The sequence below is a fragment of the Cellulomonas pakistanensis genome (assembly GCF_016862755.1).
Classification (GTDB): Bacteria; Actinomycetota; Actinomycetes; order Actinomycetales; family Cellulomonadaceae; genus Cellulomonas; species Cellulomonas pakistanensis.
The window spans coordinates 1-115,021 of record NZ_BONO01000013.1 but is presented as its reverse complement, the minus strand read 5'-3'; the positions used below and the strand labels follow the sequence as shown (position 1 = coordinate 115,021).

Here is a 115,021-nt window from a genome sequence, read left to right as displayed (position 1 = left end):
ACGCCGTCGAGCAGGTACTCCCCCGCCGTCGGCCGGTCCAGGAGGCCGAGCAGGTGCAGCAGCGTCGACTTCCCCGAGCCGGACGGCCCGACGATCGAGAGGTAGTCGCCCCGCTCGACCCGCAGGTCGCTCGGCCGGAGCGCGACCACCGGCGGCTCGCCCGGGAACTCCCGCGCGACGCCCCGCAGCTCGACGACCGGCGGGACGCCGCCCGGGCGCTCGCCGACGACGCCGGGGCCCTCCGTGAGGGCGTCGAGGGCGGTCACGCGTCCGCGTCCTCGTCGTCCGCGGGCGCGTCGCCGTCGCCCGCGCCGGCCGCCCCGATCACCACGAGGTCGCCCTCCGCGAGCGCCGCGCCGTCGGCGGCCGCGACCTCCACGTAGCCGCCGGCCGCGAGGCCGGTCTCGACCTCCACCAGTGCGGTCGCGCCGTCCTCGCCCATGACCTCGACCCGGGACTCGCCGCCGGGGCCGGCGGTGAGCGCGGCGAGCGGCACGGCCAGCACGGAGCCGCTGGTCGAGGACACCGGGATCCGGACCCGGACGTTGGCGCCCTGGAGGGCGGCGACCTGCTCGGGGGTGAGCTCGCCCGGCAGCAGGGTGACGGTGGACCGGCCGGCGCCCGCCGCGTCGTCGCCGCCGCTGCTCCCGGCGCCCTCGGACCCGCCGGCGTCCGCGGACCCGCCGCCCGCCGCGCCGGCCTCGATCGCGCTCACGGTCACCGCGATCTCCTGGTCGTCCAGCACGGCGGTGCCGGTCGCCCCGACCGCCAGCAGCGCGGCGTCCGCGCGGTCGGCGCTCGCGACGACCTGCAGGGTCGCGCCGGACACGCTCATCACGGACCCCTCGACGGTGCCGCCGCGCCGCACGGACACGGCGTCCACCCGCCGGGGCAGGGTCTCCAGGAAGACGACCTCGCTCGCGGGCAGCGCCACGACGGTCTCCTCGCGGGCGTCCGCGAGGGCCTCCCGGGCGTCCGCCAGGCCGTCCCGCGCGGCGGTCAGGGAGGCCCGCTCCCCGGAGGTGTCCGGCGCCGCGTCCAGGGCCGCGCGCTCGGCCTGCGCGACGCCGACGGCGTCGCGGGCGTCGTCGACGGCCGCCTGCCGCCGCGCGCTCTCGCCGGGGGTGCAGCCCTCCGCCGCGCAGCTGTCCAGCTCGACCTGCGCCACGGTGACCGCCCGCTCGGCGGACCGGACCGCCGCGTCGGCCGCGGCGACCTGCGCGCCGCCCGAGCCGCCGCCCGCGGACGCCAGCGCGCCCTCGGCCGCGGCGACGTCGGCCTCGGCGGACCGGACGGCGCGCTCCGCGGCGGTGACCGCCTCGGACGCCTCGTCCGACGGCGACGGGACGGGGTAGCCCGCGCGCCGGTACAGCTCCGCGACCCCCGCGGCGGTGGCCGTGTCGTACGCGTCCGAGGTCGCGTCGCCGGCGCCGATGCCGAGGGCGGCGAGCGCGGCCTTGAGCTGCAGCACGTCCGGCCCGGAGACGCCGAGCGCGAGCGTGCGGTACGTCGGCAGGCCGCCGGGCAGCACCAGGACCGGGCGGCCGGCGATCTCCAGGGCCACGGACCCCGCGTCGAGGGTCGCGCCGACCTCCGGCACCTGGCCGGTGACGACGGCGCGCTCCCCGAGGTCGGCGGTCTCGACGCGCAGGTCGACCGCGTCGTCGAACACGACGTCGCCGCGGACGGTCACGTCGTTGCTGAGCTCGCGGCTCTCCACCGGCACGGTGATCGGCCCGGCCTCCGGCGGCGCGTTGCGGGCCGCCGCCTCCGCGGGGTTCAGCACCAGGCGGGACAGGCCCAGCCCGGCCACCAGGCTCAGCACGGCCACGCCGGCGAGGACGGCCAGGGTGCGGTTGCCGGTCCGCCACGAGCGGGGCCCGGGACCCGCGTCGTCCGGGGCGGGGCCGGTCGGGGTCGGGTCGGTCGGGGTCGCGTCGGTCGGGCTCGGGTCGGTCGGGACGAGGTCCTGCCCAGCGGTCACGTCACTGCTCCCGCGCGGCGGTGGCGGCGGTGGCCCACGCCTCGAGCTCGTCGCCGTGCTGGTCGACGAACTCCTGCTGCAGCTCGTGGTCGATCCGCATGCGCTCCGCCATGAAGTCGACCTGCTCCTGGCAGTCGACGTCCGCGACGGCCTGGCCGATCTCCTTCTCGGTGAACGCCGCGAGCGCGGCCTCGTCGACCTCGGGCGTCGGCGGACCCTCGGGCTCCGCCTCCCAGTCCCAGGTCTCGCTCAGCGCCAGGTACTCCGGGTCCTCCCAGCCCTGCAGCGCGTTGTACTCCGTGTAGAGGTCGTCCTGCGCGGAGTACACGCCGGTCAGCTCGCCGTAGCCCTCGTCGGCCATGCAGGAGGACCAGGCCTCGTCCAGCGCGACGACCTGCGGGTCGGCCGAGGAGGCCTCGTAGAACCGCTCGAGCTCGTCCTCGATCCCGGCGAACTCGTCGGACTCGACGCCGCCCTCGTACACCTCGTGCTGCGCCGCGCCGTAGCAGCCGGCCGTCGTCCAGTCGTACTCCTGCTCGCCGTCGCCCTCGATCGGCGGCCCGTTCAGCGCCTCGGACCAGGCCGCCGCCTCGCTCTCGGACATCTGCTCGACGTACTCCTGGTTCGGGTCGACCCACTCCTCGGCCTCCGCGTCGTCCGGGGAGCCCCACGGGTCGGTGCTGATCCCGTACCCGTACTGCTCGGCGAACTCCCGGGTGCCCCACTCGACGTCGAGGTCGTCGGAGCTGATGCTGCCGCCGCTGCTCTCGGCAGGCGTGTAGTCGAAGCCCTCCTCCTGCATGCAGGCCGCGACCAGCTCCTCGACCCGGCGGTTCTGCCGGTCGGACTCGGCCTGCAGCTCCTCCTCGGTCCGGTCGTCGTCCAGGCTGTAGCCGTAGATCCGCGCCTGGTACTCGTCGAGCGGGCCGGGGGTCCACTCGTCCGAGGGGGAGGTCGTGCCACCCCCGTCGCTGCTCGAGCACCCCGCCAGCGCGAGGACCGCGAACGCGGCCGCCGCGGCCGCGGCACGGGAGGATCGGGTGGTGGTCATCGGGTGGCCCCTTCGTCGGTGGCGCCGTCGGCTGCCCCTCCGACGCGCCCGCCCAGCATGGCGTGGACGACCACCCCCGCGTGGGCGTTCCGGCGGATGACCTGTGCGGGCGGGCGGGCGTCCACCCGGGACGCTAGGGGCGGGCGGAGCCGCCGGGCGTCCGCCCGCGGGTGGACCGCGGGGCCGGGCCCGTCCCCCGGCGGGCGGACGGTCCGCGCGGGGAGCGGGGCGCCGGGCGGGCGCGCCGGCCGGACGGTCCGGGGACGACGACGGCCCGGGCCCCCGTCGGGGACCCGGGCCGTTCCGGGACGCGGCGCGTCAGTGCATCGCCACCGGCGCCTCGGCGTCGGCCGGCGGGCGCCGCACCAGCAGCGAGGCCACGAGCGCGACCAGCGCGACGACGCCGCCCCACAGGAACGCGCCCTGCACGCCGTCCGCGGTCGCGGTGAGCACGTCGGCGCCCTCCTTTAGCCGCGCCGCGGTCGTGGTCGACAGCACGGTGATGAACAGCGCCGTGCCCGCCGCGCCCGCGAGCTGCTGCAGGGTGTTCACGATCGCGCTGCCGTGGCCGTACAGGTCGCGCGGCAGCGAGCCGAGCGCCGAGGTGAACAGCGGCGTGATCATGAACGCCAGGCCGACGCTGAGCAGCACGTGCACGCCCACCACGGCGGCGGCCGGGGTGCCCGGGTGCAGCGTGGACAGCAGCCACAGCGCGGACGCGAGCGCCACGACGCCCGGCGTCACCAGCGGCCGCGGCCCGACCCGGTCGAACAGCCGGCCGACCACCGGGGACAGCGCGCCCATCACGAGGCCGCCCGGGAGCAGCAGCAGGCCGGTCTCCAGCGTGCCGAGCTCGAGCACCTGCTGCAGGAAGATCGGCAGCACGATCAGCGCGCCGAACATCGCCATGAACCCGATGATCAGCACGAGCGCCGACACCGTGTACGAGCGGCGGGTGAAGACCCGCAGGTCCATCAGCGGGCCGTCCGCGGAGTCCTGCAGGCGGACCTGGCGCAGCGCGAACACGCCGAGCGCGAGCACGCCGACGGTGATCGGGATCCACGGGGCGACGAGCACGTGGCCGCCGGCCGACTCGCCGATGCTCGACAGGCCGAAGATCAGCGCGCCGAAGCCGACCGCCGACAGCAGCAGCGACAGCACGTCGAGGCGCGTCGCCCGCGGCTCCGTGACGTCCCGGACCTTCCAGGCGCCGAGGCTCAGCGCGACCAGCGCGACGGGCAGCATGACGATGAAGATCCACCGCCAGGACAGCTGGGACAGCACCAGGCCGGAGATGGTCGGGCCGATGGCCGGGGCCACCGAGATCACGATCGAGATGGTGCCCATCGTGCGCCCGCGGATGCTCGGCGGCACCAGGGTGAGCGCGGTCGTCATCAGCAGCGGCAGCATGACGGCGGTGCCGCTGGCCTGGACCACGCGGCCGGCGAGCAGCACACCGAACCCGGGGGCCGCCGCCGCGACGGCGGTGCCGAGCGTGAACAGCGACATCGCGGTGATGAAGATCGGGCGCAGGCGGAACCGGCCCATGATGAAGCCGGTCGCCGGGATGACGACGGCCATCGTGAGCATGAACCCGGTGGTCAGCCACTGGCCGGTCGCGGCCGACACCTCGAGGTCGCGCATGAGCACGGGCAGCGCGACGCCCATCACGGTCTCGTTGAGGATCACGGTGAAGCCCGCCACCAGGAGCAGGCCGATCAGCGTGGTGTCGGCCTTCGACAGGCGCGCTGGTGCGGCGACGGGCGCCTCGGGCGCGCGGTCGCGCAGCGCGGTGTCGTCGTGCGTGGTCATACGTCTCCCTCGCGGGTGGGGTCGGCGGTGAGGTGCGCGCGGGGCGTCCGCTGGCGGAGCCGCCGGACCCCGGAGGGAGGCGCGCACTGGTACCAACGTCCCGGACGCCGCCGATGATTCCCGAGGTGGCTGGGCGGTGTCGCGTCCTTTCCGCCGGGGGGTCGGGGCGGCGGGCCGGGCAGGGGTCGGGGCCGCGCGTCCGGGCGGGTGCCGGTGCGGGGTGCCCCCGACGGGATTCGAACCCGTACTGCGCCGGGTTTAAGCCGGCTGCCTCTGCCGGTTGGGCTACGGGGGCCGCGCCCATCCTGCCAGTACGACGGAGCCCGCCCACCCTCGCGGGGTGGACGGGCTCCGGTGCTGCGGGGCGCCGGCTGTCAGCCGGGCTTCACCTCGGACGGCGTGCCGTCGGCCGGGGAGGTGTCGTCGGCCTTGCTCGCGCCGGAGGGCTTCACCTCGGCGCCGGGCACCGCGGAGTGGTCCTCGGCCTTGGCCGGGGCGGCGGCCGGGGCGGCCTGCTCCGGCCGCGGCTTCGGCGGCACCGACGCGGCGCGGAACTCCGCGCGCGGGTCGTGGATCGAGCCGAGCGCGACGGTCTCGCGACGCCACAGCAGGTTCGCGGTCCAGCCCGACATGATCGCGAGCTTGCGGTTCAGCGTCGGCATCGCCATCACGTGGTACGACCGGTGCAGGACCCAGGCGAGGAAGCCACGGACCTTGATCTTGCCGAGGAACTGGGCGACGCCCTTGTACATGCCGAGGGACGCGACCGCACCGATGTTCTTGTGCTTGTAGTCGGTCGGCTCGGCGCTGCGCAGGACGCGCGCCAGGTTGTCGGCCAGGTGGGTCGCCTCGCGGATCGCGTGCTGGGCGTTCGGCGGGCAGAACATGCCGGGGTTGTACAGGTCCGGCACCGCGGCGCAGTCACCGGCCGCGTAGGCGTCCGGGACCACGTTGCCCTCGGCGTCGGCGATCTGCAGGGTCGCGAGCGTGGTGACGCGGCCCATCTTGTCCAGCGGCAGGTCGGAGTTCTGCAGCACCGGGTTGGCCTTGACGCCCGCGGTCCAGACGATGGTCTCGGAGTCGAACTCGGTCTTGTCCGAGAGGACCACGTGGCCGTCGACGCAGGAGTTGAGGAACGTGGACAGGTACACCTCGATGCCGCGCTTGCGCAGCTGCTCGAGGGTGTAGCCGCCGAGCTCCTCGGAGACCTCGGGGAGGATCCGGCGCGAGCCCTCGACGAGCACGAAGCGCAGGTCCTCGGGGCTGAGCGACGGGTAGTGCTTGACCGCGTCGCGGGCCATGTCCTCGACCTCGGCGATCGCCTCGACGCCGGCGAACCCGCCGCCGACGAAGGTGAACGTCAGCATGCGCCGGCGCAGCTCCGGGTCCCAGGTGGACGACGCGCGGTCGATCCGGCCGAGGACGTGGTTGCGGACGGCGATGGCCTCCTCGACGTTCTTGAAGCCGATGGCCTGCTCCGCGAGGCCCGGGATGGGCAGCGTGCGGGCGACGGAGCCGAGGCCGACGATCAGGTGGTCGTAGGTGATCCAGTACGGCTCGCCCTCCTCGGGCGTGATCTGGACCGTGCGCTCGGCGTGCTTGATCTCGGAGACCTTGCCCTGCAGCGCGTCGATGCCCTTGAGCGCGCGACGGTGCGGCGCGACGACGTAGCGGGCGTCGATCGAGCCGGCGGCGGCCTCGGGGAGGAACGGGGCGTAGGTCATGTACGGGCGCGGGTCGACCACGACGATCGCGGCCTCCCGGTTGCCCAGGCGACGACGGAGCCGGCGGGCCGAGTACAGCCCCACGGACCCGCCGCCGAGGATGACGATGCGCGGCACCTTGCGGGAGGTGCTCCCGGACTGCGGCGCCAGGGTCGTGGCGGTGGACTCAGACATAGGTCCCACGGTACGTCCCATGACTTGTCCGAGGCGAACTCGTCTCACGTGATCCTGGGCACAAGGTCCTGGGAGAACCCGGGGAACGCGCCTCAGGGGGCGGCGGTCACCGCGTCGCCCGGCGCCGTGGACGTCGGCTCGCCGGGACCTTCGTCCTGGCCACCGGGCACGATCGTCGGGGCCTTGGCGAACGGGAGGGGCGGGGTCCGGGGGTCCGCCTCCAGCAGCTCCCGGGTGTCGCGCGTCCCGTCCGGGTTCGACCAGTCGAAGTCGTCGTACGGCGCGCCCTGCAGCGGGTACACGTTCCACCGCAGCCGGCCGTCGTCGTCGGCCGCCGGGACGAAGGCCCACGGCTGCTCGACCCCCGGGAGGGACCACGAGGACCACCCGTCGTCGGTCGTCGTGCGCACCGGTCGCCCGCGGTCGTCGAACACCTGCACGTCGGCCAGCGGCTCCCCGGCCGCGTCGTACACGAACAGGTTGCTCACCTGCACGCCGTCGACCCAGACCCCGTCCTCCGGCTGCGCGCCGGCGACGGGCACCTCGACGTACTGGACGTCGGCGTACGCCGCTCCGTAGAACCGCGACTCGTACGTGAACACCGCGACGGGCACCACGAGGACCAGGGCGACGACGCTCGCCGTGCGCGAGAGCCTGGGCAGCTGCGCCGCGCCCCACCGGCCCCGGCCCCACTGCACGGAGACCAGGACGAGCAGGAGCAGGATCGCCCAGTGCAGGGTGCGCTGCGGCAGGCCGTGCCGGTCGGGCTGGACGTACCGCACCAGCCAGCCCGTCTGGATCACCACCCACATGAGCGCCTGGTAGCCGATCCACGCCCGCACCACCCACCACAGCGGCCGCAGGTCCGTCGCCGCCCGCGCCACGGGCTCGGCCCACGGCTGCCGCCGCGCCGCCGCGGCCGCGCGAGCCCCAGCGGACCGCAGCCGCTGCACGCGCGCCGGCCAGGGCTTCGCCGACGCCGGCGACCCGTGCGGCAGCCCGGCGGCGGCGCGCAGCTCCTCGGCGTACGCGCCCGGGGTGCCGAACCGCACCGCCGGGTCGACCGCGCCCTCGTCGCCGTCCGCCCCGTCCGCGATCGCGTCGGCCAGGTCCGCCTCCAGGTCGTCGGTCAGGTCGTCGACCTGGTCGGGCGGCAGGTCGGCGAGGTGCCGCCGGACCTCCGCGGCGTACCGGCCGACCGCCTCGCGCGCCCGCTCGTGCGCTCTCGTCCCGTTCACGCCGCCGCCTTCCCGTCGAGCAGGCGGGACATCGTCCCCGCGAACTCGCGCCAGTCCGTGCGCTGGGCGTCGAGCATCGCCCGCCCCTGCGCGTTGATCCCGTAGTACTTGCGGTGCGGACCCTCGTCGCTGGGCACCACGTAGGACGTCAGCGCGCCCTGCGAGTACAGCCGGCGGAGCGTGCCGTACACGGACGCGTCGCCGACCTCGGCGAGGCCCGCGGCGCGCAGCCGGCGGACGACGTCGTAGCCGTACCCGTCCTCCTCGGCGACGACGGCGAGCACCGCGACGTCGAGCACTCCCTTGAGCAGCTGGGTCGTGTCCACCCGGTGCCTCCCTGGCGCGGGCGCCGGGTCGTCCGGCGCTCCGCAGGTGCGGTGCGGGTGCCGCGGCCCGCCCCCTGTCGGCCGCGGCACCCGCCGTTGGCGCGGGAGCCGACCCTCCTCGGCTCCCGCAGGTCACACGGTACTGCAGATTGCGCGGTACTGGGCGTAGTTCGCTACCTGATCCGCGCGGGCGTGTCGCGGCCCGGTCGCCGCACCGCCGGCGTCCCGGGTTCGGTGGCTCTCGTCGGGTTCGGTGGTCGCAGCCACCGAACCCGGCCGCAGCCACCGGATCCGGGGCGTCGCGCGCAGGCCGAGGCGCCGTCTCCGGCGTCTCCCGGTCAGGCCGAGGCGGACGTGCGCTCGGCGACGCTCCAGGCGATGCCGTCGAGGATGTCGTGCTCGGAGGTGACGACCTCGTCGAGGCTGCCGCCGGCGGCCTCGACGTCGGCGCGCACGCGGCGCACGACCGCGCGCCACACCAGCGCACCCGCCCCGATCACGTCCACCCGCCCCGGGTGCATGAAGCCGAGCGCGGCGCGGGCGTCGTGGTCCCGGGCGAGCAGGTCGTCGCACGCGGCGACCACGGCGTCGACGGGCAGCACGGTGCCGTCGACGGCCGCGCGGTCGTACGCCGGCAGGCCCAGCGCGTGGGCGGTGACCGTCGTGACCGACCCCGCGAGCCCGACGAGGGTCGCGGTCCGCCCGAACGGCACGTGCTCCGCGGCGAGGTCGAGCGCGGCGTGCACGTCGGCCTCGGCGGCGGCGACCTCGGCCGGCGTGGGCGGGTCGGAGAGCAGGTGGCGCTCGGTCAGGCGGACGGAGCCGACGTCCATCGAGTACGCCGCCTCGGGGGTGCGCTCGCCGAGGACGACCTCGGTGGACCCGCCGCCCAGGTCGACGACGAGGAACGGGCCGTCGTGCGTCGCGCCGAGCACGCCGGTCGCGCCGCGGAACGACAGCGCGGCCTCCTCGACGCCACCGATCACCTCCGGCTCGACGCCCAGGGCGTCGCGGACGCCGGCGACGAACTCGTCGCGGTTCTCGGCGTCCCGGGACGCGCTGGTGGCGACGAACCGGACGGCCTCGACGCCGAGCTCGCGGCAGACCTCCGCGTACCGGCGGGTGGCGTCCAGGGTGCGCGCCATGGCCTCCGGGGCGATGCGGCCGGTGCGGTCGACGCCCTGCCCGAGGCGGACGACCTCCATCCGCCGGTCGAGGTCGGTGAGCGTCCCGGCCCCCGCGTCGACGTCGGCCACCAGGAGCCGGATGGAGTTGGTCCCGCAGTCGATGGCAGCCACACGCGTCACGCGGGACATCCTCCCATCCCCCGCCCGGCCCGCGCGCCGCGCCGGCCCGGCGTCAGCAGGTGCAGCGGTCCGGGCGCCAGACCTCGCGCAGCCGCAGCAGCACGTCGTCGCCGACGGGGTTCACCCCGGGGCCCGCGGCCAGCGCGTGGCCGACCACGACGTGCAGGCACTTCACGCGGGTCGGCATGCCACCGGCCGAGATGCCCGCGATCTCCGGGACCTCGCCGAGCTCCGCGCGGTCCGCCAGGTACGCCTCGTGCGCGCGCTGGTAGGCGGCGGCGATCTCCGGCTCGGCCTGCACGCGGGCGGTGAGCTCCTTCATCAGGCCGGTGGCCTCGAGGGTGCTGACGGCGCCGACGGCCGGCGGGCAGGTCAGGTAGTACGTGGTGGGGAACGGCGTGCCGTCGTCGAGCCGCGGCGCCGTGCGCACGACGAGCGGGCGGCCGCAGGCGCAGCGGGCTGCGACGCCGACCACGCCGCGGGCGGGCCGGCCGAGCTGCTCGCGGAGCACGGCGAGGTCCGCCTCGGTCACCTCGGGGGCGTCGTGCCGGGCGCGCGGCACCTCGGCCGGGTCGGGCAGCGCGGGCGCCGGGGTGGTGGGCAGGTCGGTCACGAGCGGTCCTCGGTCCTCGGGGTCACGGGGTGGGCGCCGTCGGCCCCTCGGACTCCTCGGTCCCGGTGCCTGCGTCCGACGCGGTCCCATTGTCCCCCGTCGCGCCGGTGCCCGCGGACCCCGGCTGCTCGGCGCTCCCGCGCTCGCCGGTCCCCGCGGACCCGGCGACCTGCACGGAGTCCCACAGCTGGGCGTACCAGGGCCGCGTCGGGTCGTCGGACTCGACCGGGCCGGGCGCGGCCGGGTTCTCGCCGGCGGACGCGTCGGGCACGACCTCGGGGTCGGCGACCCGCAGCGCCCGCTCGCCCGGCATGACGAACGCCAGCCGCTCGCGGGCCTGCGCCTCCACGTACGCGGGGTCGGACCACCGGGCGAGCTCGGCCTCCAGGTCCTCGTTGTCCTGCTCCGCCGCCGCGACCTCGGCCCGGAGCTGCTCGAGCTGGACCTGCTGGTCGAGGTACTGCCGCAGCGTCGGGAACACGAGGACGAACGCGATCGACAGCACGACGAACATCACCATCGCCCGCACCGTGAACAGCCGCGGCAGCCGCTGCTGCACGGTCTCGGCGCGGCCCCCGCGCCGGTCGCCGCCGGAGCCGCCCCGGCCGCCGGGGCGCGAGCTGCTGGGGCGGCCCGCGGCGGGGCGGGGCGGGGCGGACCGGGCGCGGGAGGCGGCGGGGCGCGGCGTGGCCGGGCGCGGCACGGACTGCTGCGGGACTCCCGTGCGCGGGGTCGCGGGCGTGCGGGCGGCCGGGGTCGTCGGGGCCGGCGTGCGGGCGCCAGGGGTCCGGGCGGCCGGCGTCGTGGCGCCGGCGGTCCGGGCCGGCGCGGGCGAGCGGGGGACGCCCGCGGTGCGCGGCGCCGGGCTCCGGGGGGCCGACGTGCGGGGCGCGGGGGCGCGGCGGTCCCCGGCGCGCGTCGCGTCGTCCTCGGCCCCGGAGCGGGGCGCAGCGGGACGACGGGGAGCGGGCATGGTCCCGATTGTGCCCCGCGGCACGCCCCGGCACCCGCAGGCGACTCGGCCGTGTCCGCCGGCGCGCACACGATCCGCACACGCCGGCGCGTGTCGAGGTCGGCAACGCGGGCCCGAGGTCGGCAGCGGGAGGTGCCGACCTCGCACCCGGACTGCCGAAGTCGGCGGACGGGGCGCGCGCCGCGTCGGCGGACGCAGCCTCGCCCGGCCCCGGACGCGCCGGAGGCCGGCGACCCGCGGGGGGTCACCGGCCTCCGGTCGAGAGCCCGAGGGCTCAGGCCTTCCAGCGCGGGAAGGCCGACAGGCCGGCGTAGCGGCCGGCGTCGTCCAGCTCCTCCTCGATGCGGAGCAGCTGGTTGTACTTGTTGATGCGCTCGCCGCGCGCCGGGGCGCCGGTCTTGATCTGGCCGGCGTTGGTGGCGACGGACAGGTCGGCGATCGTGACGTCCTCGGTCTCGCCGGAGCGGTGCGAGGTCATCGTGGTGAAGCCGTTGCGCTGGGCCAGGGTGACGGCGTCCAGCGTCTCGGTCAGGGTGCCGATCTGGTTGAGCTTCACCAGCAGCGAGTTCGCGGCCTTGAGCTCGATGCCCTTGGCCAGGCGCTCCGGGTTGGTGACGAACAGGTCGTCGCCGACGATCTGCACCTTGTCGCCGACCTTGGACACGAGCTCGGACCAGGTGCCCCACTCGTCCTCGGACAGCGGGTCTTCGATGGACACCAGCGGGTAGTCCGACACGAGCTGCTCGTAGAACGCGATCATCTCGGCCGGGGTGAGGGCCTTGCCCTCGAACTGGTACGCGCCGTCCTTGAAGAACTCGGTGGCGGCGACGTCCAGGGCCAGCGCGACGTCCTTGCCCGGCACGAAGCCGGCCTTCTCGATCGCGACGAGGATGAGGTCGAGCGCGGCGCGGTTCGACTCGAGGTTCGGCGCGAAGCCGCCCTCGTCGCCGAGGCCGGTCGACAGGCCCTTGCTCTTCAGCACGGACTTGAGGGAGTGGTAGACCTCGGCGCCGGTGCGCAGGGCCTCGCGGAAGGTCGGGGCGCCGATCGGGGCGACCATGAACTCCTGGATGTCGACGTTGGAGTCGGCGTGCGACCCACCGTTGAGGATGTTCATCATCGGGACGGGCAGCACGTGGGCGTTCGGGCCGCCGACGTAGCGGAACAGCGGCAGGTCGGCCGAGTCGGCCGCGGCCTTCGCGACGGCGAGCGAGACGCCGAGGATCGCGTTGGCGCCGAGCTTGCCCTTGTTCGGGGTGCCGTCGAGCTCGATGAGGGCCTGGTCGACCAGGCGCTGCTCGGTGGCCTCGAAGCCGATGAGCTCGGGGGCGATCTCGTCGATCACGGCGTTGACGGCGTCCTCGACGCCCTTGCCCAGGTAGCGCGACTTGTCGCCGTCACGGCGCTCGACGGCCTCGAAGGCACCCGTCGAGGCACCCGAGGGCACACCGGCCCGGGCGATCGTGCCGTCGTCGAGCGCGACCTCGACCTCGACAGTGGGGTTGCCGCGCGAGTCGAGGATCTCGCGGGCGCCGACGGCCTCGATGCTGGCCATGGTGCTCCTTCGTCAAACGGGTGGGTTTGCGACCTCAGCCTAGTGCGCGCCGTCCGGTGCGGCGGTGGGACCTTCGGCGAGCGGACGGCGACGGGCGCGTGAACGGCGGTCAGAGGGCGGCGACGATGCGCTCCACCTGGTCCTTCGCGTCGCCGAACAGCATCGCGGTGTTCTCCCGGAAGAACAGCGGGTTCTGCACGCCGGCGTACCCCGTGGCCATCGACCGCTTGAACACGACCACCTGCTGGGCGTGCCACACCTCGAGCACGGGCATGCCGGCGATCGGCGAGCCGGGGTCCTCCAGCGCGGCGGGGTTCACGGTGTCGTTGGCGCCGATCACCAGGACGACGTCGGTGCTCGCGAGGTCGTCGTTGATCTCGTCCATCTCCAGGACGATGTCGTACGGCACCTTGGCCTCGGCGAGCAGCACGTTCATGTGCCCGGGCAGCCGGCCCGCGACGGGGTGCACGCCGAACCGGACGTCGACGCCGGCGGCGCGCAGCCGGGCCACCAGGTCGGCGACCGGGTACTGCGCCTTGGCGACGGCCATGCCGTACCCGGGGGTGATGACGACGGTCGACGCGGACTTCAGCAGCTCGGCGACCTCGGCGGCCTCGATCTCCGTGTGGGTGCCGTGCGACCCGTCCGCGGCGCTCGACGAGGCGACGGTGCCGCCCTCGGCGCCGAAGCCGCCGAGGATCACGCTGACGAACGACCGGTTCATCGCGCGGCACATGAGGTACGACAGGATCGCGCCGGAGGACCCGACCAGGGCGCCGGTGACGATGAGCAGGTCGTTGTCCAGCATGAAGCCGGCCGCCGCGGCGGCCCACCCGGAGTACGAGTTGAGCATCGAGACGACGACGGGCATGTCGCCGCCGCCGATCGCCGCCACCAGGTGCCAGCCGAGCGCGAGCGCCACGACCGTCATGAGCAGCAGCGGCACCAGCGACGGCGCCGCCAGGAACCAGGCGAGCAGTCCGGCCGACGCGACGAGCGCGCCGAGGTTCAGCCAGTTGCGCCCGGGCAGCGTCAGCGGGGCCGACGACATCCGCGCCGAGAGCTTGAGGTAGGCGACGACCGAGCCGGTCAGCGTCACCGCGCCGATGAGCACGCCGAGGAACACCTCGACGAGGTGGACGGCGTCGGCGTGCGTCTCGGTCAGGTACGAGTTGATGCCGACGAGCACGGCCGCGGCGCCGACGAACGAGTGCAGCATCGCGATCATCTCGGGCATCTGGGTCATCTCGACCGAGCGTGCGCGCCAGGTGCCGACGGTGATGCCGACGACCAGCACCATCGCGATGAGCAGCAGGGTGGTCAGCGGGCTGCGCACGGACACGTCGACGCTCAGCACGACCGTCGCGGCGAGCGCGAGGGCCATGCCGACCATGCCGAGGACGGTGCCGCGGCGGGCGGTCTCCTGCTTCGACAGCCCGGCGAGGCTCAGCACGAACAGGACCGCGGCGACGAGGTAGACGCCCTGGGCTGCGGAGGTGAGCATCTCAGGCCTCCTCCTTCCGGAACATGCCGATCATCCGGTGCGCCACGAGGAAGCCGCCGAAGATGTTGATCGCGGCGACGGACGCCGCGGCGAACGCGAGCGCCGACACGACCCAGCTGTCGCTGCCGATCTGGAGCAGCGCGCCGACCAGGATGATCCCGGAGATGGCGTTGGTCTGGGCCATCAGCGGGGTGTGCAGCGAGTGGCTGACGTTCGAGATCACGTAGTAGCCGACGAACACCGCGAGCACGAACACCGTGAAGTGCCCGACGAACGCCGGCGGCGAGAACGTGATCGCCAGGGCCAGCAGCACGGCGCCGAGCGCCAGGCCGACCATCTGCCGCCGTCCCCGGCGCCGCGCGGCCTCGCGGGCGAGCCGCGCCTTCTCGGCCGGGTCCGCGACCGCGGGCGCCGGCGTCGGCTCCGCCGCGGCCGCGGCCGAGACCTGCACGGGCGGCGGCGGCCAGAGCACCTCGCCCGCGCGCGTCACGGCCATGCCGCGCTGCACCGGGTCGTCGAGGTCGAGCACGAGCGCCCCGTCCTTGCCCGGGGTGAGCAGCCGCAGCAGGTTGACGACGTTCGTGCCGAACAGCTGCGACGTGTGCCGCGCCATCCGGCTGGTCAGGTCGGTGTACCCGAGGATCGTCACGCCGTTCGCCGTGACGACCTTCTCCCCCGGCACCGTGAGCTCGCAGTTCCCGCCGCCGGACGCCGCCAGGTCGACGATCACGCTGCCGGGGCGCATGGCCGCGACCATCTCGGCGCTGATCGTGCGCGGCGCGGCGCCGCGGACCAGGGCGGTCGTGATGACGATGTCGGCCTTCGCCGTCTCCGCCGCGTACATCTCGGCGGTCAGCCGCTCCTGCTCGGCGGTGAGCGCGCGGGCGTAGCCGTCGGCGCTGACCTCCTGCTGCGCCGCCGCGGCCTGCACGAACGTCGCGCCCATCGACTCGATCTGCTCGCCGACCTCGGGCCGCACGTCGTACGCGCGCACCTGGGCGCCGAGGCTGCCGGCGGCGCCGATCGCGGCGAGGCCGGCGACGCCCGCGCCGATGACGAAGACGGTGGCCGGCGGGGTCTTGCCGGCGGCCGTGACCTGGCCGGTGAACATGCCGCCGAACTCCTCGGCGGCCTCGATCACGGCGCGGTACCCCGCGACGTTCGACAGAGTGCTCAGCACGTCGAGCGCCTGCGCGCGGGACACGCGCGGGACGGCGTCGAGCGCGAGCGCCGTGACGCCGCGGGCGGCGAGCGCCTCGACCCGCTCCGGGTGCGCCGCGGGCGCGAGCATCGCGACCAGCGTCGCGCCCGGGGTCAGGGCCCCGGCGTCGGCCGGCGCGTCGACCGCCGTGACGACGTCGCTCGCCCAGGCCTCGGCCGCGTCGCCCAGCGCGGCGCCCGCCTCGGCGTAGGCCGCGTCGGGGTAGCTCGCGGCCTCGCCGGCGCTGCGCTCGACGACGACCTCGTAGCCCAGCTTCGCGAGCTGGGCGACGGTCGCGGGCGTCGCGGCCACCAGGCGCTCGCCGGGCCGGCCCTCCTTCGGGACGCCGATCCGCATCGGCCCCTCCTCGTCCTCGCCTCGCGGCGCGCAGCACGCACCGGGCCGTGGTGCCCGCGGCCTGCGACCATCCTGCTGCCGCGAGGCCGCCCGTGTCCCGGACCTCGGTCCCGGCGTCTGCGGCCGACCACGCGCCGAGAGGTCGCGGATCGGGGGGTTCAAGCCCGTGGAGCGCCCGATCCGTGCCCGCTCGGCGGCGGGGCGGGCGGGTGGGTGGGTGGGGTGAGGCGGGCAGGTGCGGCGGGGCGGGCGGGTGCGGCGGGGCGGCGCGGGCGCTCAGGCGCGCTCGGCGGCGCGGAGCGTCCGCTCCCAGGCGGCCGTCGCGCGCCGGAGCTCGCCCTCGGCGTCGAGGCCCGCCGCACCGGCCTCTCGCACGAGCGCGAGCAGCCGGGCGCCGAGGTCGGCACCGGCCGCGCCGCTCGCCGCGCCGCCGTCCGGTGCGCCCGCGGCCGCACCGTCCGCCGCGGGGGCCGACGCCGCGCCGAGCGGCGCCGGGGGCGGGGCCGCGGCCGCCAGGCCGGAGCGCTCCGCCCGGGACGTGACCTTCTGCGCCCGCGCCAGCGCGCCCATCGCCAGCGGGACGCCGTCGAGCACGGACTCGCGCTGCTTCTCGGCCTTCTTGATCGCGTCCCACTGCCGGTTCACGCCCTCGGCGTCCGCGACCTCGGCGGTCCCGAACACGTGCGGGTGCCGCCGGACGAGCTTCGCGACCAGGTCGGCGGCGACGTCGTCGAGGTCGAACGGGTCGGCCGGGTCCTCCTCGGCGATGCGCGCGTGGAACACGACCTGGAGCAGCAGGTCGCCGAGCTCCTCGCGCAGGTGCGCCCGGTCGCCGCCCTCGACCGCCTCGGCGACCTCGTACGCCTCCTCCAGCACGTACGGCACGAGGGAGGCGTGCGTCTGCTCGGCGTCCCACGGACAGCCGCCGGGCGACCGCAGGCGGTCCATCACGGCGACCAGCCGGCGCAGCGGGTCGGCGACGGCGGCGGGGTCGGCCTGGGCTGCGGGGCGGGGGTCGGTCACGGGGCGGGGGTCGCGTCCGCGCCGTCGGCGGACACGAGCCACGGGTAGCTCGTCGCGCCGACGGTCCCGACCTCGTCCGCCGTGCCGAACCGCGGGTTGACGGTCAGGTCCAGCGCGCCCAGGTCCTCCTGGAGCGTCGCGAGCAGCACCTCGGCGTCGGACGCGCCCTGCAGCGCCTCGATCTCGAGCAGGTACCGCATGACGGTCACCGACGCCGGGGAGAACTCCTGGCCCGCGGCACCGACGACCTCGGCCTGCTCGGCGAGCGCGTCGGCCGCGGTGTCCTCGCCGACGGCGACGCCGGCCTCCTCGGTCAGCGCCCGGACCGTCGGCTCCTGGACGAGCACGCCGAGGATCGCGGAGGACGACACGCCCTGCAGCACGTCGGCGAGCTCGCGCGTCGCGTCCTGCACGTCGGCCGTCGGGATCGACCGCCCGTCCACCACCGCCGCTGCGCCGGGTCGCCCGCCGCCGCACGCCGCGAGGGCGCCCGCGACCGTCAGCACCCCGAGGGCGGACACCGTCCGCCGGACCGTCCTCCGCGTCACCGCGCACCTGGCCTCTCGTCGCTCTCCGTCGCCCGACCCGGCCCATCGTAGGGGCCGGGCCGGGCCGCGCGGTGGCAGGTGCCGAGGTGCGTCAGCGGGCGGCGGTGCCGACCCCCGCGGCGGCCGACACGTCGCCGAGCACGACGGCGTCGATCAGCTGGCGCGCCCAGGACAGGATCGCCTCGCCGTGCAGCGGCTTGCCGCCGATCCGCGCGGTCGTCGGGAACGGCACGAGGACCGTCCGCAGCGCCGGCTTGAGCACGGACCCCGGGTACAGCCGCTTGAGCCGCAGCTGCGCCGACTCGGGCAGGTCGACCGGCGCGAACCGCACGAACTTGCCCTGCGCGGTGACGTCGGTGAGCCCCGCCGTGCGGGCGTGCAGCCGGAACCGGGCGACCGCGAACAGGTTGGTCACCGGCTCCGGGATCGGGCCGTACCGGTCGACGAGCTCGGCGGAGATCTCCTCCAGCGCCTTCTCGTCGCCCGCCGCGGCGAGCTTGCGGTACGCCTCGAGGCGCAGCCGCTCGTGCGCGATGTAGTCGTGCGGGATGTGCGCGTCGACGGGCAGCTCGACGGTGACGTCGGGCAGCTCCTCGGGCTGGTCGCCGCGGTAGGACGCGACGGCCTCGCCGACCATGCGGATGTACAGGTCGAACCCGACGCCCTCGATGTGCCCGGACTGCTCGCCGCCGAGCATGTTGCCCGCCCCGCGGATCTCCAGGTCCTTCATCGCGACGGCCATGCCCGCGCCGAGGTCGGTGTTCGCGGCGATGGTCTGCAGCCGGTCGTGCGCGGTCTCGGTGAGCGGCTTCTCCGGCGGGTAGAGGAAGTACGCGTACGCCCGCTCGCGCCCGCGGCCGACGCGCCCGCGGAGCTGGTGCAGCTGGGACAGGCCGAGCCGGTCGGCGCGCTCGAGGATGAGCGTGTTGGCGTTGGAGATGTCCAGGCCGGTCTCGACGATCGTCGTGCAGACCAGGACGTCGAACCGCTTCTCCCAGAAGTCGACGATCACCTGCTCGAGCTGGTGCTCGTTCATCTTGCCGTGGGCGACCGCGATCCGGGCCTCGGGCACCAGCTCGTTCAGCCGGGCGGCGGTGCGCTCGATCGACTCGACCTTGTTGTGCACGTAGAACACCTGGCCCTCGCGCAGCAGCTCGCGGCGGATGGCGGCGGAGATCTGCTTCTCCTCCCACGCGCCGACGAAGGTGAGCACCGGGTGCCGCTCCTCCGGCGGGGTGGCGAGGGTGGACATCTCGCGGATGCCGGTCACCGCCATCTCGAGCGTGCGCGGGATCGGGGTCGCCGACATCGCGAGCACGTCGACGTTGGTGCGCAGCGCCTTGAGCGTCTCCTTGTGCTCGACGCCGAACCGCTGCTCCTCGTCGATGATGACCAGGCCCAGGTCCTTGAACCGGACCTCGCCGGTGATGAGCCGGTGCGTGCCGATGACGACGTCGACGCTTCCGTCCCGCAGGCCGTCGACGACCGCCTCGGACTCGGCCTTGGTCTGGAACCGCGACAGCGCCTTCACGGTCACCGGGAACCCGGCGTACCGCTCGGTGAACGTGTCGAGGTGCTGCTGCACGAGCAGGGTCGTCGGCACGAGGACCGCCACCTGCTTGCCGTCCTGCACCGCCTTGAACGCCGCGCGCACGGCGATCTCGGTCTTGCCGTAGCCGACGTCGCCGCAGATCAGCCGGTCCATGGGGATCGGCTTCTCCATGTCCTGCTTGACCTCGTCGATCGTGGCCAGCTGGTCGGGCGTCTCGACGTACGCGAACGCGTCCTCCAGCTCGCGCTGCCACGGGGTGTCCGGGCCGAACGCGTGGCCGGAGGTCGCCATGCGGGCGCTGTACAGCCGGATGAGCTCGCCGGCGATCTCCTTGACCGCCTTGCGGGCGCGGCCCTTGGTCTTGGCCCAGTCGGAGCCGCCCATCTTGTTGAGGCTGGGCGCCTCGCCGCCGACGTACTTGGTCACCTGGTCGAGCTGGTCGGTCGGCACGAACAGCCGGTCGCCCGGCTGGCCCCGCTTGGACGACGCGTACTCGACCACCATGTACTCGCGGGTCGCCGCCGCCGCGCCGGTGCCGATGGTCCGCGAGATGAGCTCGACGAACCGGCCGACGCCGTGCTGCTCGTGCACGACGAAGTCGCCGGGGCGGAGCTGGAGCGGGTCGACGACGTTGCGCCGCCGGCTCGGCATCTTGCGCATGTCGCGGGTGGACGAGCCGGGGCGGCCGGTGAGGTCGGACTCGGAGAACACGGCGAGCCGCAGGTCCTCGGACACGAAGCCCGGCCCGACCTGCGCGGGCATGACGAGGACGACGCCGCCCTCGAGCTCGCCCTCGAGCGCCGGCACCAGGCGCGCGGGCACGTCGGCGGCGCGGAGCTGCTCGGCCATGCGCTGCGCGGGCCCGTGGCCCTCGGTGGCGAGCAGCAGCCGCCAGCCGTCCTGCTGCAGCCGGCGCACGTCGGCCACGGCCCGGTCGACCTCGCCGCGGTACCGCTCGACGTCGCGCGCGGCCACGACGACCGTCTCGACGCCGTCGTCGGCGCTGCGGACCTCGCCCGGGGCGGCGGCACCCGACTCGGCGGCGTCCGCGTCCAGCGTGAACGGGCTCAGCGTCCACCAGCCCAGGCCGCGCACGGCCGCGAGCGCACGCACCTCGGCGAACGACGCGAACGAGGCGGCGGACAGGTCCAGCGGGGTCGCGGCGCCCGCGGCGGCGGACGTCCACGCGGCCTGCAGGAACTCCTCGGTGGTGGCGACGAGGTCGTGCGCGCGGCGGCGGACCCGCTCGGGGTCGGCGAGCACGAGCAGCGCGTCGTCCGGCACCAGGTCCAGCACCGGCACCATGCGCTCGACCAGGGCCGGCGCGAGCGACTCCATGCCCTCGACGGCGATGCCCTGGGCGAGCTTGTCGAGCATGTCGACCGCCCCGGGCAGCCGCTCGACCAGCGACGCCGCGCGCTCGCGCACCGCGTCGGTCAGCAGGATCTCGCGGCACGGCGGCGCCCACAGGCCGTGGTTCGCGACCTCGAGGCTGCGCTGGTCGGCGACGGAGAACCAGCGGATCTCCTCGACGTCCTCGCCCCAGAACTCGATGCGCAGCGGGTGGTCCTCGGTCGGCGGGAACACGTCGAGGATGCCGCCGCGCACGGCGAACTCCCCGCGGCGCTCGACCATGTCGACCCGGCTGTAGGCGGCGCCGACCAGGCGCTCGGCGACGTCCGACAGGTCGGCCCGGTCCCCCACGTCCAGGGAGACCGGCGCGAGCTCGCCCAGGTCGGCGACGACCGGCTGCAGCAGCGCGCGCACCGGCATGACCAGCACGCGGATCGGGCCGGCGTGGCCGGGCTCGGGCTCCGGGTGCGCGAGGCGGCGGAACACGGCCAGCCGGCGGGCGACGGTGTCGCTGCGGGGCGACAGGCGCTCGTGCGGGAGCGTCTCCCAGGACGGCAGCACCGCGACGTCGTCGTCCGGCAGGTAGCAGCGCAGCGCGGCGGCCATCTCGTCCGCGTCGCGGCCGGTGGCGGTGACGACGACGAGCGGGCGGCCGGGGCGCTTCGCGTCCGCGGGCGCGGCGTCGGCCCGCGCGCCCGCGAGGGCGGCGAGCAGCGGCGGGCGGACGCCGGCGGGGCCGACGACGTCGACCTCGCCGCGGGACGGGACGAGGGAGACGGCGCGCGCGACGGCGGGGTCGGTGAGGAGGACGGGGAGCAGTCCGGCGACGTTCATGGGTTCCTTCCGCCACGGGGGCGAGGGGCGCCGTCGCGGCGGGCGGCGCGGTCAGGGGTGGAGCGGGGTCGAGCGGGGGGCGAGGCAGCGCGAGAACCCCGGATCCGTCGGACCCGGGGTGGTGACACCACTCTACGAGGGGGTACCGACACGCTCATCCGGGGGACGCGCCTTGACACGTTCTGCACCGTTTGTCCTAATTTGCCGGAAGGTTGGTCCGTCCCGGTCCCGCCGCCTGCGCGCCGACCGGCCGCGACGCACCGACACCAGGGGGAGCACGTGCCCGCACCCGCGACGAGCGCGGCCCCGCGCTCCGCCGCGGCCCGCACCGGCACCCCCACGCGGCCCCCGGCGCCCGCCCAGGACGGCGCACCCGCCGTCCTGTGGAGCCTCAACGGCCTGCGGGCCCTCGGCGCCGTGCTCGTGATGGCGTACCACATCAACCTCTGGAACCTGCAGATCCTGCGCGGCTCCAGCGCCCTCTACACCGGGGTCGGGCTGTTCTTCGTGCTGTCCGGGTTCGTGCTCACCTGGACCACCCGGCCCGGGACGACCCTGCGCGGCTTCTACACCCGCCGGCTGGCGCGGATCCTGCCGAACCACCTCGTCACGTACGCGCTCGGCGTGCTGCTCGCCCTGCTGGTGCTGAACCGCGAGGTCGAGCCCGGGACGGTGGTCGCGGGCTTCCTGCTCGTGCACGCCTGGCTGCCCGACCCGGAGCACGTGTTCGCGATCAACGACGTCACCTGGTCGCTGTCCTGCGAGATCGCGTTCTACCTGGCGTTCCCGCTGCTGCTGCCCGCCCTGCGCCGGCTCCGCGCCCGGAACCGGGTGCTGCTGGTCGGCACCGCGCTGGTCGTCCCGTCGGTCCTCACCACGCTGTGGCCGTCGCTGTACTCGCTGCTGTTCCACTTCCCGCCGGCCCGGCTGCCCGAGTTCGCGCTCGGCATGATCACCGCGATGGCCGTGCAGGAGGGCTGGCGCCCCCGGGTGCCCGCCCCCGTGCTGCTGGGCGTGCTGGCGGTGGTGCTGCTCGGGGCGGCGGCCGTGGAGCAGGTGCCGGCGACGCCGCTGACCGCGGTGCTCGCCGCCCTGTTCGCGCCGCTCGCCGCGCGCTGCGCCTGGGGCGACGTCGAGGGCCGGAACCGCTGGGCGCGGCACCCCGTCGTCATGCTCGCCGGCGGGCTGTCGTTCGGGTTCTACCTGCTGCACGAGCTCGTCATCAAGCTGCTGCTCACGACCGAGGTCCGGGGCCCGGTCGTGGTCCCGATCGTGCTGGTCGGGTCGGCGGCGCTGGCGTTCGCGCTGTGGCGCGGCGTCGAGCTGCCCGCGCGCGCCCGGCTGCTCGCCGCGACCGACGCCTGGACCCGGCGCGCGCCGGTGACCGCCGGCCACGCCGCCGGGCGGCTCGGACGGCACGGACGGCCGTGGTCGGTGCGCTGGTCGTCCCCCGCGGGCGGGTACGTCCGCGCGGGCGCCGCGCGGCGCGGGACGGGCGTCGGGGGTGTCGAGGCCGTGGAGGCGTCCGCCGTTGCGGCCGTGCCAGCCTCCGCAGCGCCCGCGCCCGGTGCGGTCGCGGCGGGGGCGCTCGCGCAGGGTGCGGCCGCGCCGGGTGCGGCCGCGCCGGGTGCGCCGGTGCCCGCGAGCACCGCGCCCGCCGCCGGCGTCCTGGCGGCGGAGGCGGCGGTCCGGCTGGCGGCCGCCCGGGCGACCGGCCCGTCGACGGCGCTGACCACGACGGGCGCCTCGGCGGCCGTGACGGTGTGGGCCGGCCCCGCGGACCCGGCACCGGCCGGTGCTGCGGGCTGGGCCCCGCCGCCCGCTCCCCCGGCGGCGGACGCGGGGCGCGCGTCGGCGCCGGCGCGCGCGTGGGCGCCGCCGGCTCCCCCGGCCCGCCTCCGGCGCGGCTGACGACCGGCCGGCGCCGCGCGCGCCGGTCCCGCCGGGCGGGAGCGCCGCGCAGGTTCTGCGCCGAGCCCGGCGCGTGGGGAGCGCGATCGGGTTCACCCGCACGCGTGAGCTCGCCGGGTGCGCGAGGTCGTCGGTTGCGCAGGGCCCGTCGGCGCGGACCGGCTGACTCGCCGGACGACCCCGCCGACCCCGCGGGCGCGCAGGCGCACCCAGGGGGTCAGGACGCCGTGGTGCCCTGGATCGGCTCGACCCGGGCGGCGGACGCGCGCGCCGCGCCGCCCAGCGACCGGCCCGCGCCCCACAGCGCGTAGACCGACCCCCGGCCCGCGTCGGGCGCGGCCGGGGCGGGCCCCGTGGCGGCGGTTGCCGCCTCGGACGGCAGCGGCACCGGCGCGCCGCGGTCCCGCACGACCAGCGCCACCGGCCGGGACGCGCGGGGCGCACCGGACCCGCCGGGCGCGTCCCCGGCCGCGGAGCGCGGCGGGACCCGGACGTCGGCGGCCCGCAGGCGCAGCAGCTCCCGGCGCCGGGCCAGGTCGGCGTGGGCGTCGAGCACCGCGGCCGCCGGGCGGCGGCCCACCACGAGCCCGGCGACGCGCAGCGCCCGCGCGGCGACGGCGAGCCGCCCGGCCAGCGGCCGCGGGCGGGCGTCGTGGAGGTGCCGGTCGAGGTAGGCGTCGACCCGGCCCCGGGCGCGGGCCCGCTCGACGAGGGCCCCGCGGGCGAGCGCGCGCGGCCCCACCGGCCGCAGGACGGGCTCGCCGTCGCCCGTGGCAGCGCGGAACCCGGCGCCGACCACGTCCCGCACGAACGCCGCGACCTCGCCGCCCCGGTACCGCGGGCCGCCGAGCGCCTCGTCGAACCCGACGGCCTCGAGCACGGCGCGGGTGACGGCGAGCGAGACGCCGGACCACGGCCGTCCGGGCCTCCCCGGCACGCGGACGGCGCCCAGCACCGCGGACGCGGCGGCGTCGGGCACGGGGCCGGCCCGGCCGGGCGCCACGACCCGTGCCGGGCCGCCCACGAGGTCCGCCGCCCCGGCACGCAGCGGCGCGGTGACGGCGAGCACCCAGTCCTCCGGGACCCGGGCGCCGGGCTCGGTGAACAGCAGGTACCGGCCCCGGGCCGCTGCGACGCCGACGTTGCGCGCGCGGGCGCGCCCGACGCCCGGGGCGGCGACCACCCGGAACCGGTCGCCGATCCGGGCGCGGAGCGCGGCGGGCAGGGCGCTGACGTCGCCGACCACGAGGACCACCTCGCCGCCGAGCCGCTCGCCGCGCAGCGCACCGGGGCCGGCGGGACCGCGGCGGGCGCGGCGCAGGGCGGCGGTCACGGTGTCGAGGGTGCCGGCGAGCGCGGGCTCGGACCCGCCCGCCACCACGACCACCGAGACGTCCGCGCGGGCGGACAGGGCGTCGGGCAACGGGCACCTCCGGCAGTGCACCCGGGTCCGCACGGCGCCGACCGGGATAGATGTCGACATACCATCGCAAATCGGGCAGGTCCGGTCGAGCCGCGTCACCCGGACGCCGCGCAGCGGCCCCGAGGTCACCCGTCCGGGCCCGCCCGGCGGTGGGACCCGCGGCGGCCGCTCCGACCGCGAGGCCGACCCCGCAGGTCAGGCGCAGCCGGCGGACGCCCGCACGACCCGGGACGGCACGGCGTACGGCTCCGGGTCCGGCAGGCCGCCCAGCGCGTAGCCCACGCCGAAGCCGGTGCTCCACGCCAGCCGCGCCGCGTCGCCGGCCGAGCGGACGCGCAGCACCTCGCCGGCCACCAGGCCCGCCCGGCGCACGACCCGGGCCGGCCAGGACCGCCCGGCCCCGAGCCGCCGACCGCCCGCCTCCCCGGCTGCAGGCGCACCCCCGCTCGCCGACCCGCCCGCACCCCCGGCCCCGTGCGCACCCCCGCCCGCACCCGCCTCCGCTTCCGCCACGCCGGCCCGTGCGGCCGCGACCGCGCCGTACCGGGCGGCGAGCCACCGCTGCCCCATGCCGGAGCTGCGGCCCTGCCGCCACGCCCCGCGCAGGCCGGAGCGCAGCCGCATGTGCACCACGGCCGACGGCTCGAACCCGAGCGCGGCGCCGGACAGCTGCGCCCGCCAGCACAGGTCGGTGTCCTGCAGGAACCGCGCCGCGGGGTCGAAGCCGCCCAGCCGCCGGAACACGTCCCGGCGCACGCCGAGGTTGCTGGAGCTCGCGCACGGCAGGTCGGGCAGCGGCTCGCCGTGCTGGAGGGCGTCGTCCTGCGGCAGCGCCCGCGAGGCCTGCGCCGCCGGGTCGTTCAGCAGCCGCCACTCGAGCCGCCCGGCGACCAGCTCGGTGCGGCGGAGCCCCGCCCGCAGCGCCTCGACCCAGCCGGGCGCCACCACGTCGTCGGCGTCGCAGAACAGCACGAGCGAGCCCCGTGATGCCGCCACCCCGACGTTGCGCGCCGCCCCGGCCCCGCGGACCGCGGACGCGTCGACCGTCCGGAGCTCGGGCAGCCACGACCGCGCCGCCTCGGCGACGGCCAGGGTCCCGTCGGTCGACCCGTTGTCGGCGAGCACGACCTCCCACGAGCACGCCGGCCGCTGGGCGGCGAGCGCCCGCAGCTGGTGCGGCAGCGTGCGCGCCTCGTCGCGGGCGGCGATGACGACGGACACCTCGACCGGTGCGTCGGTCGGGCCGCCCCGCGGGCGGTCGTGCCGGGCGCTCGGGACGGTCACGCGTCCTCCAGGAGGGGTCGAACCGGGACGAACCAGGCACAGCACACCACAGCGACGAGCCCGGCGCATGACAAACGCCGTGACTTCTTGTCATCGCCCCGCGGTCCCCGCCGCCGGGTGGCTGCCGCAGGGCGGACGGGTGAATACGGACAAACCTGGACATAGAGCTCCGCGGTCGCGGCTAGCCTCCCTTCGGGACCGCCGGTCCTCCGCACCGCCGTCGCACCCCAGGAGCAGCCATGAGCCACGTGATCGTCGTCGGGTCCGGGATCGTCGGCCTCGCCGTCGCCGCGCGGCTCGCGGCCCGGGGCGACGAGGTCACGGTGCTGGAGAAGGAGGACGGGCTGGCGCTGCACCAGACCGGCCGCAACTCCGGCGTGATCCACTCGGGCCTCTACTACGCGCCCGGCAGCCTCAAGGCGACGATGGCGACGGCCGGCGCGCGGTCGATGGTCGCGTACGCCCGCGCGAAGGGCGTCGCGGTCGACGTGTGCGGCAAGCTCGTCGTGGCCACCACCCCCGCGGAGGTGCCGCAGCTCGAGAAGCTCGCCGGCCGCGCCGAGGCCAACGGCGTGTCCGCGCGACGCCTCACCCCCGCGGAGGCGCGTGAGCACGAGCCGCACGTCCGCGCGGTCGCGGCGCTGCGGGTCGACAGCACCGGGATCGTCGACTACCCCGGCGTGTGCCGGGCGCTCGCCGCGGACGTCGAGGCCGCCGGCGGGCGGATCCTGTTCGGCGAGGAGGTGCTCGCCGCCCGCACCGTCGCGGACGCGCCGGGCACCCCCGGCCGCGTCGAGGTGCGCACGTCGCGCGCCGACCGCGAGGCGGACGCGCTGGTCGTCTGCGCCGGGCTGCACGCCGACCGGGTGGCCCGCGCCTGCGGCCTGGACCCCGAGGCCCGGATCGTGCCGTTCCGCGGCGAGTACTTCGAGCTCACGCCCGAGGCCGGCGAACAGGTGCGCGGCCTCATCTACCCGGTGCCCGACCCGCGGTTCCCGTTCCTCGGCGTCCACCTGACCCGCGGCATCGAGGGGCACGTGCACGCCGGGCCGAACGCGGTGCTGGCGCTGGCCCGCGAGGGCTACACCTGGACGGACGTCTCGCCGCGCGACCTCGCGGACAGCCTGGCCTGGCCCGGGCTGTGGCGGCTCGCCGCCCGCAACCTCGTGCCCGGCGCGGCCGAGGTCGGGCGCTCGCTGTCGAAGCACGCGTTCGCACGGAGCCTGTCCCGGCTCGTCCCGGGCATCTCCGCCGGCGACCTCGTGCCCGCCCCGGCCGGCGTGCGCGCGCAGGCGCTGCGCCGCGACGGGGGGCTCGTCGACGACTTCCTGGTGCAGAGCGAGGGGCGGCAGGTGCACGTGCTCAACGCGCCGTCGCCGGCGGCGACCGCGTCGCTGGAGATCGCCCGGCACATCGTCGAGCAGCTGGACGCGGCCGTCCCCGCGGCGCGGGCGGCCTGAACGCCGGCCCCGCCGCGGGCGGGCGCGCGACGCGCGGAGGTGCGGCGCCGGGCCCGCGAGGGGGGCGCGGCCCGGCGCCGCGGATCAGGGGCGGCTCAGCCGGAGGCCGCCGCCGCGCGGCCCGGGGACGCGGTTCCTGGCGCGACCCCGCCGGCCACCGAGCCGCCCGTCGTCGTCGCGCCGCCGACCACCGCGTCGCCGACCACCACCCCCTGGGGCGGCACGCCCGCGCCGGCCGCGCCGACCCACCCGGTAGCCCCGGTGGTCGCGGTGGTCCCCGTCGGCGCCGCGGGCTCCTGGGGCCCGGCCGGCGCCGCGGGTCCCCCGGGCGCGCTCACCGGCGGCGGCTCCTCGACCCGCCCGAAGGCGTAGCCGAGGCCCCAGCCGACGTCCCACGACCACCGACCCAGGTCGCCGACCGAGCGCACGCGCAGCAGGTCCCCGCCCGTCGCGGCGAGCCGGCGCGCCGCGCGCAGCGGTCCGGGCCGGTGCGGCCCGTCGCCCTCGGCGGCCAGACCGGCGGTCGTCAGCGCCGCGCCCGCGGCCACCTCCCCCGCGGCGGGCACGAGGCCGCCGGCCAGCGCGGGGTCGACGAACGCCATCCCGACGCCCGCCGCCGCGAACGCCACGCCGGCGAACGAGCCCGTCGACCGCGCGCCGACGCCACCCGGCAGGACCGCCGCGCCGGGGGTGGACGACCTCGCTGCCGCGAGCGCCCGGAGCCGCTCCTCCTGCTCCCGGTAGCGCAGCGCGAGCCAGCGCTCCCCGGTGCCGTAGTGGTAGCCCTGCCGGGCGGCGGACCACATGCTGCCCCGCAGCCGGACGTGCAGCACCGCCTCCGGAACCCAGACCAGGGGCACGCCGGCGAGCTGCACCCGCCAGCACAGGTCCGTGTCCTCGAGGAACAGGCAGTCCGGGTCGAACCCGCCGACCGCCCGGAACACGTCCGCGCGGATGCCCATGTTGCCGGCGCCGGCGGCGACGAGCCCGGGCAGCCGGGTCGACTGCTGGAGCCCGCGGGTCTGGGGCACGGTCCGCGACCGCAGGACCCGGGGGCTGTTCAGCCGGCCGCCGTCGAACCGCCCGGCGACGAACGCGTGCGTGCGCAGGGCGTCGCGCATCGCGGCGACCCAGCCGTCGCCGACCACGTCGTCGGCGTCGCAGAACGCGATCAGCGGGGCGCGCGAGGCCGCCACCCCGACGTTGCGGGCGGCGCCGGCGCCGCGCCGGGCCGACGCGTCGACGACCCGCAGCCGGAGCCGGCCGGCGTAGGAGCGGGCGAGCGCCGCGGTGCCGTCGGTCGACCCGTTGTCGGCGACGACCACCTCCCAGGCGAACGGCGCGCGCTGCGCCGCGAGGGCGTCCAGCTGCTCGGCGAGGGTGGCCTCGGCGTCGTGGGCGGCGATGACGACGCCGAGCTCGACGCCGGCCGGGCGGACGACGCCGTCCCGGAGGCCGGTCATGACATCAGCTCCCGGAACACGGACCGGACCCGGGGATACCGGCCGAGCAGCCCGCCGACCGTGTCGAACGACCAGCCCTCGGCGAGCAGCGGGTCGACGAGGGCGGCCGTGACCGCGGCGCGGTCGAACCGCGGGAGGGCCTCGCCGTGCGCGAGCGTCTCGGGGTCGGCGCGGGTGTCGTGCAGCAGCAGGATCCCGCCGGGGTGCACGGCGGCGCGCGCCCGGGCGGCGACGTCGGCGACCGGGGCGTCGACCCAGTCCTCGGCCCAGCCCGACCAGATGACCACGTCGAGGCCGGACCGGGTCCAGGCGCGCAGGGAGCCCGGCCGGTGCGCGCCGTACGGCGGGCGGAACAGCGTGACCGGCACGCCGGCGACCGCCTCCACGCGGCGCCGGGCGTCGGCGACCACGCGGGCCGCCTCGGCGTCCTGCAGCCGGTTCAGCCGGCCGTGGTCGGGGCCGTGCAGGGCGAGCTCGTGGCCCTCGTCGACGAGGCGGCGCACCAGCTCCGGGTGCGCCTCGGCGGCGTCGGCGAGGACGAAGAACGTGGCGCGCAGACCGCGGTCGGCGAGCAGGTCGAGCAGCCCGGGCGTGTGCGCGGGGTCCGGCCCGTCGTCGTAGGTGAGCGCGGTGACCGGCTCCGTGGTCTGCACGCAGACGGTGGGCGCGACCGGACGCAGCAGCGGCCGCGCGAGGCGCAGCGCCGGCCGGTCCGGCAGCGGGCGTGGCGCGGGCGCCGCGAACTCGCCCAGGTCGCGCCGCAGCACCAGGAGCTCCCCCGGTGCGCGCGGCGCGGGGCGGGTGTCGCGGTGGAGCGCCGGCTTCTCGACGACCATCGGATCTCCCCCTCGCTTGCTCCGGACGGGTCGTGGCAGCGGCCCGCCGGGAGACAGTGTGCCCGCGGCAGGCGGTCCGATATGTCCGTTTCGCACGCATTCACCCGTTCGCTCGACAGGTTCGCCTCGCGCGCCCTCGTTCGGGCGGTATGTCCGGTTTTCACCCGTTCATACCTGTCTGGCCCGATTTGCCCGGACTAGCCTCGGACTGGCCGGTGACCCGCTCCCGGCCAGACCCCTGAACCCGTGTCCGAGGAGGAGCCATGACCGCAGGCGACCTGTCGCCCGCCGACATCCCGGTGGTGATCCTGTGCGGCGGCATGGGGACCCGGCTGCGCGAGGCGAGCGAGAAGCTCCCCAAGCCGCTGGTGGACATCGGCGGCCGGCCGATCCTCTGGCACATCATGAAGACGTACAGCGAGCACGGCTTCCGCCGGTTCGTGCTGGCGCTCGGCTACAAGAGCGACCTGATCAAGCAGTACTTCCTGGACTACCGGCACCTGACGTCGGACTTCACGCTGCACCTCGGTGCGGACGGCGCGGAGTCGGAGCCCGTCTTCCACGGCACCGCCGCCAAGGAGGACTGGGAGATCACGTTCGTCGAGACCGGCCTGACCACGGCGACCGCCGCGCGCATCCGCCGGGTCGCGCAGCACCTCGACGCGGACCGGTTCGCCCTCACCTACGGCGACGGCATCGGCGACGTCGACATCACCGGCGCCCTGCGGCACCACGTCGAGCAGGGGCTGCTCGGGACGCTCACCGGCGTGCACCCGTCCAGCCGCTACGGCGAGATGCGGGTCGAGGGCGACACGGTCGTCGAGTTCAACGAGAAGCCGACCCTGGCCGACGGCTGGGTCAACGGCGGGTTCTTCGTGTTCGAGCGCGAGTTCGTCGAGAAGTACCTCGACGACGACCCGGCGGTGATGCTCGAGAGCACGCCGCTGCAGCAGCTCGCCCGGGACCGCCAGCTCTCCGTGTTCGAGCACGAGGGCTTCTGGATGGGCATGGACACGTTCCGTGACTGGACGGAGCTGAACGGACTGTGGGACGCAGGTCGCGCCCCCTGGAAGATCTGGGAGGACTGAGCGCGTGCGCATCCTGGTCACCGGCACCGAGGGCTACCTCGGCAGCCTGCTCGCACCGACGCTGCTGAGCCGCGGCGACGAGGTCACCGGCCTCGACACCGGCTACTACAAGAACGGCTGGCTCTACAACGGCGTCCACGAGACCCCGCACACGCTGGTCAAGGACATCCGGCACGTCACGCCGGACGACCTGGTCGGGTTCGACGCGGTCGTGCACATGGCCGAGCTGTCGAACGACCCGATCGGCGACCGGATCGGCGAGGTCACGTACGACATCAACCACCACGGCTCGGTCGCGCTGGCGTCGGCCGCGAAGCGCGCCGGGGTGCAGCGGTTCGTCTACATGTCGTCCTGCTCGGTCTACGGCGTCGCTGACGGCACCGTCGACGAGACCAGCGCGACCGACCCGCAGACGGCGTACGCGCGGTGCAAGGCGCTCGTCGAGCGGGACGTCACGGCGCTGGCCGACGACGACTTCTCGCCGACGTTCCTGCGCAACGCGACGGCGTTCGGCGCCTCGCCGCGCCAGCGGTTCGACATCGTGCTGAACAACCTGGCCGGCCTGGCCTGGACGACGCACCGGATCGCGATGACGTCGGACGGCACGCCGTGGCGGCCGCTCGTGCACGGGCTGGACATCGCCAAGGCGATCCGCGCCGTGCTCGACGCCCCGCGCGAGGACGTGCACGCGCAGGTGCTCAACGTCGGCGCGGACTCCAACAACTACACGGTGCGCGAGATCGCCGAGACGGTCGGGGCCGAGTTCCCCGGCTGCGAGGTGTCGTTCGGCGAGCCGAGCGCGGACAACCGGTCCTACCGGGTGTCGTTCGCGAAGATCCGCGAGGTGCTCCCCGGCTTCGAGACCGACTGGGACGCCGCCGCCGGCGCCGCGCAGCTGCACCGGGTGTTCGAGCAGATCCAGCTCGACACCGAGACCTTCACCGGGCGCGGACACACCCGCCTCGCGCAGATCGAGCACCTGCTCAAGACCGGCCAGGTGGACCCGCAGCTCTTCTGGACGGTGAACCCGTGAAGTACACCCCGACGGCCGTCGACGGCGTGATGATCGTCGACCTCGAGGAGCGCGGCGACGACCGCGGCTTCTTCGCGCGCACCTTCGACACCACCGAGTTCGCGGCGCACGGCCTGGACGTCGCCGTGGCGCAGTGCAACCTGTCGTTCAACCACGCGGCGGGCACGCTGCGCGGCCTGCACCGCCAGGTGCCGCCGTACGCCGAGGGCAAGCTCGTCCGGTGCACGGCGGGCGCGATCGTCGACGTGGCCGTGGACGTCCGCCCGGACTCCCCCACCTACGGCGAGCACGTGATGGTCGAGCTGACCGCGGCCAACCGGCGCGCGCTGTTCATCCCGCCGTACGTCGCGCACGGGTACCAGACCCTGGTCGACGACACCGAGGTGATCTACCAGGTCAGCGGCCCGTACGCCCCCGAGGGCGAGCAGGGCTTCCGGTACGACGACGCCGCGTTCGGCATCGCGTGGCCGGTGCCGGTCACCGCGATCTCGGACAAGGACCGCGCCTGGCCGCTGGTCGACGCGCCGGCCGCCGAGGTGGCGCCGTGATCGTCGTCGACTCGCTGCTGAAGGCACGCCAGGCCGACGGCCGCCCGATCCGGGTCGCCCTGGTCGGCGCCGGGTTCATGGGCCGCGGGCTGGTCAACCAGATCGTCAACTCCGTGCCGGGCATGGAGGTCGTCGCGATCGTGGCCCGCCGGCCCGAGCAGGGCGTGCGCGCGTACACCGAGGCCGGGCTGTCCGGCGTGGTGCACGTCGACTCCCCCGCCGCGCTGGCCCGCGCCGCCGCGTCGGGCACCCCCGCCGTCACCGCCGACCACCTCGTGGCGATCGCGTCCGACGCGGTCGACGTGGTCGTGGACGTGACCGGCGCGGTCGAGTTCGGCGCGCACGTCGCGCTCGCCTGCTTCGAGCACGGCAAGCACCTGGTGCTGATGAACGCCGAGGTCGACGCCACGGTCGGCGCCGAGCTCGCGCGCCTGGCCGACAAGGCCGGCGTCGTCTACACCGGCTGCGACGGCGACCAGCCCGGCGTGCAGATGAACCTGCACCGGTTCGTCACCGGCCTCGGCCTGACGCCGCTCGTCGCGGGCAACATCAAGGGCCTGCAGGACGAGTACCGCACCCCGACGACGCAGAAGGCGTTCGCGGAGCGGTGGGGGCAGGACCCGCACATGGTCACGTCGTTCGCCGACGGCACCAAGGTGTCGGTCGAGCAGGCGCTGGTCGCCAACGCCACCGGCATGTCCGTGCACCGCCGCGGCATGCTCGGCATGGACCACGACGGGCACGTCGACGAGCTCACCACCCGCTACGACGTGGACGAGCTGCGCGCGCTCGGCGGGGCGGTCGACTACGTGGTCGGGGCGCGCCCCGGGCCGGGGGTCTACGTCCTCGCGACGCACGACGACCCGAAGCAGCGGCACTACCTGGAGCTCTACAAGCTCGGCACCGGGCCGCTCTACTCGTTCTACCAGCCGTACCACCTGTGCCACTTCGAGGTGCCGACGACGATCGCCCGGGCCGCGCTGCTCGGCGACGCGACGATCCGGCCGCTCGGGGCGCCGTCCGTCGAGGTGGTCACGACCGCCAAGACCGACCTCGCGGCCGGCACCGTCCTGGACGCGCTCGGCGGGTACCACTACTACGGCCAGGCCGAGAAGGCGGGCGTGACGGCGACCGAGCGCCTGCTGCCGGTCGGCGTCGCCGAAGGCTGCGTCCTGACCAGGGACGTCCCGAAGGACGCGACCCTGACGTACGACGACGTGGTGCTCCCCGAGGGGCGCCTGGTCGACCGGCTCCGCGAGGCCCAGGCCGCCCTGGCCTGACCGGGCGCGGCGCCCGCTCCCGCGAGACCCACTGATCCGACCGAGACCCCCGTCCGCGACGGGGTCGCTCGACGGGATCAGTGGGTCTCGGCGCGGGGGGGCGGCCGCGCGGCGGCCGCCGCGCGCGAGCGCCTCGCGCCCGGCGCCGCGGAGCATCACCCGGATGCCAGGCGCTTCACCCGGCGCGGCCGGACAAACCGGACATATCCGCTCATAGACTCCATGTCAGCAGGAACGGGCCTGGGGGACGTCGACCCGTCTCCCCCGTGGCCACCCGAGGACCACCACGAGAGGGGGGACCGTGCCGTCCACCGCCAGCAGCACGGAGCTGCGCGCCCGCGCCGTCACGTTCTACCTGCCGCAGTACCACCCGGTGCCGGAGAACGACGCGTGGTGGGGCCCGGGCTTCACCGAGTGGCGCAACGCCGCGAAGGCCCGCCCGCTGTTCCGGGGGCACGTGCAGCCGCACCTGCCGGCCGACCTCGGGTTCTACGACCTGCGGATGCCGGAGGCGCGCGAGGCGCAGAGCGACCTGGCGCAGCGGTACGGCGTCGAGGCCTTCATCTACTGGCACTACTGGTTCGGCGGCGGCCGGCGCATCCTCGAGCGCCCGTTCACCGAGGTGCTCGCGTCCGGCGCCCCGTCGGTGAAGTTCTGCCTGGCGTGGGCCAACCAGACCTGGTCCGGCATCTGGCACGGCGCCAGCGACCGGATCCTCATGGAGCAGACCTACCCGGGCCCCGAGGACGAGCAGGCGCACTTCGACTCGCTGCTGCCGGCGTTCCGGGACGAGCGCTACCTGCGCGTCGACGACAGGCCCGTGTTCTACGTGTTCCGGCCGGAGGACCTGCCGGACGCCGCCGCGTTCGTCGACCGCTGGCAGGCGATGGCCCGCGCGGCCGGCCTGCCCGGCCTGTACCTGGTCGCCGAGGTGTCCGACCTGCTCGGCCGCGGGCCCAAGTACACCGACGTGGACGCCGCCGGCTTCGACGCGGGCGTGTACATGCGGATCCCCGCGCGGCAGACCCGGGCCGACGTCCTGCGGATGCGGGTCGGCCGCAAGCTCGGCCGGCCCGAGGTCTACCCGCACGCCCCCGACTTCCGGCCCGCCCCCGCGGGGATCTCGGACCGGCTCCAGCCGTGCGTGTACCCGAACTGGGACAACACCCCCCGCTCCGGCGCCCGCGGCCTCGCGATCACGGGCTCCTCGCCCGGGCTGTTCGGCCGGCACGTCCACCAGGCGGTCGACACGCTCGCCGACCGGCGGCCCGCCGAGCGCCTGCTCTGGGTCAAGTCCTGGAACGAGTGGGCCGAGGGCAACTACCTGGAGCCCGACCTCGAGCACGGGCACGCCTGGCTCGAGGCGCTGCGCGACGGCCTGCGGGGCACCAGCACGCTCGCGACCGAGCCCGCGCGGGTGCTGACCCCGACGCACGGGCTCGCGAGCACCACCCCGACGGACGGCGTCGCGCATGGCTGACGCGACGCCCTCGCCGCTGCGGATCGCCATGCTGTCCTACTACCTCCCGTCGGGCAGCAAGATCGGCGTCGGCTTCCAGGCGCACGAGCTCGCCACGGAGCTGGCCCGCCGCGGCCACCACGTCGACATGTTCAGCGACTGCCCGCCGGTCCCCGGCGCGGCGTACGGCCACCGGCACGTCGCGATGGCGGGCTCGCTGCGCACGTTCCGGTTCGCCACCGACCTGGGCAAGCAGGACCTGTCGGGCTACGACGTGCTGCACGCGCACGGCGACGACTACTGGCTGTGGCGCCGGCGCGCGCCCCTGCACCTGCGGACCGTGCACGGCTCGTGCTTCGAGGAGGCCCGGCACATCCGCGGCGCCAAGGAGAAGCTCCGGATGCTGCTGCTCGGGTTCACCGAGGTGCTGGCCTCCGTCGTCGCCGACCGCGTCGTCGTCGTGTCCCCGCAGACCCGCCGCTGGGTGCCCCGCTCGCACGACGTCGTGCCCAACGGCGTCGACACGTCCCGGTTCACGCCGGGCGACGAGGCCGGCCGCGCCGACCGCCCCGTGATCCTGTTCGTCGGCACCTGGAACGGGCGCAAGCGCGGCCGGGACCTCGCGGCGGCGTTCGCCCGCGACGTGCTGCCGCGCGTCCCGGACGCGGAGCTGTGGATGGTCACCCGCGACGCCCCGGCGGACCCCGGTCCCGGCATCCGGGTGCTCGGCCGGCTGTCCGACGAGGACCTCGCCGACGCCTACCGCCGCGCGTGGGTGTTCTGCCTGCCGTCGTCCTACGAGGGTTTCGGCATCCCCTACGCCGAGGCGATGGCGAGCGGCCTGCCGGTCGTCGCGACGCCCAACGTCGGCGCCCGGTACGTCTCCGACGAGGGCCGCGCCGCGGTGCTCGCGGAGCTGGACGACCTGGGGACGGCGCTCGCCGACCTGCTGCTCGACGCCCCGCGCCGGGCCGCGCTGTCCGCCGCGGGCCTCGCGCGGTCGCGGGCGTTCTCGCTCACCGCGGTCGCCGACGCGTACGAGCGGCTGTACCGCACGCCCCGCGCCGCCGGCCTGCGCCGCACCCGCCGCGCCGCGCCCGGCGGCCGCCCCGCACCCGCCGGGGGTGCCGCGTGATCGACGGCCTGCGCCTGGGCGCCTACGTGCTGGCGGCCGACCCGACCTGGGTGCGGTCCAGCCTGGCGCGCTACTACGACCACCTCGACGTCCTCGTCGTGTCCGCCCCGGTCGACGGCCGGGGCTGGACGGGCGCGCCGGTCGCCTCCGAGGAGGTGCTCGCCGAGGTCCGGGCGCTCGACACCCGCGGCATCGTCCGCGAGGTGCGCGGGTCCTGGGTGGACGCGGCCGACCCGCTGGCCGGGGACACCCGACAGCGCGCGGAGGCCCTGGCCGCGGTCGGCGACGACGTCGACTGGGTGCTGCAGATCGACACCGACGAGGTGCTGCCCGACCCGCACGCCCTCGCGGCGGTGCTCCGGGTCGCGCAGGACGAGGGCGTGGGCGTCGTCGAGTGGCCGATGCGGGTGCTGTACCGCCGGGTCGGCCGCGACTTCCTGCAGGTGACGGCCGCCGACGGCACGCCGTTCCACGAGTACCCCGGCCCGGTGGCGGTGCGCCCCGGCGCGACGCTCGTGAACTGCCGCAAGAGCGACCAGACGTTCCTCCGCCCGGTGGTCCGCGGCGACTCCGCGTCGGTGCAGGTGCACCGCGACCCCGAGCCGGGCGAGGTGCGCCGCGTGCTGCTCGACCCCGACCAGGCCATCTGGCACAACTCCTGGGCGCGCCCGCCGCGCTCCGTGCGCCGCAAGATCGCGTCCTGGGGCCACCACGAGGGCTGGCGCTCGCGCCTCTACTACTGGCTGTACTGGCTGCCGGCGCCGCTGCTGTGGCGCGCGCAGCGCGACGTGCACCCGTTCGACCGCGACCTGTGGCCGCGCCTGGCGCGCGTCCAGGTGCCGACGGCCGACCTGCTGGCGGAGGCGGACCGGTGACCGCCGCGCCGGCCGGGATCGGCGTCGTGGTGCTCAACTACCGCGGCCGCGAGGACACCCTGGCGTGCGTGCGGTCGGTGCTCGCCGACGGCGTGGACGCCGCGGGGGTGTTCGTCGTCGACAACGGGTCGGACGACGGGCTCGAGCAGGCGCTGGCCGCGGAGCTGCCGGGCGTCCCGTTCGTGCAGAACGGCGCCAACCTCGGGTTCACCGGCGGCATGAACGTCGGCCTGACGGCCGCGCTCGACGCCGGCCGCGACTACGTCTGCGTGCTCAACAACGACACGGTCGTGCAGCCCGGCATGTTCGCCGAGCTCGTGCGGCTGGCGGAGCCCGGCGTCGCCGTGAGCCCGGAGGTCCGCTACCTCGCCGACCCGGACGCGATCTGGTTCGGCTCCGGCACCGTCGAGGTCGACCGGACCTGGCCCCGGCACCTCACCGGGGACGAGCTGGCCCGGCTGGACGCCGCGCGCCCGGACGTCGACGCGCGGGAGGCCGGCACGCTCGCGGGCTGCTGCATCCTCGCGGACGCCGCCACCTGGCGGGCCGTCGGGCCGTTCGACCCCCGGTACTTCCTGCTGTTCGAGGACTCCGACTGGAGCGCCCGCGCCCGCCGGGCCGGGGTGCGCCTGCTCGTCGCCCGCGACGCGGTGCTGCTGCACGCGGTCTCCGCCTCGTTCGGCGGACCCGGGCGGCTGCTCGCGTCCTACTACTACGCCCGGAACGGCGCGCTGTACGGCCGGTCCCGGATCACGCGGCGGCCCGGCCCGCGGCTGCGGTTCGCCCGCGACCGCGTCGTGCTGCCGTCCGTCCGCCGCGCCCGCGCGGGCGAGTGGCGCGCCGGCTCGCTCGAGCTGGGCTTCGGCCTCGCCGGGCTGGCCGCCGACGCCCTGCGCCGCTACGGCCCCGCACCCGACCTCGTCCTGCGCGCCGCCACCCGCCTCAGCCCGCCGGCGCCGGCCCCGACCCCCGACCCGATCGGAATGCGATGACCACCGTCACCCCCGCGATCCAGGTCCAGCACCTGTCGAAGCACTACACGATCGTCCACGACGAGGACCGCCCGTCGACGGCGGCCGAGTCGGTGCTGCGCCGGATCAAGCACCCGCTGACCCGCCCGCACACCGAGCGGTTCACCGCCCTGGACGACGTGTCCTTCGACATCCAGCCCGGGTCGGCCGTCGGCATCCTCGGGCGCAACGGCGCCGGCAAGAGCACGCTGCTCAAGCTGCTGACCCGCGTCGCGGCGCCGTCCGAGGGCCGGATCCGGCTCGACGGGCGGGTCGGCTCGCTGCTCGAGGTCGGCACCGGGTTCCACCCCGAGCTGACCGGCCGCGAGAACGTGTTCCTCAACGGGACGCTGCTCGGCATGAAGAAGGCGGAGATCCGCCGCCGGTTCGACGAGATCGTCGACTTCGCGGGCGTCGAGAAGTTCCTCGACACCCCGGTCAAGCGGTACTCCTCCGGCATGTACGTGCGGCTGGCGTTCGCCGTGGCCGCGCACCTGGAGACCGAGATCCTCGCGATCGACGAGGTGCTCGCGGTCGGCGACGCGCAGTTCCAGGCCAAGTGCATCGAGCGGATGCGCCGCGCCGCGGACGACGGCCGCACGGTGCTCTACGTGAGCCACCAGATCCAGACCGTCACCGCGCTGTGCGACTCGGCGCTGTTCCTGGAGAACGGCCGGCTGATCCAGCACGGCTCGGTCGACGACGCCGTGGCGCTCTACCAGACCACGCGCGAGAAGGCCGTGATGGAGCAGGTCGACATCGACCGCCGCCCCGGCACCGGCGAGCTGCGCATCCAGCGGGTCGACGTGGGCGCGCCGATGGTGCGCACCGACGAGACCAAGCAGGTGGAGTTCCTGGTCAACGCGAACCCGGACTTCTCCGGCCAGTACTTCGTGTCCGCGCACGTCGTGGACGCGCACGGCGCGACCGTCCTGCACATGGACTCGCGCGCCTCGAACCTCTGGCTCGACGGCACCCAGGAGCAGAAGGTCGTCCTGACGTTCAAGGGCCCCTGGCTGCACCCCGGCGAGTACTCGGTGGACCTGTTCGTCTGCGCCTCCGGGATCCTCGACTCGTTCGAGGGAGCGGCGCGGTTCGAGGTGCACCCCGTGCTGCCGTTCCGCGGCACGGTCCCCGACGGCCTGGCGGGCGCGGTCCTCGCCGACTTCGACTACGAGACGCGGTGAGCTGAGATGGCACGCACGATCGACATCACCCCGCCCGGCCGCCTGCCGCTGCCCGACCTGCGCGAGCTGTGGGAAGCGCGGGAGATCTTCTGGCGCTTCGGCATGCGCGACCTGCTGCTGCGCTACAAGCAGACCGCCCTCGGCGTCATCTGGGTCGTGATCCAGCCGCTGCTGAGCGCCGGCGTGTTCTCGATCGTCTTCGGGCAGATCGCGGACATCGACTCCGGCCCGGTGCCGTACTTCATCTTCAGCTTCAGCGGCATGCTGGCGTGGAACCTGTTCAACGGCGTGGTGACCCGCGCCTCCGGGTCGTTGGTGAGCAACCAGGCGCTGATCTCGAAGGTGTTCTTCCCGCGCATCCTGGTGCCGCTGTCCTCGGTGCTGTCCGTGATGGTGGACTTCCTGGTCGCCGGCGCCCTGCTCGTCGTCCTGCTGCTGGTCGCCGGGATCGGCCCGGGCCTGGCGGTGCTGACGCTGCCCGTCTGGGTGCTGCTGCTGATCCTGCTCGCCACCGGCGTCGGCCTGCTGAGCGCGGCGCTGATGGTGCACTACCGCGACGTGCAGTACGTGGTGCCGTTCGCGCTGCAGACGCTGCTCTACGCCAGCCCGATCGCCTACCCGCTGTCGGCGGCGCCGGAGAACCTGCGCTGGCTGTTCGAGGTCAACCCGCTCACCTGGCTGCTCGAGGGCTTCCGGTGGGCGACGCTCGGCACGGACCAGCCGCCGACCTGGCAGATGGCGGCGGCCGTGGGCGTCTCCGTCGTGGTGTTCCTCGGCGGGACGCTGGTCTTCTCGAAGATGGAGCGCGGCATGGCGGACGTGATCTGAGATGGCTGCGACGACCGCCCCGGGACGCCGCCGCCGCGCGGCCGCCGTCGGCGCCGTGGTCGCGGTGGCGACCGTCGGCGTCGTCGCCGCCACCGTCCTGCGCCCGGGCGCCGCGGAGCCCGGCGAGCCGGTGCCGGGTGCCGCGGCCGCGGGCGCACCCGCGTCCGCGGTGTGCGGCGTGGCCGACCCGGCCCGGTACACCGCGCTCGACGCGGAGACCGACGCGCTGCCGTCGGTCGTGACGCCCCTGGTCGCCGACGTCGCGGACGCGGACGGCGGCGCGCCCGGGGCGCTGGCCGTGACGGACGACGCCGTGGTGGCGCTGGCCAGCACCGACGAGGCCGCCACGGTCACCCGGTACGCGCGCGCCGACGGCCGGGAGCAGGGGTCGTTCACGCTCGACACCCCGGGCGGCCAGGCCACCCCGCGCAGCCTCGTCGCCCTGGACGAGGTCGTCGCCCTGCCCGAGGGCACCGACGTCGTCGGCCACGACGCGGACGGCGGCGAGTCCTGGCGGACCGAGCTGGCGGACCTGGACCGCGGCGCGGTCGACGGCGTCCTGCCGTGGTCGGCCGGCGTCGACGGGGCCGCGCTCGCCGTGGTGTTCCGCGACGCCGAGGAGGTCGCCCTGCTGGGCGCCGACGGCGAGGTCGTCGAGGCGGACGGCCCGGCGCTGGCCGCCGGCGTCCCCTTCGTGCTCGACGACGGCAGCCTGGTCGTCCGCACGGAGCCCCAGCAGGGCGAGATCGTGATGGCCCGGTACACGGCGGACGGCGCCCCCGACGGCGAGTTCGCGGGCACCGCCGAGGACGACGGCGCGAACGGCCGCCCGGCGCACCTGGAGCGCCCGGTCGCCGTGGTCACCGCGCCCGACGACGACGGCTACCTGGTCTGGGGCCCGCGCACCCGGCTCGTGCACACCGACTCCCGCGGCGTCTGGCGCGGCATCGTGCTGTCCGGCACCGGCCACGGCCCGGGCGCCGTCTCGATCGCCGACCTGAGCCCGCTCGTGCGCGCCGGCGACGACTACTACTTCCTGTCCGCCGGCGAGGACGGCACCGCGCTGGCCACGGTGGACACCGCCGGCATGCGCACCGTGCTCGAGGCCCCGATCACCTGGGACCTCGCGACGTCGTACGGCACCGACCGGCTCGGCTACGGCGCCGGGCTGGAGACGCCCGCCGCCTACGACTACTTCGCCGACGGCACGACGCCCGAGGTCACCGCGCGGTTCGCCGACTGGTGGTCGCAGGTCGCCGACGACCTGGAGCTGCGCTACCGCGTGACCGGCGACCCGACGATCGCCGACGCGGGCAGCACGTCCGGGACGCTCGACGTGCCCGCCGGCGGGACGGTCGACGTGCCGCTGCCCGCCGCCCGGCCGGGCGCCTACGAGGTGCACGCGGAGCTCGTCGAGCGGGAGTCCGGCGAGGTCCGGAGCGCCACCTGCCTGCGGTACGCCGTGGGCGCGCCCGGCGACGACCTGGACCCCGGCTCGCTCAGCGGCTCGTCCGACTGGGGCGGCGCGGGCCCGCTGCGCGGCGTCGAGCTGGCCGACCGGCTGGGCTTCGGCGTGCACCGCGTCCAGCTGGACCTCAGCCGCCTGATCCCGGACGCCGCCGCGACGCCGTCCGCCGGCGCGCTCGACCTGTCCGCGCTGCCCGGTGCGGAGGACGGCGACCCGTTCGCCGGCCTGGCCGCCGCGGCGGAGCTGGCGACCGAGACCGGCGTCGAGCTGTACGTGCAGCTCGGCCAGGGCGGCGAGGCGGAGCACGAGGCCGTCGCCGCCGGCACCTGGGGCGCGTGGGTCGGGGTGGTCGTCGACGCGCTGCGCTCCGGCGCGCCCGACCTGCACACCTGGGCGGCGTGGAACGAGCCGAACAACACCGGGTTCGGCGACGGCGGCGACTACGCCCGCCGGGTGCTGGGCCCGTTCGCCGCGGCGGTGCGCGCCGCGGACCCCGACGCGGTCGTCGTGGACGGCAACGCGCTCAACGTGGTGGTGCCCTGGTACCGCCAGCTGCTCGAGGCCGGCGCCTGCACCGACCTGGACGTGCTCGGCATCCACCCCTACACCGGGTTCAACCGGTCGTGGGACGAGGAGGGCACCGACGGGCCGCTCGGGCAGATCGCCGAGCTGAAGACGGTCGTCGAGGAGGTGTGCGGCACCGAGCTGCCGATGTGGGACACCGAGTCCGGCTGGTGGGTCGACGGCCCCGCGAACCACTGGGCGCAGGCCCAGGACGTCGCGCGCTCGATGCTGTGGATGCGCAGCCTCGGGGTCGACGAGTGGCTGTACTTCTACAGCGAGGGCGGCTGGGGCGAGGGCAACTTCTCCTGGGCCCTGCTGCAGGCGGACGCGTTCGTCGGCCCCGGCGCGCTCGCCATGACCACCGTCAGCGGCCTGCTCGAGGGCCGGCCGGACCCGGTCGCCGTGGACACCGAGGCCCTCCCGCACGTGCACGCGGTCCGGGCGGGCCCGGCCGACGGCGGCGACGACGACCTGTGGGCCGTCTGGACCGACGACCTCGCGACCACGGTGGGCGTGACGGCGGCCGACGGGGCGCAGGCGCGGGTCACCGACCTGTACGGCGCCACGACGTCGCTCGACCTGCCCGCGGGCGCGTCGGTCGACCTGGCGGTGTCGGGGTCCCCGACCTACGTCCGCGTCCCCGCGGGGGCCGACCTGGCGCTGGGCGGCGGCGAGCTGACCGGCCCCGACCTGCTGGCCGGCGGCTCCGTGTCCGCGAGCTCGACCGCCGACGGCGACGACCTGGCGGTGCTGGTCTCCCCGGAGGGCGCGCAGGCCGCGCCGTGGACCGCGGGCGGGCGGACGGGCACCGGCCCGGACACCTCCCCGTGGGTGACGGTCGAGCTGGCCGAGCCCGCCACGGTGGACAAGGTCGTCGTGTCCAGCGCCGGCATCCGGTGCTGCACCAGCGGGCTGCGCACCTACGCGGTGAGCGTGCAGACCGCCGAGGGCGGCGACTGGACCGAGGTCGCCACGCTCGACGACGTGTTCGCGCAGCGCACCTCCGTCGCCCGGTTCGACCCCGTCGAGGTCACCGCCGTGCGGATCCGGGTGCCCAGCACCGAGATCCGCGGGGTCACCGTCCCCGACGTCGCCCACAGCGGCCAGAACGGCGGCCTGCCGCCCGCCTGGGAGCCGGTGCAGGCCGTGCCGAGCTGGCCCCTGCAGCTGCTGTCCGTGTCCGCGTACGGCCCCGGCTGAGCCGGCGCCCGCCCCCGACCGCGAGGAAACCGTGCCCCGAGCCACCGTCGCCGTCCCCGTCTACAACGGGGAGAAGTACCTGCCCGCCGCGCTCGACTCCGTGCGCGAGCAGGACGAGCCCGACATCGAGATCCTGATCTCGGACAACGCCTCCACCGACGCCACCGAGGAGATCTGCCGCGCCGCGGCGGCCGAGGACGCGCGGATCCGGTACGTCCGGCACGAGCAGAACCGCGGCGGGCGGTGGAACTTCGACCACCTCGTGGGCCTCGCGACCACGCCGTACCTCACCTGGGCGGCGGCTGACGACGTCCGGCGGCCGGCGTTCGTCCGGCGCTGCCTCGAGGTGTTCGCGGAGTCCGACCCGGCCACGGTGTCGGTGCACTCCCGCACGCAGATCATCGACGCCGGCGGGATCGTCACCGAGGACCTGAACGACGCCGACCTCGCCTGCGACGAGCCGACCCCGCACGAGCGGATGGCGCACTTCCTGCGCGCCCAGGCGGCGCACCTGTTCTACGGCCTGCACCGCACGGACGCCCTGCGCCGCACCCGCGGCATCCGGCCGACCGTCGGCAACGACCTGGTGATCCTCGCCGAGCTCGCCTGCCAGGGGCCGCTCGCGCTCGTGCCGGAGCAGCTGTTCCTGCAGCGCCGGCACGCCGAGCAGTTCTCCCAGCAGGGCCAGGCGCAGGTGGCGTGGCACGCCCCGTCGGCGTCCGTCCGGTTCGCGTTCCCGCACACCAAGGTCAGCGTCGAGCTGGTCCGTGGCGTGCTCGCGTCCGACCTCGACGCCGCCGAGAAGGCCCGCTGCCTCGCCACGGTCCCCGTTGCGTGGACCGTGCCGCGCTGGCGCGGGCCGGCCGCCGACGTGTGGGCGGCGCTGGGCCTGGAGCCGCGGAGCCGGCGCCGGTGACGGGCGACGGCCCCGCGGGCGCGCCCGCCGCCCCGCCGCGCGTGCCCGAGGTGCACGTGCTGACCCCGGGCGACCACTTCTCCCCCCGCACCGGTTCGGCGATCCCCACGGTCGTCGACGGGCTCTGCGCGGCGCTGCCGCCCGGGACGGACCCGCGGCCGCGGGTCGTCGTCGCCGACGGCACCTACCCCGACCGGTACGCCAGCGCCGACGCGGTGGGCTACGCGCCCGCCGGGGCCCGGCCCGCCGACCGGTACCTGGACGCGCTGGCCGGCCGGCTCGGCCGGCCCCGGCCGGGCGTGCGCCGCACGCTGCGGCCGACGCTCGGCCAGCAGGACGCCTGGGAGCCGTCGGTCGTGCTCGCGCACAACGCGCCGCAGCTCGTGCCCCTGGTGCACGAGAAGCACGCGGCGGTGCTGTACGCGCACAACCTGCTGCTGCGCACCTACTCCCCCCGCGAGGCGGACCGGGTGCTCGGCCGCGCCGCGGCGATCGTCTGCGTGAGCGGCGCCCTGGCCGACCAGACCGCCGCCCACCTCCCCGCGCGGCTGCGCGACCGGCTGCGCGTGGTGCCGAACGGCGTCGACACGACGCGGTTCACGCCCCGCGCGACGCCGGCCCGGGGGGAGCGGCTGCGGGTGCTGTTCGTCGGCCGGATGATCCCCGACAAGGGCGCGGACGTGGTGCTGGACGCCGTCGCGCGGCTGGGTCGGGACGACCTCGAGCTGACGCTGGTCGGCTCGCAGAACTTCGACGCGGCCGCGGTTCCGTCGCCGTACGAGCGGGAGCTGCGCGCGAAGGCCGCCGCGCTGGGCGACCGGGTGCGGCTGCTGCCGTTCACCCCGCGCGCCGAGGTGGCCGCCGTGTACCGCGAGGCCGACGTGGTCGTCGTCCCGTCCCGGTGGGCGGAGCCGTTCGCGCTCACCGTGATGGAGGGCATGGCCAGCGGCGTGCCCGTCGTCGCCTCGGCGATCGGCGGCATCCCGGAGGTGGCGGGCGACGCCGGCGTCCTGGTGCGGCCGGGGGACCCCGACGAGCTCGCGGCGGCCCTGGCGGCGCTGGCGGACGACGAGGCGCTGCGCCGCCGGATCGGGACGCGCTGCCGGTCCTGGGCGCGGGCGCACGACTGGGCGTGGTCGCGCGGTCGGCTGGACGCGGTCCTCGCCGAGGTGGGTGTTTCACCCACGCCGGTCGGGTGAACCTTTTGCACCAGATGTCCGGTTTGCCCCGATGACCGGCACGATGGTCCCCATGCGCGTGCTCCGGGTGTCCCACAGCGCCGTCGTCACGGCGTGGCGCGGACGCGAGGACGCCCTGCGCGCCCGCGGCCTCACTGTGCGGACGCTCAGCGCCCGCACCTGGGAGGAGGGCGGCCGGGACGTCGACCTGGACCCCCGCCCCGGCGAGGACGTGGTCGGCGTGCGCACGGTCGGCCGGCACCCCAACGTGTTCCTCTACGACCCGCGTCCGCTGTGGCGCGCGCTCGGCGAGGACTGGGACGTGCTCGACCTGCACGAGGAGCCCGCCGCGCTGGCCACGGCCGAGGTGCTGCTGCTCCGGGCGCTGCGCCGGTCGCGCGTGCCCTACGTGCTGTACTCCGCGCAGAACATCGCGAAGCGCTACCCCGTGCCGTTCCGCTGGTGGGAGCGCGTGGCGCTGCGCGGCGCCGGCGCGGTCAGCGTGTGCAACGCCGAGGCGGCCGACGTGCTGCGGGACAAGGGCCTGACCGCCCCCGCGCACGTGATCGGCCTCGGCGTCGAACCTCCCGGCGCGGGCGACGCGCGCGCCGGGGACCCGGTCGCTCGGGACGAGGGCGACCGGACGTCGGGCGCTCGGGACGAGGGCGCCCCCACGGACGCCGGCGTAGTCGGTGCGGCCGCCCCCGCACGCACCGGCTACGTCGGCCGCCTGCTGCACCCGCACAAGGGGCTCGACGTGCTGCTCGACGCCGCCGAGGCCGACCCGCGGATCACCGTGGCGATCGCGGGCGCCGGCCCGCACGAGGCCGCGCTGCGCGCCCGGGCCGCGGCGCCCGCCCTGGGGGGCCGCGTGACGTTCCACGGGCACCTCGCGGGCGAGGAGCTCGCCGCGTTCTACCGCGGGCTCGACGTGCTGGCCGTGCCGTCGGTGCCGACGCCGGGCTGGCTCGAGCAGTTCGGCCGGGTCGCCGTCGAGGCGATGGCCGCGGGCGTGCCGGTCGTGGCGTCGGACAGCGGGGCGCTGCGCGACGTGGTCGGCGGCGCCGGGACGCTCGTGCCGCCGGGCGACGCCGGGTCGCTGGCCGCCGCGCTGGCAGCGGTCGTCGACGAGCCGGGGCGGGCGGCGCGGATGCGCGCGGCGGGTCTCGCGCGCGCGGCGGAGTACACCTGGGACGCGATCGCCGAGCGGTACGAGGCGATGTACGACGGCGTGGTCGCGGCCGCCCGGCCCGGCTCCGGCGCGGGCTCCGGCGCCGGCGCGGGCTCCGGCGCCGGCTTCGGTGGCTCGCGCCCGGTTCGGACCCTGGACGCACCGACGTCGACGGGACGCACCGAAGCCGGCGCGGGCGGCGGCGCGGACGCCGGCGCGGACGCCGGCGCGGGCCCCGCGGACGACGCCGACCCCGAGGTGGTCGTCGTCGCGTACGGGGCCGCCGGGCTGCTCGAGCGCGCGCTGGCGCCGCTCGCCGGCGCGCTGCCCCTCACCGTCGTCGACAACTCCGGCGACGCCGCGGTCCGGCGCGTCGCCGAGGCCGCGGGCGCCCGCTACCTCGACCCCGGCGCGAACCTCGGGTTCGCCGCCGCCGTGAACCTCGGCGTGCGCGCGGCGGCCCCGGGCGCCGACGTGCTGCTGCTCAACCCGGACGCGCGCGTGGACGTCGCCGGCGTGCGCGCCCTGCACGCCGCGCTGCGCGCCGACCCCGGCCTGGCCGCCGTCGGCCCCGCGCAGGTCGACGACGACGGCGCCCCCGCCCGGGTGCGCTGGCCGTTCCCGACGCCCGCCGGCGCGTGGCGGCAGGCCGCCGGCCTCGGCGTCCCCGACCGCGGCGACGGGTTCGTCATCGGCTCGGTGCTGCTGCTGCGCGGCGCGGCGCTCGCGCAGGTCGGCGGGTTCGACGAGCGGTTCTTCCTGTACTCCGAGGAGACCGACTGGCAGCGCCGGGCGCACGACGCCGGCTGGCGCACGGCGGTCGTCGCCGACGTGCTCGCCGGCCACGTCGGCGGCGGCACCAGCACGGACCCGACCCGGCGCGAGACCCACTTCCACGCCTCGCAGGAGCGGTACTTCCGCACCCACCACGGCGCCGCCGGCTGGACCTCGGCGCGCGCGGCCGTCGCGCTCGGCGCCGTGCCCCGCGCGGTGCTGCCCGGCGACCGGGGGTCCGGTGCGCGGCTGCGGCTGCGGCTCTACCTGCGCGGACCGTTGCGGGCCGAGGCGGCGCTGGGCGACCCGCGCGCGCCGCGGCCCCTGCCGCCGGCGCCCGTCGCCGACCCCGGCACCACCCCCGCCGAGCCCGCCGACCGGGAGGCCGCGGCATGACGACCACCACCACCCGCCCCGCCGCGCCCGCCGCCGGGGCCGCCACCCCGCCGCTCCCGGCGCCCGGCGAGCTCGCCCCCGGCGTCCGCCCCCACCGCACCGCGATCGGCGCCGCCGTGGCCGAGCGCCTGCCCCGGGTTCGGCCCGGGGGCCGGGTGCTGCTCGGCGGGGGCCTCGTCGCGCTCGGCGTGCTGCTCGCGCTGCTCACGGCGTCCCAGCCACTGCTCGCGCTCGGCGTGGGCGCCGCCGTGCTCGTCGTCGGCCTGACCCTCCGGACCCCCCTGGCCCTGCCGGTGCTCGGCATGCCCCTGCTGCTCCTGGTGAACCGGGTGGGCGGGGCGCTGTCGGTCTCGGACTTCGTGCTGTTCGCGGCGTTCTGGCCCGCGCTGCTGTTCGGCCGCCGCCCGCTGTCCCCGCCGATGCGGAGCGTCCTGTGGGCGTCGGCGTTCTACCAGGCGACGGTGCTCTTCACGGTCATCGCCAACCCCTACGCCGCCAACGCCGTCGAGTGGTTCCACTCCTGGCTGCTCGTGGGCGGGGCGCTGCTGGTCGGCTGGGCGATCGGCGCCGCGGGGCACGCGCGGCTCGCGCTCGGGCTGTACGTCGGCGGCTCGGTCGTCGTCGCGCTCGCCGCGCTGGCGCAGTTCGCGGTCAACCTCGCGTCGGGGAACACCGGGCCGGTGTACCTGAACGAGCCGTTCCTCATGCACAAGAACTACATCGGGTGCGTGCTCGCGTTCGCCGCGATCATCGTCTACGCCCGGCCGCGCTGGCTGCGGTGGAACGACCTGGTCTGCCTCGGGCTGTTCGGCCTGTTCCTGGTGGGCATCCTGGTCGCCCAGTCCCGGCAGGCGCTGATCGGCCTCGCGGTGGCGATCGCCGTCGTCGCGCTGCGGCCGGACCCGCACCGGCACCGGTCGAAGGTCGTGCTGCTCGCCATCGCCGGCGCCGCCGTGGTCGTCGGCAGCCTGGTCCAGGACCAGCTCGAGTCCGGGGACCAGTACAACTCCGCCTACCAGCGGCTGACCTGGTTCCGGGAGTCGCTGGTCATCTGGCAGGAGTACCCGGTGTTCGGCGCCGGGCTGCGCTGGTGGTACACCGACCGGTTCGACGAGGCGTTCCAGCCGCCCAACGCCGAGTTCGAGATGCTGTCCTCCGGCGGCCTCGTGGGGCTGGTCGGGTTCCTCGTGATGTTCCTGGTGATCCTCGTCGCGCTCTGGCGGGTGGACCCGCGGTACGGCACGCTCGCGTTCGTCCTGGTCGCGATGCGGTTCGTCCAGGGCCAGTTCGACCTGTTCTGGGTCGCCGCGCAGGTCTCGATCCCGTTCGTCATCGCGGGGGTCTGCCTCGGCGCCCAGGCGCACGCGCAGCGGTCCGGCGAGGACGACGACGGCCCCGCGGCCGTCGCCGCGCCACCGCGCTCCCGCAGCACCCCCGGCCCCGCCGACAGCCCCGCGGGCCGGCGCGCCCGGCACCTGCGCGAGGCCGTCGTCGGCGGGCGCCCGCGCCGGTCGCACCGCCCGCAGTCCGTCGGCCACCGGGAGCGCTCGTGAGCACCACCACCCTCGCCGTCGACGTCGTGCACGTCGTGTGCACCGACGCGTTCGCCGGCGTCGAGCGGTACGTCACCACCCTCGCGCGCACGCAGGACGCCCGCGGGCTCCGGGTGCACGTCCTGGGCGGCGCCGCGGACCGGATGCCGGCGGAGCTCGCGGGCTCCGGCGTGCGCTGGGCCCCCGCGCCCACCCCGTGGCGCGCCGCCGCCGCGCTGCGCCGGCTGGACGCCCGCCTGGTGCACGCGCACATGACCGCGGCCGAGCTCGCGTCCGTCGCCTCGACCCGCGCGCCGGTCGTCGCCACCCGGCACTTCGCCGCCACCCGCGGGTCGTCCCCGGTGGGCCGGGCCGTCGGCCGGTACGTCGCGCCGCGGCTCGCCGCCCAGGTCGCGATCAGCGCCTTCGTCGCCGACCGGGTGGAGGGGCCGTCGACCGTCGTGCACCCCGGCGTGCCGACCGTCGAGCGCCGCGGGACCGAGGCCGGCCGCCGCCGGGTCGTGCTGATGGCGCAGCGGCTGGAGGCCGAGAAGCGCACGGACGTCGCGCTGCGGATGTGGGCGGCGTCCGGCCTGGCCGCGGAGGGCTGGGAGCTGCACCTGGCGGGCGACGGCGCGCTGCGCCCGGAGCTCGAGGCCCTGGCCCGCGAGCTGGGCGTCGACGGCTCCGTCCGGTTCCTCGGCCGGCGCGCCGACATGCCGGCGCTGCTCGCCTCCGTCGGGATCTTCTTCGCGCCGCGCGGCGACGAGCCCTACGGCCTGTCGGTCGTGGAGGCGATGGCGCACGGCACCCCGGTCGTCGCCGGCCGGGGCGGCGGGCACTCCGAGACCGTCGGCACCGCCGACGGCGCCGTGCTGGTGCCGCCGGACGACGTCGAGGCCGCGGGCGCCGCGCTCGCCCGGCTGGCGCACGACCCCGCGCGGCGCGCGGCCTACGGCGAGGAGCTGCGCGCGGTGCAGCAGCGGCGGTTCGGGCCGGACGCGCACGCGGACGGGATCGCCGCGGTGTACGCGGCCGTCCTCGGCGCCCCGCTCGCGCCGGCGGCCGGGGCGGCCCGGTGACCGGGCGGACGGGGGACACCACGGCGGCGGTGGCGCCGCCGGGCACGCCGGGGACCCCGCCCGGCGGCGACCGCCGCGACCTGGTCGTGCTGTCGCTCGAGCCCTGGGACGAGGTGTGGCGCCGCAACCAGCACCTGGTCGCGGGCCTGCTCGCCGCCGACCCCGGCCTGCGCGTGCTGTTCGTGGAGCCGCCGGTCGACCACCTGCACGACCTGCGCCGCGGTGCCTCCCCCACCCTCGGCCGGCGGCTGCGCCGGCTCGGTCCCGACGACGGCGCGCCCGCGGGGCGGGCGTGGGCGTACCGGCCGACCAAGTGGCTGCCGCGCCGGCTCGACCCGTCCGGCGACGGCCGGCGCGCGCGCACGGTCGCGCGCGTGGCCCGGCGCCTCGGCATGCCCGACCCGGTGCTCTGGGTGAACGACCCGGACGGCGCCGCGGTGCTGGACACCACCGGCTGGCGGGCGCTGTACGACGTCACCGACGACTGGCTGCACGCCGTGCGCGAGCCCGCGGAGCTGGAGCGCACCCGCGCGGCGGAGGCGCTGCTCGTCGAGCGGTGCGCCGAGGTCGTCGTGTGCTCCCCCGCGCTCGCGCGCGCCAAGGGCGCGGACCGCCCGGTCACGCTGCTGACCAACGCCGTGGACGTCGACGCGTACCGCACCCCGCTGCCCCGCCCGGCCGACCTGCCGGACGGCCCGTACGCGGTGTACGTCGGCACGATGCACGCCGACCGGCTCGACGTCGAGGCGTGCCTGCGGGTCGCGACCCACCTGCGTTCGACCGGCTCCCGCCTGGTGCTCGTCGGCCCGGCGCTGCTCGACCCGCTGGACCTGACCCGGCTCGACGCCGCGGGCGCGCTGGTGCTCGGCCCGCGCCCCGCCGCGCTGGTGCCCGCCTACCTGCAGCACGCCGGCGTCCTGCTGGTGCCGCACGTGGTCGACGCGTTCACCGACTCGCTCGACCCGATCAAGCTCTACGAGTACCTGGCCGTCGGCCGGCCCGTCGTCGCCACGCCCGTCGCCGGGTTCCGCGACCAGCCCGCCGACCGGGTCACCACCGCGTCGCCGCAGAACCTGGCGGACGCGGTCGTGCGGGTGCTCGCGGAGGGGCGCCCCACCGGCGTCGGCCCCGCGCCGGCGGACGTGCCGCGCTGGTCGGACCGGGTCCGCGAGATGCAGGCGGTGCTCAGCCGCGTGCGGGCCTCGCGACCCGCCGCCACACCGCGGTGAGCCGCTCGGCGGTCCGCGCGATCGCGTAGTCCGCCTGCACGTCCTTCCACGCCCGGTCCGCGCGGGCCGCGGCCTCCTCCGGCCGGTCGAGCACCCGCGCGACGGCGTCGGCCAGCGCGGGCACGTCCCGGGGCTGCACGACGAGGCAGCGCGGGGTGCCGTCGCCGGCCACCGCGATCTCGTCCACGCCGCCGCCGGCGGTCGCGACCACCGGCACGCCGCGGGCCATGCCCTCGACGACGACCTGGCCGAACGGCTCGGGCACCGGCGACGCGTGCACCAGCACGGACAGCCGGTCGATCTCCGCGACCGGGTCGGCGACCCAGCCGGTCAGCTCGACCCGGTCCGCGAGCCCGAGGGCGGCCACCTGCGCGCGCAGCTCCGCCTCGTAGGCCTGCTCCTCGAACAGCGCGGCGCCGACGACGCGGAACCGGGCCGCCGGGAACCGCTCGGCGAGCAGCGCCGCCGCGGCCACGAACTCCCGCTGGCCCTTCGTCGGGCTGACCCGACCGACCAGGCCGACCACCGGGGTCGCCGGCGCCGGGCGCGCGGCCGGGTCCTCCGCCACCTGCTCCGGGGCGAGGCCCGGGTACGCGAGCGTCCAGCCGCGCGGCAGCGGCAGCAGCGTGCGGGCGGTCGCGTGCGAGTTCACGACGACGTGCCGCGGCCCGCGGCGGGCCGCGACCCGAAGCACCCGGGCGACCGGCGCGGGCAGGTAGTCCTCGGCGATCCGGTCGTGCACGTGCCAGACCAGCGGCCGCCGGGCCAGCGCGGCGGCGGGCAGGCCGATGAGGTCGGCCTTGAGCGACGTGGTGTGCACGACGTCGGGCTGCAGGTCGCGCAGCAGGCGGGCCAGGCGCGCCACGAACGGCAGCGTGGCCGCGACCGAGCGGGCGGCGCCCGCCGCGGACCGCCCCGCCGTCGCGCGGTCGGTCTGCGCGATCCGCGGGTCGAGCGGCACGACTCGCACCGCGACGCCGGCGTCCCGCAGCCGGCCCGCCAGGGGGCCGTCGGCGAACAGGACGACGGTGACCTCGACCTGCGCGGGGTCCAGCGCGCGGCAGGTGCGCAGCAGCGCGAGCTCCGCGCCGCCGAGCTGGGCCGTGTGGTCGAGCACCGCCACCCGCACCGGGCGGGCACCCGGTGCGGGGGCGGCGCTCACTTCGACTCGGCGGCGACCGGCTTGCGGTCGGCGTCGGTGCGGGCGGCGTCGTCGGCCGGGGTCGCGTCGGCGTCCGTCGGCGCGTCGGCCCCGGCGGCTGCGTCGGACCCGGCGGCCGCGTCGGACCCGGCGGCGTCGGCCTCCGCGGGCGCCTCGGCGTCGGCCGGGGGCTGCGGGTCGCCGGCGCGGTGCTGGCCGTCGGGGCGCGGGGCCGGGACGTCGGCGTCGGCCGGCGCGGCGGGCGCCTCGGCGGCGTCCGTCTCGGCGCGGTCGGCGTCCTCGCCCTGCGGCGCGGCCTCCGCCTCGTCCGCGGCACCGGCGAACGCGTACGTGGCGTCGTAGGTCGCCTCGCCGCGCTCGGACGTGCCGTCCACCGACAGGCCGAGCAGCGCGGCGTTGGCGGCCCGCAGCCGCTCCGCGGACTCCTCGACGGCGCCGACGTGCGTGTGGCCCAGCGTCACCGCGAGCAGCACGCCGTCGGCGTACGACCCGAGGATCGTCGCGTCGGCCGCGACCAGCATCGGCGGGGCGTCGATGATGACGACGTCCGCGGTCGCCCGCAGCTGCTCGACCAGGGCCCGGACGTCCGCCGACGCGAGGAAGTCGGCCGGGTCCAGCTCGGTGTGCAGCGCCGGGTGCACGGACAGGTGCGGGATCGCGGTCGGGACGACGGCGGTCCGGGCCCGGCCACCGCCGCGGCCGGTGGGCGCGGGCGCCTCGGCGTCGGCGGGGAGCAGAGCGTTGAGCCGCGGCTGGCGCAGGTCGCCGGACAGCACGACCACGCTGCGGCCGGACAGCGCCCAGGACGCGGCCAGGTTCGCGGCGAGGAAGGACCGGGGGGTCTCGACGTCCGCGGCGGTGACGACGATGACGGCGCTGCCGGAGTCGTTCTCGACCGCGGCCTGCAGCGCGGTGCGCAGCTCGCGGATGGACCGCGTGTACGCGGTGGCCTCGCGGCGGGCGACGGGGAGCGTGCCCTCGGCCTCGGCGGACTTGAGGGCCACGCCGGTGCCGGTCAGCCGCGCGAGCACCGGGGCGCCGGCCGAGCGGCGCGCCTGGCCGGAGGTGCGGACCTTGGTGTCCAGGCCCCGGCGGACGACCGCGAGCCCGATGCCGACCAGCAGGCCGGCCAGCGCGGCGATCGCGTACACCAGGCTCGCGGGCAGGCTCACCAGGGTGCTGCCGACGGCGTTCTGCAGGATGGTCGCCGGCGACGCGAGCAGCTGCGCCTGGGTCACCTGGCCGGACAGCGTCTGGTACTGGTCCATCGTCGTCGAGTACTGCGCCTCGAGGAGGCCGTCGACCGGGTCGAACTGCGCGTTCGGGTTCGCGTTGGCCGAGGCGGCCGCGGCCGCGCGCCGGGCCTCGGTGATCGCCTTCTGCTGCTGGTCGATGCTCTCGGCGAGCGTGCCGAGGCGCTCCTGCATGGAGGCCACGTCGTCGTCGAACTGCGCCTGCAGCGCCGCGACGTAGGCGCCTGCGACGGCGTTCGCGCGGTCCACCGTGGCGTCGCCGTCCGGGCCGGTCTCCGTGATCAGCACCGCGCTGGCGGTGTCGGACACGTACTCCGCGGTGGAGGACGCGGCCAGGCCGTCGGCGAGCCCGGGGTCGCCCAGCTCCTCGGCCGCCGCGGCCGTCACGGAGTCGCTCGTGACCAGGCTGGGGTCGCTCTCCAGCCGCACGCCGGCCGCGGCCAGCGTCTCGGCGTCGACGATCTGCACGGTCGCGGAGCTCGCGTACTGCGGCTCCTGCCGGGACACGTACAGGTAGGCGCCGCCGATCGCGGCGAGCACGGACACCAGCACCAGCCACTTGCCGAACCACACGGTCCGGAGCATGTCCTGCAGGGTCATCGGGGTCGCCTTTCGGTCGGGACGGGCTCGGGCCGCGGCAGCTCGCCGGACCGCCCGGCCGCGCGCTCCTCGCGCACGACGCGGTGCAGCCGCTCGACGAACCGCTCGGCGGCGAAGTCGTCGGCGTGCGCGGTCAGCACCGTGGGGTCCCACGTGCGGGCCAGCGCGCGCTCGGCGGCCTCGGCCACCAGGTCGGGGTCGGGGGCGTCGAAGAACTCCCCGGTGACGCCGTCGCGGACGGTGTCGAGGTACCCGCCGTCGCGCAGCACGACGGACGGGCGGCCGAAGGCCGCGGCCTCCAGCGGGGACAGGCCGTAGTCCTCGTACGAGGCGGCGACCAGGGCGGCGCTGTTCCGGTACAGCCAGCGCAGGCGGGCGTCGTCGACGCGGCCGGCCAGGACCACGCGCGGCAGGTCGCGCACGCGGTGCTCCAGGGCGGCGCGCTCGGGGCCGTCGCCGACCACGACCAGCCGGGCGCCGGGCGTGCGCCGGACGGCCTCGACCACGACGTCCACGTTCTTGTACGGCAGCAGCCGCGCGACGCACAGCAGGAAGCCGGGCTCGACGCCGTCGACCGGGGTCTCGGGACCGCCGGGCAGCATGGCGGGCGGCGGCGGCACGATCTCCGCCTCGATGCCGTACACCTCGCGGATCGCGCGGGCCGTGACCGTCGAGTTCGCGAGGTAGCGGTCGGCGGTGCCGGCGGCGCGCCGGTCCCAGGCACGCAGCGCGGGCGCCAGCAGCCCGAGTGCGGCGGCCGCCAGCCGGCGCTGCGCCCCGCCGGGGGCGTTCCCGGAGCCGCCCTGGCGGGCGGGGCCGAGGTACCGGTCCGACTGGTACAGCCACCGGGCCGGGGCGTGGCAGTAGACGACCTTGCGGCCCGTGGTCGGGAAGCCGTGCGCCCAGCCGGTCGACGACGCGAGCAGCACGTCCGCCTCGATCGGCGTCGCGCGCACGGCCGGCGCCAGCAGGGGCAGCGCGAGCCGGTGGTGCCGGCGGAGCACGCCGACCCGGTCGAGCGGGCTGGTCCGCACGTCGAGCGGCCCGAACTCCGGGAACGTGCCCTCGGGGTGGTAGAGCGTCGTGTAGAGGGGGGCGCCGGGGAACGCGTCGGCCATCACCAGGGCGACGCGCTCCGCGCCGCCGCGCTGCGTGGCGTAGTCGTGCGCCAGCGCGACCCCGTCACCGACCGCCATGACCGCTCACGACGACGTGCACGGTGCGCCACAGGATCATCAGGTCGAACGCGATCGACCAGTTCTCCACGTACCGCAGGTCCAGCTTCACCGCGTCCTCCCACGCCAGGTCCGCCCGGCCGCTGATCTGCCACAGCCCGGTCAGGCCCGGCTTCACGAGCAGCCGGCGGCGCGCCGACTCCCGGTACTGCGCGACCTCGTACGGCAGCGGCGGGCGCGGGCCGACCAGCGCCATCTCGCCCTTGACGACGTTGATGAGCTGCGGCAGCTCGTCCAGCGAGTGCTTGCGCAGGAAGTGGCCGATCCGGGTGATCCGCGGGTCGCGGTCCATCTTGAACAGCGGGCCGTCGGCCTGGTTCGCGGCGCGCAGCGCGGCGAGCCGCTCCTCGGCGTCCACGACCATGCTCCGGAACTTCAGCATGGAGAACTCGCGGCCCTCCTTGCCCACCCGGGTCTGCTTGAACAGCACCGGGCCGGGGCTGGTCAGCTTCACTGCGAGGGCCGTGACGGCGAGCACCGGCGACAGCGCGAGCAGCGCGCCCAGCGCGAACGTGGTGTCGAAGGCGCGCTTCGCGAGGATCCGGGACCGGCGGGACTCCGCGGCGTTCACGTGGATGAGCGACAGGCCGGCGGTCGGCTCCAGGCTCACGCGGGGCCCGAAGACCTCGACGATCCCCGGCGCGACGACCAGCTCGGTGTTCGTGCGCTGCAGCGCCCACGACAGCCGGCGCAGCGCCTGCCCCGACAGCTCGGAGCCGGTGACGATCACGACGTCGAACTCGCCGTCCACCGCCACCTGCACGACGTCCGACACGGTGCCGAGCACCGGGACGCCGAGCGCGGGCAGCGGCCCGTCGAACGACGGCACGCACACGCCGGCGATGTTGTACCCGTACTGCGGCAGGCCGCTGAGGTCGTCGACCACGTGCGTGATCGACGACGCGTCGCCCACCACCAGCGTGCGGCGCATCGACTCGCCCGTGGCGCGGCGCTTGTGCAGCGACCGGCGGGCCAGGTGGCGCGAGCCGAGCAGCAGCACCGCGACCACCGGCAGCGCGAGGAACACGATCGTCCGCGGCACGTCGACGTCGGCGCCGACGGCGAACACCGCCAGCGCGGCCGCGGTCAGCACGCCGCCGCGGATCACGGCCTCGAACTCCTGGTGCCCGTCGCCGATCACCTGGCGGTCGTACCCGCGCTCCACCGCGACGAACGCGATGTAGACCAGGCCGATCATCAGGCCCCAGGACAGCTGCAGCAGCGAGACGCCGTGCATGAGGAACAGCAGCAGCGTCGGCACGCAGGCCGCGAGGACGACGTCCCGGGCCAGCGTCTCGACCTGGTAGGCGGCGTGCGACCCGCGCCAGCCCGAGGGCTCGGCGTGGCCGAGCGGCTCGTGGAAGGGGCGGTCGGAGGCCCAGGACAGCCGCGGGCCGCGGGCGTCGCGGCGGCGCTCGGCGGCGGACCGGTCGGCGTGGTCCGGGTGGACGCCGCCGCCCGTCTCCGGGGCGGCCGCGGAGGCGCTCGCGCGGCCCTCGGCGGCGGGGCCGTCCGCGGTGCGCTCGGCGGTGTCCGTGGCGGTCTCCGACGGGTCGCCCGCCGGCGCCGCGACGTCGCGCTGCGTGGTGCGCGAGACGTCGTGATCGTCGAGCAGGCTCATGGTGGGTCCCCCCGGGCTTGGTGTGACTTGAGGCTATATCAGCGGGTTTGCCCCAGTCCGCCCGATCTGTCCGTTTTCACCCCTTTCACACCCGTATGGGCGAGCGGCGTCGCCCTGACGTGCGCGGATACCCCCGGACGGCCCTCCCGTGCCCCACCCGCGCAGGGTGCCGCTGACCTGCGCCGACTCCGCTGACCTGCACCGACGCCGACGTCCGCGCGCCGGCCCCGCCGCCGACCGCGAGCGGGCACCCGGCGCGTCGAGCGGCCCTCCTGGTCGGCGCCGGGCGCCGGCTCGGGCGCGGACCGCGAGTGGGCACCGGACACGTCGACCGGGCATCCCCTGGTTGCCCACTCGGCGCGTCCGGTGCCCACTCGCCGCGGGCCCGCGCCGGCCGGCGGCCGTCGCGCGCTCACGCGGGTCGTGCGCGCCGACCGGCGCGCTGCCCGGCGCGCTGCCGGGTGGGCTGCCGGGCGCGGGTCGGCCCGGGGCGGCTCGCGGCCGGCGCCGCCCGTTCGCCGAACGGGTACCCGACACGTCGAGCGAGTACCCGGTGGGTGCTCGTTCGACGTGTCGCGTACTCGCTCGGCGTCGACGTCCGAGCGCCGACCCGGGCGCCGGCGGCGAGTGGGCATCGGACACGTCGACCGGGCATCCCCTGGTTGCCCACTCGGCGCGTCCGGTGCCCACTCGGGGGCCTGGCGCGCTCGGCACCCGGGCGCCCGGACGCGCGCGAGGCCGCCACCCCGCGCGGGGTGACGGCCTCGTGGCGCCGCGGCGGCGCTACGCCGTGCGGGTGTGGAACCGGAGCTGCGCGCGCTCCAGGCCCTCGGTGACGAGCAGCTCCACGGCGTCCGCCGCGTCGTCCAGCAGGAACGGCAGCTCCTTGAGCTCCGGCTTCGCGAAGTCGCGCAGCACGAAGTCGGCGGCGTCCATCCGCCCCGGCGGCCGGCCGACGCCGACCCGCACCCGCAGGTAGTCCTTGGTGCCGAGCGCCTTGGTGGTGTCGCGCAGGCCGTTGTGCCCGCCCTCGCCGCCGCCGAGCTTGAGCCGGATGTCGCCGAACGGGATGTCGAGCTCGTCGTGCACCATGATCACGCGCTCGGGCGGCACGTCGTAGTACCGCGCGAGCGCCGCGACGGGCCCGCCGGACGTGTTCATGTACGTGGTCGGCTTCGCGAGCACCGCGCGGGGCCCGGGCGCGCCGCCGGGCAGCGTGCCGATGCGCACCTCGGCGGTCGCGGCCTGCGGGCGGCGGGACAGCACGCCGCCCTTCGACCCGAACGACGCCTGCGCGCGCCGCGCGAGCTCGTCGAGCACCATCTGCCCGACGTTGTGCCGGTTCCCGGCGTACTGCGGCCCGGGGTTCCCGAGCCCGACCACCAGCCAGCGCCCGTCGCTCATCGCGGCGCCACTCCCTCTGTCGTCCTACCGGCGAACATGCCGGACGCCCGGCACCTCACGGTACCGGGCGTCCCGACGTGGTCGGCGTGCAGCGCGCACGCCGGGCGGATCACTCCGCGGCGGCCTCGGCGGCGGCCTCGGCCTCGGCCTCGTCGGCGGCGAGGTCCTCGGCGGAGACGGTCGGGACCGTGACGGTCACGACGATCTGCTCGGCGTCGCCCTCGAGCACGGAGCCCTTCGGGAGGGTCAGCTCGCCGGCGGTCAGCGCGGTGCCGGACTCGAGGCCCTCGATGGAGACCTCGACGTGCTCGGGCAGGTGCGTGGCCTCGGCCTCGAGGGTCAGCGTCTGGGTCTCGACGATGTGGATGGTGCCGGGGGCCGACTCGCCCACGACCGTGACGGGCACCTCGACGGTGACCTTCTCGCCGCGCCGGACGATCAGCAGGTCGACGTGCTCGATGATGTTCTTGACCGGGTCGCGCTGGACGTCCTTGGCGAGGGCCAGGACCGGCTTGCCGTCGAGCTGGATCTCGAACAGCGCGTTCGCGGCGCCCTTGACCGCGAGCATGGTCTCGTGGCCCGGGAGGGCGACGTGGACCGGCTCGGTGCCGTGCCCGTACAGGACGGCCGGGATCTGGTGGGCGCGGCGGAGGCGGCGGGCGGCGCCCTTGCCGAACTCGGTGCGGGCGGTGGCGGCGAGCTTGATCTCGGACACGGTGACTCCTGAGGCGCAGAGAAGGGCGATGGCGAGCGGCGGTGGCCTCGACGCGGGGCGCGGGACGGGCACGCGGAGGCGTTCCACCCTGTCGATCACGGACCGGCGGACCCGGGTCTCTCCGGTGACCGTCCGACATCCCTCGCCGAGGCAACTGGACGATCTTACCCGGGCGCGCGGCCCGCACGAAACCGGGCCCTGACCACGCGCGCGCGGCGCCGGACGCACCGAGGCCCGCTCCCCCGGCGTGGGGGAGCGGGCCTCGGGACGACGAGCGGCGCCGGACGCCGCGCCGGGTCAGGACTGGCCGTCGAACAGGCTGGTCACCGAGCCGTCGTCGAACACCTCGCGGATCGCCCGGGCGATGAGCGGCGCGATGGACAGCACGGTGAGGCCCTCGAACCGGCGCTCCTCGGCGATGGGCAGCGTGTCCGTGATGATGACCTCGCGCGCGCCGGACTGCTGCAGCCGGTCGATCGCCGGGTCGGACAGGACGCCGTGCGTCGCGGCGACGATGACGTCCTTGGCGCCGGCCTCGTGCAGCACCCGCACGGCGCCCGCGATGGTGCCGGCCGTGTCGATGAGGTCGTCGACCAGCACGCAGGTGCGGCCCTCGACGTCGCCGACGACGCGGTTCGCGACGGTCTTGTTCGGCTGCCGGATGTCGCGCGACTTGTGCACGAACGCCAGCGGGCCGCCGCCGAGCTTCTGCGCCCACAGCTCCGCGACGCGGATGCGGCCGGCGTCCGGGGACACCACGGTGACGTTCTGCACGTCGACGCGGGTCCGCACGTACTCGGTGAGGATCGGCATGGCCCACAGGTGGTCCACGGGGCCGTCGAAGAAGCCCTGGATCTGCGCGGCGTGCAGGTCGACGCTCATGAGGCGGTCGGCGCCGGCCGTCTTGAACAGGTCGGCCATGAGGCGGGCCGAGATCGGCTCGCGCCCGCGGTGCTTCTTGTCCTGCCGCGCGTAGCCGTAGAACGGCGCGATCACGGTGATGGTCTTGGCCGAGGCGCGCTTGAGCGCGTCGACCATGAGGAACTGCTCCATCAGCCACTGGTTGATGGGCGCCGCGTGGCTCTGCAGCACGAACACGTCCGCGCCGCGCACCGACTCCGCGAACCGGACGTAGATCTCGCCGTTCGCGAAGTCGTACGCCGTGGTGGGCAGCAGGTCGATGTCGAGGCTCTTGGCGACGGCGGCGGCGAGCTCGGGGTGCGCGCGGCCCGAGACCAGGACGAGCCGCTTCTCACCGTCCTGCGAGACGATCCCGGTCATCGTGCGGTGTCCTCCGTGCTGGGCTGGGCGTCGGGCAGCGGGACCGGGTGGTCCGGCAGGGTGGGCGGTGGCGTGCGGTGCACGCCGGCGTCGGCGCCGTGCTGGCCGGCGCGCTCGCGCTCGGCGCGTGCCTGGGGCGACAGCTCGGCGTCCTCGCCGCGGGCGCGCGCGGCGGCCTCCGCGGCGGGCGTGCCGGGGCGGGACCGGGCGACCCAGCCCTCGATGTTGCGCTGGGCGCCGGCGCTCACGGCCAGGGCGCCCGCGGGCACGTCGTGCCGGATGACCGAGCCGGCGCCGGTGTACGCGCCGTCGCCGACCTCGACCGGGGCCACGAACATGTTGTCCGAGCCGGTGCGGGCGTACGAGCCGATCGTCGTGCGGTGCTTGCGGACACCGTCGTAGTTGACGAACACGCTGGCCGCGCCGATGTTCGTCTCGACGCCGATCGTGGCGTCGCCGACGTAGGACAGGTGCGGCACCTTCGACCCGGCGCCGATCTCGGCGTTCTTGGTCTCCACGAACGTGCCGATCTTGCCGCGCTCGCCGAGCACGGTGCCCGGGCGCAGGTAGGCGAACGGCCCCACCGTGGCGTCCTCGCCGACCACGGCCAGCGAGCCGTGCGTCCGGACGACCGTGGCGCGGGCGTGCACCTCGACGTCCTCGAGCGTGGTGTCCGGGCCGACCGTCGCGCCGGTGGCGACCGAGGTCGCGCCGAGCAGCTGGGTGCCGGGCAGCAGCGTCACGTCCTGCGCGAGCTCGACGTCGACGTCGACCCAGGTGGTCGCCGGGTCGACGACCGTCACGCCCGCGCGCATCCAGCCGTCGAGGATCCGGCGGTTGAGCTCGGCGCGCAGCACCGCGAGCTGGGCGCGGTCGTTCACGCCCTCGACGAGCACCGGGTCGTCGGTGCGCAGCGCGCGCACCCGGCCGCCGTCGCCGCGGGCGATCGCCAGCACGTCGGTCAGGTAGACCTCGCCCTGCGCGTTGTCCCGGCCCAGCCGGCCGAACGCGCCGCGCAGCACCGCGGCGTCGAAGACGTAGACCGAGGAGTTGATCTCGGCGATCGTGCGCTGGGCGTCGGTCGCGTCCTTCTCCTCGACGATGCCGAGCACGTCCCCGGCGTCGGCGGCGTCCGGGCCGGCGCGCAGGATGCGGCCGTAGCCCGTCGGGTCGGCGACCTCGGTGGTCAGCACGGTCACGGCGTTGCCGTCGGCGGCGTGCGCCGCGAGCAGCTCGCCCAGCGTCTCGCCGTCGAGCAGCGGGATGTCGCCGGCGAGCACCACGACCGGTCCCTCGACCAGCACGCCCGAGACGGAGCCGGGCTCGCCCGCCCCGTCGCCGGCGGACGCCGCCTCGGCCTGCGCCGCGGCGTCGAGGACGGAGAGCGCGCACTGCACGGCGCGTCCGGTGCCGGGGACGTCGTCCTGGTCGGCCACCAGCACCTGCGGCATCAGCTCGCGGGCGTGGGCCGCGACGGCCTCGCGCTCGTGCCGGACCACGACCGCGGTGCGCCGCGGCTCGAGGGCCTGGGCGGCCGCGAGCGCGTGCCCGAGCATGGAGCGGCCCGCGAGGGTGTGCAGGACCTTGGGGGTGGCGGATCGCATCCGCGTGCCCTCGCCTGCGGCGAGGACGATGACCGCGGCGGGGCGGGGGGTGGTCACCTGTGGGTGCTCCCTGTGAGAGGTCTGCCCGCGCGCCCGAGAGGGCGAGCCGGGCGGGGACGTCGTGCGCTGACGCACTCTACCGCCGCCGCGGCGCCCGCCGTCGCGGGTCCCGCCGGGCGGCGCCATCATGGGACCGGCGCGGGTGCCGGCCGGGCGCCCGCGCGCCCCGTGAGGAGAGGACCGCCATGACGGACGCGAACGCTCCTGTGACCCCGTTCCCCCGCGTCGTCCAGACCGTGCTGGACACCACCGATCCCCGAGGGCTGGCCGAGTTCTACCGCGAGCTGCTGGGCCTGCGCTACCGGCCGGGCGACGAGCCGCCGGCGCCGGGCGAGCCCGACCCGAACGGCGAGGACTGGCTCGTCCTGACGGGCGACGGGCTGTGGCCGCTGGCCTTCCAGAAGGTGCCGGAGATCACGCCGCCGACCTGGCCGGACCCGGAGGTGCCGCAGCAGCTGCACCTCGACATGACAGTGCCGGACGGCGACGCGCTGGACGCGCAGCGGGAGCGGGCGGAGTCCCTCGGCGCCCGCCTGCTGTTCGACCGGCGGGACGACCCGGACGAGCCGCTGTACGTGTTCGCCGACCCGGCGGGCCACCCGTTCTGCATCTTCGTGGGCTGACCCGCGGCACGCAGCCGGGCGGCGCCCACCGTCTCGCGAACGAGGGGGCCGGCTGTCACCCGACCCGCGCCGCCCGACCGGCGCCCGCGCCGGTCCCCCGCCCGTCGGCCTCGCGCGTCGCGCGCACCGCGACCCCGACCGGCAGCGTCAGCCCGATCAGCGCCACGACCGCGACCAGCCCGCCCGTCACCACCGGGTCGAGGACCGGCACCGGCACCCCGAGCAGCCCCTGCCCGACCCCGAGCAGCGCGGGCAGCACCGCCGCGAGCCCCACGGCCACCGCGGTGCCCGTGATCAGCGCCGACTCGGCGGCCACCATCCGGACCAGCTGCGCCCGGGTCGCCCCGGTGCGGCGCAGCAGCGCGAGCTCCGACCGGCGCGAGCCGACCAGGCTCACCAGGGCGTTGCCCGCGGCGACCGCGACGAACGCGAGCAGCGCCAGCAGCAGCGCGGTCGACAGCCCCTGCTCCCCCGCCGCGGCGTCCCGCACGGACCGGGCGTAGCCGGCGGGGCCGGTGACCTCGAGCCCGGTCGCCGCCACGGCCTCCCGCACCGCGGGCACCGCGGCCGGGTCGTCCGCACGGACGAGCAGCACGCCGCCCTCGGCGCCCGCGGCCACGGCCGACCCGCCGCCGACCAGGTAGTCGCCCAGCCCGAGCCCCCGCTCGTAGACGGCCACGACCGTCAGCGCGACCTCCGCCCCGCCGACCCGCACCTCGACCACGTCGCCGAGCCCCGTGCCGCCGAGCGTCGCCTCGGCGCTCACCGCGACCGTGCCGTCCGCCGCGAGGTCCTCGACCGAGCCCGCCCGCACGTCCGGGTCGAGCAGCGTCGCCGCGGCCGGCACGGTCCGCAGCGACGTCGGCTCCCAGGACAGCCCGTCGAGGAACGGCAGGTCCTCGTCCTCGGCGTCGACCCGTACCTGCGCGGGTACCCCGGCGGTCACGCCCGCGGCGGCGACCCCCGGCAGCGCGGCCACCTCGGCGACCGCGGCCGGCGACACCCCCGCACCCGGCTCCCGCGCGACGACGTCCGCCACCACGCCGTCCCGCACCTGCTCCTCGGCCGCGTCGACGACCGCCCGGTTCACGCCGGACTGCACGGTGCCGAGCGCCAGCAGCAGCGCGAGCGGCACGACCGCCCCGGTGAGCCGGCGGGAGAACCCGCGGGCGTTGGTCAGGGCGAGCGTGGGCACCGCGCGCGACCCGCGGGTCAGCCGCAGACCGCGCTCCGCGCCCCACCGGACCAGCAGCGGGCCCACCAGCGCGGCGGCGACCAGCAGCACGATCGCGGACGTCGTGGCGGCGGCGGCGCCGCCCAGCCCCGGGACGACGAACGGCACCAGCGCGGCGAGCAGCCCGGCGGCGGCGAGCACCACGGCCGTCACCGCCCGCCCGCGCGGGATGCCGCGCGGCTCGACCGCCGACCGCTGCACCGCGCTCGCCGGGCTCAGCCGCGCGCTCTCTCGGCCGGCCAGCCGGGCGCCGAGCAGCGCGGTCGGCACCAGCAGCGCGAGGGCCCCGATCACCGGCCACGGCGACAGCGCCGGCGCGTACCCCGCGGGCACGACGCCGCCGGACGCCAGCACGCCGGACAGCAGCGGCGCGAGCAGCAGGCCGGGCAGCGCGCCCAGCGGGGCGGCGACCGCGAACACCAGCAGCACCTCGGCGGTGACGAGGCGCCGCACCTGCCCGGTGGTGGCGCCGACCGCCCGCAGCAGCGCGAACTCCCGGGCCCGCGGGCGGAGCGCCCCGGCGAACGTCGACGCCACCACCAGCAGCGCGATGAGCACCGCGGTCCCCGCGAACGAGGACGCGACGGTGAGCAGCATCGACGCCGCCGGGTCGTCGGACGCGCCGGCGGCGAGCCGGACCCCCGCCTCCACCCAGACGCCGGTCGCGGTGAGCAGCGCGGCCGCGAGCGCCACGACCAGCGCGCTCCCGGCCAGGCTGCCGCGGTGCACGCGCACGGCGGACCGGGCCATGGTCCCGACGGCGCTCATCGGCCCAGCTCGATCATCCGGGCCGTGACCTGCTCGGTCGTCGGCGCGTCGAGGTGCCCGGCGATCAGCCCGTCGGCGAGGAACAGCACGCGGTCCGCCGCGGCGGCGACGCGCGCGTCGTGCGTCACCAGCACGAGCGTCTGGTGCAGCGTGCGCGCGGTCGAGCGCAGCACCTCGAGCACCTGCTCGCCGGTCTGCGAGTCGAGCGCGCCGGTCGGCTCGTCGGCGAACACCACCGCCGGCCGCGTGATCAGCGCCCGGGCGATCGCGACGCGCTGCGCCTGCCCGCCCGACAGCTCGCCGGGCAGCCGGTCGGCCATGCCCTCCAGCCCGACCGCGGCCATCAGGTAGCGGCGCAGGTGCGCGTCCGGCTCCCGCCCGCCGAGCAGCAGGGGCAGCACGATGTTCTCCGCGACGGTCAGGTGGCCGACCAGGTTGTACGCCTGGAACACGAACCCGATCCGGTCCCGCCGGAGCCGGGTCACCGCGTCGGGCGACATCGCGGTCAGGTCGGCGCCGCCGACGACGACCCGCCCGCCGGACGGCCGGTCCAGGCCCGCCGCGACGTTCAGCAGCGTCGACTTCCCGGACCCGGACGGCCCCATGACCGCCGTGAACGACCCGGGCGCCAGCGCCAGGGTGACGCCCGCGAGCGCCGCGATCGTGCCACCGCCGTTCGGGTAGGAGCGGTGGACGTGGTCGAGCAGCACGGCCGGCTCCGCGGGCGCCGGCGGCGGGGTCGCGGGGCTGGTCGGGGTGGGTGCGGTGGCGCTCATGGCCGGTCTCCTCGTCTGGGGTTCTGCGTCCCCTCGACGCTAGGAACCCGGGACCGGCCCCCTCCAGCCGCCTGCGACGGAACCCGCCGGCCTGCATCCTTCGACGCAACCGCTCCGCCGGGCGGCCGACCGCGCCCGCGGTCAGCCCCCGTCGGGGACCGTCACCACCCGGTTCTGGTACGCCCACACGACCGCCTGCAGCCGCGACCGGACCCCGAGCTTCGGCATCATCCGGGCGAGGTGCGACTTCACCGTCGACACCTCGACGACGAGCTCGGCGGCGATCTCCTCGTTCGACATGCCCTGCGCGAGCAGTCGGAGGATGTCCTGCTCGCGGGCGGTCAGCACGTCCGCGCCGCGCCGCACCGTGACGGGCTGCAGCCGCCGGCGGTCCGCGAACTCGCGCAGCACCCGGTGGGTCAGCGCCTGGTCGAGCGTCCCGCGGCCAGCGGCGACGTGCCGCACCGCCCGGACGATCTCCTCCGGCTCGGCGTCCTTGAGCAGGAACCCCGACGCACCCGCCTCCAGCGCACCGAACACGTACTCGTCGAGGTCGAAGGTCGTCAGCACGAGGACCGGCACCGGCCGCTCGGCCTCGGGCCCGCACAGCTCGCGGGCGACGCCGATCCCGTCCCGGCCGGGCATCCGCACGTCCAGCACCGCGACGTCGGGCTCCGCGCTGCGGGCGAGCGCGACCGCCTCGTCGCCGTCCGCCGCCACGCCGACGACCTCGAGGTCGGGCTCGGCGGCGAGCAGCGCGGACAGGCCGGCGCGGACGAGGGGCTGGTCGTCGGCGATGAGCACCCGGGTCACGGGGCGGCCTCCTGGGTGTCACGCGGCAGGGCGAGGCGGACCTCCCAGCCCCCGTCGGGGGTCGGGCCGTACCGCAGGTCGGCGCCCACCAGCTCGGCACGCTCGCGCATCCCGCGCAGGCCGTGGCCGCCGTGCTCGGACGGTACCGGCTCCTGGTCCGGCGGGCCGTTCCGCACGGTGAGGACCACCGCGTCGGCGGCGCGGGCGTCCACCGTCACCCGGCACGCCGCGCCGGGCGCGTGGGCCCGGGCGTTGGCGAGCGCCTCCTGCACCATCCGGTACCCGGCGATCTGCGCCAGCGGCCCGACGCCGGCGCCCGCGTCGGCGCCCGGGGGCAGGACCTCGAGCACCGCGCCCGCGCCGGCCAGCTCCGGCACGGCGGCGAGCGTCAGCGCCGACGTCTCCGCCCCGTCGTCCTCCCGGAGCAGCCCGACCAGGCGCCGCAGGTCGGCCAGCACCACCCGGCTCTGCTCCCGCACCTCGCGCACGCCCCGCCGCGCCGCCTCCGGGTCGGTGCCGATCTGCCGGTCGATCGCGGAGGCCATCAGCGCGATCCCGGACAGGTGGTGCGCCGCGATGTCGTGCAGCTCCCGCGCCATGGCGGTCCGCTGCGTGGCCAGCGCCGTGGCGACGCGGGCCTCCTGCTCCCCCGCGAGGGCGCGCAGCTCGCGGGCCTCCGCCTCCCGGACGGCCCGGCGCGACGACACCACCAGCGCGGGCACCAGCCCGAGGGCGACGACGGCGAGCGCCTGCGCGGCGGCGCCGAGGACGACGAGCGGGGGCTCCGGCGCGTCCACGGCCGCGGCGCCGGCGATGCCGGACGCGACCGCCAGCAGCACGACCGCGGCGGCGAGGGCCCACCCGAGCCGGGCCGGCGGCGCGGCGACCACGGCGCGGTAGACGACCACGACGACCGCCAGCGTGAGCAGCCCGGACGCCCCGACGTCGACCCCGCCGAGCGCGACGATCCCGAGCGGGACGGCCGTGACGACGAGCAGGGCGGCGCGGCCGGCGGTGCGCGCGGCGGCGACGGCGGCGGCCTGCACCACGAGCCCGGCGACGACGAGCCACCACCCCGGGGCGCCGACGGGGGCCACCGGCACGGGCTCGACCGGCTCCATCGCGGCGAGCGCCGGCAGCGCGAGCAGCGCGGCGAGCCCGAGCGCGAGCGTCACGGCCGCGGCGACGAAGTCGCCGCGGCGGAGTCCCGGACGGACGGGGGCCTCGGCCGGGGCGGACGCGGCGGTCGGCGGCACGTCGGGCATCGTCGCACGCCTCGACCGTCGCGGCGCTGCTCCGCCCCCAGGATTCGAACCCGGACCTCAAGGCTCCAAAGGCCTGCGTGCTGCCGTTACACCAGGGCGGACCGCGTGCCGTCGAGGCGCGCGTCGGCCGCCAGTCTGCCAGGCCGCGGCCCCGGACTCCGCCCCGCCCGCGGTCACGCCGCGGACGGCCCGCCGTCCTGCCACGCGGTGAGCTCCGCCCGCCCCGACAGCCGGAGCTTGCGCAGCACCCGGCTCACGTGGTTCTCGACGGTGCGGACGCTGATGTGCAGCTGCGCGGCGATCTGCCGGTTCGCGAGCCCGGACCGGACGAGCTGCGCGATCTCCCGCTCGCGGGCGGACAGCGGCTCGGCGGGCGGGGCGGCCCGGCCGTCCGCGCCGACGACCGGCCCGTCGGGCGGGGTGCCGACGCCGAGCACCTCGGCACCGGCGCGCGCCAGGGTCGGCGCGACGACCGGGTCGACGCCGTCCACCGCGCGCCTGCCGGCCTCGACGTCACCGTCCGCGAGCGCGACCTGGAGGGCCAGGTAGGGGTCGAGCACGGGCACCGAGGCCCGCCGCCAGACGGAGCGGACGACGTCCGCGCGCGCCGGGGTGAGGGTCGGCGGGCCGAACCCCCAGGTCAGCAGCGCCGGGTAGACCAGCCCGGCCTCGGCATACCGCAGGCCGGCCTCCCACCCGGCCTCCGCCGCGACGGCCGGCTCCGCGGTGCGGCGGAGCTGCGCGGCACGGGCCAGCTCGTCGAGCGGGCTGATGAGCGACCGGGAGCCTCGCGCGGTGGCGTCGAGCTCGCGGACCAGCGCGGACGACATGCTGGTCTGCCCGGCGTTGACCTGGAGCATGACGCCGATCGTCAGGCCGCGGCGGTAGAAGGTCTCGTCGAGCGGCCCCGCGTGGCCGAGCAGCAGCGACGTGCTGAGCACCCGCCAGGCAGCGGCGAGCTGGCCGCCGAACGTCAGCGCCTCCGCCAGGACGCAGGCGTACAGCCGGATGCCGAGGGTGTCGTAGGCGTCGTAGGCGGCGGACAGGTGGCCGCGGGCGTCCCGCTCGGCCTCGTCGACCCGCCCGAGCACCAGCAGCGCGAGGACCCGGAGGGCGGCCAGGTGGTGCCGGCTCGTCACCGACATGGCGAGGTCGCGGTGCCCGTCGCACAGCGCGAGCGCGATGCCCGGCTGCCCGACCTCGAGCGCGGCGGCCGCGAGCGCCAGCACGCGCCGGCCCTGCACGACCGCGTCCTCGTGCCGCCCCTGCTCGACGGCGAGCACCGCCTCGGCCGGCTCGCCCCGGTGCACGGCGGCGACGGCCCGGTCCTTGAGCCCCTGGACGTCGACGAGCGCGCGGGTCTCGTCGCCCCACCGCGCGGTGGTCGCGCGCAGCGCCTCGTCGTCGACGCCCTGGGCGCTCAGCCAGTAGAGCTGGTACGACCGGAAGGTCAGCCGGTCGGCGGCGGTGTCCTGCGGGGACAGCGCGGTCGCGCTGAACACCGTGTCGATCTGCTCGGTCGCGTACCGGAGCATCAGCAGCGCCAGGTAGGCGTTGGCGTGGCCGACGGAGCTGTCCGCCAGCCAGGCGGCGCGGGCCATGCTCTCGGCGATCTGCTCCTGCTCGTGCACGAGGCCGGCCAGCTCGGTCGACCAGCGCAGGAAGCCCTCCTGCTCGCTGAGGTCGGCGTCGATCAGCGCCGGCAGGTCGTCCTCGCGGAGCAGGACCGGGTCGAGCTGCCGGCCCACGTGGGCGCTGGCCAGGGCCGCGGCCCGCCGGCGCTCGAAGATGCTCACGCCCTGCCGCAGCGCCCGGGCCAGCGCCGGGGGTGCCGCGACGAGGACGTCGCCGGCCGCGGCCACCGGGTGGTTCACCAGCCGCCCCCGGTCGATCAGCTCGTGCAGCACCTGCGGGTCGACGATGCGCATCGCCTCCTCCGCGGCCACCGGACCCACGGCCGCGACCTGGAGCAGCGCCGAGACGAGGTCCTCGCGCAGCCCGCCCAGGAACATGAACGCGAGGGCGTCGGCGGGGACGTCCGTCAGCCGGCCGTCCGCGGTCCAGTGGCCGTCCTCGCGGCGCAGCGCGCCGCCGGCCCGCGCCGCGGCCACCAGGGCGACGATCGCCCCCGGGTTCCCGCCGCTCTGCGCGAGCAGCGCCGTGGTCAGCCCGGCGTCCGCCGGCGCGCCGAGCAGCCGGCCGAGCAGGGTGGCGACGGCGGCGAGGTCGAGCGGCCGGACGCGGACGGCGGCCGGGGCGCGCGCCGCGAGCAGGGACCGGGCCTCCGGTACCTCGATCCGCAGCGGGTTCACGGTCGTGGTCGCGACCAGGGCGGCGCCGGTCCGGCGCAGCGCGCGGTCGACGAGCCGCAGCGACGCGGCGTCCACGTGGTCGAGGTCGTCCAGCATGAGCACGCTGCGCGGCGCGCCCAGCTCCCCCACGAGCCAGGCGAGCAGCTGCCGCTCGGTCGGGTCGGCGTCGTCCCGCGACGGGTGGTCGAGCAGGGTCGCGAGCTCCCCGGGGCCGGCGCCGCGGACGAGGATGCCCGGCCGGCGCCGCCCCGAGAGGTCCGCCCGCAGCCCTCGGAGGGCCGTGCTCTTCCCGGCCCCGTGGTCGCCGCGGAGCACCACGTCCCGCCCGAGCGCCAACCAGCGGCGCAGCTCTGCGCTCGTCGCGACCGCCCCCAGACTGTTCACCGTCTGCCCGATCTCGCTCACCATAGCGGGCAGCCTGCGAGCGCCCCAGGCCCCCCTACGGACGGCCCGGACCACCCAGCGCGGGTCCGCCGCCGTCGCCGGGCGCGTCGCTGGGTGGGGCGGCCCGGGCGCCGTGCGGGCCGGGCGACCGACCCCCTACCCGCGCGGGTCGCCGCACCGGCCGCCCCGCCCGCGCGCGCACCGGCGGCGTGCGCCGTCGCGACCCACGCACGCCCGGACGCGGCGCGGGCTCACAGCAGCCCGGGCACGCCACCCGTCGTGCGCGGCCTCGGCCCTCGGGGGCAGCAGGCCGTCGCACACCGCCGACCAGGGCCGGGACCCCGGCACCGGCGCCTCGGGCCACCGCGCACACGGGCCCCGGGCACCCGGTCCGTGAGGCGCGCGCGGACCCAGCCTCGAGGGGCAACCCCATCCAGGCGCTCCGCACCCGGAGCCCGTCCGCGAAGGATCTCCATGACCACCCAGACCCACGACCGCAAGCGCCGCCGCAAGGGCCTCGTCGCCTGGGGCTCGCTCGCCGGCGTCGCCGCCCTCCTCACCACCGCCGCCTTCACCGACAACGCGTTCCTCAACCTCGGCGGGGCGAACGGCATCGGTGGCGCCGACTCCACCTACAACATCCAGGTCGGTGCGACCGACGCCGAGGGCGTCTTCCTGAACGACGGCACCTGGCAGGAGGCGGACGACCCGATCGGCGTCCCCGTCTTCCTGGACGGCGCCCAGTCGCTGTTCCCGGGCTCGGCCGCCATCGGCGTCGAGATCCCGGTCCGCAACGACTCGGCGCACTTCACGTCGTCGCTCGCGATCAGCCTCGCGCAGCTGCCGGACGCCGGCGACGCCGTGACCGACGCGAACTACCTCGCGAGCCTGCGGTTCGACGTGGCGATGCCGGCCACCGCGCTGGCGCCGGCCGCGACCCACACGGGCCTCACCTACGACGAGGTCCAGGCGCTCGCGCTGAACGACCTGGCCGCCGAGGAGGAGTCGGTCGTCTCGCTGAGCATCCGCCTGCTGTCGCAGTCGGAGTCCGGCGCGGCGTGGGAGGACAACACGCTGTCCGGCAAGGGCGCCTTCGTCCAGGCGGTCCTGGACGGCTCGTCCGTCTGACCCGCGGCGGTGGGGCGGGCCGCGCGCCCGCCCCACCGCGCACCGACCCCGCACGACCACCGAGGAAGGACGGACATGTCCCCGTACCGACGCACCGCCGCGATGGCGGTGCCGCTGGGGCTGCTGGTGGCGCTGACCGCCGCCCAGCTGGTCCACCGCGACGACACGACGGTCGAGCTCGCGGGCGTGACGTTCGACCTCGAGGCCGCCGGCAGCGCGACCCCGGGCTGGGTCCCTGCGGAGGCCGACTGGCACCCGAGCACCCGGCCCGTGCAGGTCGAGGTCCCCGACGACACGCCGGCGCCGGGCGGCACGGTCGACGTGCGGGTGGCCGTGCGCAATGCGTCCGGCGTGCCCGCCGCCGCGGTCGTCGCCCTGGCCGACCCCGACCCGACCGGTCCGGGCGACCTGTTCGACGCGCTGCACGTGCGGATCGCCGAGGACGGCGTGCTGCTCGCCGAGGGCCCCGCCCCCGAGGTGCTCGCCGCGCTGCCGGGCGACCTGCCCGCGGAGCGGCGGGGTCACCGCGTGCTCGACGTGACCGTCCGGACCCCCGCGACGGGCGACGACCGCTGGGCCGGCGTCCGCACCGGCGTGCAGGTCGTGGTCGAGGGGACGAGCCGATGACCCGCCTGCGCCGCGCCGCGGCCGCCGTCCTCGCCCCGCTGCTCGCCCTCGCGGTCGGCCTGGTCTCCGCCGCGCCGGCCGCTGCCGCGCCGGCCGCCGTGCTCGCCACCGCGGCCGAGGCCCCCCTGGTCGAGGGCTCGACCACCACGGCGCACCTGTCCGTCCCGTACCCCGGGCACGCGGTGGCCTTCGACCTGACCGCCCGCGGCCGGGCCGGCTCCACGAGCGACCTGGTCCTGCTGGTCGACGGCGGCACCGGACCGCTCGCCGCCGGGCCGCACGCCCTGGAGCTGACCGTCGCCGACGGCTCCGGCCGGCTCCTGGCGCAGGGCACGGCCGCGGAGCTCGCGGCCGCGCCCGTCGAGCTGGGCGTGCTGAGCGACGACCCGCTGCTGCTGACCGGCACCGCGACGCTGCCCGCCGCCGCCGGCGACGACCTGCAGGGCCAGGGCCTGACGCTGCGGCTCACGCTGGTCGCCTCGCAGGACGTCCCGCCCGCGCCCGGGTCCCCGGCACCCGGGGCATCGGCACCCGGCGCCGCGACCCCGGACCGGGGCGCGCTCGCGATCACGGGCGCCTCGGCCCTGCTGCTCGCGCTCGTCGCCCTCGGCCTGGTCGGCGCCGGCGTGCTCCTGACCCGCCGCCGGGCCGCGTCCGCCGCCCCCACGACACCCCCGACGGAGTGACCATGTCCCGCCTCGCGCCCCTCGCCCGCGCCGCCCGGCGCCTGCCGCGCCGCACCGTCGTCGCCGGCGGGTCGGTGCTGGTCGTCGCCGCGCTGGTCACCACGGCCGCGTTCACCGACTCCACCGTGATCCGCGTCCGCGACGGCCTGCGCACGCCCGAGCAGATGCGCCTCGAGGTCAAGAGCCACAACACCCGCGACCTGTCGGACGACGGCAGCTGGCGGCGGCTCGCCGAGGACGGGGAGGACGGGCCGGTCCAGCCCGCCCCCGGCAGCGGCGCGACCGTGCCGCTCCCGCGCGGCGGCACGCTGAGCCCCGGCGGCGAGCCCGCCGTCGTGCACATCCCGGTCCGCAACACCTCCGGCGCGCTCGACGCGACGGTGCAGGTCGGGCTGCTGGTCCGCGGCGACCTCGAGGACCCGACGCCCTCCGCCTGGGCGGTCCGCCCCGACGGCACCGCCGCGACCGTCGGCGAGGCCAACGCCGCGTACGTCGACGCGCTGCTCGTGGACGTGCTGCTGGACGACGAGCTCGTCGCCGACGACCTGCCGGTGGCCCACGTCCCGACCGTGCTGGGCGCGCTGCCGGCCGGCACGGCCCGCCTGGTCACCGTCGAGGTCCGGCTCCCGGACGACGGCGACCTCGCGCTCGTGAACGGCGGGGTCGCGTCGCTGACCGCGCACCTGACCGCCACCACCTGACCGACCACCTGACCTGGAGGGTCCCCCGTGACACCGCACACCCCGCCCGCACGCCGCCGGCCGCCGCGGCGGCGCCGGGCCCTGCCGCTCGGCGCCGCCGCCGCCCCGGTCGCCGTGGTCGGGCTGCTGGGCCTGGTCGGTGCGACGTCCGCCGCGTTCCGCGACCGGGTCGAGCTGCCGGTCGAGGGCCTCGACGGGACGTTCGCGATCAGCCAGCCCGCCACCGGCGCGGACTGCTCGGCCACTGTGCCCGCCGGCACCCCGGAGGAGGCGCACCTGGTCCTCGACCGCGCCGCCTCCGCGAACATCCGGCGCGTGCCGGTGCCGCTCACCGGGATGCCCACCCGGGCCCCCGCTACCTTCCCGGTCACCGTGTGCCACGACGCCGCGGTGACCGGGGACCTCACCCTGACGCTCCAGGACCGGACGCCGGAGGCGTCGCCGTTCGCCTCGCTGGTGTTCGCGGTCGTCGCGGACGGCGAGGTGCTCACCGGTCCGGTCCCGCTCGACGGTGCCGCGCTGAACGCGCTGAACGACGGCCGGGGCGTGGTCCTGCCCGCCGCGGACGGCGCCCGCACCGCCGAGGTCCGCATCTGGATGCTCCGGTCCGCGCCGACGGAGCACGCGCTGCGCCCCGTCGACATCGGGGTGACGGTCGCGGGCCGCAGCGTCGCCGGCGCCCCCGTCGTGCTCGAAGGAGTCCTGCCATGACCCGCCACTCCCCCGGCCGCCACGCCGCCGCCCTGCGCGCCCGCGCCGCGCGGAGGTCCCCTCGCGGGCTGCTCGCCGCCGGCGGGGTGCTCGCCGCCGCCGTGCTCGTGGTCCCGGCCTCCGCGACCACCGCCTCGTACCGGGACGACGCGTTCCTCGACCTGCAGGACCTGACCAGCGCGTTCCAGATCGGCGCCGTGCACGCCGCGAGCGGCACGGCGCACGCCCTGGGCCCGACCGGCAGCACGCTGCGCCTCGCCGCGCCCGAGTCCGCCCGGGGCCGCTACACGCCGGGCACCACCGCGACGGCGGCGGTCGACGTGTTCAACAACAGCCCCGGCCTGGCCGCGCGGCTCGACCTGACCGTCGCGGCGGACCCCGGCACCGACGAGGCGCTCGCCGGCGCCGTCCGGGTCTCGGCCCGGGCCGTGCACGACGACGGCCACGTCGAGGACCTGCTCGGCACGCCCGCCGACCCGGCCGCCAGCGCGGTGACGCTCGCCGAGGCCACCGCGGTGCTCGACCGGGTGCTCGCGCCGCGCGGCACCACGGCGCTCGGGGACGGCGACGCGTTCACCCCCGGCGCCACCGGCTCCGCGGCGACCGTCGAGGTCTGGCTGCACCTCGTGCCCACCCCGGAGATCGCCGGCCGCCCGGGTGGGTCGCCCGACCTGACCCTCACGATCTCCGGGAGCTCGACATGACCACCGCACCGCGCGCCCGCACCCGCGCCGCCGCCGTCGGCGTCCTCGCGGCGGCCGGCCTCGTCCTCGGGACCGGCGTCACCGCCGCCGACTACACCGACCGCACCCACGCCGTGGCGGAGCTGACCACCGAGACCTGGGCCGCCGTCCAGCCGGAGCTCGTGTGGACGTCGTCCACGTCCGCGTTCATCGCCGAGGGCGTCGTGTACCTCGGCGGGTTCCGCGGCAACGGCGCGTCCGGCACCGGCGTCGCGACGGTGGCCGCCTCGCTGCCGCCGACCCGGGTGGACCTCCCGGTCCCGGTGGTCAAGGTCGTCGGCGGCACGGACAACTTCGACCACGGCGCCGCGGCGTCGACGACGTGGTTCGCCGCGCTCGGCACCGACGGCGTCGTGTACCAGTGGGGCTCGAACTACGCCGGCAGCATCTCCGGCACCGGCAACCGGCCGCGCGCGGTCACGACGTACTCCCCCAGCGGGGGCACCACGGCCACGCACCCGCTGCCGCCGATCGTCGACCTCACGTCGTCGGAGAACCAGATCTACGCGCTCGACGCCGACGGCGTCATGTACGTCTGGGGCTACGCGGGCGAGAACCTGCCGAACCCCGTCGGCGGCAGCACCGCGCGCACCGTGCCGATGCCCGCGACCATCACGGTCGACGTCGCCACCGGCACCAGCAACGTCGGCGTCGTCTCCGGCGGCGAGATCCAGCCGGGCTCGAGCAACGGCGCCCGGCAGGTCGCGTGGCACCGGGTCTACGGCGGGCAGAACTCGTCGTTCGGCGTGACCCGGGAGGGCCTGGTCTACGTGTGGGGCTTCGACGCGCACGCGGGCGTCGCCACCGAGCAGAACACCGTGAACCAGCGCGCGCCGCGCGACGCCCGCGGCGTGAACGCACTGCTGTTCGAGACCTTCCCGGAGACCTACCACGCCGCGGACGGCCGGACGCTGCAGGCCGGGGACCCCGCCTACTGGACGACCTACGACGCCATCTACCAGGACATGAAGGGCCGCGAGGTCTGCACCGGCGACTACGACGTCACCCGGGCGTACGACGGCTCGGGCTGCCCGGTCCGGCAGCTGAACAACGGCGCGCGCACCTTCCGCGTCCTGCTGGCGAACCACCGCATGTACACCTGGGCCGCCTCCACCGGGAACTACGGCTGGCCGAGCCTCGGCCGGTACGTCGCGTCGACCGCCGCGTCCGCGGGCGGGTACGTCCCGAGGCCGATCGAGACGTCGCAGGGCGGCCCGACGCTCTCGGTGCACCACTTCTCCGCGGGCACCGGCGCCGTGCAGGTCGTCACCACCGACGGCCAGGTCTACGGCTGGGGTGCGAACAACTGGTGCCAGGCCATCGGCACCCACTCCACCAACGGCTACGCCGACCCCGACCGCAACGGCGGGAACTGCCACCAGCAGGGCTCGACCGCCACCACCGGGCTGCGGCCCGCCGGCGCCGTCTGGTACCCCACGCGCGTGCACGGCGTGCCGGACGACGCGGTCGTCACCGACCTGGGCGGCACCGCCTGCACCACCTGGATGACCGACGAGGAGGGCACCATGTACGCGTTCGGCGGGAGCACCGTCGTGGGCTCCGACTACCGGAACTGCGTCGTGAACACCGGGCACGGGTTCCGCGTGTACGACTTCAACGACGCGACGCTCGAGTCGCCGTTCGGCTCGGCCGTGAACCAGCAGGGCGTGGCGACCCGGGTGGTGTTCGGCTCATGACAGGGCTGCACACGGCCCCCGCGCCGGCCACGGATCCGGCGACCGCCACGGCGCCCGTGCCCGTCGCGACCCGGCGGGACCGCGGGGCGTCCGGCCCGGGCGCCCGGTCCGGCGGCGCGCGGGCCGGGTCCGGCGGCGCACCGGCCAGGTCCGGCGCCGAGCAGGCCAGGTCCGGCGGCGACCGGGCCCGGGACGCCGCGCGGCTCGCCCAGCGCGGCGTGCTGGACCTGGCCGCGGTGCTCGGCGCGCTGTCGATCGTCGTCAGCGTGCTGTGCCTGCTGCTCGGCATCCGCCCCGCGGTCGTGATCTCGGGCTCGATGGAGCCGGGCATCCCGGTCGGGTCGCTGACCGTGGCGCGCACCGTGCCGGCCGAGCAGGTCGGCGTCGGGGACGTGGTCACCGTGCCGCGCACCGACGGCGACGGCCTGGTCACCCACCGCGTCGTCGGCACCGCCCCGGCGGACGACGGCCGGTCGACGGTCCTCGAGCTGCAGGGCGACGCCAACCGCGACCCCGACCTGCGACCCTACGTCGTCACGGAGGTGGGCCACGTGCTCACCACGGTGCCCGGCGTCGGGACGCTCGTGCAGCTGCTGCAGCAGAACGTGGCGGCGGCGGTGGCGGTGCTCCTCGTGGTGACGGTGCTCGTCACGGCACCGGTCGGCCGCGCGGGAGGGCGCCGGTCGGCCGGGTAGGCAGGTGGGCCACCACGAGGGAGCGGGCGGGCCGGGGGACGACGTCCTCCGGCCCGTCCGCGCGGCCGGGGGCGGCACGGCACTTGCCCCCGCCTGCGAGGATGGGCGGGTGAGTCCCGAGCCCCGCCGCCCGACGCGCGCCCGCATGACCGCGACGCAGCGGCGTGCGCAGCTCCTCGACGTCAGCCGCCGCCTGTTCGCCGAGAAGGGGTTCGAGGGCACCTCCGTCGAGGAGATCGCCGCCCGCGCCGAGGTCTCCAAGCCCGTCGTCTACGAGCACTTCGGCGGCAAGGAGGGGATCTACGCCGTCGTCGTCGACCGGGAGATCCAGGCGCTCACCGGCGCGCTGACCGCGGCGCTCGACGAGGGCGGCCACCCGAAGGTCATGGTCGAGCGGTCCGCGCTGGCCCTGCTCGGCTACATCGAGGAGTCCGAGGACGGGTTCCGGATCCTGGTCCGCGACTCGCCCGTGGCGCAGGCGACCGGCACGTTCTCGAGCCTGATCGGCGACGTGGCGACCCAGGTGGAGCACCTGCTCGCCGAGCAGTTCACCCGCCAGCACCTCGACCCGCGGACGGCACCGATCTACGCGCAGATGCTCGTCGGCATGGTCGCGCTCACCGGCCAGTACTGGCTCGACGCGCGCCTCCCGGAGAAGGCCGACGTCGCCGCCGCGCTCGTGAACCTGGCGTGGAACGGGCTCGCCGGCCTGGAGCGCCGCCCGCAGCTCACCGAAGGCCAGCGGCCCCCGGCGCGCGCGCCGCAGGAGCGGTCGGCCGCGGACGGCGACGCGCCCGCGGACCCCGGGCCGCCGGCCGCCGTCGAGTAACCTCGCCCGCATGTCGGCAGCCGTCACCCCCGGTCAGCCCGGCGCTCCCCGCGACGAGGTCGACCGGATCGTCGAGGCGTGGGCCCGCGAGCGCCCGGACCTCGACGTCGCGCCGCTGTCGGTGCTGTCCCGCGTGACCCGGCTGTCCCGGCACCTCGACCTCGCGCGGCGGCAGGCCTTCGCCCGGCACGGGCTGGAGCCGTGGGAGTTCGACGTGCTGTCCGCGCTGCGCCGCGCGGGCGCGCCGTACCGGATGTCGCCCGGCGCGCTGCTGACCCAGACCCTCGTCACCAGCGGCACGATGACCAACCGGATCGACCGGCTCGCGTCCCGGGCGCTCGTCGAGCGGCTGCCCTCCCCCGACGACCGCCGCGGCGTGCTCGTCAGCCTGACCGACGAGGGCCGCGCCCGGGTGGACGCCGCCATGTCGACGCTGCTCGGCATCGAGCGGGACCTGCTGGCGTCGCTGCCCGCCGCGGAGCGCGACCACCTCGCGGACCTGCTCCGCACCCTGGTCGCCCCGTTCGACACCCCCTGACGGCTCGCCGACCCTCCGCTTCCTGCCTGTGCGCGCGGGCCGCGACACAGGCACGGAGCGGAGAGTCGGCGCATCACCCCGCGCACGCAGACGCGCGCGGCACCCCCCTGCGGGTGCCGCGCGCGTCGTCCGCGGGTCAGGAGGACTTCGACAGCGCCTCCGACAGGGTCACCCGGCGGCCGGTGCGCAGGACCGACCGCGAGTAGATGCGGGCGCCGATCGCGGTGACCAGCAGCGCGGACCCCGCGAGGATCGCCAGCGACAGCAGCGGCTCCCACCAGGCGGCCGTGCCGAGGAACAGCCGGACCGGCATCCCGACGGCCGCGCTGAACGGCACGTACGACATGATCGTCAGCACCAGGTCGTTGTCGTTGAAGAAGATGACCGCGAAGTACGGGATCATCACCAGCATGATCACCGGCATCAGCACGGAGCCGGTGTCCTCGATGCGGGAGACCAGCGACGCGGCCGACGCGAACAGCGCCGCGAGCAGGATGAACCCGACCAGGAAGAACACCACGAACCAGGCGACGGGCGCCCCGACCAGGCCGAGCAGGTCGTCCTGGCCGGTGATGACGAGGCCGATGACCGCCACCGCGGCGATCGCCGCGATCTGACCGACCGCCAGCACCGTGTTGCCGAGGATCTTCCCGGCGAGCAGCGCCCGGGGCGGGACGGTGGACAGCAGGATCTCGACGATGCGGGACTGCTTCTCCTGCACGGTGTTCTGCGCGATCTGGCCGCCGAACGACGACGCGGCGAACAGGAACACGGCGCCGAACAGGATGGACACCAGGTAGCGCACGCCGGCGGAGGTGTCGGCCTCGTCCAGCAGCTCGACCGGCGGCGACACGGACAGCGCGCCGAGCACGCCCTCGGGCGCGGAGTCGAGCCCCACGACGACGAACCCGAGCGGGTTGTCGGCGGCGTCGTCGGGCAGCACCGCCGCGGACACCTCCTCGGACTCCACCAGCTCGCGGGCGGCGTCGGCGTCGGCAGCGTCGACCGCCTCGAGGCCGTCGACGTCCGCCACCACGGCGGCGGTCTCCGGGACGACGGCGACCTTCGTGTCCCCGCCGCCGAGCCGGTCGCCCAGCAGCGAGGTGAGGACGATGCCGCCGAGGACCAGCGCCAGCATGACGACGGTCGAGACGACGAACGACTTGGTCCGCAGCTGCGACAGGATCTCGCGCTCGGCGACCAGCAGGGTCGCCTGCGCGGTGCCCGGGACCGCCGGGCGCGCGGGCCGTGTGGGGGTGGGGGTGCTCATCGCACGGTCTCCTTCGGGGTCGTCGCGGCGGGCTCGTCGTCGTGGCGCTGCTCGTCGGTCACGATGTCGCGGAAGATCTCCGCGAGCCGCGGCCGGACGGGCGCGAACTGGGCCACCGGCGCGGCGTCCAGCGCGGCGCGCAGCACCCGCTGGGCGGTCGCCTCGTCGGCGTCGAACAGGGCGTAGCCGCCGTCGAACTCGACCACCTGCACGCCCGGCTCGGTGCGGAGCCAGCCCATGTCGCCGCCCGAGGTGATCTCGTAGCGCGGCGCGGAGTACTGCCGGCGCAGCGCCTCCTTCTCGCCCGACGCCCGGATCTGGCCGCCGGCGATGACGACCACGTCGTCGCACAGCCGCTCGACGACGTCGAGCTGGTGCGACGAGAACAGCACCGGCACCCCGCGCGAGGCGTACTCCTGGAGCACGCCGAGCACCACGTCGACCGCCATCGGGTCGAGGCCGGAGAACGGCTCGTCGAGGATCAGCACCTCGGGGTCGTGCACCAGCGCCGCGGCGATCTGCGCCCGCTGCTGGTTGCCCAGCGACAGGTCGTCGACCGGGCTGTCCAGCCGCTCGCCGAGGCCCAGCTTCTCCAGCAGGTCCCGCGCCCGCTCGGCCGCGGCCCGGCGGTCGAAGCCGTGCAGCCGCGCCAGGTAGGTGATCTGGTCGAGCACGTGCATCTTGGGGTACAGCCCGCGCTCCTCCGGCATGTAGCCGAACGCGCGCCGCTGGTGGTCGCCGAGGGGCTCGCCGTCGAAGGTGATCGTGCCGGAATCCCGCGTGAGCACCCCGAGGATGATCCGCATCGTCGTGGTCTTGCCGGCGCCGTTGCCGCCGACGAACCCGGTGAGCTTGCCCCGCTCCACCGAGAACCCGACGTCGTCGAGCACCCGCCGGTCCCCGAAGGACCGCGTGATGCCGTCGAGCTGCAGCATGTCGTCTCCCGTTCCTGACCTGTCCGGACCTGTCGTCCGCTGAGGTCAACGCTAGGAGGCGACCCCGCCCCGGCACCTCGGCCGCCGGGCGGAACCTGCTCGGCCGCCGCGCCTCCCCCCCGGGGCGGAGGGGGTCAGTCCGTGAGCCCGTTCTCGAACGCGTACACCACGGCCTGCACCCGGTCGCGCAGGCCCAGCTTGGTGAGCACGTTCGACACGTGCGTCTTGACCGTGGCCCGCCCCAGCACCAGCTCCGCGGCGATCTCGTCGTTGCTCAGGCCGCGCGCGACGAGCCGCAGCACCTCGAGCTCGCGCTCGGTCAGCCCCGTGGCGGAGGGGTCCCCCGCGGCGCGCGCGGCCGGGACCGCGCTCCCCCCGGAGGCGGAGCCGCCGCCGACGACGGCCCGGGCGATCACGGCGCGCGTCACCTCCGGCGACAGCAGCGCGTCCCCGGCGGCGACCGCGCGCACGGCGTCGGCGAGCTGCTCGGGGCGGGAGTTCTTCAGCAGGAACCCCGCGGCGCCGGCCTGCAGCGACTCCAGGAGGTAGTCGTCCCGGTTGAACGTCGTCAGCACGAGCACGCCCGCGGTGATCTCCGGGTCGGCGGTGATGCGGCGCGTGGCCTCCAGGCCGTCGACGCCGGGCATCTGCACGTCCATGCAGACGACGTCCGGCCGCAGCGACCGGGCCAGGGCGACCGCCTCGGCGCCGTCGCCGGCCTGGCCGACGACCTCGAGGTCCGGCTGCGCGCCGAGGATCGTGGCGAGCCCGGCGCGCAGCAGCGCCTGGTCGTCGGCGAGCACGATGCGCACCGGGCGGTCCGGGCCGAAGGCCGGCTCGGGCGCGTCGGACGCGGGCCCCCCGCCGCTCGCGTCGCCGAACCCCGTCGTGCCGTCCCCGCTCATCGTGCCCCTCCGGTCCGCGGCCCGAGCGGCACCCGCGCCCGGACCAGGTACCCGCCGCGCCCGCGCGCGCCGGTCTCCAGCGTGCCGCCGTCGGCGGCGACCCGTTCCCGCATGCCGACCAGGCCGAGCCCGCCGGACGACTGGCGCCGCGCGACCCGGCGCGCGCCGGTGCCGTCGTCGGTGACCTCGAGCTCGACCGCGTCGGGCTCGTACCGCAGCCGGACGTCGACCCGGGCGCCGGTGCCCGCGTGCTTGCGCACGTTGGTCAGCGCCTCCTGGCAGATCCGGTACAGGTTCAGCGAGGTCAGCGGCGGCACGCGCACGGGCTCGCCGATCACCTGGAACTCCGCCGCCAGCCCGGTGTCCGCGGCCTGCTGCACCAGCTCGGGCAGCCGCTCGACGGACAGCGAGCCGACCGCGGACGCCGCGTGCGTCTCGGTGTTCGACTCGCGCAGCGTGCTGAGCAGGCCGTGCAGCTCGTCGACCGCCTCGCGCGCGGAGTCCTCGACCTGCTCCAGCGCCGCGGCGGCCTGCTGCGGGTCGGTCGCCTGCACCGTCCGCGCGGCGGCGGCCTGGACGCCCATCATCGACACGTGGTGCGCGACGGCGTCGTGCAGCTCCCGCGCGAGGCGGAGCCGCTCGATCGCGACGGCCTGCTCCTCGACCCGGCGGCGCTCGCCCGCGAGCAGCCGGCCGCGGTACGCGGTGCGGGCGCGCTCGCGCGCGGCGTTCCACGCGTGCTCGCCGAACCACCAGGCGCCGGCGAAGTACAGGATGTTCGTGAGCAGCTGGATCAGCAGGTAGGCCACCAGCGGGGAGAACGCGCCGGCGTTGGAGAACCCCTCGATCCCCTCCGGGTCGGTGACCGCCTGGAACATCGCGACCAGCAGCCAGACGAACATCGCGACGACGACGGCCGCGCGCACCCAGAACGCCCGCGCCCGGTGCGCGTCCCACGCGCCGACCGTGTACAGCGCCATGAACAGCGCGATGTTGGCGAACAGCGTCTCGGGCACCCGGAGCTCGCCGACCAGGACGAACGCGACCGCCACGACGACCGCCACGGTCGCGGGCCACCGCCGCCGCACGGCGAGCGGCGCCGTCACCGCGAGCACGCACAGCACCGCGACCCAGCCCTCGGCGGGGTCCTCGTACATCCCCGCCGTCCGCCCGAGCGCCAGGCTCAGCACGGCGCCGACGACCAGGCCGGCGGCGAGCAGGACGTCGTACCGGCGCTGGTCCGGGGTGATCGGCGGACGCCGCCAGCCCGGGGCGTCGGGGTCCGCCGGCGGCTCGGCGGGCACGGCGGAGTCGCCGGGGCGGGGGGCGTCGGGGCGGAGGGCGTCGGGACGGGCCGCCTCGGGCACGTCGCCCGTGCCGAGGTCGCGGTCGAGCGGCTGCACGGGTGCCACCGTAGCCGGGACCGTCCGGGACCTGCGGTGACGACCACGGCGTCCACGGTGCCCTCCGGCGGGCCCCGCCGCCGTGCCGGACGTGCGTCCACCGCGTACTCCGGCCGGATCGAATGCCCTCCAGGACGCGGTACTCCGCGCACCCCGGCCCCAGCGGACATCCTCCCGGACGTGCGTACACCGAGTACCCGGCGGACGCGGTGTACCCACGCGTCGACTGAACTCCTCCGGCCTCGGCGCACACCGCGTCCACCTCGTACCCGTGCAGCGCGGACGCCACCGGACCGGGATCCCGCGCGAGGCGGGCACCGCGCTCGCCCTACGCTTGCCCGATGGCCCACCTGCTCGGCGGCGAAGCGCTGCACCTGTCCTTCCCGACCAAGAACGTCTTCGACTCGGTGACCGTGGGCCTGAACGAGGGCGACCGGGTGGGGATCGTCGGCCGCAACGGCGACGGCAAGTCCTCGCTGCTCGCGCTGCTGGCGGGCCGGCTCCAGCCCGACTCCGGCCGCGTCACGGTGCGCGGCGGCGTGCGGATCGGCGTGCTCGACCAGACGGACACCCTGGACCCGGCGCTCACCGTCGGGGCGTCCGTCGTGGGCGACCGGGCCGAGCACGAGTGGGCCGGCGACCCGAAGGTGCGCGACGTGGTCTCAGGGCTGGTCGGCGACCTGCCCTGGGACAAGCTCGTCGGCGACCTGTCCGGCGGGCAGCGGCGCCGCGTGGCGCTGGCCGCCCTGCTGGCCGGCGACGACGACGTGCTCATGCTCGACGAGCCGACCAACCACCTCGACGTCGAGGCGGTCACCTGGCTCGCGCGGCACCTGAACCGCCGCTGGTCGTCGAACGCCGGCGGCCTGCTGGTCGTCACCCACGACCGATGGTTCCTGGACGAGGTGTGCACCGCGACCTGGGAGGTGCACGACGGGATCGTCGAGCCCTTCGAGGGCGGGTACGCCGCGTACGTGCTGCAGCGCGTGGAGCGCGACCGGATGGCCGCCGCGACCGAGGCCAAGCGGCAGAACCTCATGCGCAAGGAGCTCGCCTGGCTGCGCCGCGGCGCCCCCGCCCGCACGTCCAAGCCGAAGTTCCGCATCGAGGCCGCGAACCAGCTGATCGAGGACGTGCCGCCGCCGCGCAACTCCGTCGAGCTGTCCCAGATGGCGACCGCCCGGCTCGGCAAGGACGTCGTCGACATCGAGGACGTCTCGGTGTCGTACGGCGACCACCGGGTGCTGCGCGACGTCACCTGGCGGATCGCGCCGGGCGAGCGCACCGGCGTGCTGGGCGTGAACGGCGCCGGCAAGTCGACGCTGCTGGGCCTGGTGACCGGCGCGGTCGCGCCGACGGCGGGCCGGGTCAAGCGCGGCAAGACGATCAAGGTCGCCACGCTGACCCAGGAGCTGGCCGAGCTCGCGGACATCGCGGACAGCCGCGTGAGCGACGTGATCGCGCGCTACCGGACCTCCTACGTGGCCGGCGGCAAGGAGATGACCCCGGGCCAGCTGCTCGAGCGGCTCGGGTTCACCGCCGTCCAGCTGCAGACGCCGGTCAAGGACCTGTCGGGCGGGCAGCGGCGGCGCCTGCAGCTGCTGCTGATCCTGCTCGACGAGCCGAACGTGCTGGTGCTCGACGAGCCGTCGAACGACCTGGACACCGACATGCTCGCCGCGATGGAGGACCTGCTCGACACCTGGCCGGGCACGCTGCTGGTGGTGTCGCACGACCGGTACCTGCTGGAGCGGGTCACCGACCAGCAGTACGCGGTGCTCGACGGGCACCTCCGGCACGTGCCGGGCGGCGTCGACGAGTACCTGCGGCTGCTGGATCGGTCGCGCTCGGGGGCCGGCGCGGTCGCGACGGGGGCGCCGACCGAGTCGTCGGGCGCGGTGGGCGGCGAGGTCGCGCCGTCGGGCCTGGACGGGGCCGAGCTGCGGGCCGCGAAGAAGGAGCTCGGGGCGCTGGACCGGCGCATCTCGAAGCTCACCGGCCAGATCGAGGCGCTCGAGAAGAAGATGGCCGAGCACGACCCGGCGGACTACGTGGGGCTGACGGCGCTCGGGACGGACAAGGCGGCGCTCGAGGCCGAGATCGGCGAGGTCGAGGAGAAGTGGATGGCGCTGGCGGAGGCCGTCGAGGGCTGACCGCCGCGCCGCCGAGCGGGCGGCGAGTGCCCCACAGGCGGCGGCGTGCGCGGCGTCCCCAGGGCGGCTCGCGGGAGCGGACGGGCAACGCCGTGGTCCGCCTGGCGTCGCCTGCATGACAGGGACCGACTGGCTTGGCGCGCTGTCGCTGCTCGGGCCGGTGGCCACGGGGGCGGCAGCGGTCGTGGCGCTCGTCGTGGGGATCGCGACGGTGCGGCAGCGCGATCGCGCGGACCGGCGCGAGCAGTGGTGGCGCCGGGCCGAGTGGGCGCTGGGGCTGACGCTGTCGGACGACTGGGAGGCCGTCCGGCGAGGGTACGCGGTCCTGGACCACCTCGTGGGTTCCGACCTGGCGACCGCCGACGAGCGCGGGCTGCTGAGAGCGGCGAGCGAGCTGGGGTTGAACGCCGCGCACCCGCCGCCGCAGGATGGCAGAGGGGTACCGGGGGCCGCTGACGAGGGAGGGGTGTCCGGTGGACCGGTACGACCGGGAGATCGAGGAGCAGGTGCGTCGCCGTGACGCGATGTACCGACGGCCGGAGGTGCAGCGAGAGGTCGCCCGGCTCAGGGTCTCGGCAGACGAGCGCCTCGGGCTCGAGACACCGCAGTGGATCCGCGACCTCGCGGAGCGGCCGCTCCCGCCCCGCGGACGCTCGGATGTTCCGGCTCCGTTTCGTGGTCTCGGAATCCGTGGAGACGACCGTGCCACCGGATGACTGGCCAGGGTGCTCCGCGTGAGCGCGGCCCCTTTCGCCCTACGGACGCTGACGCGCGCGTCACCCGATCGGGGGTACGGTCCCGCCCACCCCGAACCGGAAGGACGCCCGTGCCCGAGCCCACCGCGCCGGCCGCCGCCGCACCCGCCCCCGAGGACCACCTCCAGCGCGGCCTCAGCAACCGGCACATCCAGCTCATCGCCATCGGCGGCGCCATCGGCACCGGCCTGTTCCTCGGCTCCGGCCGCACGATCTCCCTGGCCGGCCCCTCGGTGCTGCTGGTCTACGCGGTCATCGGCTTCATGCTGTTCTTCGTCATGCGCGCCATGGGCGAGATGCTGCTGTCGAACCTGGAGTACAAGTCGTTCCGGGACATGGCGGCGGACATCCTCGGGCCGTGGGCCGGGTTCCTCACCGGGTGGACGTACTGGTTCTGCTGGATCGTCACCGGGATCGCCGACGTGGTGGCGGTGTCCGGGTACGTGGCGTTCTGGGCGCCCGACCTGCCGCGCTGGCTGCCCGCGCTGGGCCTGGTCGTGCTGCTGCTCGCGCTCAACCTGGTGGCCGTGCGGCTGTTCGGCGAGCTGGAGTTCTGGTTCGCCATCGTCAAGATCGTCGCCATCGTGGCGCTCATCGCGGTCGGCGTCGTCATGATCTCGATCGGGTTCCAGGGCAGCGACGGGGTGACCGCGTCGCTGAGCCACCTGTACGCCGACGGCGGGTTCTTCCCGCACGGGTTCACCGGGTTCCTCGCGGGGTTCCAGATCGCGATCTTCGCGTTCGTCGGCATCGAGCTGGTCGGCACCACCGCGGCCGAGACGCGCGACCCCGCCCGCACGCTCCCCCGCGCGATCAACGCCATCCCCGTGCGCGTGCTGCTGTTCTACCTGGGCGCGCTCGTCGTCATCATGGCCGTCACGCCGTGGCGGAGCATCGACCCGGGCGAGAGCCCGTTCGTCGCCATGTTCGCCCTCGCGGGCCTGCCCGCGGCCGCGGGCGTCATCAACCTCGTCGTGCTCACCTCGGCCGCGTCGTCGGCGAACAGCGGGATCTTCTCGACGTCCCGGATGCTCTACGGCCTCGCGGAGGACCGGGAGGCGCCGCGGTCGTTCGGCCGGCTGTCGGCCCGGCACGTCCCGGCGCGCGGGCTGGCGTTCTCCTGCGCCTGCCTGCTGCCGGGCGTGGTCCTGCTGTACGCCGGCCGGTCGGTGATCGAGGCGTTCACGCTGGTGACGACGGTCGCCACGCTGCTGTTCATCGTGGTCTGGACCGTCATCCTGGCGTCGTACCTGGTGTACCGCCGCCGGTCGCCCGAGCTGCACGCCGCGTCGGCGTTCCGGATGCCCGGCGGCCGGGTCATGTGCTGGGTGGTGCTGGCGTTCTTCGCGGCGATGGTCGTCGTCCTGGCGCTCGAGCCGGACACCCGGGCGGCGCTGCTCGTCATGCCGGTGTGGTTCGGGGTGCTGGCGGTCGCCTGGGTCGTGCTGCGCCGCCGCGGCGTCGGCGCGCGCCCGGTCGGGGCCTCGGCCGGCGAGACCGGTCGCGAGCCGGTCCGCGCGGCTCACTAGGATCGACGCCATGTCCCGCATCCTCAGCGCTGTCGCCTGGCCCTACGCCAACGGCCCGCGCCACATCGGCCACGTCGCCGGCTTCGGCGTCCCCTCCGACGTGTTCAGCCGCTACATGCGCATGGCGGGCCACGACGTCCTCATGGTGTCCGGCACCGACGAGCACGGGACGCCGATCCTCGTGCAGGCCGAGCAGGAGGGCGTCACGCCCCAGGAGCTCGCCGACCGGTACAACCGCGTCATCGTCGAGGACCTCACCCAGCTCGGCCTGTCGTACGACCTGTTCACCCGCACCACCACCCGCAACCACTACGCGGTGGTGCAGGAGATGTTCCGCACGGTGCACAAGAACGGGTACATGGTCGAGCGGACGACCATGAACGCGATCAGCCCGTCGACCGGCCGCACGCTGCCGGACCGCTACATCGAGGGCACCTGCCCGATCTGCGGCTACGACGGCGCCCGCGGCGACCAGTGCGACAACTGCGGCAACCAGCTGGACGCGATCGACCTCATCAACCCGCACTCGCGCATCAACGGCGAGGTCCCGAAGTTCGTCGAGTCGAACCACTTCTTCCTGGACCTGCCGGCGTTCGTCGACGCGCTGGGCGACTGGCTGCGCACCCGCACCGAGTGGCGCCCGAACGTCCTCAAGTTCTCGCTGAACCTGCTGGACGACGTGCGCCCGCGCGCCATGTCCCGCGACATCGACTGGGGCATCCCGATCCCGCTCGAGGGCTGGGAGGACAACCCGTCCAAGCGGCTCTACGTGTGGTTCGACGCGGTGATCGGCTACCTGTCCGCGTCGATCGAGTGGGCCCGCCGGTCCGGCGACCCGGAGGCGTGGCGGCAGTTCTGGACCGATCCCGAGTCGCTGTCCTACTACTTCATGGGCAAGGACAACATCACCTTCCACTCGCAGATCTGGCCGGCCGAGCTGCTCGGCTACGCCGGGGGCGGGTCGAAGGGCGGCGAGCCCGGCGTCTACGGGAACCTCAATCTGCCGACCGAGGTCGTGTCGTCCGAGTTCCTCACGATGGAGGGCAAGCAGTTCTCCTCCTCGCGCGGCGTGGTCATCTACGTCCGCGACATGCTGAGCCGGTACCAGCCCGACGCGCTGCGGTACTACATCTCCACCGCGGGGCCGGAGAGCCAGGACGCCGACTTCACCTGGGCGGACTTCAAGCGCCGCACCAACGACGAGCTGGTCGCGGGCTGGGGCAACCTGGTCAACCGCACCGCGAGCATGATCCACAAGAACGTCGGCGCCATCCCGGAGCCCGGCCCGCGCACGACGCGCGACGAGGACCTTCTCGCGACGACCACCACCGCGTTCGGCCGGGTCGGCGAGCTCATCGGCACGCACCGGCACCGCGCGGCGATCGGGGAGGCGATGCGGGTGGTCCAGGAGGCCAACCGGTACATCTCCGAGACCGAGCCGTGGAAGCTCAAGAACGACCCGGAGCGCCTCGGCACCGTGCTGCACACCGCGGCGCAGGCCGTGAGCGACTGCAACACGCTGCTGTCGCCGTTCCTGCCGCACTCGGCGCAGGCCGTGCACGAGGCGCTCGGCGGCACCGGGACGTTCTCGCCGCTCCCCCGGATCGAGGAGGTCACCGACCTCGACGACGCCTCGCGGCAGTACCCGGTCATCACGGGCGACTACCGGCTCGGCGAGACCGTGCCCGCCTGGCGGCCGCGCGCCGTCGTGCCCGGCACGCCCGTCGGCAAGCCGACGCCGGTGTTCACCAAGCTCGACGACGACGTGGTCGAGACCGAGCTCGACCGCCTCCGCCAGGGCTGAGGTGGGCCGCAGCCGCAACCGGCCCACCGGCTGGGCACCGTCCCCGGAGCCGCTGCCCGTCGCCGTCGTCGACGACCACACCCACCTCGAGTCGGTGCTGGGCGTCGCCGCGGCGGCGGGCGCGGACGCCGACGAGCCCGCCCCGGCCACCCTCGACGACCACCTGGACCGGGCCGCCGCCGTCGGCGTGCCGCGCATGGTCCAGGTGGGCTGCGACCTCGACGCCGTCGCGTGGACGGACGCGGTGCTGCGGGTCGACGGCGACCCGGCGGCGGACCCGGCGACCGCCCCGGCCCCGCTGCGCCCCGGCCGCCGCGCCCTGCTCGGCGCCGTCGCGATCCACCCGAACGAGGCCGTGCTGCACGCCGGCGTGCACGAGGTGGCGCCCGACGGGCTGGACCCGGACCCGCAGCCGCGGCACGACGCGTCGCTCGACGAGGCCCTCGCCCGGGTCGCCGAGGTCGCCCGCGCCAACGACCGGGTCCGCGCGATCGGCGAGACCGGGCTCGACTTCTTCCGCGCGGGTCCCCTCGGCCGCGCGGTGCAGCGCGAGGCGTTCCGCGCGCACGTCGCCCTGGCCAAGGAGCTCGGCCTGGCGCTGCAGATCCACGACCGCGACGCGCACGACGACGTCGTGGACGTGCTGCTCCGCGACGGCGCCCCCGAGCGCACGGTGTTCCACTGCTTCTCCGGCGGGCCGGCGCTCGCCGAGGTGTGCGCCCGCGAGGGCTGGTACGCGTCGGTCGCCGGCCCGGTCACCTACGGCGCGAACGACGACCTGCGCGCCGCGGTGCGCGCGCTGCCGCTCGAGCTGCTGCTCGTCGAGACGGACGCGCCGTACCTGACCGCGCACCCGCTGCGGGGCCGCCCGAACGCGCCGTACCTGGTCCCGCACACGGTCCGGCGGGTCGCCGCCGAGCGGGACGTGGACCTGGCCGCGCTCTGCCGCACCCTGGCCGCGACGTCGGAGGCCGTCTACGGCTCCTGGTGACGCCGCCGAGGTCGGCACCCGGAGCTGCCGCGCCCGGCACGGGAGTGCCGACGTCGGCGGACCGGGTGATCGCGCGGATCCCGGGTTCCGCTCTCGGTCACGAATCGGTTACGGTCGGGAGGTTGTAGCCGGCGCGGTCCCTCCCCGCGCCGAACCGACCTGCTGGAGCCCCCGCGTGCCTGCGCCCGTGACCCCCGCGCCCTCCGCGCCCCCGACTCCGCCGAGCGCACCCTCGAAGCGCTCGCGCCTGCTCCGGTACGGCGCCCAGGGGCTGGCGCTGGCGCTGGTCGCCGGGGCCACGACCGCCTTCGTGGGCCTGCACAAGACGGTGACCGTCGAGGTCGACGGCGTCGCGGTCGAGGTGAGCGCGTTCGGCCGCACGGTCGGCCAGGTGCTCGCGGCGGGCGACATCGAGGTCGGCGACCGCGACCTGGTGGCGCCCGCGCTGGGCGAGCCGGTCGGCGACGGCGGGCAGATCGTGGTCCGGCACGGCCGGGAGATCGACGTGCAGGTCGACGGCCAGGACCGCACCGTGTGGACGACGGCGCTGACCGTCGGCGAGGCCGTGGAGGGGCTCGGCCTGCGTGACGACGAGACGCTGCTGTCCGCGTCCCGGTCGGCGGACCTGGACCGCGGCGACGTGCTCCGGGTGTCGACGCAGAAGACGGTCCACCTGGCCGTCGACGGCCAGGTCATCGACGGCGTCACCAGCGGCGCGACCGTGCGCGACGCGCTGCGGGACATCGGCCTGGTGCTGAACGAGGGCGACCGGGTGTCGGTGCCGCTCGACGCGACCGCGACCGACGGCCTCGTCGTCCTGGTCACGCGCGCGGCGACCGCCGGCGAGACCGTCACCGAGGCCGTGCCGTTCGAGGAGCAGGAGGTCGAGGACCCCACGCTCGCGAAGGGCACCCGCAAGGTCGAGACCGCGGGCCGCGCCGGCGTGCGCACCACCACGTACAGCACGGCCAGCGTCGGCGGCGCCGTCGTCGACCGGCAGGTCGTGGCCTCCGCGATCACCGTCGAGCCCGTCACCCAGGTCGTCAAGGTCGGCACCATGGAGGTCGCGGCCGGGGTCGACATCACCGTCTCGCCGGGCAGCGCCCAGGAGCTCGGCAAGCAGCTCGCCGCCGAGCGCGGCTGGGGCGACGACCAGTTCGCCTGCCTCCTGCAGCTCTGGAACAAGGAGAGCGGCTGGCGCGTGAACGCCGAGAACGCGTCGTCGGGCGCCTACGGCATCCCGCAGGCCCTGCCGGGGTCGAAGATGGCGACGGTCGCGGCCGACTGGCGGACCAACCCGGCGACCCAGATCACCTGGGGCCTCAACTACATCGGCGGGCGCTACTCCACGCCGTGCGGTGCCTGGTCGGCGTCGCAGGCCAAGGGCTGGTACTGAGTCACGCCCGGCCCCGCGGCGCCCGGCGGCGCTGTGCGCGCCCTGAGCCCTCGCTGAGCCACGGCGGGCCCGGGGCCTGACCTGCGTCGACGCCCCGACCACTTGGCACATGGTCACGAATGGGTTACGGTCGCGTGTCGCTCGTGACAGACCGGGGCCCTCCCCCCTCGAGCGGACCCGCGCCGCAGCGCGCGGGGCATGACCGCCGGATCGGGGATCCGGGAACCGTCGGGCGCGGCACCTCCCTCCAGGTGCCGCCGCCGCTCCGGGCTCAGGCCCGGGCGACCGCCGGGCGCCGTGCGCGGCGCGCCCCGCCCCCCGTGCCCGGGACCGTCGTCGTCTGGAACCACGTGACCTCCCTCCTCCGTCGCGCCCGTACGCGCCTCGCCGCCACGCCCGCCGCCCTGCGCACCCGGGTCGTCCGCAACACCACGGACGCCGGGTCCCCCGGCACCGAGCCCGACGGCGACCGCCGGTCGCGCCGGGGTCGCGTGCGCCTGGTCGGCGCCGCGACCGCCGTGGTCGTGCTCGCCACCGGCGGCGTCGCCGTCGCGGACGCCCACAAGACCGTCACGCTCGACGTGGACGGCGTCACCACCACCGTGTCGACCTTCTCCGGGAGCGTGGACGGCCTGCTGGCCGAGCACGACCTCGAGCTGGGGTCCCGCGACACCGTGTCCCCGACCGGTGCCCTGCAGGACGGCGTCGACGTCGTCGTGCGGCACGCGCACCAGGTGACGATCACCGCCGACGGCGCGGAGCAGACGGTCTGGACGACCGCGCTCACCGCCGACGAGGCGCTGACCATGCTCGCGACCCGCGGCGACGACGTCCGCCTGGTCGCGTCCCGCTCCGCCGAGGGCGGCCGTCCCGACCTGTCGCTCGACCTCACGCTCGACGGCGCCGCCGCCGTGCAGATCGACGGCGCGACGCACCCCGTGCCGGACGGCAGCACCACGGTCGCCGAGGCGCTCGACGCCCTCGGCATCACGCTGCAGCCCCTGGACCGGGTCAGCGTCCAGGACGCCGGCGGCACCGTCACCGTCGTGGTGAACCGCGTCGTCGTGCAGGACGTCACCACCACGCACGAGGTGCCGTTCAACGCGGTCGAGCAGCAGGACGCGTCGCTGTACGAGGGCACCTCGAAGGTCACCACCGCCGGCGTCGTGGGCGTCCGGACCGTCGTCGACCGGGTCACCACCGTCGACGGCCAGGAGACGGCGCGCGAGACGCTGTCCGACTCCGTGACCCAGGCGCCGGTCGACCAGGTGACGAACGTCGGCACCAAGAAGAAGCCGGTCGTCACGAAGCCGAGCACCCCGGCGGCCCCGTCCGCCGGCACCCCGGCGGTCGGCGGCGGCGACGCCGCGGGCCTCAACTGGGCCGCGCTGGCGGCGTGCGAGTCGGGCGGCAACCCGTCCATCGTGTCGGCCTCCGGCAAGTACCACGGGCTGTACCAGTTCTCGGTCGCCACCTGGAACGCCGTCGGCGGCGCCGGGCTGCCCTCGCAGGCCTCGGCCGAGGAGCAGACCGCCCGCGCGCAGATGCTCTACAACCGCTCCGGCGCCGGCCAGTGGCCGCACTGCGGTCCGCGGCTGTTCGGCTGACGCCGCACCCGCGGGCGGCCCGGTAGGCTCGCCCGCATGTCCTCCAGCACCGGCCCCGTCGCACCCGCGGCGGGGCCGTTGCTCGGTCCGGCCGAGATCCGGGCCCTCGCCGAGCGCGCGGGCATCCGGCCGACCAAGACCCTCGGGCAGAACTTCGTGCTCGACGGCGGGACGGTCCGCAAGATCGTCCGCCAGGCCGACGTGGTCGCCGGGGAGCGCGTCGTCGAGGTCGGCCCGGGCCTCGGCTCGCTGACCCTCGGGCTGCTCGAGGCGGGCGCGGACGTGGTCGCGGTCGAGATCGACCCGGTCCTCGCGGGGCTGCTGCCCGACACGGTGCGCCGGCACGTCCCGGGCGCGGTCGTCGACACGGTGGACCTGCCGGACGTGGCGGTGCCCGAGGGCACCCCAGGCGACCCGGACCCCGGCCCGCCGCCGCACCCGTCGCTGACCGTGCTCCGCGGGGACGCGCTCGACGTCCGCGCGCTGCCCGGCCGCGCGCCGACCGCGCTGGTCGCGAACCTGCCGTACAACGTCTCGGTGCCGGTGCTGCTCACGTTCCTCGAGCACGTCCCGACGCTCGAGCGGGTGCTCGTCATGGTGCAGGCCGAGGTCGCCGACCGGGTCGCCGCGCCGCCCGGCAGCCGCACCTACGGCGTGCCGTCGGTGAAGGCCGCCTGGTACGCCTCCGCCCGCCGCACGGCCACGGTCGGCCGCTCGGTGTTCTGGCCGGTGCCGAACGTCGACTCCGCGCTGGTCCGCCTGGACCGCCGGGAGCCGCCCGCCACGACCGCGTCCCGCGAGCAGGTGTTCGCGGTCGTCGACGCCGCCTTCGCCCAGCGCCGCAAGATGATCCGCTCGGCGCTGGCGACCCTGGCCGGCGGCGCCGAGGCGGCGACGCGCGCCATCACGGCCGCCGGGGTCGACCCGCAGGCGCGCGGCGAGGCGCTGGACGTCACCGCGTTCGCGAGGGTCGCCGAGCAGCTGCACGCGCCGACGGCGGGCTGACCTCGCGCGACGCCGCGCGCGCCGGCCCGCGGGCGGCGCCCGGGGCCCCGCAGCCGCCGGGACGCCGGACGCGCCCGGACCTGGCACAGTGGTCCCGTGACCGACCTGCGCCTCGCCCCCCGCACCGGCCGTGAGGTCCGCGTCCGGGCGCCCGGCAAGGTCAACCTCTCGCTGCGCGTCGGCCCCCGCCGGCCCGACGGCTACCACCCGCTCGCGACGGTGTTCCAGGCCGTGTCCGTCTACGAGGACGTGGTGGCCTCCGCCTCGGCCGACCTGCGCGTGACCGTGTCCGGCCCGCAGGCCGACCGCGTCCCCACGGACGCCAGCAACCTGGCGCTGCGCGCCGCCCGGGCGCTCGCCGCGCGCACCGGGATCGACGAGGGCGTGCACCTGCACCTGCACAAGGGCGTCCCCGTCGCCGGCGGCATGGCCGGCGGCTCGGCCGACGCCGCCGCCGCGCTGATCGCGTGCGACGCGTTCTGGGGCACCGCGCTCAGCCGCGAGGAGCTGCACGAGGTCGCTTCCGAGCTCGGCTCCGACGTGCCGTTCCTGCTCATGGGCCAGACGGCCGTCGGGTCCGGCCGCGGCGACCTGCTCACCGCCGCGCTCAGCCGCGGCGAGTACCACTGGGCGTTCGGCGTCCGGGACGAGGGCCTCGCGACGCCGGCGGTGTTCGAGGAGTTCGACCGGCTCGCGGCCGGCCGCGAGGCCCTGGACGCGGGCGGCGACGTCGCGCTGCTGCAGGCGCTGCGGGCCGGGGACGCCCCTGCGCTCGGCGCGCTGCTGCACAACGACCTGCAGGACGCCGCCCTCGAGCTCGTCCCGGACCTGGTGGAGACCCTGGCCGTCGCCGAGGACGCGGGCGCGCTCGGCGTCGTCGTGTCCGGGTCGGGCCCGACCGTCGCCGCGCTGGCGCGCAGCCGGCAGCACGCGCTCGTGATCGCGGCCGCGATGACGGCCGCGGGCGTGGCGGACGCGGTGCTGACCGCGTCCGGCCCCGTGCCGGGCGCGCGGGTGGTCGCGGGCTCGGACGTCCTCTGACGCGCGCCGCCGGCGGTCACCCCCGCCGCAGGTGCAGCAGCGGGTACGGCCGTCCCTGGCCGTCGACCGCCGAACGGCCCACCGGACGGAACCCCCGGCGCGCGTAGAAGGCGCGCGCGCCCTGGTTCTGCTCGTTCACGTCGACCTCCACCGCCGGCAGCCCCGTCACCGCGCGCTCCAGCAGGGCGGAGCCCACCCCCGCGCCGTGCGCGTCCGGGTCGACGAACAGCATCTCGACCCGTGCGCCGTCGACGCCGGCGAAGCCGACCACCCGGCCGGACCGCTCCGCGACCGTCACGGTCAGCAGCGGGAGCGCGGCGCGGACGACGGCCTCGTAGCGGTCGACGTCACCGGGCCCGAGGAAGTCGTGCGTCGAGAGGACGGCACGCCGCCAGACGTCGACCAGGGTCTTCCGGTCCTCCGGCGTGGCCGGGCGGAGCGCGGTGCCGCCGCCGGTCACGCCAGGTCCACGTAGACGTCCAGCGCCGCCACCTCGGCGAACCCGAGCCGGCCGTAGCCGCGTGCCGCGCCGTCGGTGTCGGGCTCGGTGTGCGCCACGCGCGCGCCGGCGGCGAACGCCCCCGCCAGGAGCCAGGACGCGACGGCCGCCGCCACGCCGCGCCGGCGCGCGGCCGGCAGCACCCCGACGCCGCCGAGCCCGACGGCCGGGCCCGCGCTGCCGTGCGACCGCACGACGTAGGCCGTGCCCACCGGGACGCCGCCCAGCTCCGCGAGCGCCACGGTCGCCTCCGGGGCCCGCAGGAGCGGCTCGAGCCACGCCCGGGACGCCCGCGGGTCGCCCCCGAACGCCGCGACGTCGACCGCGAGCACCGCGTCCAGGTCGGCGGCCCCCGCCCGCCGCACGCGCAGGCCCGGGACCACCGGGGCGGGCACGAGCCGGTCGGCCGCGAGCAGCATGAGCCGCTTGCGGAACAGGTGCCGCCCGTGCGGCCACGGCGTCCCGGCAGGGACCCGCACGCCCCACGGCACGTCCCGGGGCGCGTACCACTCACGGACCGCCGCGACGTCGACGCGGTCGGGGTCGAGGACGTCGACGTTGTTCCACTGCGGGTACGGCAGGCCGCTGGCCATCAGCCGGGCGCCCGGGAGCGCCGCCACGGCGCCGCCCCGTCCGGCGCGGATCCGGCCGTGCACCTGCCACGTCTCGGCGTGCGCGGCGCGCGCCAGCGCGGCGGGCCCGGGCCTGTCCGCGGCGGTGCCCAGCGCGTGCTCGAGGACCAGGTGCGGGAGGACCCAGAGCAGCGCTCCGCCGACGCCGGGCACCACGCGCCGCGCAGCGCCCGGGATCCGCGACGCGAGGGTCCGGCCGAGGTCCGGCGAGTGGACCCGGTCGAGCGCCCCGACGAGCAGCGTGGTGGGCACCCCCACCGCACCGAGGTCGACCTCCCACCGCCGCATGGCGAGCAGCGTGTCGGTCACGTAGCCGGCCCCGCCCCCGGCGAAGCCCTCGGCGAGCGCGGCGCGGTACCGCGCCAGGAACGCCGGGTCGTCGTACACCGCGCGGTCCTCGGCGACCGCCCCGTCGCGCACCATCGCCTCCATCGTCCCCGCCGTGACGCGGCCGAGGACGGCACGGGCTCCCTCCGGGTCCGTCGCCGCGAGCCCGGCCAGGCCGCGCGCGTGCTCCGGGAGCAGCGGGGCGATGGTCGGGTGCGCCACCTCGTCGGCGGGCGAGACCAGCACGAGCGCCGACGCGCCGCCCACGGCCGCGAGCGCCAGACCGAACAGCGCGCCCTGCGAGCTGGTCACCACCGGCAGCGGCGCCGACGACCCGAGGACCCCGGCGGCGAAGGCCGCGTAGTCGCGGGCGGTGGACGCGGCGTCGCGCGCCGGGTCCGGCGTCGAGCCGCCCATGCCCGGGCGGTCCATCGTGAGCAGCCGGACCCCGCGGGCCGCCAGCAGGTCCTCGCCGAACGCCAGCGCCGATCCCGTGCCCGCCCCGGCCACCAGGAGCACGGGCCGGCCCCCGTGCGGCCCCCAGCTCCGGCCCACGAGGGTGCGGCCGTCCGGCAGCCGCACCTCGTGGACGGTCGACTCCGCCGCGCTCATGGGTCCTCCTCCCGCCGCGCCGACCCTAGCCAGGGGCACGGCGGCGGGCGTCCTCTTTATCGGTCCGGCCGCCCGGCGCCGAGTGACCAGAACCGCGAGGACGAACCCGTGGGAACCGGGCGAGTTCCTGGACACTCGGCGACGCCGAGCCGGCGCGCGGTCCTCCCGCGGCACCGTGCCGGAGCCGTCGACCGAGCGGACGAGGGAGCGCTCGGCGTGGACGTGTCCGACTCGGGCCCGACCGTCGCCGCGTTGGCGCGCAGCCGGCAGCACGCGCTCGTGATCGCGGCCGCGATGACGGCCGCGGGCGTGGCCGACGCGGTGCTGAGCGCCTCCGGCCCCGTGCCGGGCGCGCGGGTGGTCGGGGGTTCGGACGTGCTCCAGGGGTTCCGCGGCGCCGGGCGTGCTGTGGCACGATCGTGAGCATGACGGACCTCGCCGCACGGCTGCACGGGTGGGGCTACGAGGGCCGGACCGTCGACGACTTGATCGAGTTCGCTCACGCCACCGCGTCGACGGTGGTGGTCGACGTCCGCCTCACCCCGATCTCACGACGGCCCGGTTTCTCGAAGCGGCGCCTCGCCGCCGCTCTGGACGAGGCGGGGCTCGGGTACCTCCACCTGCGTGCGCTCGGCAACCCGCGCGACAACAGGCCGGGGTTCGCGGAGCCCGCCACCCCGGCCGGTGCCGCTGCGCACCGTCGGTTCGCGTCGGAGGTCCTGACGACCGAGGGCGCTCGCGCCGCGGTAGACCGCCTCGTCGAGCTCGCGGGGGTCACCGATCTGGTCGTCGTGTGCTTCGAGGCCGACCAGACCACCTGCCACCGCCGTCTCGTCATCGAGGCGGTGGCGAGCCACCAGCTCGTCGCCGCCTAGACGTCGAGCGCGAACGTCGGCTGCACGTGACCGCGCGGCCAGAACAGCCCCAGCACCAGGAACGACGCCGGGTGCTGGTGCTGGTTTCCGACGTAGAAGTGGGTGTCTCGTCCGGGCGCGCACATCTCGTCCAGGAACCTCCGGCGGTGCGCCTCTCGAGCGGCCTCTCGACCCATGGATGCGATGTTGGACCGTGCGAGCTGGCCGGACTCCCGGTCCACGACGCTCTGCCGGTGGCCGCGGCAGTCCGGGTCGTCAGCGCAGATGTAGTGGTACGTCGCGACGAACGGCGTCTTCTCGAGCACCTCTCGCTCCTCGCCGAACAGGTCCGCGTCGACCCGTGGTGCGCCGCCAGGGCGGTATTCCGGGTTGTCCCGGATCACGAGATCGTGGACCCGTGGACGCACGAGGCCGAGTGACGGCGCGTCCTGGCCGGCGGCACGCGCGCGCCGGGCGAGCTCGCACGTCGTGGTGGCGCCCCGGAGCCCACCGAGCAGCTCGGCTCTGCTCTGCCAGGTCCCCCCGTCGGTGTCCACGTGCGGTCCGAGCTCCAAAGAGTCCAGATCCGGCCGGAACGTCTCCGGCCGGCGATCGTTCCCGCCCTGCCGGCGTGCTCGCAACCGGATCACGTCGTACTTGCGGAACTGCCGGGCGCGCGGCAGCTCTCGGAAGCCGACGGGGAACAGGCGGACCCACTCCGGCACCGGCTCGTCGAGCCGGGTCCCGGCGACGCAGACCGACTCCCCGGTCCTGCTCCCGATGACCGGATACGCCTTGACCGCGACGAGCACGGTGATGGTCTCCCACCCGGGCCGTGACATCACGGATGGCGTGTCCGCGAGCAGGGCGGTCCGCCGGTCGTACGCGGCTGTCGTCGCAGGCGTGGCGCCCACCGTCGGGTCGTGCACGCTCACATGCTGCCGGGTGTCGAGCACCCATCGTGGTCATCCGGTCACCACTCACCCGAGCGGCCGCAGCCGCGGCGCCGCGCGCCGAGCTCATCGCTCGGAACGAGCACGTCCGAACTGGTCGGGTCCCCGGGGCATCCGACCGCGCGGGTCAGTCCTCCCGGACCACGTCGCCCGACCCGTCGACCTCGCTGGTCACCTCGGGGTCGCCCGTGTAGGTCACCGAGCCGGAGCCGCCGATCGAGGCCGCCAGGCGTCGCTCGGCGTGCACGGCGATCGACCCCGAGCCGCCGATCGACGCGTCCACCTCGTCCGCGCGCAGGTCCTCCGCGTCGATGTCGCCCGACCCGTCGATGCCGAGCGCGGCGCTCCGCGTCCGCCCGGCGAGCTCGATGCCGCCCGAGCCGTCGATCGCCGCCTGCACCTGCTCGGCGTCGACGCCGTCCAGCTCGATGCTCCCCGAGCCGGAGATGCCGACCTGCAGCCGGTCGCCGGAGACGCCGGACGCGGTGACGTCGCCCGAGCCGCTGATCACGACCCGCTCGAGCTCGCTCACCACCAGCTCGTACTCCACGTCGCCGAGGTCCTGGAACCCGAACGAACCGCGCGCGTCGAGCACCAGCACGCCGTCGCGGACCTCGGACACCAGCCGGACCTGCGTCCCCTCCGGCGCGCGCACCGTGAGCGACGGCGTGTCCCCGCGGCGCACCGTCAGGTCGCCCGACGACGCGAGCTCCACGGCCGTGACGTCCTCGATCTCGACGTCCCGGGACACCGTCGGCCCGCCACCGCCCACGCACCCGGCGAGCCCGAGCACCAGCCCCGCACCGACCGCCCCCGCCGCCGCTGCCGTCGTCGTCCGCCGTGCCATGTCCCGCTCCTCGTGCCGGGCGCAGGGTTGTCCCGCGTCGCGGTCCGAGCCTGCCAGGCCGCTGCGCGCGCCCGGCATCCGGGAGTCCCCTGAACGGACCCTGAGGACCACCCCGGGTCCCCGGGGCGGCGCCGCGGCGGCTCAGTCCTCCAGCCGGGTCAGCCCCCGGCGGAGCCCGCGGACCGCCTGCGCGATCCGCTGCTCGTTCTCGATGAGCGCGAACCGCACGTGCCCGTCGCCGCCGGGGCCGAACCCGACGCCGGGCGACACCGCCACGTCGCAGTCCCGCACCAGCATCTCGGCGAACTCGATCGAGCCCATCTCCCGGTACGGCTCCGGGATCCGCGCCCAGGCGAACATCGTGCCGCGCGGCCGCAGGATGTCCCAGCCGATCCGGGACAGCCCGTCGACCAGCGCGTTCCGCCGGCTCTCGTACACCGCGGACAGCTCGGCCGGGTACTCCGTCGCCTCGTTCAGCGTGACGGTCGCGGCGATCTGGATCGGCTGGAACGTCCCGTAGTCGAGGTACGACTTGAGCTTCGCCAGCGCGCCGACGACGTCCTTCCGCCCGACGAGGAACGCCACCCGCCAGCCGGCCATCGAGTACGACTTCGTCATCGAGTACAGCTCGACCGCGACCTCGGTGGCGCCGGCGCACTGCATGATCGACGGCGGGGTCCAACCGTCGAAGCACATGTCCGCGTACGCCAGGTCGTGCACGAGGACGACGTCGCGCTCCCTCGCCCAGTCGACGAGCCGCTGCAGGTCGTGCAGCTCGACGGTCGTGGTCGTCGGGTTGTGCGGGAAGGACAGCACGACCACGCGCGGCTTCGGCCAGCCGAGGTCCCACGCCTCCATGATTCGGTCGACGTAGCCTGCGCCGTCCGTGCCGTCGCCGATCGGCACCTGCCGCGCGTCGGCCCCGGCGAAGTACGGGCCCCAGATGTGGATCGGGTACGACGGCGTCGGCACCAGCGCAGCGTCGCCGGGCTGCAGCAGCACCCACATGAGGTGGCTGAAGCCCTCCTTGGCGCCGATCGTCGAGATGATCTCGGTGTCCGGGTCGAGCGTGACGCCGAACCGGCGCAGGTAGTGGTCGGCGACCGCCTGGCGGAGCTTCGGGATGCCACGGGACGCGGAGTACCGATGGTTGCGGGTGTTGTGCGCCGCCTCGGCGAGCTTCTCGACCGCGACCTGCGGGCTGGGCAGGTCGGGGTTGCCGAAGCCGAGGTCGACCACGTCGCGGCCGGCGCGCCGCGCGTCGACCTTGAGCGTGTCGATGATCGTGAACACGTACGGCGGCAGGCCGGGGATGCGACGGAACTCCATGGCCCGACGCTAGTGCCGCACGGGCCCGCGCGTCGTGGAGGAACCGCGAAGGTGCTGGTCGGGTCCGCGCCGGGTCCGCCCGCCGGGTCAGCGCCCCCTGGCCGCCAGCGCCGCCGCGTACAGGTCGCGCTTCGGCACGCCGGCGACCTGCGCCACCTCGGCCACCGCGTCCTTGAGCCGCTCGCCGCCGTCGGCCCGCGCCAGCACCTCGGCGACCAGGTCGGCCTCGGACGCGACCTCGCGGGCGGGCGCGCCGGCGACGACGACGGCGATCTCGCCGCGCACCTCGCCCGCCGCGGCCCATGCCGCCAGCGCCCCGAGGCCGTCGCGCACGACCTCCTCGTACGTCTTGGTGAGCTCCCGGCACACCGCGGCGGGCCGGTCGGCGCCGAACGCCGTCGCCATGTCGGCCAGCGTGGCCGCGAGCCGGTGCGGGGCCTCGAAGAACACCATCGTCCGCGGCTCGCGCTCGAGGGCCGTCAGCGCGCGGAGCCGCTCCCCCGGCTTGCGCGGCGGGAACCCCTCGAAGCAGAACCGGTCGGTCGGCAGCCCGGACAGCGCGAGCGCGGTGAGCACGGCGCTCGGGCCCGGCGCGGCCGTCACGGTCAGCCCGGCGTCGACCGCCGCGGACACCACCCGGAAACCCGGGTCGGACACGGCAGGCATCCCGGCGTCGGTCACGACGAGGACGGTCCCGCCGCCGCGGACGACGTCGAGCAGCTCCGGCGTGGTCGCGGCCTCGTTGTGCTCGTGGTGGCTGACCACCCGTCCCCCGACCGTCACGCCCATCCGCGCAGCGAGCGCGCGGAGCCGGCGGGTGTCCTCCGCGGCCACGACGTCGGCCTCCTCGAGCAGTCGGCGCAGCCGGGGCGAGGCGTCCTCCACGTCGCCGATCGGGGTCGCCGCGAGCACGAGCCGGCCGGTGCCGGGAGCCTGGGGGGTCACGCGGGCCAGCCTGCCACCTCCGCGGGGCCGGCCGCGCACGCACCCGCTCCGGTTGCCCCCGGCCGCCCCGGTGGCAGCATCGGTCGGACCGCCGACGAAGGGGAACCGCATGGCCACCGCCCCGCCGCCCGCCGCGGCCGCACCCGCGCCGGCCGCCCCGCACGACCGGCGCGTGCTGGTGTCGGGGTTCCTGTTCGGCTGCGGGGTCGCGGCGTCCGTGATCGACCTGTTCGTGTTCCACCTCGGCCTGCAGTGGCACCACTTCTACGACCTGTCGACGACGCAGGTCGCGCTCACCGCGGACGCGTTCTTCCACGCGGTCGGCTGGGCGGTGACCGTGTGGGGCCTGTTCCTGCTCGCCGACGCCCGCCGCCGGGCGCCGCTGAACTGGGCGCGCTGGGTCGGCGCGGTGCTCGCGGGCGTCGGCGCGTTCCAGCTCCTCGACGGCGTGCTCAACCACAAGGTGCTCGGCATCCACCAGATCCGGTACGGCGTGGACCTGCTGCCGTACGACGTCGCGTGGATCGGGGCGGCCGTGCTGCTGCTGCTCGCAGGGGTGCTGGTCGTCGCGCGCACCCGGCCGGCCGCCGCCGGGCCCGCCGCGCCCACCCGCCCCGCGGGCTGAGCCGCCGTGAGCGGCCACGGGCACGGGACCGCCGCCGCGGGCGCGCCGATGTCGGCGTGGGAGCTGCTCGAGGTCGCCGCCGTGCTGGGGCTCGCCGCCGCCGCGGGCGGGTACCTGGTCGCGGTGCTGCTCGCCCGCGTCCGCACCCCGTGGCCGGCGCGCCGGACGATCGCGTGGCTGACCGGGCTCGCGTGCGCGGCGGTCGCCGTCGCCGGGCCGCTCGCCGCGGCGGCGCGGGCGTCGTTCACCGCGCACACGGCGACGCACCTGCTGCTCGGCATGGTCGCGCCGCTGCTGCTCGTGCTGGGCGCGCCCGTGACCGCGCTGCTGCGGGCGCTGCCGGTCCGCGGCGCGCGCGCCGTCTCCCGCGTCCTGCGCAGCCCGCCCGTCCGGGTCCTCACGCACCCGCTCGCGGCCGCCGCGCTGGTCGGCGGCGGGCTGTGGCTGCTGTACGCCACGCCCCTGCTCGCGCTGAGCCACGCCTCGGCGGCGGTGCACGCCGCCGTGCACGCGCACACGCTGGCCGCCGGGTACGTGCTCACCGCCGCGGTCGTGGGCCGCGACCCCGACCCGCACCGCGCCTCGGCCACCGTGCGCACGGCGGCGGTCGTGCTCGTGTCGGCGACGCACGCGGTGCTCGCGAAGCACCTGTACGGGCACCCGCCCGCCGGGGTGGACACCGCGGACGCGCGCGCCGGCGCGCAGCTCATGTTCTACGGCGGCGACGCGGTCGACCTCGTCCTGCTCGTCCTGGTGGCGGCGGGCTGGTACGCCGCGGCCGGGCGGCGGCTGGTCGCGGCCGCCCCGGCGGCGCCGTCCCCGCAGGTCGCGCCCAGCCGGCGCCCCTACGATGACGAGCGTGCCCCAGCCCGACGACACGCCCGACGCGCCGCCCGGGCCTGAGCGGCCCGCCGAGGACCGGGGCACCCGGTTCCCGCCGGTCGCCGCCGGGCCCGCGCCGGCCCCGGCCGCCGCCGAGGACGGCACCGGGGGCGGCGCCGACGGCGCCGCGGACCGCAGCGCCGGCCGGGTGGCGCACCACGCCCACCCCGGCCACGCGGCCGCCACCCCCGCCGCGGGCACCCTCCTCGTCCGCGGCGGCGCCGACCCCGACCGCCAGGACGACCCGGCCCTGTCCACGCACGACCGGCTGCTCGTCCAGCTGCTCGGCGCCCGGACCCTGCTGCTCGGCGCCGCCCGCCGCGCGCGCGTCGCGGGCTGGTTGTGGCCGCTCGCGGTCACCCTGCTCGGCGGCGTGCTGCGGTTCTGGGACCTGGGCCGGCCGCACGAGCTGGTGTTCGACGAGACCTACTACGTCAAGCAGGCGTACTCGCTGCTGCGGCTGGGCTACGAGGGCTCGTGGGGCGACGACGCGAACACGCTGTTCGCGCAGGGCGACGGCTCGGCGCTGGGCGAGCGGGCGGAGTACGTCGTGCACCCGCCGGTCGGCAAGTGGCTGATCGCGCTCGGGATCCAGCTCGGCGGCGGCATCGGGTCGTCGGCCGCGTGGCGCCTGGCCTCCGCCGTCGCCGGGACGCTCGCGGTTCTGCTGGTCGCCCGGATCGCGCGGCGGCTGCTGGCGTCCACGGCGCTCGGCACCCTGGCCGGCCTGCTCATGGCGGTCGACGGCGAGGCGATCGTGCACTCCCGCACCGGGCTGCTCGACAACTTCGTCATGCTGTTCGCGCTGGCCGCCTTCGGAGCGCTGCTGCTCGACCGGGACCAGGCGCGGCGGAGGCTCGCGGCGCGGACGGCCGCGGTGCTCGACTCCGGGGCTGCGCTGGGCCTCGGCCCGCGGCTCGGGTGGCGGTGGTGGCGGTTCGCGGCCGCGGTGCTGCTCGGGCTGTGCATCGGCACCAAGTGGTCGGGCCTCTACTTCCTGGCCGTGTTCGGGCTGCTGTCGGTCGCCTGGGACGCGACCGCCCGGCGCTCGGTCGGCGTGCGCGCGTGGGTGCCCGCGACGCTGTGGCGGGACGCGATCCCGGCGGGCGTCGTCGTCGTGCTGACCGCGGCCGGCACCTACCTCGGCACCTGGGCGTCCTGGTTCGCGCACCCCGGCGCCTACCTGCGCCAGTGGGCGGCGGAGCACCCCGGCGAGGGCGTGACCTGGCTGCCGGAGAGCCTGCGCTCCCTGTGGCACTTCCACACCCAGATGTTCGACTTCCACACCCACCTGACCGCCGAGCACGCGTACGCGGCGCACCCGCTGGGCTGGATCATCCAGTGGCGGCCGACCTCGTTCTACTACCCGACCGAGGTCTCCGGGCTGACCGGCGACGCTGCCCGGGACCTGTGCGGCGCCGACGCCTGCTCGCAGGCCGTGACGTCGCTCGGCAACCCGGTGATCTGGTGGCTCGGGGCGCTCGCGCTGCTGGTCGCGCTGTACCGCCTGCTCGTGCGCCGCGACTGGCGGGCGGGCGCCGTGCTGTCCGGCGTCGTCGCGGGCTGGCTGCCGTGGTTCACCTACGCGGAGCGGACGATCTTCACGTTCTACTCGATCGCGTTCACGCCGTGGGTCGTGCTCGCTGGTGTCTACGTCCTCGCGCTGCTCGTGCAGAGCCCGGACGCGCGGCAGCGGCGCCGCGGCCTCGTGGTGACGAGCGCGGTCGTGGTGGTCGTGCTCGCCGTGAGCGCGTTCTTCTACCCGGTCTGGACGGCGTGGGTCGTGCCGTACGACGTCTGGCACCTGCACATGTGGCTGCCGTCCTGGATCTGACCCCGGAGCCGGCCCGACCGGGTCAGGACAGGTCGACGTGCCAGTCGACCTGCGGGCTCGGGTACCAGGCCAGGCCCTCGGCGTCCCAGTAGGGGCCGTGCGCCGCGACCCGGGTCGCGAAGTCGTCCCAGTCCCGGCGGTCCGCCGGCGTCCACGCCACCTCGGCGACCGCCGCGAGCCGCGGCAGCAGCATCGTCATGAGGTCGTCCAGGCTGCGGAGCGTCTCCGTCCACACGGTGGCCTCGACGCCGATCACGGACCCCTCGGGCAGCCCCGGCACCAGCGCGGTCGGCTCCCAGGTGTAGGCGTCCCGCAGCTCGATGTGCCCGGCCCACTCCAGGCCCAGCGCGGTGTCGCCGTCGTACTTCATGTCGAGGTAGGCCTGCGAGCCCGGCGACATCAGCAGCCGCGCGCCCGCCTGCGCCGCCGCGACGATCGGCGCCGGGTCCATCCGGGTGTCCCAGTACTGCACCACGGTGCCCGGCTCGAGCGGCGTGGTGGCGATCTCCTGCCAGCCGACGACCTTCTTGCCCGCCGCGCGCACCGCGTCCGACGCCATCCGCACCAGGCGCGCGTACTCCTCGCGCTCCATCGTGTGCACCTCGTCCCCGCCGATGTGCAGGTACTCGCCCGGGGTGACCGCGGCGACGTCGCCGAACACGTCCCGCAGGAACGGCTCGGTCGCCGGCAGGTCCGCCCACAGCCGGCTGAAGCCGACCTCGATGCCGGCGTACTCGTCGGTGGGCTCGCCGTCCGGGTTCAGCTCCCCGTAGGCGTGCAGCGCGGCGTTCACGTGCCCCGGGACGTCGATCTCGGGCACCACGCGCACGCCCCGGGCCGCGGCGTACGCCACGAGCGCCTCGAACTCCTCCGTCGTGAAGTAGCCACCGGGGTCGCCGTCCACGGCCGTGCCGCCCGAGCGCGCCGTCAGGTCGGGGCGCGAGGGCAGGTGCAGCCGCCACCCCTGGTCGTCCGACAGGTGCAGGTGCAGCACGTTGAGCTTGTACCCCGCCATGAGGTCGACCACGACGCGCAGGTCGTCCGGGCCGAAGAAGTGCCGCGCCACGTCGACCGACAGCCCGCGCCAGCCGTGCACGGGCTCGTCCTCGACGCGCACCGGCCACGCCGCGAACGTGCCGTCGTGCGGGCGCAGCACCTGGTGCAGCGTCGCCAGCCCGTGCGTCAGCCCCTCCGGCGTGCCGGCGGTGACCCGGACCAGGTCGGCCGCGACCTCCAGGTGGTACTGCTCGCCGGCCAGCCGGTCGTCCAGCACGAAGGCGACGTCGCCCGGCTGGGTCGGCTCGGCGACGTCCCGGTAGCGGACCTCGACCGTGCTGCCGGAGATCCGGCTCAGCGACTCGGCGGCGAGCACGCCGAGCGCGACCTCCGCGGGGCCCGTCCCCACCGTGACCGTGGTGGCGGCGGAGACGACGAACGGCGCCCCCTCGGCCTCGTGCACCAGGCGCGGGGCCGGGACGATCCGCAGGGGTGAGGTCGGAGCGGGCACGACGGTCCTTCCGGGGCGGCGGAGCTGACGACGGGCGTGCGACGGCCCGGCCCCCGGCACCAGTGTGCCCGCTTCGTCCGGTTCCGTGGGGCGACGCGCGGGACGGGTTCCGCGGGCGGGTAGGTGCTGGGCGCCCGTGGTGCCGCCCACCCGTCCGGGTGAGCGCGGGTCACGGCCCGGACGCGGGCAGGTCACGGCGCGGACGCGGCGGGCGCCGTGCCGCAACGATTCGGCATCCGTGCAGGTGACGGCCCTCCGCGCGCGAGCCGCTGGCCCTAGCGTCCCGGCCATGCGGAGACCAGGGCAGGACGGCGGCCGGAGCACCGGCCGGGCCGGGACGGACGTGACGCGGGCGCTCGGCGGGCTCGCACTGGCGCTGGCGCTGCTCGCCGGCTGCAGCGCCGGGGGCGGCGCGACCGGCGCCGACCAGGCGCAGGGCGGGGCGGACCAGGGGCAGTCGCTCGAGGAGGGGTCGGGGCCTGGTGGCGGGTCGGGCGCGGGCGACGGCGGGTCGGGCGAGGCCGGCGACGCGGGCATGGCCGGCGACCTCACCGCGTCCGGCGGCGAGGTCGCGCAGGACGCCCCCGCCGCCGGCGACGCGGCCGGGGACGTCGCCTCCGGCACCGGCGGCGCGACCGCGGACGCCGGCGGCCGGCAGGTGATCACGACCGGCGAGGTCGGGCTGGTCCACGAGGACCCGCGGGCCGCGGCCGACGCCGTGGTCGCGGAGGTCGAGGGCGCCGGCGGCCGGGTCGACGCGCGCCAGGAGACGGCGGCGCGCGGCGACGTCGGCACCGAGGCGACGGCCGACCTGACCGTCCGGGTCCCCGCCCCGGCGATGACCGGGCTCCTCGAGGCGCTGGACGAGATCGGCGAGGTCGACCACGTCGACCTGGCGTCGGACGACGTCACCGCGGCCGCGCAGGACCTCGACGCCCGGATCCGTGCCATGACGCTGTCCGTCGCGCGGATGGAGGACCTGCTGGCCCGGGCGACCACCCGCGAGGAGATCCTGTCCGCCGAGGACACGCTGACCGAGCGCCAGGCGGCGCTCGAGAGCCTGCAGTCCGAGCGCGGCCGGATGGCCGAGCAGGTGGCGCTGTCCACGCTGCGGGTGTCGATCTGGACGCCGCCGGCGGCCGAGGAGCCGGCGCCGGAGGAGCCCGCGGCGGTCGAGGACGACTCCCCGGCCGGGTTCCTCGGCGGGCTGGCCGCGGGCTGGTCGGCGCTCGTGACCGTGCTGGGCGGGGTCGTCACGGTGCTCGGCGTGCTGCTGCCGTGGCTCGTGCTCGCCGCGGCCGTCGCCTGGGCCGCGCTGCGGGTCCGGCGGGCGCTCCGGCGGCGCGCCGCGGACCGGGAGCCGGCGGGCGGCGGGCCGGGCGGGCCCGGCGGCGCGGGCGGCGGCGGCGGGCAGGGTGACCACGGGCCGGGCGGCCCGGGCGGCGACGGTCCGGGCTCCGGCGGGCCCGGCGGCGGACCGGCTGTCGTGCCCCCGCCCGGTGCACCCGGTCCGGCCGAGCGGCAGCCGGTCGGCGCGGGCTTCCCCCGCCCCTGACCCCCTGGCCGAGTCGAGGTCGAGGTCGACGGTCTCGCCCCTGGGCGCGCGGCGCGGCACGCCGCACGCCCAGGGGCGGAGCCGTCGGCGTCGCGCCCGGGGGGCGTCGGCGCCGCATCAGGCGCGGGGTGACGACCGCGTCAGGCGGGGGGTGCCGACCTCGTCAGGCGGCCGGCGCCGACCGCGTCAGGCGCGGGTGACGACGGCGTCCGGCTCGGGCTCCGTGGCCGCGAGGCGGCGCGCCAGCACGGCGCACGTCGCGAGCTGCAGCTGGTGGAACACGATCACCGGCAGCGCGACGCCCGCGGCGGCGACCGGGCCGAACAGCACGTTCGCCATCGGCAGGCCGGTGGCGAGGCTCTTCTTGGACCCGCACATGAGCAGCGCGATCCGGTCGCCGCGGGACAGCCGCAGCGCCCGCCCGCCGGTCCACGTGATCACCAGCATCGCGGCCAGCAGCAGGGCGCACACCGCGACCAGCACGACCAGGACCCCGACGGTCAGGTCGTCCCACACCCCCGACGCCTCCGCCTCGGACACCGAGCCGTACGCGACCAGCAGGATCGTGCCGCGGTCGGTGACGAGCGTGATCGGCTTGTGCGCGCGGATCCAGGCGCCGATCTTCGGCTGCAGCAGCTGCCCGAGCACGAACGGCAGCAGCAGCTGCAGCAGCGTCGCCCCCGCCGAGCCGCCCACCGGCCCGCCCGCCCGGGACATGAGGATGCCCACCAGCAGCGGGGTCAGCACGATGCCGAGCACGTTCGACACGGTCGCGCCGGTGATGGCGCCGGCCACGTTCCCGCGGGCGATCGAGGTGAACACGACCGACGACTGGATGGTCGACGGCAGCAGCGACAGGTACAGCAGGCCGGTCTTGAGGTCGTCCGGCAGCACCGAGTCCGGCAGCAGCTGCACCGCCAGGCCCAGGACCGGGAACAGCAGGTAGGTCGACGCGAGCATGCCGCCCTGCAGCCGCCAGTTCTTCAGGCCGTCCCAGACCTCGCTGGTCGCCATGCGAGCGCCGTAGAGGAAGAACAGCAGGACGACGGCGCCGGTGGTCACGTGGTCCAGGCCCGTGGCGAACGCGCCGGAGGCCGGGGCGAACAGCCCCAGGAGGAACACCGCGACGATCATGACGACGAGCGGGTCCACCCACGTCTTGGTCGCGGACCAGGCCCGGGACCACCGGCCCGGTCGGGGCGGGATCGCGTCAGGCACCGGGACATTCTGCCACCGCGGCGGGGGCGCCCCGGCGCGCGTCCACGACGGGTCCCCGGCGGCCGCCCGGGAACGACGAAGGCCCGGGATCCGTGGATCCCGGGCCTTGCCCTGCGGTGGAGCTGAGGGGATTCGAACCCCTGACCTTCTCATTGCGAACGAGACGCGCTACCAACTGCGCCACAGCCCCTTGAAGCGGTGATCAGCCTAGCACCCGTCGAGGGGTGCTCACGACACCGCGGTCCGCGGCCTACTCGCCGGCGGCGCGGCGGCGGGCCAGGACCGCGTTCAGGTCGATCGAGCCGGTGGGCTCCTCGGTCGCCGGGGCGGTCGTGCCCGGGGTGCTCGAGGCGGCCGGCGTGGCGGGCGCCTCGGCCGCGGCGGACCCCTCGGCGGCGGGCGCGGCGACGGACCCGGCGGCGGCCGGGGCCTCCGCGGCGGTCGCCGTCGCCTCCTCGGGGACGGCCGTCGTCCGGCGCGCGGCGGGCGCGGCGTGCGTCGACCCCTCGACCTCGCCCAGGGGCGCGGGCTCGCGGCGCGGCGCGGGCGCCTTCATCGCGTACGTGGGCCTCGGCACGGCGACCGGCGACCACGTGTCCCCCTCGCGCCCACCGTCCCGGACCCGGGTCGAGGTACGGACCGGGGCGTCGGCGCGGACGCGCTGGATCGCCTGGGTCTCGGTGAGCGACGGGCGGACGGCGCGGCCCTCGGCGCCCTTGCGGCCCGGGCGCGCGGCCCGCTCCCGCAGCGGCGCGGTGGCCTCGGCGATCCGGCGCTCCCACTCCTCCTCGGCGGCGCGGCCCTGGACGGCGGCGCGGCGGCCGAGCGCGAGCACGCCCGCGAGCAGCACGGTCGGCACCACGCCGGCGAGCACGCCGAGCGCGGTGACGCCCACGACGACCCAGCCGGCCACGGCGGCGACGAGCAGCACGCCGGCGAGCATCCCGCGGCGGCGCGCGGCGGCGCCCCGGCGGGCGGACGCGGCGGCGTGGGCGGCGTGCAGCTGCGCGGCGCGGCGGGCGGCGTCGGCGCCGATCCTGTCCTGGGTCCCGTGCGGTCGGTACACGACCCCTCCCCTCTCGGTCCTCGCGAGCCGGTTGCCCGCCCCGGGGGTCAGCAACCCGACCCGCTTGTCCACCGGGCCGCAGTCCTGCCGGACTCCCCCGGCGACCTCCGCGCGGCGCCGCCGGTCCGACCCCTCCGGGCCGGTCACGGCGAGCACCCGCAGGGCGTCGGAGAACCGGTCGTCGGTCCGCGACTCGAGCAGCTGCTGCCGGTGCCGCAGCTTGTGCGGCACCAGGTACGCGATCCACAGGCCGACCACCACGAGGGCGGCTGGTCCGGCGAATTCGTACACTCCACGACGGTAGGTGCGGCGCGGTCGCCGACCCCGGACCCGTCGCGGCGTGTCGAGCGGCGCGCCGCGTGAAAATCACACCGATGTCATTCGCCGCGCCGGGGCCAGCCTGCCACATCCGGACGAACCCGGACAGACCGGGCCGACGCGCCGCCGCAGGTCAGGCGCCCGGCGCGCGCGCGGCGTGCCAGCGCGCGAGCAGCCCGCGCGGCACGTCCTCGGTCGTCAGGGCGAACGTCCGGTGATCGCACCACGCGCCCTGGATGTGCAGGTACCGCTCGCGCAGCCCCTCGTCGCGGAACCCGAGCTTCTCGACGACCCGCAGGGACGGCCGGTTCTCCGGGCGGATGTTGACCTCGACCCGGTGCAGGCCGAGCGCGGTGAAGCAGTGGTCGGTCGCGAGCGCGACGGCGGTCGGCGTGACCCCGCGGCCGGCGACGTGCTGCGACACCCAGTAGCCGATCGACGCCGAGTACAGCGAGCCGTACGTGATCCCCGAGACCGTCAGCTGGCCGACGAGCTCGCCGGCCAGGTCGATCGCGAACGGCAGCGACGTGCCCGAGCGCGCCTGCTTGTCGAGCGACCGCACGAACTGCGAGAAGGTCGGCCGCCGGCCGGTGACCGGCTCCGGCGACGTCGCGTCCCAGGGCTGCAGCCACGCCGCGTTGACCGCGCGCAGCCGCATCCAGGCGGCCTCGTCCGAGCGACGGAGCGGCCGCAGCCGGACGTCGCCGTCGCTCAGCGCCACGGGCCAGCCGCGCGCCATCAGCCCTCCAGCACCAGGCAGTGCACGACCTGCCCGGCGACGACCGCGGAGTCCTGCTCGCCGACCACCGCCAGCGCGTTCGCGTGCGCGAGCCCCCCGATCGACGGGACCGACGGGTCGCCGACCGGCATGACCCGGTAGCCCTCGCCCGGCGTGCCGACGACGGCGGCGGGGACGAACTGCCGGATGCCCGCCGGGGACGGCCAGCCCACGTCCGCGCGCGCGGTCACGGACGGGCGGAACAGGTCGGTGTGCCCGGCCATCGCGCGCAGCGCGGGGCGGACGAACACCTCGAACGCCACCTGCGACGCCACCGGGTGGCCGGGCAGCGCGAACAGCGGCACGGCGTGCACGCCGTCGCCGACCGTGCCGAACCCGTGCCGGAAGCCCGGCGCCATCGCCACCTGGTCGAACCGCACCGTGCCGAGCGGCGCGAGCACGTCCGCGAGGGTGTCGTGCTGCGACTCGGACAGCCCGCCGGTGGTGACGACGACGTCGGCCCGGACCAGCTGGTCCTCCAGCGACTCGCTCAGCACCGCGCGGTCGTCCGGCACCACGCCGACCCGCACGGGCGTCGCGCCGGTGTCCCTAACCGCCGCCTCCAGGGCGTGGCCCGCCGACTCGTAGACCCCGCCGTCGCGCGGCGGGGTGCCGGGCTCGGCCAGCTCGGACCCGATCGACACGATGACGACGCGCGGCGCGGGGTGCACGCGCAGCCGCCCGCGCCCGGCCGCGGCCGCCGTCGCGAGCTGGCGCGCACCGAGCCGCGTCCCCGCGGCGAGCACGACGGCTCCGCGGGCGGCGTCGGTGCCGGCCGCGCGGACGCCCTCGCCCGGCGCCGGCACGCGGTGCAGGGCCACGCGGACGGAGCCGCGGTCGGTGTCCTCCGCCGGGACGACCGCGTCGGCGCCCGCGGGCACGGGGCCGCCCGACGCGATCCGCACCGCCTGGCCGGGCGCCAGCCGGAGCGCGGTGGGGTCGCCGGCGAGCACGTCGTGCGCCACGGGCAGCGCCACGGGCGAGCCGGGCGCCACCCCGCGCAGGTCGCCGGTGGCCACGGCGTACCCGTCCCGCGCGGCCACGGGCTGCGCCGGGACGTCCGCCGGGGCGACGACGTCCTCCGCGAGGATGCAGCCGGCCGCGTCGGACAGCACGACGTCGAGCGGGGCGACGGGCCCGACCGCGGCCAGCACCGCCGCGAGCTGGTCCTGGACGGATCTCATGCCCGCATCATGCCCGGACGGACCGGCCACCCGCCCACCGGCCGCGCCGCGCAACCCCTTTGGTCCTACCCGGCCCGGGGCGGATTTGCGAGACTGGGGCCATGAGCGCCGCTGCCCAGCCGTACCCGCACGTCTCCGACGGCAGCAGCGTCACCGAGGTGAAGGACGAGTTCCGCGCCGCCGTCCGCGCCGCGCGCCGGGCCCGCTCCCCCCGCCTGCGGGCCGCCGCCGCCGAGGCCCTCGTCGACGTCGTCGAGACCATCCCCGTCGTCGCGGACGCGTCGGTCGTCGCCGCGTACAGCGCCCGGCCGACCGAGCCGGACACCGGCCCGCTGCTCGACGCCCTCGCCGCGCGCGGCGTCCGGGTGCTGCTCCCCGTCCTCGGCGCCGGCCTCCAGCGCGAGTGGGCGTGGTTCGCCGGGCGGCACGACCTGCTGGAGCGCGCACCCGGCCGGCCGCCGGAGCCGTCCGGCCCGTCCCTCGGCGCCGACGCGATCGCCGAGGCCGACGTCGTCCTCGCCCCCGCCCTCGCCGTCGACACCGCGGGCAACCGGCTCGGCCAGGGCGGCGGCTGGTACGACCGCGCGCTCGCCCACGCCCGCCCCGGGACGCCGGTCGTGGCGCTGGTGTTCGCCGAGGAGCTCTACGACGCGGCGACCCGGCCCGTCCCGCACGAGCCGCACGACCGGCGGGTCGACCTGGTGGCGACGCCGGAGCGCTGGGAGCGACTCGGCGACTGACCCGCTGTCACGACGACCGGCGTCCGGCCGCGGCTCGCGCAGCCGGACCCGCGGGCGCGCCCGCGGGAATACCGCGAGGCCGCGTATCATTGGCACTCGGACAGCGGGAGTGCCAGGGACGCCGCCCGGCGACCGGCCCCCGTCCACCCAGGTCACGTCATCCGCGGGAGACAGCAGTGCCCACCTACGCCTACGCCTGCACCGAGTGCGGCCACGCCTTCGACATCCACCAGTCGTTCAGCGACGCGGCGCTCACCGAGTGCCCCGCCTGCGGCGGCAAGCTGCGCAAGGTGTTCTCCTCCGTCGGCGTCGTGTTCAAGGGCTCGGGCTTCTACCGCAACGACTCGCGGTCGACCACCAGCTCCACGACGGGCTCGAGCAGCAGCACGTCGTCGTCGACCTCGTCGGCGAGCACCTCGTCGAGCACGAGCACGACCTCCTCGGCGCCGGCCGCCTCGACGTCGTCGGCGTCGACCTCGTCCGCCGCCGCCAAGCCCGCCGCGGGCTGACGCCGCGGCTCGTCACCCGGGGCCGGCGCGGCCGCTCCCGGGCGCGGGCGCCGAGCCCTCCGCTTCGCGCGCGGGTGCGAGCCCCTAGC

General features: G+C 76.5%; 95 protein-coding genes and 3 tRNA genes. 47 read left to right on the top strand and 51 right to left on the bottom strand.

Going from position 1 to position 115,021, the window contains the following annotated elements:
• The 17 genes from Cpa01nite_RS10235 to mfd all read right to left on the bottom strand — a co-directional run.
• Nucleotides 1-266 (bottom strand): ATP-binding cassette domain-containing protein (locus Cpa01nite_RS10235; protein ID WP_203668656.1); only part of this gene is annotated, 266 nt, incomplete at its 3' end.
• On the bottom strand, nucleotides 263-1,984 hold the full coding sequence (locus Cpa01nite_RS10230) for an efflux RND transporter periplasmic adaptor subunit (RefSeq protein ID WP_239068688.1): 1,722 nt from the start codon (nucleotides 1,982-1,984) through the stop codon (nucleotides 263-265). The genes Cpa01nite_RS10235 and Cpa01nite_RS10230, both read right to left, overlap by 4 nt.
• A gap of 1 nt (nucleotide 1,985) precedes the next feature.
• Nucleotides 1,986-3,035 carry a hypothetical protein gene (locus Cpa01nite_RS10225; protein WP_203668655.1) on the bottom strand — a complete coding sequence of 350 codons (1,050 nt, stop codon included), beginning with the start codon at nucleotides 3,033-3,035 and terminating at the stop codon, nucleotides 1,986-1,988.
• 318 nt (nucleotides 3,036-3,353) lie between these two features.
• Nucleotides 3,354-4,847: an MDR family MFS transporter gene (locus Cpa01nite_RS10220; RefSeq protein WP_203668654.1), complete on the bottom strand. Its 1,494-nt coding sequence runs from the start codon at nucleotides 4,845-4,847 to the stop codon at nucleotides 3,354-3,356.
• A 221-nt stretch (nucleotides 4,848-5,068) separates the two neighbouring features.
• A tRNA-Leu gene (locus Cpa01nite_RS10215) sits at nucleotides 5,069-5,142 on the bottom strand.
• 79 nt (nucleotides 5,143-5,221) lie between these two features.
• Nucleotides 5,222-6,745, bottom strand: coding sequence for an NAD(P)/FAD-dependent oxidoreductase (locus Cpa01nite_RS10210; RefSeq protein WP_203668653.1), 1,524 nt, complete (start codon nucleotides 6,743-6,745; stop codon nucleotides 5,222-5,224).
• Between the two features lie 92 nt (nucleotides 6,746-6,837).
• Nucleotides 6,838-7,983: an HAAS signaling domain-containing protein gene (locus Cpa01nite_RS10205; RefSeq protein WP_203668652.1), complete on the bottom strand. Its 1,146-nt coding sequence runs from the start codon at nucleotides 7,981-7,983 to the stop codon at nucleotides 6,838-6,840.
• Nucleotides 7,980-8,309 carry a PadR family transcriptional regulator gene (locus Cpa01nite_RS10200; protein ID WP_203668651.1) on the bottom strand — a complete coding sequence of 110 codons (330 nt, stop codon included), beginning with the start codon at nucleotides 8,307-8,309 and terminating at the stop codon, nucleotides 7,980-7,982. Before Cpa01nite_RS10200 ends, Cpa01nite_RS10205 begins: the two co-directional genes overlap by 4 nt.
• Before the next feature lie 338 nt (nucleotides 8,310-8,647).
• Nucleotides 8,648-9,616 (bottom strand): Ppx/GppA phosphatase family protein, encoded by a 969-nt coding sequence (locus tag Cpa01nite_RS10195; protein ID WP_239068687.1) that lies wholly within the window; start codon nucleotides 9,614-9,616, stop codon nucleotides 8,648-8,650.
• A gap of 52 nt (nucleotides 9,617-9,668) precedes the next feature.
• Entirely contained in the window at nucleotides 9,669-10,196 is a 528-nt protein-coding gene (locus Cpa01nite_RS10190; protein WP_373307385.1) for a DUF501 domain-containing protein, read from the bottom strand.
• A 55-nt stretch (nucleotides 10,197-10,251) separates the two neighbouring features.
• On the bottom strand, nucleotides 10,252-10,788 hold the full coding sequence (locus Cpa01nite_RS10185) for an FtsB family cell division protein (RefSeq protein WP_239068686.1): 537 nt from the start codon (nucleotides 10,786-10,788) through the stop codon (nucleotides 10,252-10,254).
• A gap of 688 nt (nucleotides 10,789-11,476) precedes the next feature.
• The gene (gene eno, locus Cpa01nite_RS10180; RefSeq protein ID WP_203668648.1) at nucleotides 11,477-12,757 is read right to left on the bottom strand and encodes a phosphopyruvate hydratase; all 1,281 of its coding nucleotides are present in this window, start codon (nucleotides 12,755-12,757) and stop codon (nucleotides 11,477-11,479) included.
• Nucleotides 12,758-12,866: 109 nt separating this feature from the next.
• Nucleotides 12,867-14,261: a Re/Si-specific NAD(P)(+) transhydrogenase subunit beta gene (gene pntB, locus Cpa01nite_RS10175; protein WP_203668647.1), complete on the bottom strand. Its 1,395-nt coding sequence runs from the start codon at nucleotides 14,259-14,261 to the stop codon at nucleotides 12,867-12,869.
• A gap of 1 nt (nucleotide 14,262) precedes the next feature.
• Nucleotides 14,263-15,819: a Re/Si-specific NAD(P)(+) transhydrogenase subunit alpha gene (locus Cpa01nite_RS10170; protein WP_203668646.1), complete on the bottom strand. Its 1,557-nt coding sequence runs from the start codon at nucleotides 15,817-15,819 to the stop codon at nucleotides 14,263-14,265.
• Between the two features lie 276 nt (nucleotides 15,820-16,095).
• On the bottom strand, nucleotides 16,096-16,842 hold the full coding sequence (locus tag Cpa01nite_RS10165) for a nucleoside triphosphate pyrophosphohydrolase (protein WP_239068685.1): 747 nt from the start codon (nucleotides 16,840-16,842) through the stop codon (nucleotides 16,096-16,098).
• Nucleotides 16,839-17,363 (bottom strand): hypothetical protein, encoded by a 525-nt coding sequence (locus Cpa01nite_RS10160; protein ID WP_203668645.1) that lies wholly within the window; start codon nucleotides 17,361-17,363, stop codon nucleotides 16,839-16,841. Before Cpa01nite_RS10160 ends, Cpa01nite_RS10165 begins: the two co-directional genes overlap by 4 nt.
• Before the next feature lie 118 nt (nucleotides 17,364-17,481).
• Nucleotides 17,482-21,129: a transcription-repair coupling factor gene (mfd, locus tag Cpa01nite_RS10155; protein WP_203668644.1), complete on the bottom strand. Its 3,648-nt coding sequence runs from the start codon at nucleotides 21,127-21,129 to the stop codon at nucleotides 17,482-17,484.
• Nucleotides 21,130-21,408: 279 nt separating this feature from the next.
• On the opposite strand from mfd, the gene Cpa01nite_RS10150 reads away from it, so the two are divergent.
• A complete protein-coding gene (locus Cpa01nite_RS10150) occupies nucleotides 21,409-23,040 on the top strand; it encodes an acyltransferase family protein (protein ID WP_203668643.1) in 1,632 nt (543 codons plus the stop codon).
• A gap of 217 nt (nucleotides 23,041-23,257) precedes the next feature.
• Here Cpa01nite_RS10150 and Cpa01nite_RS10145 read toward each other — a convergent pair whose 3' ends face one another.
• Together Cpa01nite_RS10145 and Cpa01nite_RS10140 are read right to left on the bottom strand one after the other, a co-directional pair.
• Nucleotides 23,258-24,463: a glycosyltransferase family protein gene (locus Cpa01nite_RS10145; RefSeq protein WP_203668642.1), complete on the bottom strand. Its 1,206-nt coding sequence runs from the start codon at nucleotides 24,461-24,463 to the stop codon at nucleotides 23,258-23,260.
• 195 nt (nucleotides 24,464-24,658) lie between these two features.
• Complete coding sequence (locus tag Cpa01nite_RS10140) at nucleotides 24,659-25,747, bottom strand: glycosyltransferase family 2 protein (RefSeq protein ID WP_203668641.1); 1,089 nt, start codon at nucleotides 25,745-25,747, stop codon at nucleotides 24,659-24,661.
• A 239-nt stretch (nucleotides 25,748-25,986) separates the two neighbouring features.
• Between Cpa01nite_RS10140 and lhgD the strand changes: the two genes are divergently transcribed.
• A complete protein-coding gene (lhgD, locus tag Cpa01nite_RS10135) occupies nucleotides 25,987-27,207 on the top strand; it encodes an L-2-hydroxyglutarate dehydrogenase (RefSeq protein WP_203668640.1) in 1,221 nt (406 codons plus the stop codon).
• Nucleotides 27,208-27,302: 95 nt separating this feature from the next.
• On the opposite strand, the gene Cpa01nite_RS10130 is transcribed toward lhgD, so the two are convergent.
• A complete protein-coding gene (locus Cpa01nite_RS10130; protein ID WP_203668639.1) occupies nucleotides 27,303-28,670 on the bottom strand; it encodes a glycosyltransferase family 2 protein in 1,368 nt (455 codons plus the stop codon).
• On the bottom strand, nucleotides 28,667-29,506 hold the full coding sequence (locus Cpa01nite_RS10125; protein ID WP_203668638.1) for a polysaccharide deacetylase family protein: 840 nt from the start codon (nucleotides 29,504-29,506) through the stop codon (nucleotides 28,667-28,669). Before Cpa01nite_RS10125 ends, Cpa01nite_RS10130 begins: the two co-directional genes overlap by 4 nt.
• 263 nt (nucleotides 29,507-29,769) lie before the next feature.
• Here Cpa01nite_RS10125 and Cpa01nite_RS10120 point away from each other — a divergent pair, with 263 nt between their 5' ends.
• The 17 genes from Cpa01nite_RS10120 (at nucleotide 29,770) to Cpa01nite_RS10040 (ending at nucleotide 51,459) form a co-directional block, all read left to right on the top strand.
• On the top strand, nucleotides 29,770-30,594 hold the full coding sequence (locus Cpa01nite_RS10120) for a glucose-1-phosphate cytidylyltransferase (RefSeq protein WP_203668637.1): 825 nt from the start codon (nucleotides 29,770-29,772) through the stop codon (nucleotides 30,592-30,594).
• Nucleotides 30,595-30,598: 4 nt separating this feature from the next.
• On the top strand, nucleotides 30,599-31,627 hold the full coding sequence (locus Cpa01nite_RS10115) for an NAD-dependent epimerase/dehydratase family protein (protein WP_203668636.1): 1,029 nt from the start codon (nucleotides 30,599-30,601) through the stop codon (nucleotides 31,625-31,627).
• Nucleotides 31,624-32,175, top strand: coding sequence for a dTDP-4-dehydrorhamnose 3,5-epimerase (rfbC, locus tag Cpa01nite_RS10110; protein ID WP_203668635.1), 552 nt, complete (start codon nucleotides 31,624-31,626; stop codon nucleotides 32,173-32,175). The genes Cpa01nite_RS10115 and rfbC overlap by 4 nt, the downstream gene beginning before the upstream one ends.
• Nucleotides 32,172-33,455 carry an NAD(P)H-dependent oxidoreductase gene (locus Cpa01nite_RS10105; RefSeq protein WP_203668634.1) on the top strand — a complete coding sequence of 428 codons (1,284 nt, stop codon included), beginning with the start codon at nucleotides 32,172-32,174 and terminating at the stop codon, nucleotides 33,453-33,455. Before rfbC ends, Cpa01nite_RS10105 begins: the two co-directional genes overlap by 4 nt.
• A gap of 301 nt (nucleotides 33,456-33,756) precedes the next feature.
• Nucleotides 33,757-34,935, top strand: a complete 1,179-nt coding sequence (locus Cpa01nite_RS10100) for a glycosyltransferase WbsX family protein (RefSeq protein ID WP_203668633.1) — start codon at nucleotides 33,757-33,759, stop codon at nucleotides 34,933-34,935.
• Nucleotides 34,928-36,049 carry a glycosyltransferase family 4 protein gene (locus tag Cpa01nite_RS10095; RefSeq protein ID WP_203668632.1) on the top strand — a complete coding sequence of 374 codons (1,122 nt, stop codon included), beginning with the start codon at nucleotides 34,928-34,930 and terminating at the stop codon, nucleotides 36,047-36,049. Before Cpa01nite_RS10100 ends, Cpa01nite_RS10095 begins: the two co-directional genes overlap by 8 nt.
• Nucleotides 36,046-36,924 carry a hypothetical protein gene (locus Cpa01nite_RS10090; RefSeq protein ID WP_203668631.1) on the top strand — a complete coding sequence of 293 codons (879 nt, stop codon included), beginning with the start codon at nucleotides 36,046-36,048 and terminating at the stop codon, nucleotides 36,922-36,924. The genes Cpa01nite_RS10095 and Cpa01nite_RS10090 overlap by 4 nt, the downstream gene beginning before the upstream one ends.
• The gene (locus Cpa01nite_RS10085) at nucleotides 36,921-37,916 is read left to right on the top strand and encodes a glycosyltransferase family 2 protein (RefSeq protein WP_203668630.1); all 996 of its coding nucleotides are present in this window, start codon (nucleotides 36,921-36,923) and stop codon (nucleotides 37,914-37,916) included. The genes Cpa01nite_RS10090 and Cpa01nite_RS10085 overlap by 4 nt, the downstream gene beginning before the upstream one ends.
• Nucleotides 37,913-39,121, top strand: a complete 1,209-nt coding sequence (locus Cpa01nite_RS10080) for an ABC transporter ATP-binding protein (protein WP_203668629.1) — start codon at nucleotides 37,913-37,915, stop codon at nucleotides 39,119-39,121. The genes Cpa01nite_RS10085 and Cpa01nite_RS10080 overlap by 4 nt, the downstream gene beginning before the upstream one ends.
• A 6-nt stretch (nucleotides 39,122-39,127) precedes the next feature.
• Nucleotides 39,128-39,949 carry an ABC transporter permease gene (locus Cpa01nite_RS10075; RefSeq protein ID WP_203668628.1) on the top strand — a complete coding sequence of 274 codons (822 nt, stop codon included), beginning with the start codon at nucleotides 39,128-39,130 and terminating at the stop codon, nucleotides 39,947-39,949.
• 1 nt (nucleotide 39,950) lies between these two features.
• Entirely contained in the window at nucleotides 39,951-43,181 is a 3,231-nt protein-coding gene (locus Cpa01nite_RS10070) for a galactose-binding domain-containing protein (protein WP_203668627.1), read from the top strand.
• A 31-nt stretch (nucleotides 43,182-43,212) separates the two neighbouring features.
• Complete coding sequence (locus Cpa01nite_RS10065; RefSeq protein WP_203668626.1) at nucleotides 43,213-44,097, top strand: glycosyltransferase family 2 protein; 885 nt, start codon at nucleotides 43,213-43,215, stop codon at nucleotides 44,095-44,097.
• Nucleotides 44,094-45,296: a glycosyltransferase family 4 protein gene (locus Cpa01nite_RS10060; protein ID WP_203668625.1), complete on the top strand. Its 1,203-nt coding sequence runs from the start codon at nucleotides 44,094-44,096 to the stop codon at nucleotides 45,294-45,296. The genes Cpa01nite_RS10065 and Cpa01nite_RS10060 overlap by 4 nt, the downstream gene beginning before the upstream one ends.
• Nucleotides 45,297-45,348: 52 nt before the next feature.
• Nucleotides 45,349-47,616, top strand: coding sequence for a glycosyltransferase (locus tag Cpa01nite_RS18875; protein WP_203668624.1), 2,268 nt, complete (start codon nucleotides 45,349-45,351; stop codon nucleotides 47,614-47,616).
• Nucleotides 47,613-49,169, top strand: coding sequence for an O-antigen ligase family protein (locus tag Cpa01nite_RS10050; protein ID WP_239068684.1), 1,557 nt, complete (start codon nucleotides 47,613-47,615; stop codon nucleotides 49,167-49,169). Before Cpa01nite_RS18875 ends, Cpa01nite_RS10050 begins: the two co-directional genes overlap by 4 nt.
• The gene (locus Cpa01nite_RS10045) at nucleotides 49,166-50,230 is read left to right on the top strand and encodes a glycosyltransferase family 4 protein (RefSeq protein ID WP_203668623.1); all 1,065 of its coding nucleotides are present in this window, start codon (nucleotides 49,166-49,168) and stop codon (nucleotides 50,228-50,230) included. The genes Cpa01nite_RS10050 and Cpa01nite_RS10045 overlap by 4 nt, the downstream gene beginning before the upstream one ends.
• Complete coding sequence (locus Cpa01nite_RS10040) at nucleotides 50,227-51,459, top strand: glycosyltransferase (RefSeq protein ID WP_239068683.1); 1,233 nt, start codon at nucleotides 50,227-50,229, stop codon at nucleotides 51,457-51,459. Before Cpa01nite_RS10045 ends, Cpa01nite_RS10040 begins: the two co-directional genes overlap by 4 nt.
• Here Cpa01nite_RS10040 and Cpa01nite_RS18870 read toward each other — a convergent pair.
• The 8 genes from Cpa01nite_RS18870 to glmU form a co-directional block, all read right to left on the bottom strand.
• Nucleotides 51,416-52,621, bottom strand: a complete 1,206-nt coding sequence (locus Cpa01nite_RS18870) for a glycosyltransferase (RefSeq protein ID WP_203668622.1) — start codon at nucleotides 52,619-52,621, stop codon at nucleotides 51,416-51,418. The genes Cpa01nite_RS10040 and Cpa01nite_RS18870 overlap by 44 nt on opposite strands.
• Nucleotides 52,618-54,474: a polysaccharide biosynthesis tyrosine autokinase gene (locus tag Cpa01nite_RS10030; RefSeq protein ID WP_203668621.1), complete on the bottom strand. Its 1,857-nt coding sequence runs from the start codon at nucleotides 54,472-54,474 to the stop codon at nucleotides 52,618-52,620. Before Cpa01nite_RS10030 ends, Cpa01nite_RS18870 begins: the two co-directional genes overlap by 4 nt.
• The gene (locus tag Cpa01nite_RS10025) at nucleotides 54,471-55,670 is read right to left on the bottom strand and encodes a glycosyltransferase (protein WP_203668620.1); all 1,200 of its coding nucleotides are present in this window, start codon (nucleotides 55,668-55,670) and stop codon (nucleotides 54,471-54,473) included. The genes Cpa01nite_RS10030 and Cpa01nite_RS10025 overlap by 4 nt, the downstream gene beginning before the upstream one ends.
• The gene (locus tag Cpa01nite_RS10020; RefSeq protein WP_203668619.1) at nucleotides 55,657-57,330 is read right to left on the bottom strand and encodes a sugar transferase; all 1,674 of its coding nucleotides are present in this window, start codon (nucleotides 57,328-57,330) and stop codon (nucleotides 55,657-55,659) included. Before Cpa01nite_RS10020 ends, Cpa01nite_RS10025 begins: the two co-directional genes overlap by 14 nt.
• Nucleotides 57,331-58,113: 783 nt before the next feature.
• On the bottom strand, nucleotides 58,114-58,734 hold the full coding sequence (gene pth / locus Cpa01nite_RS10015) for an aminoacyl-tRNA hydrolase (RefSeq protein ID WP_203668618.1): 621 nt from the start codon (nucleotides 58,732-58,734) through the stop codon (nucleotides 58,114-58,116).
• A 109-nt stretch (nucleotides 58,735-58,843) separates the two neighbouring features.
• Complete coding sequence (locus Cpa01nite_RS10010) at nucleotides 58,844-59,449, bottom strand: 50S ribosomal protein L25/general stress protein Ctc (protein ID WP_203668617.1); 606 nt, start codon at nucleotides 59,447-59,449, stop codon at nucleotides 58,844-58,846.
• 297 nt (nucleotides 59,450-59,746) lie between these two features.
• Nucleotides 59,747-60,730 (bottom strand): ribose-phosphate diphosphokinase, encoded by a 984-nt coding sequence (locus Cpa01nite_RS10005; protein ID WP_203668616.1) that lies wholly within the window; start codon nucleotides 60,728-60,730, stop codon nucleotides 59,747-59,749.
• Entirely contained in the window at nucleotides 60,727-62,391 is a 1,665-nt protein-coding gene (gene glmU, locus Cpa01nite_RS10000) for a bifunctional UDP-N-acetylglucosamine diphosphorylase/glucosamine-1-phosphate N-acetyltransferase GlmU (RefSeq protein ID WP_203668615.1), read from the bottom strand. The genes Cpa01nite_RS10005 and glmU overlap by 4 nt, the downstream gene beginning before the upstream one ends.
• 188 nt (nucleotides 62,392-62,579) lie before the next feature.
• Between glmU and Cpa01nite_RS09995 the strand changes: the two genes are divergently transcribed.
• On the top strand, nucleotides 62,580-63,017 hold the full coding sequence (locus tag Cpa01nite_RS09995) for a VOC family protein (protein ID WP_203668614.1): 438 nt from the start codon (nucleotides 62,580-62,582) through the stop codon (nucleotides 63,015-63,017).
• Between the two features lie 55 nt (nucleotides 63,018-63,072).
• Here the strand turns inward: Cpa01nite_RS09995 and Cpa01nite_RS09990 are convergent, their stop codons facing one another.
• From Cpa01nite_RS09990 to Cpa01nite_RS09965, 6 genes are all read right to left on the bottom strand, one after another.
• Nucleotides 63,073-65,019, bottom strand: coding sequence for an FtsX-like permease family protein (locus tag Cpa01nite_RS09990; RefSeq protein WP_203668613.1), 1,947 nt, complete (start codon nucleotides 65,017-65,019; stop codon nucleotides 63,073-63,075).
• On the bottom strand, nucleotides 65,016-65,795 hold the full coding sequence (locus tag Cpa01nite_RS09985; RefSeq protein WP_203668612.1) for an ABC transporter ATP-binding protein: 780 nt from the start codon (nucleotides 65,793-65,795) through the stop codon (nucleotides 65,016-65,018). Before Cpa01nite_RS09985 ends, Cpa01nite_RS09990 begins: the two co-directional genes overlap by 4 nt.
• 141 nt (nucleotides 65,796-65,936) lie before the next feature.
• Nucleotides 65,937-66,608, bottom strand: coding sequence for a response regulator (locus Cpa01nite_RS09980; protein ID WP_203668611.1), 672 nt, complete (start codon nucleotides 66,606-66,608; stop codon nucleotides 65,937-65,939).
• Nucleotides 66,605-67,873: a sensor histidine kinase gene (locus Cpa01nite_RS09975; protein WP_203668610.1), complete on the bottom strand. Its 1,269-nt coding sequence runs from the start codon at nucleotides 67,871-67,873 to the stop codon at nucleotides 66,605-66,607. The genes Cpa01nite_RS09980 and Cpa01nite_RS09975 overlap by 4 nt, the downstream gene beginning before the upstream one ends.
• 29 nt (nucleotides 67,874-67,902) lie before the next feature.
• Nucleotides 67,903-67,974 (bottom strand) — tRNA-Gln (locus Cpa01nite_RS09970).
• Between the two features lie 72 nt (nucleotides 67,975-68,046).
• Nucleotides 68,047-70,593 (bottom strand): helix-turn-helix transcriptional regulator, encoded by a 2,547-nt coding sequence (locus Cpa01nite_RS09965; RefSeq protein ID WP_203668609.1) that lies wholly within the window; start codon nucleotides 70,591-70,593, stop codon nucleotides 68,047-68,049.
• A gap of 450 nt (nucleotides 70,594-71,043) precedes the next feature.
• Here Cpa01nite_RS09965 and Cpa01nite_RS09960 point away from each other — a divergent pair, with 450 nt between their 5' ends.
• The 10 genes from Cpa01nite_RS09960 (at nucleotide 71,044) to Cpa01nite_RS09915 (ending at nucleotide 78,924) form a co-directional block, all read left to right on the top strand.
• Complete coding sequence (locus Cpa01nite_RS09960) at nucleotides 71,044-71,697, top strand: hypothetical protein (protein WP_203668608.1); 654 nt, start codon at nucleotides 71,044-71,046, stop codon at nucleotides 71,695-71,697.
• A gap of 75 nt (nucleotides 71,698-71,772) precedes the next feature.
• On the top strand, nucleotides 71,773-72,324 hold the full coding sequence (locus Cpa01nite_RS09955) for a hypothetical protein (RefSeq protein WP_203668607.1): 552 nt from the start codon (nucleotides 71,773-71,775) through the stop codon (nucleotides 72,322-72,324).
• Entirely contained in the window at nucleotides 72,321-73,010 is a 690-nt protein-coding gene (locus Cpa01nite_RS09950; RefSeq protein ID WP_203668606.1) for a hypothetical protein, read from the top strand. Before Cpa01nite_RS09955 ends, Cpa01nite_RS09950 begins: the two co-directional genes overlap by 4 nt.
• Before the next feature lie 2 nt (nucleotides 73,011-73,012).
• Entirely contained in the window at nucleotides 73,013-73,711 is a 699-nt protein-coding gene (locus tag Cpa01nite_RS09945; RefSeq protein ID WP_203668605.1) for a hypothetical protein, read from the top strand.
• Between the two features lie 27 nt (nucleotides 73,712-73,738).
• Complete coding sequence (locus Cpa01nite_RS09940; RefSeq protein WP_203668604.1) at nucleotides 73,739-74,422, top strand: hypothetical protein; 684 nt, start codon at nucleotides 73,739-73,741, stop codon at nucleotides 74,420-74,422.
• Nucleotides 74,419-75,126: a hypothetical protein gene (locus Cpa01nite_RS09935; RefSeq protein ID WP_203668603.1), complete on the top strand. Its 708-nt coding sequence runs from the start codon at nucleotides 74,419-74,421 to the stop codon at nucleotides 75,124-75,126. The genes Cpa01nite_RS09940 and Cpa01nite_RS09935 overlap by 4 nt, the downstream gene beginning before the upstream one ends.
• The gene (locus tag Cpa01nite_RS09930; protein WP_203668602.1) at nucleotides 75,123-76,862 is read left to right on the top strand and encodes an RCC1 domain-containing protein; all 1,740 of its coding nucleotides are present in this window, start codon (nucleotides 75,123-75,125) and stop codon (nucleotides 76,860-76,862) included. Before Cpa01nite_RS09935 ends, Cpa01nite_RS09930 begins: the two co-directional genes overlap by 4 nt.
• Nucleotides 76,859-77,557 carry a signal peptidase I gene (locus Cpa01nite_RS09925; RefSeq protein ID WP_203668601.1) on the top strand — a complete coding sequence of 233 codons (699 nt, stop codon included), beginning with the start codon at nucleotides 76,859-76,861 and terminating at the stop codon, nucleotides 77,555-77,557. The genes Cpa01nite_RS09930 and Cpa01nite_RS09925 overlap by 4 nt, the downstream gene beginning before the upstream one ends.
• A 145-nt stretch (nucleotides 77,558-77,702) precedes the next feature.
• A complete protein-coding gene (locus Cpa01nite_RS09920) occupies nucleotides 77,703-78,386 on the top strand; it encodes a TetR/AcrR family transcriptional regulator (protein ID WP_203668600.1) in 684 nt (227 codons plus the stop codon).
• Nucleotides 78,387-78,396: 10 nt separating this feature from the next.
• The gene (locus Cpa01nite_RS09915) at nucleotides 78,397-78,924 is read left to right on the top strand and encodes a MarR family winged helix-turn-helix transcriptional regulator (RefSeq protein WP_203668599.1); all 528 of its coding nucleotides are present in this window, start codon (nucleotides 78,397-78,399) and stop codon (nucleotides 78,922-78,924) included.
• 136 nt (nucleotides 78,925-79,060) lie between these two features.
• Here Cpa01nite_RS09915 and Cpa01nite_RS09910 read toward each other — a convergent pair whose 3' ends face one another.
• The 4 genes from Cpa01nite_RS09910 to Cpa01nite_RS09895 form a co-directional block, all read right to left on the bottom strand.
• Nucleotides 79,061-80,194, bottom strand: a complete 1,134-nt coding sequence (locus Cpa01nite_RS09910) for an ABC transporter permease (protein WP_203668598.1) — start codon at nucleotides 80,192-80,194, stop codon at nucleotides 79,061-79,063.
• The gene (locus tag Cpa01nite_RS09905; protein ID WP_203668597.1) at nucleotides 80,191-81,129 is read right to left on the bottom strand and encodes an ABC transporter ATP-binding protein; all 939 of its coding nucleotides are present in this window, start codon (nucleotides 81,127-81,129) and stop codon (nucleotides 80,191-80,193) included. The genes Cpa01nite_RS09910 and Cpa01nite_RS09905 overlap by 4 nt, the downstream gene beginning before the upstream one ends.
• Before the next feature lie 134 nt (nucleotides 81,130-81,263).
• Nucleotides 81,264-82,034 (bottom strand): response regulator, encoded by a 771-nt coding sequence (locus tag Cpa01nite_RS09900; protein WP_203668596.1) that lies wholly within the window; start codon nucleotides 82,032-82,034, stop codon nucleotides 81,264-81,266.
• On the bottom strand, nucleotides 82,031-83,437 hold the full coding sequence (locus Cpa01nite_RS09895; protein ID WP_239068682.1) for a sensor histidine kinase: 1,407 nt from the start codon (nucleotides 83,435-83,437) through the stop codon (nucleotides 82,031-82,033). The genes Cpa01nite_RS09900 and Cpa01nite_RS09895 overlap by 4 nt, the downstream gene beginning before the upstream one ends.
• Nucleotides 83,438-83,778: 341 nt before the next feature.
• On the opposite strand from Cpa01nite_RS09895, the gene Cpa01nite_RS09890 reads away from it, so the two are divergent.
• The 9 genes from Cpa01nite_RS09890 to Cpa01nite_RS09850 all read left to right on the top strand — a co-directional run bounded on the left by Cpa01nite_RS09890 (nucleotide 83,779) and on the right by Cpa01nite_RS09850 (nucleotide 95,718).
• Nucleotides 83,779-85,590: an ABC-F family ATP-binding cassette domain-containing protein gene (locus Cpa01nite_RS09890; protein WP_203668595.1), complete on the top strand. Its 1,812-nt coding sequence runs from the start codon at nucleotides 83,779-83,781 to the stop codon at nucleotides 85,588-85,590.
• 115 nt (nucleotides 85,591-85,705) lie between these two features.
• Complete coding sequence (locus tag Cpa01nite_RS09885) at nucleotides 85,706-86,110, top strand: hypothetical protein (protein ID WP_203668594.1); 405 nt, start codon at nucleotides 85,706-85,708, stop codon at nucleotides 86,108-86,110.
• Nucleotides 86,111-86,416: 306 nt separating this feature from the next.
• On the top strand, nucleotides 86,417-87,874 hold the full coding sequence (gene cycA / locus Cpa01nite_RS09880; protein ID WP_239068681.1) for a D-serine/D-alanine/glycine transporter: 1,458 nt from the start codon (nucleotides 86,417-86,419) through the stop codon (nucleotides 87,872-87,874).
• A 10-nt stretch (nucleotides 87,875-87,884) separates the two neighbouring features.
• Nucleotides 87,885-89,678: a methionine--tRNA ligase gene (metG, locus tag Cpa01nite_RS09875; RefSeq protein ID WP_203668592.1), complete on the top strand. Its 1,794-nt coding sequence runs from the start codon at nucleotides 87,885-87,887 to the stop codon at nucleotides 89,676-89,678.
• A 1-nt stretch (nucleotide 89,679) separates the two neighbouring features.
• A complete protein-coding gene (locus Cpa01nite_RS09870) occupies nucleotides 89,680-90,669 on the top strand; it encodes a TatD family hydrolase (protein WP_203668591.1) in 990 nt (329 codons plus the stop codon).
• A 187-nt stretch (nucleotides 90,670-90,856) separates the two neighbouring features.
• A complete protein-coding gene (locus tag Cpa01nite_RS09865; RefSeq protein WP_203668590.1) occupies nucleotides 90,857-92,065 on the top strand; it encodes a resuscitation-promoting factor in 1,209 nt (402 codons plus the stop codon).
• Nucleotides 92,066-92,415: 350 nt separating this feature from the next.
• Entirely contained in the window at nucleotides 92,416-93,672 is a 1,257-nt protein-coding gene (locus tag Cpa01nite_RS18865) for a resuscitation-promoting factor (RefSeq protein WP_275406235.1), read from the top strand.
• A gap of 36 nt (nucleotides 93,673-93,708) precedes the next feature.
• Nucleotides 93,709-94,677 (top strand): ribosomal RNA small subunit methyltransferase A, encoded by a 969-nt coding sequence (locus tag Cpa01nite_RS09855; RefSeq protein WP_203668588.1) that lies wholly within the window; start codon nucleotides 93,709-93,711, stop codon nucleotides 94,675-94,677.
• 96 nt (nucleotides 94,678-94,773) lie between these two features.
• Nucleotides 94,774-95,718, top strand: a complete 945-nt coding sequence (locus tag Cpa01nite_RS09850; RefSeq protein ID WP_239068680.1) for a 4-(cytidine 5'-diphospho)-2-C-methyl-D-erythritol kinase — start codon at nucleotides 94,774-94,776, stop codon at nucleotides 95,716-95,718.
• A 16-nt stretch (nucleotides 95,719-95,734) separates the two neighbouring features.
• Here Cpa01nite_RS09850 and Cpa01nite_RS09845 read toward each other — a convergent pair whose 3' ends face one another.
• Nucleotides 95,735-96,178: an acetyltransferase gene (locus tag Cpa01nite_RS09845; protein WP_203668587.1), complete on the bottom strand. Its 444-nt coding sequence runs from the start codon at nucleotides 96,176-96,178 to the stop codon at nucleotides 95,735-95,737.
• Nucleotides 96,175-97,788 carry an alpha/beta fold hydrolase gene (locus Cpa01nite_RS09840; protein WP_203668586.1) on the bottom strand — a complete coding sequence of 538 codons (1,614 nt, stop codon included), beginning with the start codon at nucleotides 97,786-97,788 and terminating at the stop codon, nucleotides 96,175-96,177. The genes Cpa01nite_RS09845 and Cpa01nite_RS09840 overlap by 4 nt, the downstream gene beginning before the upstream one ends.
• A 216-nt stretch (nucleotides 97,789-98,004) precedes the next feature.
• On the opposite strand from Cpa01nite_RS09840, the gene Cpa01nite_RS09835 reads away from it, so the two are divergent.
• Entirely contained in the window at nucleotides 98,005-98,211 is a 207-nt protein-coding gene (locus tag Cpa01nite_RS09835; RefSeq protein ID WP_308439367.1) for a hypothetical protein, read from the top strand.
• 2 nt (nucleotides 98,212-98,213) lie between these two features.
• The gene (locus Cpa01nite_RS09830) at nucleotides 98,214-98,663 is read left to right on the top strand and encodes a DUF488 domain-containing protein (protein ID WP_203668585.1); all 450 of its coding nucleotides are present in this window, start codon (nucleotides 98,214-98,216) and stop codon (nucleotides 98,661-98,663) included.
• On the opposite strand, the gene Cpa01nite_RS09825 is transcribed toward Cpa01nite_RS09830, so the two are convergent.
• The 4 genes from Cpa01nite_RS09825 to rsmI form a co-directional block, all read right to left on the bottom strand.
• A complete protein-coding gene (locus Cpa01nite_RS09825; RefSeq protein WP_203668584.1) occupies nucleotides 98,660-99,571 on the bottom strand; it encodes a DUF8757 domain-containing protein in 912 nt (303 codons plus the stop codon). The genes Cpa01nite_RS09830 and Cpa01nite_RS09825 overlap by 4 nt on opposite strands.
• Nucleotides 99,572-99,722: 151 nt before the next feature.
• Nucleotides 99,723-100,442 carry a head GIN domain-containing protein gene (locus Cpa01nite_RS09820; RefSeq protein ID WP_203668583.1) on the bottom strand — a complete coding sequence of 240 codons (720 nt, stop codon included), beginning with the start codon at nucleotides 100,440-100,442 and terminating at the stop codon, nucleotides 99,723-99,725.
• A gap of 141 nt (nucleotides 100,443-100,583) precedes the next feature.
• A complete protein-coding gene (locus tag Cpa01nite_RS09815) occupies nucleotides 100,584-101,771 on the bottom strand; it encodes an aminotransferase class I/II-fold pyridoxal phosphate-dependent enzyme (protein WP_203668582.1) in 1,188 nt (395 codons plus the stop codon).
• Between the two features lie 87 nt (nucleotides 101,772-101,858).
• Complete coding sequence (gene rsmI, locus Cpa01nite_RS09810) at nucleotides 101,859-102,716, bottom strand: 16S rRNA (cytidine(1402)-2'-O)-methyltransferase (protein WP_239068679.1); 858 nt, start codon at nucleotides 102,714-102,716, stop codon at nucleotides 101,859-101,861.
• 109 nt (nucleotides 102,717-102,825) lie between these two features.
• Between rsmI and Cpa01nite_RS09805 the strand changes: the two genes are divergently transcribed.
• The 3 genes from Cpa01nite_RS09805 to Cpa01nite_RS09795 are packed head-to-tail and all read left to right on the top strand — an operon-like array spanning nucleotide 102,826 to nucleotide 106,057.
• Nucleotides 102,826-103,341 (top strand): DUF2243 domain-containing protein, encoded by a 516-nt coding sequence (locus Cpa01nite_RS09805; RefSeq protein ID WP_203668580.1) that lies wholly within the window; start codon nucleotides 102,826-102,828, stop codon nucleotides 103,339-103,341.
• A gap of 6 nt (nucleotides 103,342-103,347) precedes the next feature.
• Entirely contained in the window at nucleotides 103,348-104,244 is an 897-nt protein-coding gene (locus Cpa01nite_RS09800; protein ID WP_239068678.1) for a cytochrome c oxidase assembly protein, read from the top strand.
• Nucleotides 104,201-106,057, top strand: coding sequence for a dolichyl-phosphate-mannose--protein mannosyltransferase (locus Cpa01nite_RS09795; RefSeq protein ID WP_239068677.1), 1,857 nt, complete (start codon nucleotides 104,201-104,203; stop codon nucleotides 106,055-106,057). The genes Cpa01nite_RS09800 and Cpa01nite_RS09795 overlap by 44 nt, the downstream gene beginning before the upstream one ends.
• A 22-nt stretch (nucleotides 106,058-106,079) precedes the next feature.
• Here Cpa01nite_RS09795 and Cpa01nite_RS09790 read toward each other — a convergent pair whose 3' ends face one another.
• On the bottom strand, nucleotides 106,080-107,564 hold the full coding sequence (locus tag Cpa01nite_RS09790; protein ID WP_239068676.1) for a beta-N-acetylhexosaminidase: 1,485 nt from the start codon (nucleotides 107,562-107,564) through the stop codon (nucleotides 106,080-106,082).
• A 289-nt stretch (nucleotides 107,565-107,853) separates the two neighbouring features.
• On the opposite strand from Cpa01nite_RS09790, the gene Cpa01nite_RS09785 reads away from it, so the two are divergent.
• The gene (locus tag Cpa01nite_RS09785; RefSeq protein WP_203668577.1) at nucleotides 107,854-109,119 is read left to right on the top strand and encodes a DUF4349 domain-containing protein; all 1,266 of its coding nucleotides are present in this window, start codon (nucleotides 107,854-107,856) and stop codon (nucleotides 109,117-109,119) included.
• Nucleotides 109,120-109,305: 186 nt separating this feature from the next.
• On the opposite strand, the gene Cpa01nite_RS09780 is transcribed toward Cpa01nite_RS09785, so the two are convergent.
• The 5 genes from Cpa01nite_RS09780 to Cpa01nite_RS09760 all read right to left on the bottom strand — a co-directional run bounded on the left by Cpa01nite_RS09780 (nucleotide 109,306) and on the right by Cpa01nite_RS09760 (nucleotide 113,683).
• A complete protein-coding gene (locus Cpa01nite_RS09780) occupies nucleotides 109,306-110,337 on the bottom strand; it encodes a bile acid:sodium symporter family protein (protein WP_308439366.1) in 1,032 nt (343 codons plus the stop codon).
• A 117-nt stretch (nucleotides 110,338-110,454) separates the two neighbouring features.
• Nucleotides 110,455-110,527: transfer RNA gene (locus Cpa01nite_RS09775), tRNA-Ala, on the bottom strand.
• Nucleotides 110,528-110,587: 60 nt separating this feature from the next.
• Complete coding sequence (locus Cpa01nite_RS09770) at nucleotides 110,588-111,694, bottom strand: SepX/GlpR family protein (protein ID WP_203668576.1); 1,107 nt, start codon at nucleotides 111,692-111,694, stop codon at nucleotides 110,588-110,590.
• A gap of 160 nt (nucleotides 111,695-111,854) precedes the next feature.
• Entirely contained in the window at nucleotides 111,855-112,460 is a 606-nt protein-coding gene (locus tag Cpa01nite_RS09765; RefSeq protein ID WP_203668575.1) for a GNAT family N-acetyltransferase, read from the bottom strand.
• Nucleotides 112,460-113,683: a molybdopterin molybdotransferase MoeA gene (locus Cpa01nite_RS09760; protein ID WP_203668574.1), complete on the bottom strand. Its 1,224-nt coding sequence runs from the start codon at nucleotides 113,681-113,683 to the stop codon at nucleotides 112,460-112,462. Before Cpa01nite_RS09760 ends, Cpa01nite_RS09765 begins: the two co-directional genes overlap by 1 nt.
• A 101-nt stretch (nucleotides 113,684-113,784) precedes the next feature.
• Here Cpa01nite_RS09760 and Cpa01nite_RS09755 point away from each other — a divergent pair, with 101 nt between their 5' ends.
• The gene (locus Cpa01nite_RS09755; protein WP_203668573.1) at nucleotides 113,785-114,423 is read left to right on the top strand and encodes a 5-formyltetrahydrofolate cyclo-ligase; all 639 of its coding nucleotides are present in this window, start codon (nucleotides 113,785-113,787) and stop codon (nucleotides 114,421-114,423) included.
• 176 nt (nucleotides 114,424-114,599) lie between these two features.
• Entirely contained in the window at nucleotides 114,600-114,932 is a 333-nt protein-coding gene (locus Cpa01nite_RS09750) for an FmdB family zinc ribbon protein (protein WP_203668572.1), read from the top strand.
• Nucleotides 114,933-115,021 lie beyond the last annotated feature (89 nt).

Bases quoted from the DNA above. Each gene is read 5' to 3' on its own strand.
- Cpa01nite_RS09855 (WP_203668588.1), top strand. From the start codon at position 93,709: ATGTCCTCCAGCACCGGCCCCGTCGCACCCGCGGCGGGGCCGTTGCTC.
- Cpa01nite_RS10075 (WP_203668628.1), top strand. From the start codon at position 39,128: ATGGCACGCACGATCGACATCACCCCGCCCGGCCGCCTGCCGCTGCCC.
- Cpa01nite_RS09935 (WP_203668603.1), top strand. From the start codon at position 74,419: ATGACCCGCCACTCCCCCGGCCGCCACGCCGCCGCCCTGCGCGCCCGC.
- Cpa01nite_RS10050 (WP_239068684.1), top strand. From the start codon at position 47,613: ATGACGACCACCACCACCCGCCCCGCCGCGCCCGCCGCCGGGGCCGCC.
- Cpa01nite_RS10210 (WP_203668653.1), bottom strand. From the start codon at position 6,745: ATGTCTGAGTCCACCGCCACGACCCTGGCGCCGCAGTCCGGGAGCACC.
- Cpa01nite_RS10025 (WP_203668620.1), bottom strand. From the start codon at position 55,670: ATGGCGGTCGGTGACGGGGTCGCGCTGGCGCACGACTACGCCACGCAG.
- Cpa01nite_RS10070 (WP_203668627.1), top strand. From the start codon at position 39,951: ATGGCTGCGACGACCGCCCCGGGACGCCGCCGCCGCGCGGCCGCCGTC.
- Cpa01nite_RS09945 (WP_203668605.1), top strand. From the start codon at position 73,013: ATGTCCCGCCTCGCGCCCCTCGCCCGCGCCGCCCGGCGCCTGCCGCGC.
- Cpa01nite_RS09785 (WP_203668577.1), top strand. From the start codon at position 107,854: ATGCGGAGACCAGGGCAGGACGGCGGCCGGAGCACCGGCCGGGCCGGG.
- Cpa01nite_RS09975 (WP_203668610.1), bottom strand. From the start codon at position 67,873: ATGCCCGACGTGCCGCCGACCGCCGCGTCCGCCCCGGCCGAGGCCCCC.
- Cpa01nite_RS09830 (WP_203668585.1), top strand. From the start codon at position 98,214: ATGACGGACCTCGCCGCACGGCTGCACGGGTGGGGCTACGAGGGCCGG.
- Cpa01nite_RS18875 (WP_203668624.1), top strand. From the start codon at position 45,349: ATGCGCGTGCTCCGGGTGTCCCACAGCGCCGTCGTCACGGCGTGGCGC.
- Cpa01nite_RS09985 (WP_203668612.1), bottom strand. From the start codon at position 65,795: ATGAGCGCCACCGCACCCACCCCGACCAGCCCCGCGACCCCGCCGCCG.
- Cpa01nite_RS09755 (WP_203668573.1), top strand. From the start codon at position 113,785: ATGAGCGCCGCTGCCCAGCCGTACCCGCACGTCTCCGACGGCAGCAGC.
- Cpa01nite_RS10120 (WP_203668637.1), top strand. From the start codon at position 29,770: ATGACCGCAGGCGACCTGTCGCCCGCCGACATCCCGGTGGTGATCCTG.
- mfd (WP_203668644.1), bottom strand. From the start codon at position 21,129: ATGAACGTCGCCGGACTGCTCCCCGTCCTCCTCACCGACCCCGCCGTC.
- Cpa01nite_RS09905 (WP_203668597.1), bottom strand. From the start codon at position 81,129: ATGCTGCAGCTCGACGGCATCACGCGGTCCTTCGGGGACCGGCGGGTG.
- Cpa01nite_RS10125 (WP_203668638.1), bottom strand. From the start codon at position 29,506: ATGGTCGTCGAGAAGCCGGCGCTCCACCGCGACACCCGCCCCGCGCCG.
- Cpa01nite_RS09805 (WP_203668580.1), top strand. From the start codon at position 102,826: ATGGCCACCGCCCCGCCGCCCGCCGCGGCCGCACCCGCGCCGGCCGCC.
- Cpa01nite_RS09995 (WP_203668614.1), top strand. From the start codon at position 62,580: ATGACGGACGCGAACGCTCCTGTGACCCCGTTCCCCCGCGTCGTCCAG.
- Cpa01nite_RS09955 (WP_203668607.1), top strand. From the start codon at position 71,773: ATGTCCCCGTACCGACGCACCGCCGCGATGGCGGTGCCGCTGGGGCTG.
- Cpa01nite_RS09900 (WP_203668596.1), bottom strand. From the start codon at position 82,034: ATGAGCGGGGACGGCACGACGGGGTTCGGCGACGCGAGCGGCGGGGGG.
- Cpa01nite_RS09990 (WP_203668613.1), bottom strand. From the start codon at position 65,019: ATGAGCGCCGTCGGGACCATGGCCCGGTCCGCCGTGCGCGTGCACCGC.
- Cpa01nite_RS09960 (WP_203668608.1), top strand. From the start codon at position 71,044: ATGACCACCCAGACCCACGACCGCAAGCGCCGCCGCAAGGGCCTCGTC.
- Cpa01nite_RS10095 (WP_203668632.1), top strand. From the start codon at position 34,928: ATGGCTGACGCGACGCCCTCGCCGCTGCGGATCGCCATGCTGTCCTAC.
- Cpa01nite_RS10020 (WP_203668619.1), bottom strand. From the start codon at position 57,330: ATGAGCCTGCTCGACGATCACGACGTCTCGCGCACCACGCAGCGCGAC.
- Cpa01nite_RS10005 (WP_203668616.1), bottom strand. From the start codon at position 60,730: ATGACCGGGATCGTCTCGCAGGACGGTGAGAAGCGGCTCGTCCTGGTC.
- metG (WP_203668592.1), top strand. From the start codon at position 87,885: ATGTCCCGCATCCTCAGCGCTGTCGCCTGGCCCTACGCCAACGGCCCG.
- Cpa01nite_RS09885 (WP_203668594.1), top strand. From the start codon at position 85,706: ATGACAGGGACCGACTGGCTTGGCGCGCTGTCGCTGCTCGGGCCGGTG.
- Cpa01nite_RS10080 (WP_203668629.1), top strand. From the start codon at position 37,913: ATGACCACCGTCACCCCCGCGATCCAGGTCCAGCACCTGTCGAAGCAC.
- lhgD (WP_203668640.1), top strand. From the start codon at position 25,987: ATGAGCCACGTGATCGTCGTCGGGTCCGGGATCGTCGGCCTCGCCGTC.
- Cpa01nite_RS09760 (WP_203668574.1), bottom strand. From the start codon at position 113,683: ATGAGATCCGTCCAGGACCAGCTCGCGGCGGTGCTGGCCGCGGTCGGG.
- Cpa01nite_RS10225 (WP_203668655.1), bottom strand. From the start codon at position 3,035: ATGACCACCACCCGATCCTCCCGTGCCGCGGCCGCGGCGGCCGCGTTC.
- Cpa01nite_RS09890 (WP_203668595.1), top strand. From the start codon at position 83,779: ATGGCCCACCTGCTCGGCGGCGAAGCGCTGCACCTGTCCTTCCCGACC.
- Cpa01nite_RS09920 (WP_203668600.1), top strand. From the start codon at position 77,703: ATGACCGCGACGCAGCGGCGTGCGCAGCTCCTCGACGTCAGCCGCCGC.
- Cpa01nite_RS09910 (WP_203668598.1), bottom strand. From the start codon at position 80,194: ATGAGCACCCCCACCCCCACACGGCCCGCGCGCCCGGCGGTCCCGGGC.
- Cpa01nite_RS10030 (WP_203668621.1), bottom strand. From the start codon at position 54,474: ATGACCCTGCAGGACATGCTCCGGACCGTGTGGTTCGGCAAGTGGCTG.
- Cpa01nite_RS09950 (WP_203668606.1), top strand. From the start codon at position 72,321: ATGACCCGCCTGCGCCGCGCCGCGGCCGCCGTCCTCGCCCCGCTGCTC.
- Cpa01nite_RS09925 (WP_203668601.1), top strand. From the start codon at position 76,859: ATGACAGGGCTGCACACGGCCCCCGCGCCGGCCACGGATCCGGCGACC.
- Cpa01nite_RS09915 (WP_203668599.1), top strand. From the start codon at position 78,397: ATGTCGGCAGCCGTCACCCCCGGTCAGCCCGGCGCTCCCCGCGACGAG.
- Cpa01nite_RS09815 (WP_203668582.1), bottom strand. From the start codon at position 101,771: ATGGAGTTCCGTCGCATCCCCGGCCTGCCGCCGTACGTGTTCACGATC.
- pntB (WP_203668647.1), bottom strand. From the start codon at position 14,261: ATGCTCACCTCCGCAGCCCAGGGCGTCTACCTCGTCGCCGCGGTCCTG.
- Cpa01nite_RS09930 (WP_203668602.1), top strand. From the start codon at position 75,123: ATGACCACCGCACCGCGCGCCCGCACCCGCGCCGCCGCCGTCGGCGTC.
- Cpa01nite_RS10170 (WP_203668646.1), bottom strand. From the start codon at position 15,819: ATGCGGATCGGCGTCCCGAAGGAGGGCCGGCCCGGCGAGCGCCTGGTG.
- Cpa01nite_RS09765 (WP_203668575.1), bottom strand. From the start codon at position 112,460: ATGGCGCGCGGCTGGCCCGTGGCGCTGAGCGACGGCGACGTCCGGCTG.
- Cpa01nite_RS10220 (WP_203668654.1), bottom strand. From the start codon at position 4,847: ATGACCACGCACGACGACACCGCGCTGCGCGACCGCGCGCCCGAGGCG.
- Cpa01nite_RS10130 (WP_203668639.1), bottom strand. From the start codon at position 28,670: ATGACCGGCCTCCGGGACGGCGTCGTCCGCCCGGCCGGCGTCGAGCTC.
- Cpa01nite_RS09840 (WP_203668586.1), bottom strand. From the start codon at position 97,788: ATGAGCGCGGCGGAGTCGACCGTCCACGAGGTGCGGCTGCCGGACGGC.
- Cpa01nite_RS09820 (WP_203668583.1), bottom strand. From the start codon at position 100,442: ATGGCACGGCGGACGACGACGGCAGCGGCGGCGGGGGCGGTCGGTGCG.
- Cpa01nite_RS09965 (WP_203668609.1), bottom strand. From the start codon at position 70,593: ATGGTGAGCGAGATCGGGCAGACGGTGAACAGTCTGGGGGCGGTCGCG.
- eno (WP_203668648.1), bottom strand. From the start codon at position 12,757: ATGGCCAGCATCGAGGCCGTCGGCGCCCGCGAGATCCTCGACTCGCGC.
- pth (WP_203668618.1), bottom strand. From the start codon at position 58,734: ATGAGCGACGGGCGCTGGCTGGTGGTCGGGCTCGGGAACCCCGGGCCG.